We start from the raw sequence: 110,563 nt of genomic DNA on the forward strand, positions 1-110,563 counted from the left end.
GCGGTGGAGGGGGTTGGGGCGGCCCCCCTCCGTCACGGCGCTGCGCGCCGCGCCACCTCCCCCAGGGGGGGAGGATTCGCGTTGATCCGGCCGCTGGACCGTTTCCCCTTCGTGCCGGACGAGGCCGGACGGCTGGACCAGGACTGCTACGAAGCCTTCAACATCCAGGTTCAGGGCCTGATGCGCCGAATGGCGGCGACCAAGGGCGAACGTCTGGTGATCGGCGTCTCGGGCGGGCTGGATTCGACCCAGGCCCTGCTGGTCGCGTGCCGGGCCTTCGACCGGATGAACCTGCCGCGGTCGAACATACTGGGCTTCACCATGCCGGGGTTCGCGACGTCCGAGGGCACCAAGTCCAACGCATGGGCCCTGATGAAGGCTCTTGGAGTGACGGGGGCCGAGATCGACATCCGCCCGGCGGCCGAACAGATGTTCCGTGACATCGGCCACCCCTATGCGGCGGGCGAGCCGGTGCACGACATCACCTTCGAGAATGTGCAGGCGGGCTTGAGGACCGACTATCTGTTCCGTCTGGCCAACCAGAACCGGGCCTTTGTGCTGGGGACCGGCGACCTGTCGGAACTGGCCCTGGGCTGGGCCACATACGGCGTCGGCGACCATATGAGCCATTACAACGTCAACGGCGGGGTGGCGAAGACCCTGATCCGCCATCTGATCCGCTGGGTGGCGGACCGCGAACTGGTCGGCGCCGAGGCGAGCCCGACGCTGCACGCCATTCTGAACACCGAGATCTCGCCCGAACTGGTTCCGGCCAAGGACGGGGCGATTCAGTCGACCGAGGGGACGGTCGGCCCCTATGCGCTGAACGACTTCTTCCTGTTCTACATCAGCCGCTTCGGCATGGCGCCGTCCAAGGTCGCCTTCCTGGCGCACCAGGCCTGGAGCGACGCCGGCGCCGGACAGTGGCCGGTCAACACCCCCGACGGTGAAAAGGTCGAATACGACCTGGCGACCATCAAGGCCTGGCTGCGGAAATTCCTGATCCGCTTCTTCCAGACCGCCCAGTTCAAACGCTCGGCCCTGCCGAACGGGCCCAAGGTGGTGACGGGCGGCTCCCTGTCCCCGCGCGGCGACTGGCGCGCCCCGTCGGACGGCAATGCGCGGGTCTGGCTGGACGAGCTGGAGGCCAATGTGCCGGACTAACTGTTTCCTCCCCTCGATGTGGGGAGGAGGCATTGTGCAATAGCCATATCTTTAGCGTGGATATTTGGCGATCCCCTCGCTAGAAGCTTCGCCATGACCGAAGACGTGACCAAAGACTCCAACGGCAACATCCTGGCCGACGGCGACAACGTGACTCTGATCAAGGATCTGAAGGTCAAGGGTTCGGGCGGGGTGACGCTGAAGCGCGGGACCCTGGTCAAGAACATCCGCCTGACCGGCGACCCCGACGAGATCGAGGCCAATGTCGAGAAGGTGCGCGGCCTGGTCCTGCGGACCGAGTTCGTGAAGAAGGCTTAAGGCCCCTCTTTCCAAACGGAACCTCAGCCGCCATCTAGCGGCCATGACCGAAACCCTCGACGCCCCCGTATCGACCGCCGCCACCCAGGGTTCGGGCGGCAAGATTCCCGTCACCGTCCTGACCGGCTATCTCGGCGCGGGCAAGACGACGCTGCTGAACCGGATCCTGACCGAGGATCACGGCAAGCGTTACGCCGTCATCGTCAATGAGTTCGGCGAGATCGGCATCGACAATGATTTGGTGGTCGGCGCCGACGAGGACGTGTTCGAGATGAACAACGGCTGCGTCTGCTGCACGGTGCGCGGCGACCTGATCCGGGTGGTCTCGGGCCTGATGAAGCGCCAACGTCCCGGCAAGCCCGCCTTCGACGCCATCATTGTGGAGACCACGGGTCTGGCCGACCCCGGCCCGGTGGCCCAGACCTTCTTCGTCGACGAGGACGTCAAGGCCAAGACCCAGCTGGACAGCGTCACCACCCTGGTCGACGCCAAGCACGTGATGGCGCGGCTGGACGATTCGAAGGAGGCGCGCGAGCAGGTGGCCTTCGCCGACCGGATCATCCTGAACAAGGTCGATCTGGCGACCCCGGAGGAGCTGGAGGCGGTGGAGGCCCGTCTGCGGGCGCTGAACCCCCTGGCGCCCATCGTGCGGGCCGAACGGTCGAACGTGCCGCTGGATCAGGTGCTGGGCCTGGGCGCCTTCGACCTGGACCGTATCCTGGAGGTCAAGCCGGACTTCGTGAACCCGCCGCATGGCGCCGAGGGCCACGTCCACGACGAGCACTGCGGCCACGACCACCATCATCATGATCATGACCACGGGCATGACCCTCATCACGACCACGGTCATGGGCACGGCGCCCATTCCCACGGGGCGAGGGGTCACGCCCACCAGGACGACATCAAGGGGATTTCCCTGTCGCTGGACCGGCCGCTGGACGGGACGAAATTCACCGCCTGGCTGGACCGGCTGCTGGGCGAACAGGGTCAGAACATCCTGCGCGCCAAGGGCATCATCGATGTGCAGGGCGAGAACCGCCGCCTGGTCTTTCAGGCCGTCCACATGATCCTGGAGGGCGACCTGCAGCGCGAATGGGGCGAGAACGAACGCCGCTGGAGCCGCGCCGTCTTCATCGGCCGCGACCTGAACGAGGCGGAGCTGAAGGCCGGGTTCGAGGCCTGCGCGGCCTGACGGCAAGACCCCATTGACGATCTGGCCCGCCTTTGGAGCGGGCCAGATGTTCGACGGATCGGAGAAGACGGCCGGCAGGCGCCTAGATGTGGAGGCTCAGCGCCGGGCCTTCTTGCGCTGGCCTGCCTTGCCCTTGGGCCGCGACAGGCGCACGACCTTGCGCGCATTCTCTTCCGCCGTGGTGCGCACGGTGGGGATGGAGCGCGGGGCCAGGCCGTAGAGGGAGGCCATGGGGGCGTCCTCGACCGCGGCGACCTCGTGCTCGCCATAGCCGTTGAAGCCGGTGGTCATGGCCACCCCATAGGCGCCCAGCATGCCGATCTCGATGAAGTCGCCTTCACGGATGTCGGCCGGCAGCCAGAAGGGGCCGGGCATATGGTCGATCGAATCGCAGGTCGGGCCGTAGAACTGGAAGGCCTTCAGCTCGCCCGACGCCTCGCCGTCCCGCACCAGCTTGGTCGGGAAGGGCCAGCGCGAGTGGGTGGCGTCGAACAGGGAGCCGTAAGACCCGTCGTTCAGATACAGGGCGTCGCCCTTGCGCAGATCGACGCGGGCCAGGATCGACGAGGATTCGGCGACCAGGGCCCGGCCGGGCTCGCACCACAGTTCGGTGGTTTCCGACACCGGCATTTCGTTGAAGCCGCGATGGATGGCGTCGGCGTATTCGCTCATGTCCGGCGGGACCATGCCCGGATAGACCGAGGGGAAGCCGCCGCCGACATCGACGATGTCCACGATCACGCCCGCGCGGCTGATCGACCGGCCGACCTGGGCCATGGCGGCCTGGTAGGCGGTCGGGCGCATGCATTGCGAACCGACATGGAACGAAACGCCCATCAGCCCGTCCTTGACCGCCTGGCGGGTGGCCAGCAGCAGGGCCGGAGCCTGATCGACCGGCACGCCGAACTTGCCCGACAGGGTGTAGGCCGCCCCGTCGGCCGAGACGGCCATGCGCACGATCAGATTCAGGTCGTCGGCGCCGCCGGTGGCGTCGAGGATCTTGTTCAGCTCGTCCACGCAGTCGAGCGAGAAGGTCCGCACGCCGTGGTCGAAATAGGCCTTGGTGATGGCCGACCGGCTCTTGACCGGATGCATGAAGGCCAGGCGCGCGTCGGCGCTGACCGAACGGACCAGTTCGATCTCGGCCAGGGACGCGACGTCGAAGCTGCGAACGCCGGATTCGACCAGGGTCTGGATGACCCAGGCGGACGGGTTCGCCTTCACCGCATAGAAGACGTCGGCTTTCAGATTATCCTGGAACCAGCGCGCCGCTACGGAAACCGAGCGCGGCCGCACGAGGGCGACGGGACGCTCAGGGGACCGCTCACGGACCAGGTCCAGGGGAAGTTGGTACGTGCGCAATTCACGTAACCCCCTGCTAATTGTTAAACCCAGACCGGCGTTAGCGGCGCAGCATCAGACCTACGGGGTCCGCCGGAAGGCGCGATATGGGGGCATTGGACTGTCATGTAAAGGGGTTTTTTCGTGACAGGGCCTGGGTTCGAGCCCGAATCGACTGTCACAATTCTCTTTGACGGCGGTCAGCTTGACGGCGGCCAGGCAACCGCAGCGGTTCTGCGCCGTTGCCTCGGCTGGAGGGCGCAATGAATCGGTGGCTGTTCCTGTGGCGCAAATGGACGCGCCAACTGTGGGTCAAGGCGACCGCCTACGCCGGTGTGGGGGTGGCCGCCGCCCTGCTGGCCGCCGCCCTGGCCCCGTGGGTGCCCGACGACATGGCCGAACGACTGGGCGGCGAGTCGGTCGAATCCATCCTGACCATCTTGGCCTCCAGCCTGCTGGGCGTGGCGACCTTCTCCGTCGGCGCCATGGTGACGGCCTATACGTCGGTCTCCACAGCCGCCAGCCCCCGGGTCGCCGCCCTGGTGACCTCCGACGACGAGACCCAGAAGGCCCTGGCCACCTTCGTCGGCGCCTTCCTCTACGCCATCGTCTCGGTGACGGCGATCAACGCCCACTATTACGGCCAGAACGGGCGGGCCATTCTGTTCCTGGTCAGCCTGGCCATGGTGGGGCTGGTGGCCTTTCGGCTGCTGGCCTGGATCAACCGTCTGTCCAGCCTGGCGCGGGTCGGCCATACGATCGACCTGGTGGAGGCGCGCGCGCTGAAGGCCCTGGAAACTCGGCGCGACGCCCCCTTCTTCGGCGGCCGGGAGGGACGGCTGACCACGGGCGCCGAGATCGTCGCCCCCTGCACCGGCTACGTCCAGAACGTCGATCCCTCTCGGCTTCAGGCCATGGCCGAGGCGCGCGACTGTCAGGTGGAGATCGTCGCCCCTCCCGGCGCCTTCGTACGACGCGGCGCGGTGCTGGCGCGCATCAGCCTGGCGGCCTGCGACGAAGAGGCCCAGGCCGATTTCCGTTCGGCCTTCGCCCTGGGAGATTCGCGCTCCTTCGACCAGGATCCGCGGTTCGGACTGATCGTCCTGGGCGAGATCGCCGCCAAGGCCCTGTCGCCCGGCGTCAACGACCCCGGCACGGCCATTCAGGTGATCGGGACGGGGGTGCGGCTGCTGGACGTCTGGGTTCAGACGCCCGAAGACGACGGGCCCAGGCCGCCGCGCTGCGACCGACTGCTGGGGCCGGCGGTCACGGCCGAAGAGCTGCTGGAAGACCTGTTCGGTCCGATCGCCCGTTATGGGGCGGGCGATCTGGCCGTGGCCATGCGGCTGCAGAAGGGTCTGGCGGCGCTGGCGGCCACGCCGCGGCTGGCCGAGCCGGTCGCCGTCCTGGCCCAGGCGGCCGTGGAGCGATCGCGCGCCGCCCTGCCCATTGAGGCAGACATCCGACGGCTGGAAGCGGTCGCCCTGGCGCGGTGACAGGGCCGCTGCGACACCAGGCTGCAACGACGCAGGGACGACGGGGTCTGGACGAGATTGCGCCGGACGTGCGATTAAGACTTGCCCAAACGCCCCGGTCGCGTCATGCGGCGCCCGTTCGCCACAGCCTTCCCAGCGAGTTCATGAGTTCATCCGCAGCCGCCGCCCCAGGCCTGGTCCTGGCGCGTGACGTGTCGAAGACCTTCGGATCGCGAAAGGCGCTGGACGGCGTCTCGATCTCCGTCGCCTCGGGCGAGATGGTGGCCCTGATCGGTCCGTCGGGATCGGGCAAGTCCACGCTTCTGCGCTCCATCACCGGCCTTCAGTCCATCGACCCCGGCAAGGGGACGATCAGCGTCTTCGGCGAGACCGTGCAGAAGGACGGCCGCGTCACCGGCGCCGTGCGCCAGGCGCGCGCGCGGCTGGGCATGATCTTCCAGCAGTTCAACCTGGTCGGCCGGCTGACCCTGTTCTCCAACGTCATGCTGGGGGCGCTGGGCCGCCTGCCGACCTGGCAGGGCCTCTTGGGCCTGTGGCCCCAGGGCGACAAGGACCGGGCCATGGCCGCCCTGCACCGGGTCGGGGTCAGCGACTACGCCGGCCAGCGCGCCAACACCCTGTCGGGCGGTCAGCAGCAGCGCGGCGCCATCGCCCGCGCCATCGTCCAGGGCGCCCAGGCCATCCTGGCCGACGAGCCGGTCGCCTCGCTGGACCCGGTTTCGGCCCGCAAGGTGATGGAGCTGCTGGTCGAGCTGAACCGGCGCGACGGCATGGGGGTGATCGTCACCCTGCACCAGGTCGACTACGCCATCCGCTACTGCGACCGCGTCATCGCGCTGCAGAGCGGCAAGATCGTCTATGACGGTCCCGCCACGGGCCTGGACCACCAGCGCCTCATCGACATCTACGGTCCCGAATTCGAGGACGCGTTCTGGGAGACCAAGGCATGAGCCTGTCCCGCACATCTCTTTCCCGTCGTCTGTTCGCAGCGGCCGGCGCCGCCGTCCTGCTGCTGGGCGTCGCCTCGTGCGGCGGCGGTGAGGAGAAGAAGACGTCCGGCGCCATGCCGTCGGAACTGACCTTCTCCATCCTGTCGGCCGAAGGCCAGGCCTCCTCCGGCCCGCTGTGGCAGCCCCTGCTGGACGACATGTCCAAGGCGATCGGCGTTCCGGTGAAGCCCTTCTTCGCCGGCAACTACAACGTCCTGATCGAGGCCATGCGCTTCAACCAGACCCAGGTGGCCTGGTTCTCGGCCAAGCCGGCCCTGGAGGCCGTGGACCGCGCCCAGGGCGAGGTCATCGCCCGGATCGTCGATCCGGAAGGCCGCGACAGCTACACCTCGACCCTGATCGTGCGGAAGGGTTCGGGCATTACGCTGGACAAGGTTCTGGCCTGCGGCAAGCAATATGACTTCGGCATCGGCGACGCCCAGTCGACCTCGGGCACCCTGGCGCCCCTGACCTTCCTGTTCAATCCGCGCGGCATCGTGCCGAACCAGTGTTTCAAGACCGTGCGTTCGGCCAGCCACCAGGCCAACGCCTTCGCCGTAGCGACGGGCGTGGTCGACGTCGCCACCTCCAACTCGGTCAACACCGTCTTCATGCGCCGCGAGAACCCGCAGCTGGCGTCGCAGATCGAGGACATCTGGGTCTCTCCGCCGATCCCGGAATCGGGCATCGTCATCCGCGAAGACCTGGACCCGGTGCTGAAGGAGAAGCTGCGCAGCTTCTTCCTGACCTACGGCCAGGGCCAGGGGCCTGAAGCCGACCGTCAACGTCAGGTGCTGGCGGGGCTGAACTATTCGATGTTCCGCGCCGCCGACGATTCCTATCTGGACCCGGTGCGGGAAATGGTCGCCGACCAGAAGCTGGCCGAGGCCAAGGCCAAGAACGACCAGGCCGCCGTGGCCGCCGCCGAACGCGAACTGGCCGCCCTGCGCGCCAAGCGCGAGGTCCAGCCTTGACCGACGCCGCCGCCGAGATTGCCGCCGCCGACAAGGCCGCCCGCGGCGGCCTGGCCCCGGACGCCGTTCCCGCCGCGCCGAAGAAGCCCCTGTCCTCAACCCTGTTCGACCTGATGCTGTGGGGCGGTCTGGCGATCATCCTGATCGCCAGCTTCGGCAAGGTGGACATGCAGAACATCGGCCGGCTCTTCTCGGGCTCGTCGAACATCTCGACCTATGGGGCGGATCTGCTGCGGCCCGACTGGGGCGCCATCTTTCCGCCCGGGGACTTCTGGACCGCCTTCACCCATCTCTTCACCCAGCCGACCGCCAGCCTGGCGGGTCAGATGTGGCTGACGGTGCAGATCGCCCTGTGGGGCACCTTCCTGGCCGTCTTCCTGGCCCTGCCGCTCAGCCTGATGGCGTCACGCAACATAGCGCCGGGCTGGATGGTCTTCATCGTGCGCCGGGTCATGGACCTGCTGCGCTCGATCCCCGACCTGGTGATCGCCACCCTGTTCATCGTCGCCGTCGGCCTGGGCCCGCTGGCGGGGGTGCTGGCGCTTGCGCTGAACACCGGCGGCGTCCTGGCCAAGCTGTTTTCCGAAGCGGTCGAGTCGATCGACAAGGGGCCCGTCGAGGGGGTGCGCGCCACCGGCGCCGGCAAGCTGCATGAGATCGTCTGGGGCGTCTTCCCCCAGGTGGCGCCCCTGTGGACCTCCTTCGCCCTGTACCGGTTCGAATCCAACAGCCGGGCGGCCACGGTGCTGGGCCTGATCGGCGCGGGCGGCATCGGCCAGACCCTGTTCGAAAGCATCCAGGCCTTCGACTACAGCCGCGTCGCCGCCATCGCCATCGTCATCGTGGTCGCCGTGACCCTGATCGACACCCTGTCCCAGGTGATGCGCAAGCGCCTGCTCTAAGGCCCCGACCTCGCGCTCATTGCCGGAAAAACCTTCACAATCCTCTGGTCTAACCGTCGCCAAACCGATGCTCAGGGAGAGCGCACGATGATCCGCACACTGAAACTGACGACGGCGGCCGCCGCCCTTCTGGCCCTGGCGGCCTGCGGCGACGGCGGAACCGGCGGCGGCGCCTCCAGCGCCCGCTCCGGCATCTGGGCGGCCGGTTCCTCGACCGTCTTCCCCTTCGCCACCCGCGTGGCTGAGAACTTCGCCCGCACCTCCGGCGGCGCCGCGCCCCGCGTTGAATCCCTGGGCACCGGCGGCGGCATTCAGGCCTTCTGCCAGGGCGTCGGCCCGACCACGCCCGACATCGCCAACGCCTCGCGCCCGATGAAGGCGTCCGAGTTCGACCTGTGCCAGAAGAACGGCGTGACCGACATCATCGAGCTGAAGATCGGCTTCGACGGCATCGTCATCGCCACCGCCCGCAACGGAAACAGCTTCAACTTCGAACTGAACGACCTGTATGAAGGCCTGGCCAAGGAAGTGCCGGGCGCCGACGGTCAGTTCGTCGCCAACCCGGCCAAGACCTGGAACGAGGTCAACAAGGGCCTGCCGAACCAGCGCATCCAGGTCTATGGCCCGCCGCCCACCTCGGGCACGCGCGACGCCTTCCTGGAGCTGGGCATGACCCCCGGCGCCAAGCTGGTTCCTGCGACCGCCGCCGTGGAAAAGGCCGACAAGAACCGGTTCGAAGCCCTGGCCCACACCCTGCGTGAAGACGGCGCCTGGATCGACTCGGGCGAGAACGACAACGCCATCGTCCAGACCCTGAGCCGCACCCCCGGATCGCTGGGCGTGTTCGGCTATTCCTTCCTGGAACAGAACCTGGACACGGTGAAGCCCGAGACCATCGACGGCGTCACGCCCAATGCCGAAACCATCGCCAGCGGGGAATATCCGCTGTCGCGCAGCCTCTACATCTATGTGAAGAAGGCCCACATCGGCGTCATCCCCGGCCTGCAGCAATTCGTACAGGAGTTCCTGTCGGAAGGCGCCGCGGGCAAGGGCGGCTATCTGGCCGACCGCGGCCTGATCCCGCTGCCGGAAGACCAGCTCCAGGCCCAGCGCGCTGCGGCTACGGCCCTGACCCCGATGCAGCGTCCCGCCGGCTGAGGCGGAACCGACCGCCGTCCCGCCCCTTCTTTCGCCGGCCCGCACCGGCTAAGAGGGGCGGGATAGCTGTCAGGATTCATTGATGACCACCACGCCCGCGCGTCTGCGCAAGGCCGTTCTGCCCGTCGCGGGCCTCGGCACCCGGGTTCTGCCCGGCACCAAGACGACCCCCAAGGAACTGCTGAACGTCGTCGATCGGCCGATCCTCTCCTACATCGTCGAAGAGGCCCGAGAGGCGGGGATCGAGCACATCGTCTTCGTCACTGGCCGCTCCAAGGGGGCGATCGAGGACTATTTCGATCACCAGATCGAGCTTGAGGCTCAACTGCAGGCCAAGGGCAAAACCGACATCCTGGAAATGATGAACGCCGAACTGGCCTCGGCCGGCGAGATGAGCTTCACCCGCCAGATGCAGCCCAAGGGGCTGGGCCATGCGGTCTGGTGCGCCCGCGACATCATCGGGCATGAGCCTTTCGCCGTCCTTCTGCCTGACGTGATCGTGGATGGACAACCCGGCGCCTTGAAGCAGTTGCTGGAGGCCTACGAGGAGGTCGGCGGCAATCTGATCGGCGTCGAAGCCGTGCCCGAGAGCGAGACCCACAAATACGGCATCGTCGATCCGGCCGGCCGTGACGGCCGCCGAATCACCATGAAGGGCATGGTCGAGAAGCCGGCCCAAGGGACGGCGCCGTCGAACCTGTCGATCTCGGGCCGCTACATCCTGCAGCCGGAAATCTTCGACCTGCTGGCCACCCAGGAACGCGGCGCCGGCAATGAGATCCAGCTGACCGACGCCATGGCCCGACTGATGGCGACCCAGGTCTTCACCGCCGTCGAATACGAAGGCGTGACCCACGACTGCGGCGACAAGATCGGCCTGTTGCGCGCAAACGTCGCCCTGGCCCTGAAGCGCCCAGACCTGGGCGAGGCTGCGCGGGCGGCGGTTTCGGCCCTGCTGTGACGCAAGGGAAGGCGGCAGGGGTTCCGGTTCGCGCCCACCCCTGCTAACCCTCCCGGCAAATCATCAGGAGACGAACCATGGCCACATCCGAAGGCTGGGACATGCCGACCGGCGACCTCATGAAGGGCAAGAAGGGCCTGATCATGGGGGTGGCCAATTCGAGTTCGATCGCCTGGGGCATCGCCTCGCAGCTGGCGGCGCAGGGCGCCGAACTGGCCTTCACCTATCTGGGCGAGAGCCTGGAGCGGCGCGTGCGCCCGCTGGCCGAGAGCGTCGGCGCCAAGCTGCTGATCCCGGCCGACGTCACCGACGACGCCTCTATGGACGCCGCCTTCGCCGAGCTGGAAAAGACCTTCGGCACGATCGACTTCGTCGTCCACTCGGTGGCCTTCGCCAACAAGGACGAACTGAAGGGCAGCTTCGTGGACAACACCACGCGCGACAGCTTCCTTCTGGCCCTGAACATCTCGGCCTTCAGCTTCGTGGACGTGTCGCGTCGCGCCGCCAAGTTGATGCCGAACGGCGGCAGCCTGATCACCCTGACCTATCTGGGGTCGGAACGGGTCATTCCGAACTACAACACCATGGGCGTGGCCAAGGCTGCGCTGGAGGCGGCGACCCGCTATATCGCCCGCGACCTGGGGCCCAAGAACATCCGGGTGAACGCCATTTCGGCCGGCGCCATGCGCACCCTGTCGCTGGCCGGGATCTCGGGCGGGCGCGGCCTGCACTCCAAGAGCGCCCAGTTCTCCCTGATCAAGGAAGAGACCTCGATGGAGGGCGTCGCCGGCGCCGCCCTGTGGCTGTGCTCGGACCTGGGTCGCTCGACCACCGGCGAGGTCGTGCACGTCGACGCCGGCTTCCATGCCGTGGGCCTGCCGGAAGACTTCGAGGGCTGAACCCGCTTCCGCCCCTTCCGGCGACGGTTTAAGGCCGGGGCATGACTGCTCCGGCCTTTTCCATGCGCGCCCCGCCCGCCTCCGCCTTTTCATCGGCCGCCGTCGCCACGGTGATCGGCTTCGGCGGGACCGTGGCCTTGGTGGTGCAGGCGGGACAGGCCTTGGGCGCGGGCGCCGGCCAGATCGGCTCCATGGTCACGGCGCTGTGCCTGGCCATCGGCGTTCCCGGCGCCCTCTTGAGCTGGCGGCTGAGGATTCCCGTCGTCCTGGCCTGGTCCACGCCGGGCGCAGCCCTGCTGGCCGCTTCGACGCTGGGGCTGTCGTGGCAGACGGCGGTCGGCGCCTTCGTCTTTTCAGCCCTGCTGATGATCCTGACCGGTCTGATCCCGGCCTTGGGGCGGCTGGCGGGGCGAATCCCGTCGGCGATCGCCTCGGCCATGCTGGCGGGGGTTCTGCTGCCCTTCGTGCTGCGGCTGTTCAAGATCTTGCCCGACGAGACGGCGTTGACGGTGGGTCTGATCGCGGTCTTTCTGGTCTTCCGGCGGCTTTGGCCGACCTGGGCCCTGCCCGCCGTTCTGGGCGCGGCCTTTGCGGTTCTGGCGATGCGGGAACAGTTGGGCCTGCCCGCCGGAACCGGCCTGTTCGGACATCTGGAGCCCGTCGCCCCCGCCTTCGACTGGAAGGCGGCGGTCAGTCTGGGCTTTCCGCTGTTTCTGGTGACCCTGGCGGCGCAGAACCTGCCTGGACTGGTGGTGTTGCAGAGCGCGGGCTATCCGCCGCCGGCCAATCGGCTGATCCTGTCGACCGGGATCGCCAGCCTGATCGCCGCGCCGTTCGGCGCGCATGGGGTCAATCTGGCGGCCATCACGGCGGCGATCTGCACCGGCCCTGACGCCCATGCCGATGCGGGCCGACGCTGGATCGTCGGGGTGATCTACGGCGGCTTCTACCTCATCGTGGCCCTGTTCGCCGCGCCGCTGGCGGGCCTGTTCATCGCCATGCCCCCGGCCGTGCTGGCGGCCGTGACGGGCCTGGCCCTGATCGCCCCCCTGAGCGGCGCCTTGCAGAGCCTGACGGCCGATGCGCCCTCGCGCGAGGCCGCCGTCCTGACCTTTGCGGCGACGGCCTCGGGCCTGGCCCTGTTCGGGGTGGGATCGGCCTTCTGGGGGCTGGTCGTCGGATTTGCGGCCCTGGGCGCGGGCCGCCTGCTCCGTCGCGCCTAGTTCCGCGCCGGGATGTTCAGACCGCGCTGCACCGCCGGACGGGCCAGGCCGCGCTCCAGCCAGGCGGCGACGCGGGGGAAGTCCGCAAAGCCCACGATCTCGCCCGCCTCATAGAAGCCGATCAGATTGCGGACCCAGCCGAGGGCGGCGACATCGGCGATGGAATAGTCGCCCACCAGCCAGTCCCGACCTTCCAGCCGCGTCTCCAGCACGCCCAGCAGGCGGCGGCTTTCGGCGACGTAGCGGTCGCGCGGACGCTTGTCCTCATAGTCCTTGCCCGCGAACTTGTGGAAGAAGCCCAGCTGGCCGAACATGGGGCCGATCGCCCCCATCTGGAACATGATCCACTGGATCGTCTCGTACCGTGTGGCGGGATCGCTGGAGAGCAGTTTGCCTGTCTTTTCCGCCAGATAGATCAGGATGGCGCCGGATTCGAACAGGGCCAAGGGCTGACCGTTCGGGCCGTTCGGATCAAGGATGGCCGGGATCTTGCCGTTGGGGTTCAGCGACAGATACTCCGGCCCCCAGGTCTCATTGGCCATGATGTCGATCAGGTGCGGCTCATAGGCCAGGCCGATCTCCTCCAGCATGATGGAGACCTTCACCCCATTGGGCGTGGGCAGGGAATAGAGCTGCAGCCGATCGGGATGCTGGGCCGGCCAGCGGGTGGTGATCGGGAAGGCGGACAGGTCGGTCATGGAGAGGCCTCGGCTTTGCGATAGGCCTATGTCGGCGCCCGCCGCGCCATTCGCAACACCCTTGGGCGCGAATACCTCAGTCCGGCTCGCGCTCGCCGACTTCGGTCGGGGGCACGGCGGTCAGCCAGCCTTCGGAAAGCCGCAGCTCGGGCGTCGCTTCCTTGGTGAAGGGCAGATACCAGGTCGGGCCGCCGGTCGCGGGGGCGATCTCCAGCATGTCGTCGGCGCCGAAATTCTGAACCGACTTGACCGAGCCCATGACGGCGCCGGCGATGTCGCGGACCTCCAAGCCGATCAGGTCGGCGAGATAGAATTCGTCCTCCTCCGGCTCGGGGAAGCGGTCGCGGGGGACGTAGAGTTTCAGGCCGCGCAGGGCGTCGGCCTGTTCCTTGGTGGCGACCTCCTTGGCCCGGCCGACGACGCCGTTCTTGTCGGGCCGGGTCGAGGTCAGGGTCAGGGCCACCGTGCCGTCTGCGCGCAGCAGCGGACCATAGGCGGTCAGGGCCAGGGGATCGGCGGTGAAGGCGGTCACCCGCACCTCGCCCCGCACCCCGAAACCGCCGCCGATCTGGCCGACGAGGATCAATCTGCTGTCCGTGGTCATGGTCGTCCTTAGCGCATGAAAAAGGCGGCGTCGCAGGACGCCGCCTTGATCGTGTCGAGACCGAAGGCCTTAGGCCTCGGTGGTCTCTTCGGCAGCCGGGGCTTCTTCAGCGGCGGCTTCGGCGGCCGGAGCCTCTTCAGCAGCCGGAGCGTTCTTGGCGGCTTCGGCCTCTTCCTTGGCGCGGGCGGCGGCTTCGGCGGCTTCAGCCTTGGCGGCGGCTTCGGCTTCCAGGCGGTCGGCTTCGCGCTGGGCGCGTTCAGCGGCGCGCTCCTGCGCCTTCTTGCCGGGGGCGCCCTTGTTCGGGTTGTTGCCCTGCGACCACTTCACCTTGGCGCCCAGGGTCTCGTCCTGCGACAGGAAGCGAGCGACGCGGTCGGTCGGCTGGGCGCCCTTGCCGAGCCATTCGGCGATCCGCTCGACCTTCAGGGCGACGCGCGGCTGGGCGCCGTCCTTGGGCAGCATCGGGTTGTAGGAGCCGACCTTCTCGATGAACTTGCCGTCGCGCGGGGCGTGCGAGTCGGCGACGACGATGTGGTAGTAGGGGCGCTTCTTGGCGCCGCCGCGGGCCAGACGAATCTTCAGCATTTCAAGTCTCTTTCTAGGAAATCGTTATTTCTTGGGAAGGCCAGGCAGGCCCGGAAGCCCCCCCGGCAGTTGTCCGCCGCCCAGACCCGCCAGGCGGTCCTGAATGGCTTTCAATTCGTCGGCCGAGGGCTCGGCCATCTTGCCGCCGCCCAGGGCCTTCAGTCGGTTCAGATCGGGGCCGCCGCCCATGCCGGGGATGCCCCCGCCGCCGCCGAGACCGCCCAGCATGGCGGCCATCTGCTGCATCTTCTTGGGACCGCCGCGCGCCATCTGTTTGACCATGTCGGCCATCTGGCGGTGCTGTTTCAGCACGCGGTTGACGTCCTGGACCTCGACCCCGGCGCCGGCGGCGATGCGCTTCTTGCGGCTGGCGTTCAGGAGGTCCGGCTTCTTGCGCTCGGCCTTGGTCATCGAGGAGATGATGGCTTCCTGGCGCAGGATCATCCGGTCGTCGACGCCGCTGTCGGCCATCTGGGCCTTCATCTTGGCCACACCGGGCAGCATGCCCATGATGCCCTGAAGCCCGCCCATCCGCTTCATCTGCTGCAACTGGCCGGCGAGGTCGTCCAGGTCGAACTGGCCCTTGGCCAGTTTGCGGGCCATCTTCTCGGCCTTGGCCTGGTCCAGGTCCTGGGCGGCCTTTTCGACCAGGGCGACGATGTCCCCCTGGCCCAGGATGCGGCCGGCGACGCGGCGGGCGTCGAAGACGTCCAGCGCATCGACCTTTTCGCCGGCGCCCAGATATTTGATCGGCAGGCCGGTGACGGCGCGCATCGACAGCATGGCGCCGCCGCGGCCGTCGCCGTCGGCCCGGGTCAGGACCAGGCCGGTCAGGGGCAGGCGCTCATGGAAGGCCTTGGCGGTGCGGACGGCGTCCTGGCCGGTCAGGCTGTCGGCGACCAGCAGGGTCTCGACCGGCTTGGCGATGTCGGCGACCTCGGCCACCTCGTTCATCAGCCCTTCGTCCAGGGTGATGCGGCCGGCGGTGTCCAGGATCAGGACGTCGAAGCCCTGAAGCTTGGCCGACTGCAGCGCCCGGCGGGTGATCTGGACGGCGCTCTCGCCCGCCACGATGGGCAGGGTCGCGACCTCGATCTGTTTGCCCAGCTGGGCCAGCTGCTCCATCGCCGCCGGACGGCGCGTGTCCAGCGAGGCCATCATGACCTTCTTGCGGTCGAACTTGGTCAGGCGCAGCGCCAGCTTGGCCGAGGTCGTGGTCTTGCCCGAGCCCTGAAGGCCGGCCATCAGCACCACGGCGGGCGGATTGGCGTTGGTGTTCAGCGGGACCGGCTCTTCGCCGCCCAGCATCTCGATCAGGCCGTCATAGACGATCTTGACCACCTGGTCGGCCGGCTTGACCGAACGGATGACCTCTTCGCCGGTCGCGCGCTCGGTGGCGAAGGCGATGAATTCCTTGACGACCGGCAGGGCGACGTCGGCCTCGAGCAGGGCCACGCGCACCTCGCGCATCGCCTCGGCCACATCCTTTTCGGACAGGGCGCCGCGGCCGGTGATCCGGTCGAAGACGCCTGTCAGCCGCTCGTTCAGAGCCTCGAACATTCACTACCTCATGTGGCGCAGGTGAAACGGCTCCATACGACAACGACCCCCGGCGACGATCACGTCGGCGGAGGGTTCTCGCCCACCTCGTCCCGACGGAGCGGGGGTCGTGTGGGTGGAGACGCGAGGTTCACTTGCGTCGGAAGCGGCGGCTTATGAAGGAAAACGGGGGGAAAGGCAACCGATGCGAGTCACGTCCCCGCCCGCTTTGCGTCATCCTCGGGCTTGACCCGAGGATCGAATGCGCCGCCGCTCTGCGCGGACGTCAGGCACACGTCTCGCTCCTCGCCCGATCCTCGGGTCAAGCCCGAGGATGACGGAGAAGACTAGACATCAGTCCTCAGGCGTCTCTTCCGACCCCTCGTCCGCCTTCGGTTCCGAACCCGGCTCGGTCACCACAATCCCCTCCGGCGGGGCCGACAGTTTGGACAGGTCGCCGCCGGCGCGCAGGACGTCCAGGGCGCGTTGCAGCTGGTAGTCTTTTTCCTTGTCATAGGCCTCGCCCGGCGCTTCGCGGGGCGTGTGCGGCCCCTTGCGTTCCGCGCCGATGGAGGAGTCCAGGGCCGTCGCATAGGCGGCCTCGGAATAGATGAAGCTGGAACGCGAGACGATCCGCGCCTCGGCCTCGGACCGGGCGACCTCCAAGTCCGGCTCGATGCCGATCTTCTGGATCGAGGCGCCGGACGGGGTGTAGTAGCGGGCCGTGGTGATCGACAGGGCGCCGTCGCGGCCCTGGCGCAGCGGGATGACCGTCTGGACCGATCCCTTGCCGAAGCTGGTCAGGCCGACGATAGTCGCCCGCTCGTGATCCTTCAGGGCGCCGGCGACGATCTCGGAGGCGGAGGCCGAGCCGTAGTTGACCAGGACCACCAGGGGCAGGCCGCCGGTCAGGTCGCCGGGCTTGGCGGAATAGCGCTGAATCTGCTCGGGCTTCCTGCCGCGCTGGCTGACGATCTCGCCGCGCTCCAGGAAGGCGTCGGACACGTCGATGGCGGCGTTCAGCAGGCCGCCGCCGTTGTTGCGCAGGTCCAGGACATAGCCCTTCACGCCGGGCTTCTGAGCCTTGATCTTGGCGATGGCCTCGGACAGTTCGCGGCCGGTGTTCTCATTGAAGGTCGAGACGCGCAGATAGCCGAAATCGCCCTCGACCCGGCCGGTGACCGACTGGACCTTGATGATCTCGCGGGTCAGGGTCACCTCGCGCGGCTCTTCGCCGTCGCGCAGGAAGGTGACGCGGACGCTGGTGCCGGCCGCGCCGCGCAGCTTCTCCGACACCTGGCTGACGGTCAGGCCCGCCGCGTTCTGGCCCTCGATGGCGCTGATGACGTCCCCGGCCTGGACCCCGGCCTTGGCGGCGGGGCTTTCGTCCATCGGGGAGATGACCTTCACCAGGCCGCCCTCGGAGGTGATGGTCAGGCCGACGCCCGAATACTGTCCCTCGGTCCGCTCGCGCAGTTCGTCATAGTTGGACGGCGGCAGATAGTTGGAGTGGGGATCCAGCGCCGTCATCATGCCCGCGAGGGCGGCCTCGATCAGCTTCTTGTTGTCGACCGGGACCACATAGGCCTGTTCGACGATGCCGACGACGTCGCCGAACAGCTCCAACATGCGGAAGGTTTCGTTGCGGGGCGTCTGGCTGGTGGCGACGGCGGCCGAGCCGCCGAGAACCAGGGCGGCGCAGCCGACGAGGAGCAGTTTACGCATTCGGTCTCTTTCGGTCGGGCCGATCATGGAAGGCGCCCGTTGGGAGGGTAGGGCCGCACAGACACGACGAAATCGTGGCTGAGCGGCGTCGGTCCGATAAAATCAGCGTCCGGCGGGAAAGCAAGGCCAATCGTCGCCCGAGGGCGCATCCGGCCGCTCATCGCAGCCAGGGACCGGGGTCGATCGGGCGCTCGTCCCGGCGCAGTTCGAAATAGACGTCGCCGTCCGGCCCGCTGCGGCCCAGGGTCTGGCCGTCGGAGACCCGGGCGTCCGCCTGGACGTCCAACTGCTCCAGCCCGGCGATCACCGCCCGCCAGCCGGGGCCGAGATCAAGAATCACCACCTGGCCCCAGCCCGTCAGGGGACCGGCGTAGGCCACCTTGGCGTCAGCCGGGGCGGCGACGGGGGCGCGGTCGGCGCGCCAGCGCCAGCCCGAGGTTCCCGCCCCCCAGGTCTGGGTCGGCGCGCCGCGCACGGGCGGACTGAGCCGGTTGCGGCCGGCCGGCAGGCGCGCGGTCTCGGCCTCGGCGGCCTCGGCCTCCTGGGCGGAGGGGACGGCGCCGCCCAGGTCGCGGATTCGGGCCTCCAGCGCCCGCGCCGCCCGTTCAGCGCTGCGCGCCTCGGCGTTCAGCACGGCGGTGAGGGCGGTCTTGCGCGCGGTCAGCCCCTCGATCCGGGCGCGGCGATCGCCCTGGGCGCTTTCGGTGGTCAAGAGCCGTTCCGAGGACAGGACCGCCAGGCGGCGAATGCGCATGATCTCGGCCTGACGCTCGGCCAGGGCCTTGGCGCGGCGCTCCAGTTCGGGCGTCATGGCCTTCAACAGGATGGAGGCGCGCACCGTGTCGATCGCCTTGTCGGCGGGAACCAGAAGCGGCGGCGGCGGGCGGCGGCTCATCATCTGAAGCGCGCTGAGCAGACGCCCCTGGGCGCCGCGCTCGCGGGCCAGGTCCGTGACCAGGTCCGCCTCCCGTTCGCTGAGCTGTTTCAGCCGGGCCCTCTGGTCCTCGATCTGGCGGTCGTCGGTCCGTTCGTCGGCGCGCAGGGCGGCGAGCCGACGCTCCAGCTGGGCCAGTTCGGCCTTGGCGGCCTCGGCGTCGGCGCGCAGGCGCCGCGCCCGCACCGCCTCGTCGCGATAGTCGGCCTGGATCCGCGCCAGCTCGCTTTCAGACGCCTGCCGCCCCGCCGCCGGGGCGGCGAGGACCAGGCCCGTCATCAGGGCGAGAGAGAGTGCTGAGGCGCGGCCCATGTCAGTCGCGATGATAAGGCGATCCGGCCAGGATGGTCACGGCCCGATAGAGCTGTTCGGCCAACATGGCGCGGGCCAGGGCGTGGGGCCAGGTCTGGGGACCGAAGGCCAGGGTCGAGGCGGCGGCGGCGCGCACGCTTTCGTCCAGCCCGTCCGCCCCGCCGATGGCGAAGACCAGACGGCGTTCGCCCTGGTCGCGCAGCTTGGCGACGTGGTCGGCGAAGGCGCGCGAGGAATAGGTCTTGCCCCGTTCGTCGCAGGCGATCAGGTGCGCGCCCTCGGCGGCCGCAAGGATCAACTCGGCCTCCGGCGCCTTGCCGGGTTTACGGGCTTCCAGATCGATCAGTTCGAGGGGACCGAGGCCCAGCGCGCGTCCCGACAGGGTGGCGCGCTTGGCGTAGTCGTCGGCGAGCGTCGCCTCAGGCCCCCGGCCCGGTCGGCCGATGGCGACGATGCTCAGCTTCATCCTCTAGTCGCGGACCATGCGGTGGGCCGAGTCCACGGCCCAGATCTTCTCGATATTGTAGAAGGTCCGCACTTCCGGGCGGAACAGGTGGACGATCACATCGCCCGCGTCGATGAGGACCCAGTCGCAGTGCGGCAGGCCCTCGACCTTGGCCTTGCCCAGGCCCTGGTCCTTCAGGGTGCGCAGCAGGTGGTCGGCGATGGCGCCGACGTGGCGGTGCGAGCGGCCGGAGGCGACGATCATGGTGTCGGCCATGGCGCTTTTGCCCTTCAGGTCGATCAGGACCATGTCCTGAGCCTTGTCCTCGTCGAGGCGGCTCAGCAGGGCTTCTTCAAGCGGAGTCGATCCGACCGGGCGGGGGACGGAATCCCCGAATGCGGCGGTCGTTTCAGATCCGTCTTCGGAATGGAGAGGTTCTATAGGGTCCATCTCGTGCGCCGTGTTCGAAACGGCGGCGTCTTGCGCGTCATACGCGGGCGAGGGGGTCAGCGGAGGGCTCCAGGAGCATTGACTAAAGCAGCCCCTTAGCACGGATGGGGGCGAACGTGAACCGGCGCCGGGATCACGAGCCCGCGTCCGGCCTCTTCGAGGCCCGGATGGCGGTCGAGGACAGGGGATTCAGGGGCGCCGTCAGATAGGTCCAGGCCGGGGCCGCCAGGGTCGGCAGAAGGCCCGCCTGCTCCGCCGGGATGCGGAAGGCGGCGAAGCGGGCGGCCGCCGGCGCCGTGCGGCTGTCCAGTTGCGATCCCGGCCGGGCGATCACCGCCACGGGCATCAGCCGCATGATGTCGGTCCAGCCCCGCCAGCGATGGAAGCCGGCCAGATTGTCCGATCCCATGACCCAGACGAAATGAACGCCCGGATGGCGGGCGACCAGCAGGCGCAGGGTCTCGACCGTCCAGACCACCCCGGCCCGGCTTTCGAAATCCGAGACGATCATGGACGGGCCCCGGATCTGGGCCTGAGCCGAGGCCATCCGTTCGGCCAGGGGGGCGCTGTCGCGGGTGTCCTTCAACGGGTTCTGGGGCGAGACCAGCCAGACCACCCGATCCAGGCCCAGCCGCCGCATGGCCGTCTCGGCGACATGGGCATGGCCTTCATGGGCCGGATTGAACGAGCCGCCGAACAGGCCGACCTTCATCCCCGGCGTCAGGATCAGCCCATCGCGAAGCGCCCCCTGTCGGGGGCCGGCGCCTTGGGGCGCGGGACCGGCGTGGAAGAAGGGCAAGCGAGGCGTCTCGGGGGTTATGCTCAAGGCGGCCTTATCATGGCGGCGCCCGCCCTGTCCCCCGATTATTCGTCCGACCTCAGACGGCGGCTTCGAACAGGGCTTCGCGCGTCACGTCGGCGTGGGTCATGGGGAACATGTGGCCGCCGCCGCGCACCACCTCGACCGAGACGTGCGGCAGGCCGCGCGGCGACGAGGGCACGTGAGTCAAGGCGCCGTGTTCCGCCTTCAGGATGCGGATCGGACCGCGATAGAGGCGAAGCGCCCGCCAGGGATCGTGCGCCTGGGCGGCGTAGTTGGCCGCCTCCCAGGCGGGGGTGGCGGCCAGGGTGAAGCCGTCGGGGCCTTCCACCAGACCTTCGGCCAGATAGTCGGCCAGCACCATGTCGGGCCAGCCCTTGAACGCCCCCCGACCGCGGTAGGCGGCCATGGCCTCCTCGCGGCTGGCGAACAGGGCGCGGCGGCGAAGCGTGGCGCGTGCGATCGGAATGCGGGACAGAAACCGGTGGGCGAAGGGCAGGTTGAACACCAGCATGGCGGACCGCCGCCAGATCACTGCGTCCAGCAGAACCAGGCTGGCGACCCGGTCCGGCCGCTCCGCCGCCGCCAGCAGGGAGGCGGTCCCGCCCATGGAATGGCCCGCCAGGACCGGCGGCGGACCGTCGATCGTCTCCATCAGGGCCAGAAGATCGTCGCGGTGATCCCGCCAGCTGGTCTTGGGCCGGGCGAACACCGGCAGGTCAGAGGCCCCATGGCCACGAAGGTCCGGGGCCCAGATCCGCAGCGACGTCGACAGGGGCGACAACAGGCTGCGATAGGCGCCGGCGTTGAAACCGTTGGCGTGGGAGAAGATCAGATCGACCGGACGCTTAGGATCCCCGAAGTCCAGGACCGACATCCGCCCCCCGCCCCATCGATTGTCGATCGGGACGCTGAGCCGGCGCGGCGGCGACATCAGGGCCGCATCCATGATCAGGCCGCATCCCGGCAGGCGGCGCACAGGCCGTGCGCCTCGATCGTGGTGCGGGCGATCGCATAGCCGGCGGCGGCGCCGGCGGCGGCGATGACGTCCTGGCCCGGCCCGTCGATCTCGCGCGTCACCCCGCAGCAGTCGCAGATCAGAAAGGCGGCCGCATGGCTGCCCCCGACCTCCTGGCCGGCGCAGGCGACATAGGCGCTGATCGAGGCGATCCGATGGGCCATGCCGTGGCGTTCCAGGAATTCGAGCGCCCGATAGACGGTGGGCGGCTTGGCGGCCTGTCCGTCCTCGCCGAACCGGGCGATCAGATCATAGGCCTTCACCGGCTCGCCGCTCTCGAGCAGCAGCGACAGCACCCGGCGGCGCGGCGGGGTCATGCGCTCGCCGGCCGAGACCACCCGCGCCTCCGCCTCGGACAGGGCGCGGTCCAGGCGTGCGCCGTCAAGGCCGGAATGAAGATGATCATGGTCGCAGACGGCGTTCATGAGCCACAGCTAATCCTTGATAAGCCCGGCCGCAACAGAACACGGCTTGCAGTCCGTGATGTTATCTCATAACAGAAACGCTTCCTCTCCTGAACCCCAGTGATGTCCATGCGTCAGACCGTCACCCGCTCGCTTCTGCTTTCCGCCGTCGCCTGGAGCGCCCTGGGCGGCGCCGCCCTCGCCCAGACCCTGGCTCAGACCGGCCCCGGCCGTCCGGCCCAGGTCGATGACGTCATCGTCACCGCCACCCCCTATGGCGTCACCCAGCGCGCCACCACCATCGCCACCGACGTGCTGGACGACCAGGCCCTGGCCATCGCCCCGGCGACGTCTCTGGGCGATCTGGTCAACGGCCTGCCGGGCGTGCGCTCGACCGACTTCGCCCCCGGCGCCAGCCGCCCGGTGATCCGGGGCCTGTCCGGCCCGCGCGTCCAGGTGCTGACCAACGGCCTGGGCCAGATCGACGCCAGCTCCGTTTCGCCGGACCACGCCGTGGCCACCGATCCCGGCGAAGCCCATCGGATCGAGGTCGTGCGCGGCCCGGCCACCCTGGTCTATGGCGGCTCGGCCATCGGCGGGGTGGTCAACATCATCGACGACCGCATCCCTGAAGCCCTGCCTGAAGGCGGGGTCGAGGGTCGGGTCTCGACCCAATATTCCAGCGTGGACGACGGCCGCGGCGCCTCGGGCCATGTCACCGTCGGCGCCGGCCGGTTCGCCTTCAACCTGAGCGGCGTGACCCGCAAGACGGACGATTATGACATCCCCTCCCCCGCCCGGTCCCAGGTTCTGGCCGACAGCGACGGCGAGCCGCGCGGCGCGGGCGACAAACAGCCGAACTCCTGGTCCGAGCTGAACGCCTGGGGCGTCGGCGGCTCCTACATCGCCGACAAGGGCTTCGTCGGCCTGTCCTACAAGAAGACCGAAAGCGAGTACGGCACGGTCGCCGAGCCGGAGGTCTTCATCAATCTGGAGCAGGAGCGCTGGGACGGCCGCGGCGAATACCGGTTCGACGCCGGTCCCTTCGCCAAGGTTCGCGCCTCCTACGGCCACGCCGACTACACCCACACCGAGTTCGAAGGACCGGGCGAGCCGGGCACCGTCTTCAACTCCGACGGCTGGGAGACCCGCGGCGAGCTGGTCCAGCGCGAGCGGAACGGCTGGAACGGCGCCGTCGGCGTCCAGGCCCTGGAGCGCAATTTCGAGGCGATCGGCGAGGAGGCCTTCGTCCCAACCGTCAAGATCGAGGAACAGGGCCTCTACACCGTCCAGCGCTATGACCGCGACCGCTACGGCTTCGAGGGCGGGCTGCGCTATGACCGCCGCACCCTGAGCGCCGTTCCGCTGGGCGAGACGGCCGAGGTGGAGCGTCAGTTCGACAACTGGTCCGCCAGCGGCGCCGCCTTCCTGCGTCCCCAGGCCGGCCTGTTCCTGGGGCTGAGCCTGTCGCGGACGGAACGCGCGCCCAGCGAGGTCGAACTGTTCGCCGACGGCGTCCACGTCGCCACCGCCGCCTATGAGACCGGCGACCTGGGCCTGGACACCGAGAAGGTGACCACGCTGGAGGGCACGGTCCACTTCGACCGTGACCGGTTCTCCGGGGATATGCACCTCTACAAGGCCTGGTACGACGGCTTCATCGACGAACGCCGCACCGGCGCAGACTTCACCACCGACGAGGGCGAGACCTTCCCCGTCTATCGCTTCGTCCAGACCGACGCGGACTTCTACGGCTTCGAGGCCGAGGCCGCCTACGCCCTGTGGCAGGACGGGGATCGCAAACTGTCGCTGGAGGGGGCGGCCGACTATGTCCGCGCCGACACCGACCTGGGCCCGGCCGCGCGCATTCCGCCCTGGTCGGCGACCGCCCGCCTGGCCTGGACCTCGACGCTTTGGGACCTGACCGGCGAAGTGCGCCACGTCGGCGAACAGGACCGGCTGGCGGAAGGCGAACTGCGCACGGACGCCTATACGCTGGTCAATCTGCGCGGGGCGGTTCGGCCGTTCGCCGACAAGGACGTCACCGTCTTCGCCGAGGCGCACAATCTGACGGACGAGGAGGCGCGCGAGCATACCTCCTTCCTGAAGGACATCGCGCCCCTGCCCGGGCGCAACCTGCGGATCGGCGTCAGCTACGCCTTCTGACCGGTTCCTGATCGGGCGGTTTGCCGCTGAGGCGGGCTTGGGCTAGAAGGCCCGCCTCATTCCACTCCAAGAGCGCCTGGCTCCTCATGACCGATACGAACAACTCGCCGCTCGAAGGCAACGTCCTCTTCTATACGAAGCCGGAACCGCTGGACCCGACCCTGCACGGCGCGCTGGGCGTCAACGCCGCCGACAAGCCCTACGCCTTCGTCGGCCAGACCAACATCGTGCCGCTGACGGTGACCGAGTTCGCCGCCGCCGCCCTGTCCTATCCGGTGATCTTCACCGGTGAGAACCGCCAACCGGTCGTGGTCATGGGGCTGCGCCAGGGCGAGAACCTGTTCGTGGCGGACGACGGCGACTTCCGCCCCGACGCCTACATCCCCGCCTATGTGCGCCGCTATCCGTTCGTCTTCGCCGACGACAAGCAGAATCAGCGCCTGATCCTGTGCATCGACCGCGGCGCCTCGATCGTGGCCGAGGGCGGCCAGAACCCGCTGTTCGTCGAGGGCAAGCCCAGCGACTACACCAATATGGCGATGGAGTTCTGCAACAACTTCGAACAGGAGCGTCAGCGCACCGAAGCCTTCGTCAAGCTGATCCAGGACCTGGACCTGCTGGACGTGCGTGAAGCCGTCTTCACCCCGCGCAACCCGGACGGCACGCCCGGCGCGCCCCAGAAGCTGGCCGAATATTACGCCGTGTCGGAAGACAAGCTGAGGGCCCTGCCGGCCGAGAAGCTGGCCGAGCTGCGCGACAACGGCGCCCTGGGCCAGATCTACGCCCATCTGGTGTCGCTGCTGGGCTGGGACCGCCTGATCGCCCTGGCCTTCCTTCGCCAGGCCCCGGCCAGCGTCAACTGAGCCTCGGCCTGACGTCAAAGAGAACGCCCGCCGGTCGCACCGGCGGGCGTTTTCAATTTCAGCGTCGGGAGAACAGGGCGCGGGTCAGGCAGGAGAAGACCAGCCGCCCGGCCTCGTCCAGCAGATCGTGTTGGGCGATGACGATGCCCTTGCCGTCCCCGACCGGATCCTTGCCCATGACGGTCATCCGGCCCCGCAGCAGCTCGCCCGGCGGCGGATTGCGCAGATAACGCAGCCCGTCGACCGCCAGGACCTTGGTCTGGGCCCAGGCGCCCGACTTCTCGGCCGCCAACCGGCTCCACAGGGCGTAGATCATCGCATCGGGCGCCCCATAGGCGGCGTCCCAGCCGGGCGCGAACCGCTCGACGAAGAGGTCGAGCGCCCCCGGATCGACCGCACAGGCCCCCAGGGGCACGACCTGCCCCGTCTCCAGATCCTCGAAATGGACGAGCAGGGGGTCGCTCATGGAAATCCTTCAGCCTGGTTCTTCGGAAACACGAACCAGCAGCTTGCCGTCGTGGTCGCCGGTGAACAAGCGGTTCAACGAATCCACGGCGCCTTCCAGGCCGTCATCGACGTGGACCTTCCACTTCACCTTGCCCTCGGCCAGCCACGGACCCATCTCCGCGACCATTTCGCGGGCGCGAGGCGCATAGTCCAGCACCAGGAAGCCCTGGACGTGGAGCCGATGGGTGATGATCCGGGCGAAGTTGGGCGACGGCGGCGCCTTGGTGGCGTTGTAGGATGAGACGAGGCCGCACACCGCCATCCGGCCGTGGACCTTGAGCCGGTTGAAGACGGCGATCATGATGTCGCCGCCGACGTTTTCGAAGTTGAGATCGATTCCGTCGGGCGCCAGCCGGTCCAGCGCGTCGCCGACGTCCTCGTTCTTGTAGTCGATCGCCGCGTCGAACCCGAGTTCGTCGGTCAGCCAGGCGCATTTCTCAGGGCCGCCGGCGACGCCGATGACGCGACAGCCGCGCTGTTTGGCGATCTGGCCGGCGATCGAACCCACCGCCCCCGCCGCCGCAGAGATCACCATCGTCTCGCCGGCCTTGGCTTTCAGCACGTCGGTGACGCCGAAATAGGCCGTCAGCCCGGTCATGCCCAGGACCGACATATTGGCCGTCAGCGGCAGGCCGGGCGCCCGGTGCACGGGCCGAAGCCCGGCTTCGGGCACGACGGCGTAGTCCGCCCACCCACCGGCGGCGGGCATGACGACGTCGCCGACCTTGAACCGGTCCGACCGGCTGTGCTCCACCACCCCCAGGGTCAGGCCGCGCATGACCTCTCCCAGCCCCACAGGCGGCAGATAGCCTTCGGAATCGTTCATCCAGGTCCTGTTGGTGGGGTCCAGCGACAGATAGACGGTGCGGACCAGCACCTCGGATTCCTTCACCTCCGGCACGGGCGTCTCGACCAGCTCCAGGTCGCCGGGCTGAACCAGGCCCTTGGGCCGCTGACGCAGCACCCACTGACGATTGATCTTGGCGTTGGAAACCATGCGTCTCTCTCCGTGCGTTTTCTTTGAGGATCATCTTGGCCCTGCGCGCGGCGCGGGTCGAGGGCCGGGTTGAAAAGAAAAAGGCGGTCCAAGCGGACCGCCTTTGAAGTGGCATCATCGAGAATGAGGTGCGGAGGCGGCAGATTGGCTGTCGCCAATCTCAAGTCGGGGGGGCGTCGCCGCCTCCGCAGTCTCCTAACGGCGTGGGTGAACCCCGGTTCCCGACAACAGGCGGCTTTTTTTCGTGCCTGGCGCGAAAGATCCCGGGTAGGAACGCCGTTACTCAGGCGGCGTTGTGTCTGGTCATAAGCAACAGCCGGGACGCAGACCATGACGCACCAAGAACCGCAACCGAACAACGATCGTCTGGTCGATCGTCAGGGCGTAGATGCGCGCTCGGCTCGCCAGGGCCGATCCGGCAGCCGAATCCTGCTGATCCTTATCGCCTCCCTGGGCGGCGCGGCGCTTTTGCTGGGTCTGCTTTGGATGTTCAGCCAGGGCGGCCTGTCCCAGACCAACGCCAACGACGGGGACCAGGCGGTCGATGCGCGCGCCTTCAGCGGCGATGCGGCGACGCCGCCGGCCGCCGACGCGCCGACCGGCCCGAACGGCGAGCCGCAGCCCGTGCCGACCGGAGAGGCGGCGAACGTCAACGCCCCGACCCAGCCGTCCAGCTGATGTGAAAAAGCCCCGGCGCCGAGGCGGCCGGGGCTTCATCCGCGCCCTCGGCGGGCGCAAGGGCGTCCGAGATTAAGCCGCTTCCTTGTGGCGCGACGGATGGAAGAACAGGGCTTGGCTGATCGCCGCCTTCACCGTCTCGGGCTGGAAGGGCTTGGTGATCAGGAAGGTCGGCTCAGGCCGTTCGCCGGTCAGAAGGCGTTCGGGGAAGGCGGTGATGAAGATCACCGGCACGTCGATGTCCTTCAGGATGTCCTTGACCGCATCAATGCCGGAAGAGCCGTCGGCCAGCTGGATGTCGGCAAGAACCAGGCCGGGCTTGTGGCGAGCCACCGCCTCGACGGCCTCGTCATGGGTGGTCGCAGCCCCGGTGACGCGGTGGCCCAGTTCCTTCACCAGGCTCTGAATGTCGGCGGAGATGATGGCCTCGTCCTCGATCACCAGGACGTCGGTGGCCAGTTCGGCGTCGATGTCCGACTGGGCGTCGGCGATCAGCCGCTCGACGTCGCGGGGATCGGCCGAAAGGATCTGGGCCGCTTCCGAAGGCGTGAAGCCTTCCAGGGCCGTCAGCAGAAAGGCCTGGCGCGAGCGCGGCGCGATCCGCATCAGGCGACGCGAAGCCTCGTCGCGGCCGTCGCCCAAGGCGCCGATCTGAGAGCCGCTTTCCAACTGGGCGCCGGTCGAGGACCAGATGGCGTGGAAGACGTGATAGAGGGCGACGCGCGGCGTCATGTCCGGCGAGAGCTGCTGCTCTCCCGCAGCCAGCGCTTCGAGTGCGACCCGCACATAGTTGTCGCCGGTCGATTGATCGCCGGTGAGGGCCCGCGCATAGCGGCGGACATAGGGCAGATGCGGCGCAAGTCTGGCCAGAAGGCTCATGCTGGATAGTCCCCGACAGAGGCTGCGCGCCCGAGGATGGACGACAGCGATACAGAGGCTGGAAACGCCAAAGCCCCGATGCGGTTCCGCAGCGCTTGCGCTCTGTCGATTTTTATTACCGCATCTGAGGAACCCGGAGCCAGAGGGACCGTTAATGGACCTGCATTTCTGCACTGCAGTTGGGTGGGCGGTGTTCTGTCTATGATTGACTCTTCCGATTCCTCGCGGCGCAAGGGCGCCGGCAACACGGGGGAGGCGGGGCTCGAAGAAGCTCGCCTTCGTCAACAGGCCATCGGCGTCAAGCTGCGGCACATGTTCGACGAGGTGGTCAACGAGCCCGTGCCTGACGAATTCCTGGATATTCTGAAGCGCGCCGACGCCAAGGCGTCGGACGGTGGCGCATGAGCACGTCCCGATTGGGCGCCGCGCCCAAACCCGCCTCTGCGGATGATGAGGGCTTCAAGCGGGAACTGGTCCTGCTGATTCCGCATCTGCGCGCCTTCGCCCGCACCTTGACGGGCGATGCGACGGCCGCTGACGATCTGGCCCAGGATGCGATGATGAAGGCCTGGGACGCGCGCGCCAGCTATCAGATGGGCACCAATATGAAGGCCTGGACCTTCATGATCCTGCGCAACCAGTTCTATTCCGAGAAACGCCGGTCCTGGCGTCAGTCGCAGCTGGACCAGGAGGCCGCCGAGCGGACCCTGGTGGCGGTGGACGACCCCGAGGCCCCGGTGGCCCTGGACGAACTGCGTCAGGCGCTGAAGACCCTGCCCGAAGAGCAGCGCGAGGCCCTGATCCTGGTCGGCGCCGGAGGCTTCGCCTATGAGGAGGCGGCCGAAATCTGCGGCTGCGCCGTCGGCACGGTCAAGAGCCGCGTCAGCCGGGCGCGCCGCGCGCTTCTGACCACCTTGGAAAAGGGCGGATACAGCCGCGACGGCAAGGCCGCCGGGGACGCCATGCGCACCATTCTCGGCGAGGCCGACAGGCTGGCCGGCGCGCGGTCCTGAGCCTCGGTGAACCAGGCCGCCCAATCCGACGCCCCCGCGCCGAGGCCTCGCCTGGGACGACGCTGGAATTCGGCCCGGTTCCAAGGCATTCGCTTCCGGCTGGGCACGGCCATGGCCTTGGCCCTGCTGCCCATCCTGATCCTGATCGTCATCCAGACCCAGGCGGACTTCCGCCGGCAGGCGGATGATCGCCGCACCGATCTGCAACTCGCCGCCGAACGCAGCGCCGGCAGCGCCAAGGCGCGGCTGGACAGCGCCCAGGTTCTGCTGCGCGCGCTCAGCCCCGACGCCCTGGGCCCCTATTGCGCGCCACGCCTGACCGCCCTGGTCGATCGGCTGGAGGGTTATGAGGGCCTTTATCGCCTGAGCCCGACGGGCGAGGCGGTCTGTTCCTCCGGACGTCCCGAGGGATTGCGGTCGGGCGTGACGCCGGCGGCGGGCTCGACCTGGTTCCAACGGCTTCGCCGCGGCGAGGATCTGGTGGTGGTTCGCGCCCCCGTCTACGCCGGCTATCCCGCCGCCCTGATCGTCGCCATCCGGGCCGAACGGCCGATGGGCCGGTTCGACGGCGCCATGGCGGCCGTCATCCCCCTGTCGGCGCTTCAGCCGGACACTCGCGATCCGGCCCTGCCCGACCAGTCCGAAGCGGCCCTGACGGACGCCGCAGGGCGGGTGCTGCTCGCCAGCGACCCCGCCGCCTTCCGCCTGTCGGACGGGGGGGACGTCACCGGCTGGGTGGAGCGGGCGCGAGACCAGGGCTCGGCCGTCTTTGCGGGCAAGGACAGCCAGGGCCAGCGCCGCGACTACGCCGGAGCGGTTCTGGCCGGGGGCGATCTCTACGCCCTGCTCTCGGCGCCGGCGCCGGGACTGTTGTCCTGGGCGCGGCTCAACCCGATCGGCACGCTTCTGCTGCCCCTGGGCGCCTGGCTGACGGCCTTCGCCGCCGTCATGCTGCTGTCCGAGCGGATCTTCATCCGCTGGCTGGACTATCTGGAACGGATCGCCGCCCTCTATGCGCGCGGTCGCTTTTCGGTGCGGCCGCTCCAGGCCATGAACGCCCCGTCGGAAATCCGCGTCATGGCTCGGACCCTGGACGAAATGGCCGAGGCCATCACCCAGCGCGACCGGGAGCTGAACGCCTCCCTGGCCGAAAAGGACGCGCTGATGCGCGAAATCCACCACAGGGTGAAGAACAATCTGCAGATCATCTCCTCGCTTCTGTCGATGCAGCAGCGGGCCCTGACCGACGCCCCGGCCAAGGCGGCGCTGGGCGACACGCGCCAGCGGATTTCGGCCCTGGCCCTGATCTATCGCACCCTGTACCAGAGCGAGGACATCCGCCACGCCGACGCCCGCGACTTCCTGAACGAGCTGGTGGGCCAGCTCATCGCCGGCGAGGCGGTGCGCGGCCATGTGGTGGTCAGTTCGGTGGACGCCGATTCCCTCTATGTCGATCCTGACAAGCTGGCGCCCCTGGCCCTGTGGCTGGTCGAGGCCGTCAACAATGCGCAAAAGCACGCCTTCGCCGGTCGCGGCGGCGCGCTGAAGGTCCGCTTCCGGGTCTATGGCGAGACGTCCATTCTGGAAGTCGAGGACGACGGTCCGGGGGGCTCCGCCGCCGCCGAGGCTGGCGTGGGTCAGACCCTGATGGGCGCCTTCGCCAAACAGCTGCGGGGCGAGACCGAGTTCGTGGAGGCGCCGGGCGGCGGCTCCATCGCCCGCATGACCTTCGCCACGCCCGAAGCCCTGTCGCCCGCCGACCCGGCCGACAAGGCCTGAAGCCGGAGGGAACCGCCGCCGTGGCGTCGCGTTCCTAGGGCAAGACCGACAGACTCCCATGTCGGCTGAACCGGAGCCTTCTCATGCGTAAGATCTTTGTCCTGGTCGCCGCCGCCGCCGCCCTGACCACCGCCGCCTGCAACACCGTCGAAGGCGTGGGCCGCGACACCCAGGCCGCCGGCCAAGCCGTGACCGGCGCCGCCCAAGACGCCAAGAACTAAGCCGCCGCCGCCTCGCCTTCCCGACAGGCGAGCCGCATCGGACTTGCAAGGCCCCGCTTCGTCGGGGCCTTGTTCGTTTCGGGACAGCCTCAGGAGATTGATCGTGAACCAGACCGCCAAGAACGCCGGCCTCGCCCTGATGCGCCAGCACGCCCTGATCGCCGGCGAGCCGATCCCGGCGAACGGGTCAGGCATTGCGGTGGACGACCCCGCGACCGGCGAGGTGATCGGCCATGTCCCCGAGCTGGGCGCCGCAGAGACGGACGCCGCGATCCAGGCTGCCGCCGAGGCCTTTCCCGACTGGTCGCGCGGCGATCCGCACAGGCGTGCGGCCTTTCTGCGCCAGTGGGCCGCCTTGATTGATCAGAACCTCGAAGGCCTGGGCGCCCTGATGGCCCTGGAGAACGGCAAGCCGTTCGAGGAGGCCAAGGGGGAGGTGACCTACGCCAACGGCTTCATCAAATGGTTCGCCGGCGAGGCCGAGCGGCTGATCGGCGAGACCCAGGACAGCCCGCTGGGCCATCTGCTGCTGACCTATCGCGAGGCGGTGGGGCCCTGCGCCCTGATCACCCCGTGGAACTTCCCGGCGGCCATGCTGACGCGCAAACTGGGACCGGCTTTCGCAGCGGGGTGCACCGCCGTGGTCAAGCCGGCCAGCCAGACCCCGTTCACGGCCATCGCCCTGGCCGAGCTCGCCTATCAGGCCGGCCTGCCGGTCGGCGCCCTGTCGATCGTGACGGGCGAGGCCTCCGTGATCGGCAAGGTGCTGACGGACAGCCCCCTGATCCGCAAACTGTCCTTCACCGGCTCGACCGGCGTGGGCCGCAAGCTGGCCGAACAGTGCGCCCCGACCTTGAAACGGGTGTCGATGGAACTGGGCGGGGCCGCCCCCCTGATCGTCTTCGCCGACGCCGATCTGGACCTGGCCGTCGCCGAGACCATCAAGGGCAAGTTCAGGAACTCGGGCCAAACCTGCGTCTGCCCCAACCGGGTCTATGTCGAGCGGTCCGTCGCCGAGGCCTATGCCGAGAAGCTGGCGGCCGAGGTGGCGAAGATCAAGGTGGGCGCAGCCTTCGAAGAGGGGGTCAAGATCGGTCCCCTGATCGAGGACAAGGCGATCGAGAAGGTCGAGAAACATGTGGCGGCGGTCCAGGCCGACGGGGGGCGGGTGCTGACCGGCGGGTCGCGCCACGAACGGGGCGGCCGCTTCTTCCAGCCGACCGTGACCCTGGGCGGGGACGACGCCCTGTTCCGCAAGGAGGAGACCTTCGGTCCGATGATCCCGGTCTTCGCCTTCGACACCGAGACCGAGGCGCTGGACAAGGCCAACGCCAGCGAATTCGGCCTGGCCTCCTATCTGTTCACCCGCGACCTGGATCGGGCCATGCGCTTCAGCCGCCGGATCGAGGCGGGCATGTGCGGGGTCAACACCGGCCTGATCTCCACCGCCGTCGCCCCGTTCGGCGGGGTCAAACAGTCCGGCTACGGCCGCGAGGGCTCGATCCACGGCATAGACGAATATGTGGATGTGAAGACCGTGACCCTGGCGTTGAGATGAGGCTCAGACCGGCAGGACCCCGCGCTTGACCACCGATCGCATGGCCACGCTGGACGAGACCCGGTGGACGCCGGGCAGGCGCGTCAGGGTCTTGGCGTGGACTCGTTCCAGATCATCGACGTCGCGCACCACCAGACGCAGCAGATAGTCGGCGCCCCCGGTCATCAGATAGCATTCCATCACCTCGGGCGCGGCGGCGACCGCCTGTTCGAAGGCGCTCAGCGCCGCCTCGGACTGGGACGACAGGGTGACGGTGACGAAGACGCTGATGGGCAGGCCCACGGCCCGTTCGCTGATCACGGCCGCATAATGATCGACCACCCCGGCCGCTTCGAGCGCCCGCAGCCGGCGCAGGCAGGCGCTTTCCGACAGGGCCACCTGACGGGCCAGGTCGGCGTTGGTCATGCGGCCGTCCTGCTGAAGCAGACGAAGCATCTTCCTGTCGGTTCCGTCCAGTTCGACGGCGGAAACGGTCTTCATGGGTCAACCTCTTCGCAGAAACTTCGCATGTATGGCGATCAGGTCCTGAAATGAACAGGATTCTGCGTTCGGCTCGGCGCTATATGTGCGGTCTGCGATCCGTCCAGGAGAGGCGGAGGTTTGAACCATTCACGGAGAGGCCCCATGCGAGTCGGCGTTCCCAGCGAGATCAAGAAGAACGAACACCGGGTCGGCCTGACGCCGACGGCGGTGCGCGAATATGTGGCCCACGGCCATTCGGTGTCGGTCCAGACCGGCGCCGGCCTGGGCGCCGGCTTCACCGATGCGGATTACGAGAAGGCGGGCGCGACCCTGGTCCCCGACGCGGCGACCGTCTTTGCGAACAACGACATGATCGTAAAGGTCAAGGAGCCGCAGAAGGTCGAGTGGGAGATGCTGCGCGAGGACCAGATCCTCTACACCTATCTGCACCTGGCGCCGGATCCGGAACAGACCAAGGGGCTGCTGGCGTCCAAATGCGCCGCCGTCGCCTATGAGACCGTGACCGACGCGCGCGGCGGCCTGCCCCTGCTGGCGCCCATGTCCGAAGTCGCCGGTCGGATCGCCGTCTTCTCGGCGGCAGAGACTCTGTTGAAGCACAACGGCGGCATGGGTCTGCTGTTCTGCGGCGTGCCGGGCGTGGCGCCGGCCCGCGTGCTGGTGCTGGGCGGCGGCGTGGTCGGTCTGAACGCGGCGCGAATGGCCATGGGTCTGGGCGCCGAGGTGGTGGTGCTGGAGCGCTCGATCCCGCGCATGGCCTATATCGACGAAGTCACCAACGGCCGGGTCATCACCCGCTATTCTTCCATCGGCGCGATCGAGGAAGAGCTGGTCAAGGCCGATGTGGTGATCGGCGCCGTTCTGGTGCCCGGCGCCTCGGCGCCCAAGCTGGTCAAACGCGAGCACCTGAAGACGATGAAGCCCGGCTCGGTCCTGATCGACGTGGCCATCGACCAGGGCGGCTGTTTCGAGACCTCGCACGCGACCACCCACGAAGACCCGACCTATGTGATCGACGGCGTGGTCCACTATTGCGTCGCCAACATGCCGGGCGCCGCGCCCCGCACCAGTTCCGAAGCCCTGAACAACGCCACCCTGCCCTTCGGTCTGGCCCTGGCGGATCACGGTCTGGAGGCGCTGAAGAAGGACCCGCACCTGGCGCGCGGCCTGAACGTGCTGAAGGGCGAGATCACCTATCCGGCCGTGGCCCAGGCGCTGGGCATGGACTGGAGCGATCCGTTCGGCGTCTGGGCCAAGGGTTGATCCGAGACCTTCCCCCGCTTGCGGGGGAAGTGTCAGGTCGTGGCGCGAAGCGACACGCCTGACGATGGGGGGAGTGTCGCGATACTCCCCTCTCCGACCCTTGATCGCTGCGCGATCGACGGGCCACCTCTCCCGCAAGCGGGAGAGGGACTGATGGCGCCTGTGATTCGCCGCCGTCTTTTGGCATAAGCCCGCGATGAAGTTCCTCGACCAGGCCAAGATCTATATCCGCTCCGGCAACGGCGGCGCGGGCTCCGTGTCGTTTCGACGCGAGAAATTCATTCCCAACGGCGGCCCCGACGGCGGCGACGGCGGCAAGGGCGGCGACGTCTGGATCGAGGCGGTCGAGGGGCTGAACACCCTGATCGACTATCGCTACCAGCAGCATTTCAAGGCCCAGACCGGCCACCACGGCCAGGGCCGCCAGATGCACGGCGGCAAGGGCGAGGACGTGGTCCTGAAGGTGCCGGTCGGCACCCAGGTGCTGGACGAGGACAAGGAGACGGTGCTGCTGGACATGGATACGCCCGGCAAGGTCGAGCTGCTGCTGAAGGGGGGCAATGGCGGCTGGGGCAATGTCCGCTTCAAGGGACCGACCAACCAGGCGCCCGCCTACGCCAACCCCGGCCAGGAGGGCCAGGAGCGTTGGGTCTGGCTGAGGCTGAAACTGATCGCCGACATCGGCCTGGCGGGCCTGCCCAACGCGGGCAAGTCCACCTTCCTGTCGGCGGCCAGCGCGGCCAAGCCCAAGATCGCCGACTATCCCTTCACCACCCTGGCGCCCAATCTGGGCATGGTGGACCTGTCGCCGACCGAACGGTTCGTCATCGCCGACATCCCCGGCCTGATCGAGGGCGCCAGCGAAGGCGCGGGCCTGGGCACCCGCTTCCTGGGCCATGTCGAACGCTCGGCCAGCCTGATCCATCTGATCGACGGCACACAGGAGGACGTGGTCCACGCCTATCACATCATCCGGGGCGAACTTGAAGCCTATGGCGAAGGGCTGGCGGACAAGGCCGAGATCCTGGCCTTGAACAAGATCGACGCCCTGACGCCCGAAGAGCGCGAGGAAAAGGCGGCGGCCCTGGAGGCGGTCGCGGGCCGTCAGCCCATGCTGGTGTCGGGCGTGTCCGGCGAGGGCGTGCCCGCCCTGCTGCGCGCCGCCTGGGCCGAGGTGAAGAAGACCCGGGGCGCCCTGGCCGGGGACAGCGAGGCGGATCAGGTCTCGGGCTGGCAGCCCTGATTGACGGCGGCCGCGCGCCCGACAGATGTGGCGCGCGCACGTCACCCTGAGATTTCGGCGATCTGGGTCTGCGTGAATGAAGCGGACAACGGTTTTCAATGCTATGCGTTAACCGTGCCAACGGTGAAGCTGGAGCACCCCGCCTGATGCGTCGTTTCTTGATATGGTCGGTTCTGGCCGCCCTGGTCGGTCTGGTTTTGGCCGGGACGGGCTATTGGGCCTATTGGAACTTCTATTCGCGCTTCCAGCCCGTCACCATCACGCGCAATCAGGCCCAGATTCAGCAGCTGCTGGACGAGGCTTCCTGGGTCTCGGGCGGCGGTGGGGGCGAACCCCTCTATGTCATCGGCTATCGCGACAGCGCCTCGACCCAGCGTTACGTCCGCGAAGAGATCGACAAGCTGAAGGCGGCCGGGGTGGAGCCCCGCATCATCCTGTTCGCCCGGGCCGACCGGGAAGGCGCAGCCCAGTCCACGGCGGCCGAACGGGCCACCGTCGCCGAACTGTGGCTGACCCGCGACTGGTCGCTGTACCAGCGCTGGATCCAGACACCCGCGCGAGAATGGACGGCGGCCGGCATTCCGGCGGCCGACGGCAATCTGGCCCGCGCCGCCGTGGTCGAGGCCAGTCGTCAGTTCGACGCCCGCCTGACCGAACTGCTGAAGGACGGGGGCGTGCAGATCACCTATCCGCTGGTGCTGTGGCGAGACCGGGACGGATTCCTGAAGGCCTGCGGCTGCGCCGACAGCCGCGCCTGGCCCTTCATCCGCGACGACCTGAACGCGCCGGATCGGGTCGGGACGGCCACGCCCGATGCGGACGCCGCCTCGGCGCCTTACGGCGGTGAAACGCCCGCTCCGGGCTCCGATCCCTCCGCCCTGCCCTATCCGAACCTGCCGGCCATTCCGCCGGCCGCCACACCGCCTGGAGCCGCTCCACAGGCTCCTGGCGCGCCGACGCCGGGCGCCCAGGGTTCGGCCCCCAATGGGCAGGCCCCCGACCGAACGCCGCCGCCCCGCGCCGCGCCGACGCCCAAGACTCAGGACGACAGCACCTTTTTCTGATCGGGCTCCCGCCCCTTCACGCCGCCTTCACACCGCCCGGCAGGCCGCGATCAGCCGATCCACGTCTGCGGCGTCCTGATAAAGGCCGAAGCCGAAGCGGATCACGTCGTCGCGGACGTCCGTCACCACCCCCGCCGCCAGCAGGGTCGCGCGCCACGCCTGGGCGTTGGGATGACGCAGGGCCAGGAACCGGGCGCGCGTCCCGTCGCCGACGACGGGGTTCAAAATCTCGGCCTCGCCGAAAACACCCGCCTCGCCCGCACCGACCGCCGCCTGGAACTGCAACGCCAGCGCCCGGCCGTGTTCGGCGACGTCCTCCGTCGTCAGCCCCGCCTGGCTCAGCATCCCGCGGGCGGCGTTGAACCGGTACAGGGCCGAACTGTCGAAGGTGGCCCCCCAGAAACGGCCGCCGTCCGAGCGATACTGAACCCCGCCGGGCGGCCCCGACAGATCCCCGAACTCGGCGAACCAGCCGGTGATGACGGGCCTGGGGCCGAAACCGTCGGGCGCGTGCAGGAAACAGGCGCCCTCGCCCGCCATGGCGTACTTATAGCCGCCGGCGACATAGAAGACCCGGTCCGCGACGCCCGACAGGTCGGTCGGCGTAGCCATGAAGCCGTGATAGCCGTCGATCAGCACCCAGGGGCCCTCTGGCCGGGCCAACGCCGCCAGGGCCTCGATCCGGTCGAACAGCCCCCCGGTGCGGAAGAAGACATGGCTGACGACGATCCAGTCGTAGCCGCCGCCCTGGGCCGCCGCAGCGAACCGCTCTGCAAAGGTCTCGAACGGGGCCAGGGGCACGCGCGTGACGACGGCCTGGCCCGCCTCCTCCCACCGGTCGGCCTGGCGACGGAACGAGTGGAACTCTCCGTCCGTCGACAGAATCCGCACGGGCCGGCGCTCGATCGCCGAAAAGACCCGCAGCAGCAGATCGTGAGTGTTGGGGGCGAAGACCAGGCTGTTCGGGTCGGGAAGCCTCAGTTCGGCCGCGACCTCCGCCTGGGCCCGGGGAATGACCTCGCCGAAGATCAGATCCCATTTGCGATCGGCGTGTAGATTGGCGTCGAGCCAGGCCTGCTGCTGCGCCTCGAATGAGGCGTCAGGCCACAGATGGTGGCTGTGGGCGGCGAAATGCAGGCGCTCAGGCGCCAGGGACAGGGCGCGTGAAAAGAGGGCTTTGAACGACATGGGCGCACCATGACGGCTTCGACCCCGAACGTCGAGATCAGCGCGCCCGCCGGAGCCCCAACATCCCCAGCCAGCCGCCGCTGGTCAGCAGGGCCACGTCCAGCAGGGCCAGGGGCAGGGGCGTGGGGACTGGCGCGGCGATGAAACGGGCCTTCCATTCGGGGCCGAACTTGCCCTTGTAGCTGCGCAGACCCTGGAAGCCGTAAAGGGCGCCGCCCTCTTCGAACACCAGGGCGCCCACCCGCGCGAAGACAGGGGCGATGCGGCGATCCTCCAGCCCCGCCAGGGGCGCCATGCCCAGGTCGAACTCGGCGATCCCCTCGGCCTTGGCCCATTGGACGCAGCGGGTGAACAGATAGTCCATGACCCCGTGCGGGGCGTCGGGCGTATAGCGCATCAGATCCACCGCCGCCTCGCCCGGCGTGACCAGAAGATTGGCGAAGGCCACGATCCGGTCGCCCTCGCGCATCACCGCCAGCGGCGTCAGGTCCAGATAGTCGATGTCGAACCGGCCCAGGGAGAAGGCCTTTTCGGCCCCGTTGTGCATGGCCAGCCAGGCGTCCGAAATGGCGCGCAGTTCGGCCTCCAGAGGCCGGGCTGACCCGGGCGGCAGGACTTCGAACCGCGCCCCTTCCCGCTCGGCCCGGTTCAGGGCCGTGCGGAGGTTCTGCTTGCCCTTGCCCTCGGTGGTGAAGGTTTCCGTGCGGATCACCGCCGTCTCCCCGACCTTGCGAAGGGCCAGGCCCATGGTCGCCAGTTCGCCCAATATGTCGTCGCCGACGGAATAGAAGACCGCCGAACCGCCGTAGCTGTCGGCCATTTCGGCGAAGGCCCAGAGCAGCTCCTGCCGCTCCGCCATCAGGCCGGCGGGTTCGCCCATGGCGATCCAGCGCCGCCCGCGCACGCGATAGGCCAGGAAGCTGCGGCCCGACGGGCTGAACAGCAGGGCCTTGTCGCCCAGCATGGCCAGCCAGGCTTCCGGGGCGGCGACGTCGGCCGTCTCCAGCGCCTGACGCGCGCGTTCGATCTCCTCGCGCGACGCCGGGCCGTGGCTGTCGGCGCCGGGCGAACTGAGCAGAGACCGGCCTGCGACCAACAGGGTCAGCAGGGACAGGATCAGCCCGGCCCGCAGGAAGCCGGAAGCCTGGCGATCGACCAGGAAACGCCACCACAGTTCGTCCGAATAGACCACGTCCCGATAGGCGAAAAACCCCAGCCACAGCATGGAGATCACCACGGCGATCAACAGCAGCAGCCAGCCCGGCCGCAGAGGCTCGCTGAGACGCGACCGCCGGTTGAAGGCCGAGCGGCACGGCGCCAGCAGGACAGCCACGAGGATCAGATCGATCGATTCCCGCCAGTCCAGCCCCTTCAACAGAGAAAAGACCGCCCCCGCCGCCAGGGCCGCCATCGCGGCCCAATAGGCGCCGCGCCTGCGCCGCCACAGGCCCGCCGACAGGAAGAGCAGGATAAAGCCGGCGATGCTGGCCATGAAATGCGACAGGTCGATCAGTATGGGCGAGACGACGCCCGTCAGGAGCCGTAACCGCTCGTCGAACTCGGGCGTCACCGCCGAGATCAGCATCAGCGCCCCCGCGCCGAAGGCGAGGACGGCGAAAACCTGGGGCGTCAGCTCATAGGCCAGCCCGAGCAGCCGCCGCACGAGCCGAGGCCCATAGATGTTCTTCTGGCTCACAGAGCCCCCCGATTCGCCTTTTCCGCCCCATCATAGACCAAGACTCGTCCAACCGGGGCGGGTCCAAGGTCATTTAGAGGCGCGTGAAACAATCCGTAACACGGCGGGTTTGGTCGATGCGGGCGCCGGGCCCGCTTGTACGAGGGTATAGTCCCATGAACATCAAGACCGCTTTTCTGACTAGCGCCGCCGCCGCCTTTCTGATCGCCGCGCCGGCCCTGGCCCAAGACGCCGCCTCGACCCCGCCGGCCTCTCCAGACGCCGCGGCCTCAGCTTCTAGCCAACAGAGCCTGCAACTGACGCCGGGCGTTTCGATCCAAGGCCCCGACGGCGAGCTGGGCAAGCTGGAAGGCGTTCAGACCAACGCCTCGGGCGCTCAGGAGCTGACTGTCCGCGGCGCCGATGGCCAGGTTCGCGCCGTGCCGCTGAACGGCATTCGCCAGGAGGGCGAAGCCGTCAAGGTGGATTACACCAAGGCTGAGTTCGACGCCGCCGCCGCCATCGCGGGCGAGGCTTCCGCCACCCCCGACGCCGCGACGCCGCCCGCTGACGACGCCATGACGTCTCCGACGGCGCCTGAGCCGACGACTGCGCCTGACGCGGCGGAACCGACGCCGCCGACCCTGCCCGCCGAGCCGGCGCCGACTGAACCGACGGACCCCGCGACCTCGAGCGATCCGACGACCCCGCCGGCCAGCCCCCAGGGTTGATCGCGGCAAGCCTCTGAAGGCTTGATCCTAGAAGGCGGTCGGCTCAGCCGGCCGCCTTTCCTGTGTCGGTGATCCGAGCCGGACAAAAAGAAGGGGCGGTTCCTGCGAACCGCCCCTTCGTCTTATATTGCCTTAAGTCGGGGGTCAGGCGCGACGCTTGACCAGGCCCAACAGGAACAGAAGGATCACGGCGCCGATGGTGGCGACGATGGTCGAACCGATCCAGCCGCCCCAGCTGATGCCCAGGGCGCCGGCGATGAAGCCGCCGATCAGGGCGCCGATGACGCCGACGATCAGATTGGTGATCAGGCCGTGGTTACGACCCATGATCTGTTCCGCGAGCCAGCCCGCGACGATGCCGATGATGATCCAGGCGATAATGCCCATAAGTTTGGTCCCTTCCTTCAAAAGCCAAGCTGCCGACTAAATGCGTCCGCCCCGATCGGGTTGCGCAACCCCGTCCCGATTCCCGGACAGGGGCCGCCAGCCCTTGCGAAGCCCGATTCCGGCATGGCGATTGCGAGGTTTCGGGCGAGCCGTGCCAATTCGGGACGGGTTGCAGATGAGGAATTGGGGGCCATGGCCACCGACATCGATCTCCACCTGGGCCGCCGTCTGCGGCGTCGCCGTCGCCTGCTGGGGCTGACGCAACAGCAGTTGGCCGTGCAGGTGGGCATCCGCTTCCAGCAGATTCAGAAATACGAATGCGGCGCCAACCGCATCTCGGCCGCCCGCCTGTGGCAGCTGGCCCAGGCGCTGGAGACGCCCGTCAGCTATTTCTACGACGGCGTCGCCGAAGCCCTGGAGACCAAGGGCGGCCTGCCCACGGCCCAGGAGGTCTTCTCGCGCAAGGAGACCCTGGATCTGATCCAGGCCTATTATCAGCTGGAAGAGCGGCCGCGCCGCCGCCTCTTGGACCTGGCCAAGTCGCTGCACGACTCAAAGGACGTCGCCGCCTGATCTGACGCCTCAGCCGGGCCCCTTTCGGTTCCGTCCCGCCCGATCATGCTCTAAGAGCCGCGCATGACCGAGTTCGAATCCTTCGCCGTGGAACTGGCGCACGCAGCCGCGCGCGTCACCCTGCCCTTCTTCCGTTCCGACATCGGCCATGAGGACAAGGGCGGCGCCAAGGGGTTCGACCCCGTGACCGAGGCCGACAAACAGGCCGAGGCGGCGATCCGCCGCCTGATCGCCGAACGCTATCCCGACCACGGCGTCATCGGCGAGGAATACGGCGAGGACCGGCCGGACGCCGAACATGTGTGGATTCTGGACCCCGTCGATGGGACGCGGGCCTTCATCTCGGGCCTGCCTCTGTGGACCACCCTGATCGCCCTGCGCACCGGCGGCAAGCCGACCGTGGGCGTGATCGCCCAGCCCTATCTGGACGAGATCTTCATCGGCGGCCCGTCCGGCGCCCGGCTGCTGCGCGGCCAAACCGAGACGCCTTTGGCCGTGCGGGCGTGCGAGCATCTGACCGAGGCCGTCATCTCGACCACCGATCCGAACATCTTCAACGGCGCCGAACTGGGCGCCTGGACCCAGGTCCGCGCCGCCGCCCGCCTGGCCCGCCTGGGCTGCGACGCCTATGCCTACGCCATGGTGGCGGCCGGCAAGATGGACCTGGTGGCCGAAACCAGCCTGAAACCCTGGGACTGGTCCGCCCTGGTCCCGGTGATCGAGGCCGCCGGCGGCCGGGTGGTCAACTGGCGCGGGGAGGCGCCGGACGGAAGCGGGCAGATTTTGGCCGTCGGGGATGAACGGCTGATCGAGCAGGCGCTGGTGACGCTGAGGCGGGCGGCGGCCTGAGCAACGGAAGTCGGGATGTCTGCGAGGGGTGGTTAGCTGAACTTTGATCGCCTAACGTCGCGCCGCCCGTTGGAGGCAATGACCATGGATTTCACCTACGCTGCGGCGTTTGTCCTTTCCGTCGTCGTCGGGCTTACAAGCGCGCTGATTTTTATCGGCCGGAAGGGTCGCTCGTACTGGCGGTTCACCTTGATTACCTTGCTTGTTGCCGTGCTTGCCGACTTTGCGCTCCTCCTGGATTGGGGCCATGCGAGCGAGATGACCGCCGCGTTCCTGCTAATGGATGCCGCCTTCTTCTCGGCGTATGGATTGGCCGGCTGTGCCATCGGCGCGCTGCCCGTGATCGGGGCGCGAGCGATTTATCGAGTAGTCCGGACGCTCTGGACAAAATGATCCTAAGGTCCGCATCGGGTCGATTTCAGTCAAAGGCTTCGGTGTTGAAAGCGGACAACAGCCGTCCGTCCGAAAGGCGGACGCTTCGAAGTTCAGCTAAGGGTGGGAAGCAGACATTAGGCCCTGTAAGGTTTGGGGATGAGCCTGAAATGGACATTGGTCGCACGCCTGCTTGCGAGTTGGCTTCTAGCGATGGTTGGCATGTGTGCTTTTGCCTGGAGCACAGGCAACCTCAGCGAAGGTATCTGGGCTATTTGGCTCTTGGGGCTAGGCTCGCTTCCGCTTGTTGCCTTGGCCCTAATCGTAACCATCGTCTTCCCACGAGCGATCCGCTCAAGGCCGGTTCTCTGGGGTAGCATCGCAGTCCTGCTTTGCGTGGCGGCAGGTTACGCCGTCGCGGCGGCTGCAGGGGCCGCTTTCGCAGCTTTGATAGCGATCCCGTCACTTTGCCTATTCGTCGGGTCGATGAAAATCTGGCCTAGCCCTGTCAGCCCTAAAGCCGACGTTCCCAACGTCACCTAAGGGTCGGAAGCGGAAGTTCGACTGCGGATGGAAATCGGCCTTTACATGATCCAATGTGAACTTGGGGGACCGAACCGTGCCAACAATCGTGCCAGTGATTGCATTTGCCCTGCTGACTTTGCCTGTTCAACAGGATCACAAGCCCGCTGCAAAACCGCTGCAATGCATGAGTGGGCCGATACAACGCTCGTTCGGCGGCACCGAGTGGCTGACCTACGGATGTGATGACCGGCGGACGCTGATTGTGGTCTCGGCTCCGGATAACCCGGCGACGCCATTCGTCTTCACAATTACTAAGACTAATCGAGGCCTCCGGATCAGCGGCGAGGGCAACGGTGATCAACGATCAACCGCTCCGGCGTTCGAAGACCTCAAGAAATTATCCGAGGAAGTCTTCGACCAAATGCTCCGAGAAGCAGAAACGCGCCCCTAAACGTCCGCTATGGGTCGGACCACGAAATTGGCGTCAGGCCAAAAACCGGACATTCGCCCCACGGCCTGAAAGCGGACCTTCCGAACCGCAGTTCGGGGTGGGAAGCGGACGTCGATCTGATAGGCTACCTATATGGGAACGCCAGACTCTACCGTAGCATCTATAGGTTTCTACGGGGACGATCTCGATCCGTCCGAGATATCCCGTGCACTCGGCTGTGAACCGACTGTCGGCGTTGCCAAAGGCGGAACGTGGACCACTGAGAAGGGGGTTGAGAAGTTCGCCAGAACCGGATCATGGCGGCTCGTGGCTGAAAGATGCCCGGCTGCCGATCTCGATGCTCAGATCGGGATTCTGTTGTCCAAGATGAACGATGACTTGGAGGCGTGGCAAACGCTCGCGGGTCGCTTTCGGGGCCGCGTCTTCTGCGGCGTGTTCCTCGCGTCCGGTAACGATGGCCTGACGTTGAGGCCGGAAACCCAGCTCATGATCGGCCAGCGCGGCCTCATGTTGGACCTCGACATCTACGAGCAGACTGATCCCGACTGAATGTCCGCAACGGGTCGATTTGCGAAATGGACCTCGGCGCCGAAGTCCGACCTTGCCCTAACCTCAGCGGCAAAAATCTCTACTGTCGTCATCCTCGGGCTTGACCCGAGGACCGGGCGCGGATCGGGCTCTGCGCTCGCCCCCTTCGCACAAGCGGCGGATCGTTCGATCCTCGGGTCAAGCCCGAGGATGACGACAGGCGGGCGTCGCGCCCCTCACGCCACCGATGGCGTCTCTTCCGTCACGTCCTCGACCCGCGCCGACGGATCGGCCGCAATCCCCTTGGGCGGGGAGACATATTCCGCCATGGCGTCGAACTCGTCGAGGAAGACGGCGCGCATGGGGTCGGCTTCCATGATGACTTCGTGCTTGGCGCCGGGGACCTCGACATAGCGGCCGCGGCCCAGGCGTTTGGCGGCCCAGCGGGCGGTCTGTTTCCAGACCACGTCGTCGGCGTCGGCCTGGACGATGGAGACGGGGATCTTGACCGTCTTGAGGGCCTTGGGCTTGAGCGCGCGCTCGCCGGCGTCCAAGGCGAAGGCCAGCCAGCCGTAGGTGGGGCCGCCGATGGCCAGGTGGGGGCAGGCGTACAGCTGCTGGCGCCACATCTCATAGCGGGTCTCGTCCGAGGTCAGGGCGTCCTCGGCGAAGGTGTGGTCGAACGGATCGTCCGGGTCGCCCAGCAGATAGTCGCCCGCATGGCCGTGGCGGATGCTCCAGCGCACGGCCAGCTTGACCGACCACATCGACCGTTTGCCCGTCTTGATCCGCAGCATGGGGCTGGACAGGACGGCGCCCGAGAAGCGGGTCTCCCCGGCTTGCAGGGTCAGCAGGTTCAGACAGGCGCCCATCGAATGGCCGACCATGATCCAGGGCTTGGGGCACTGGTCCTCGAAGGCGTCCAGCAGCCGGCCGTAGTCGTCCAAAAACTCTTCCACCGCGCGGGCGTGGCCCTTCAGCCGGTCGGGCAGGAGCCGGGCCGACAGGCCCTGGCCGCGCCAGTCATGGGTCAGGACGCACCAGCCGCGGGCCAGGAAGTTGCCGATAACCTCGAAATATTTCTCGATCGGCTCGGTGCGGCCGGGGCTGAGCACCACGGTGCCGCGCGGCTGTTCCGCGGTCAGGTGCGACGGCTTCCAAATGGCGGCGCGCAGCCGCATGCCGCCGGCGCCCCGATACCATTCGCCCTTGCCGCCGGGCGGCGAGGACGCGCCGGGAACCCCCATAAGAGGTGCGTTGGCGGCGAAGGCTTGGGCGCGGTTCACTCGGGCTTCCTGAACTTCAAGGTCATACGGTCGCTTTCGCCGATCGCTTCAAACTTGGATCGGTCGAAGGTCGGGTCGGCGGGCTGGCCCTGGGGAGCGGTCAGACGCATCGGCGGCAGGGTGTCGACACCGAACGGATGGTCCTTGGTGTCCTTCTCATTGGCGTTGATCTCGGAGGCCGCGACGAAGACGAAGCCGGCCTCGGCCGCCAGCTGTTTGACGAAGGCTTCCTGGACATAGCCGTTGGCGGCCACCGGATCCTGGTCCTCCTCCGGGGCCAGCCGGTGCTGCACCACCCCCAGAACCCCGCCGGGCTTGAGCGCCGCAAAGGCGTCGGCGAAGGCCTTTTCGGCGATGCCCGCCGCCATCCAGCCGTGCAGGGTGCGCATGAACAGGCACAGGTCCACCGTCCCGGCCGGCGCCACGGGGCCGGAGGCCGCGCCGAAGGTGGTGAACTGGGGCTCGCCGTACAGCTTCTTGTCCGCACTGAACCGGGTCTGGAAGGCGGCGTTCAGCGCGGTCTGGGCCGGGTCGGCGGCGGGGCCCTCGGGAAAGAGGGCGGCGATATAGCTGCCCTTGCCGCGCGCCAGATAGGGGGCCAGGATTTCGGTGTACCAGCCGCTGCCCGGCCAGAATTCGACCACCGTCATACTGGGCTGAAGACCGAAGAAGCGCAGGGTCTCCATCGGGTGGCGAAAGGCGTCGCGCGGCCGGTCCTGGGCGCGCCAGGGGCCGGCGACGGCCCATTCCAGCGAACCTTCCGGCGGACCGGTCGGGGCCGGCGGCGCCTCGGGAGCGGCCTCCTTCTTGCGGCCGCAGGCGGCCAGGCCGGTCAGGGCCAGACCGGTCGCGCCGGTCAGCAGGAAGCGGCGGGACAGGCCGTGGGACGTCGCAGAAAGATCAACCATCAAAACACCCCCTCGGAAGCCGGCCCCCCGCGTCCGGCTAACCTTGGTCGAACGGGCTTACCCACGTTCGCGACGCGGGTCAAAAGAGACTATTCGGGTTTGCGGAAACGCAGGGTCATACGGTCGCTTTCGCCGATCGCGTCGAAGGCCGCGCGCTGGTCCGGGGTGAGCGCCCCCGAGCCGTCGCGGGCCTGGGACTGGCGCACCGGCGGCAGGGTCCAGACGCCGAACGGATGGTCGTGGTCGTCCTTCGGATTGGCGTTCAGCTCGCTGCGCGCCTCCAGCACGAAGCCGGCGTCCTGGGCCTCATGGATCACATAGCTTTCGGGGACATAGCCGGTGGAGGCGACGTCGGCGACGTTCAGGCCTTCGGCGCTGCGGTGTTGCTCGACCGCCAATACGCCGCCGGGCTTCAGGGCGGCGTAGAAGGCCTTCAGATAGGGTTCGGTGCGGCCGTCGCGCGACCAGTTGTGGAAGGCGCGGGCCACCAGGATGAAGTCGGCCGAACCGGGCGCGACCTCCATCGTCTCCAGCGGGCGGTTGACGGCGACGTAGCGACCGCCGGTCGCGGAGGCGTAGGGTTCGAGGATATGGCGCCACCAGCCGGCGCGGCCGGGCTCGATCTCCACCACCGTCATGCCGGGCTGCAGCCCCCAGAAGGTCAGGGATTCGTAAGGACGGCGGGCGGCGTCGCGGGCGCGGTCCTCGGCCGGGCGAGTCGGGGCGGCGACGGCGGCCTGAAGCGCCTTATCTTCCTCCAGGATCGGCAGGGTGCTGGACAGGGCCGAGCGCGGCGGGGTCCAGGCGCCTTCCGTCTGGGCTGGGACGGTTTGGGCGGCGGCGGGAAGGGCGACGAGGACGGCGGCGAGGCCGAGCAGATGAAGGCGCATGGGGGGCGGGCTCCTGGTGCGGGTCACCTTCCTTAAGAGACCTGAGGACAGGCGCAAATGACGATCCCGAGACACCGACATTCGGTCGCAGCCTGGGCGCCCCTTGACGGCCGATCTGCGCCTCCCATCTTTGTTTCCGAGAGCGCCGATGTCGGGCTCTCCGGACGGACGAGGCCGGTTTCGGGTCGTCGGTCTGAACTCCCACCGTCCGGGCAAATCGCCGGGCGGCTCAACCTTGCTGATCCTCAGGAGGATGCTGATGCGTACCTATGATTTCACCCCGCTGTACCGTTCGGCCGTCGGTTTCGACCGCCTGGCCAACCTGCTGGAAACCGCCGCGCGGACCAGCCAGGACAGCGGCTATCCCCCCTATAATATCGAGACCACGGGCGAGAACGCCTATCGCATCGAGATCGCCGTCGCCGGCTTCGCGCCCGACGAGCTGAACATCGAGGTGAAGGAAAATCTCCTGACCGTGACCGGGCGCAAGACCGCCAATGACGACGCCGAGGCGCAGAAGACCTATCTGCACCGCGGCCTGGCCGAGCGGGACTTCGAACGTCGCTTCCAGCTGGCCGACTATGTGGTCGTGACCGAGGCCAATCTGGTCAACGGCCTTCTGTCGATCTCGCTGAAGCGCGAACTGCCCGAGGCGCTGAAGCCCCGCCGGATCGAGATCGGCGGCGCCAAGCCCCTGATCGAGGGCAAGACGGACAAGGCCAAGGCGGCCTGATCGGTCCGACAGAACTGGAAAGGGCGGCGGTTTCGCCGCCCTTTTTCTATGCCGGCTTTCGGCCCGCCAGATGGGCGAAGGCGGCGACCACCTGTTCATAGGCCGGACGTTTGAACGGCACGATAAGGTCGCAGGCCTCCGACAGGTCGCCCCAGCGCCAGGCGTCGAACTCGATCTCCTCGTCGGCCTGCAGGTCGATCTCGCTGTCCTTGCCGGTGAAGCGGAAGGCGAACCACTGCTGGCGCTGCCCCTTGAAGCCGCGCCAGGCCTTGGGATTGTTCATCGCCTCCGGTGGGAAGTCGTACAGGATCCAGTCGTCGGTCCGGGCGAGGAACTCCACCGAGGTCACGCCGGTCTCTTCCTTCAACTCGCGCAGTGCGGCCGCCGTCAGATCCTCGCCGTCATCCACCCCGCCCTGCGGAAACTGCCAGTTATGCGGTCCCGGCGTCGCGTGTCGCCGGCCGTACCAGACCTGGCCGTCGGCGTTGAACAGCACGACACCGACATTGGGGCGGTAGAGGGTGAGGTCGGTCATCGAGTGGCGAGTGGCGGGTGGCGATTGGCGAGGAAGAACGAACGCACCTGTGCGCTCGGACGGCGAGCGTCCTTACTCGCCACTCGCCACTCGCCACTCGCCACTTCCTAGCGCCCCGGCCGAAGCGTCATCGCAGACGCCGGCGCCAGTTGCAGGCCGCGCTGCTCCAGGCCGGCGGTCCAGCGGGCGGCGGCCTCGACCGTGACCGGATAGGCGAAGCCGGTCCCCATGGCCGAGCCGCGCAGCTTGGCCTGGGCCTCCAGACTGTTCAGGGCGCCGATGATGGCGGCGGGCGACTGGGTCTGGTCGATCACCTTGTCGGCGCTGGCGCGGGCCCAGGCGCCGGGCCGGCGCTGGAAGGAGCCGTCGTCCAGAAAGGCGAGACCCTTCTGGCGCAGAATCGTCAGGAAGGCGCTCATGCCCGCGTCCGAACCGGCGAACCGGTCGCCCAGATAGTTGGTCACGCCGAAATAGCCTGTGGCGCGACCCAGCAGCCAGTCCAGCTTGGCCTCGACGTCGTCGGGCGTGCCGTTGGCCAAAAGCGTATAGGGGCCGGGGTCGTTGTCGGGATAGCCGGTCGGCTCCATCGGCATTTCCAGCATGACCTCATGGCCCTGGGCCCTTGCCTGGTCGATCCAGGACTGGAGATTGTCGGCATAGGGCACGAAGCTGAGGGTCACCTCGGCCGGCAGGCGTTCGATGGCGGCGCGGGTGGTGACGGCGTTCAGCCCCAGGCCGCCGACGATCAGGGCCACGCGCGGCTTGCCGTTCGAGCGGAAGGGCCGGGCATAGGCCTGGGCCGGGACGCGGCCGTCGGGGGCGATCATCGGCAGGGGGCCGCTGGGGCCGGGCTGGGACAGGCCGGCGATCGGCGCCTTGGGCAGGGGCGAGGCCGGCTGGACCGGGGCGCTGTAGCTGGCGCCGCCCGCGACGGAAGCGCCGTCCGGCAGGGTGATCAAGGCCTCGCCGCCCGCCGCGCCCGACGGATCGCCGCTTCCCGTCAAATCCTGATAAAGGCCCATGGCTCCCATGGAGAAGGCTTCGAATCCGGTCGGGGCTGGGGCGTCCGGCGCGGCCGGCGCCCGGTCCAGGGCGATGCGGGCCGAAGGCGTGCCGGCGCGCGGGTCGCCCAGGACGGTCAAGAAGAGGGCGGTCGAGGTCAGCAGGAAGACGCCGGCCAGGGCCGCGACCACCGGCGGCTTCTTCAGCACGGCGACGACGGGTTTCAGACTCGGCTTGGCGCGCGGCGCCGGCGGGGCGCCGGCGGCGGCGGCGAGGGCGGACTGGCGTTTGGCGAACATGGACACGGGGCGGAATCCTTCACCCCCATGCTGCCATGCGCTCAGTTAAGAAATCCTAACGGGCGTTCACCACGATTGGAGCTGAGGGCGGCTGTCACGGATCGTGCGTTGACGGGCGTGTTTGCGGCCCCTCAGATGGGCTTCTCCCCACGCCGACCGAGGATATTCGCCGATGATGAGCCCTGCCGCCGACGACGCCCTGCGCGAAGAAGTCCGACTGCTGGGCGGGCTTCTGGGCGAGGTCATTCGCGCCGAAGGCGGAGAGGCCCTGTTCGAACACGTCGAGGCCGTGCGCCAGGCGTCCGTCGCCTATCACCGCGACCCCGCCTCCCATCCGGCCAAGCGGCTGGAGAAGCTGCTGACCGCCATGAGCGTGGATCAGGCGGCGGGTCTGGCGCACGGTTTCGCCCTCTTTTCCCTGCTCGCCAACATCGCCGAGGACCGGGCCACCCGCCGACGCGCCCAGCACCAGGCCGAGGCCGGCGCGCGTCCCGACACGCCCGAGGGCGCCTTGCTGCGGCTGGCCGATCAGAAGATCGACAAGGCGGCGGTGCGCGCCCTGTTGGACGAGGCCCTGATCTCGCCGGTCCTGACCGCCCACCCGTCCGAGGTGCGGCGCAAGAGCGTCATCGACCGGATCACCGCCATCTCCGATCTGCTGGATTCCTGCGACAAGGCCGGCGACGCCTGTTCGACGGCCCAGATCAACGAACCCCTGCGCCGCCAGATCGTCATCCTGTGGGCCACCCGCCTGGTGCGCACCCAGGGTCTGGTGGTGCAGGACGAGATCGACACCGTCGTCTCCTTCCTGGACCGCATCTTCCTGCGGGTCGCGCCCAAACAGCTGTCGGCCTGGCGTCGTCTGCTGGACGCGCCCCAGCTTCAGCCCTTCCTGCGGGTGGGCACCTGGGTCGGGGGCGACCGGGACGGCAATCCGAACGTGGACGGCGCGGTGCTGAGCGCCGCCTTCCGCACCCAGGCGCGGGCGGTCTTGGGCTTCTATCTGGAAGAGGTCCACGCCCTCGGCGCCGAGCTCAGCCTGGCGGCGGAATTGGCCGAGGTCTCTCCGGAACTGGCGGCCCTGGCCGACGCCGCCCAAGACCCGTCGCCGCACCGGGCGGACGAGCCCTATCGCCGCGCCCTGACCGGGGTCTATGCGCGTCTGGCCGCCACCTATGAGGCGCGGGGCGGCGCCCTGCCCCCGCGCCGCGCGGCCGTCTCGGCCGAGGCCTATCCCGGCCCCGACGCCTTCGAGGCCGATCTGCGAATCCTGCGCGACAGCCTGGTCTCGCACCACGGAGGGGTGTTCGCCGACGACCGGCTGAACGATCTGATCACGGCGGTCGAAATCTTCGGCTTCCACATGGCGACCCTGGACCTGCGCCAGAACTCGGACGTCCATGAGCGGGTCGTCGCCGACCTGCTGAAGACGGCCGGGGTCTGCGACGACTATTCCGCCCTGGACGAAGAGGGGCGGCTCGCCGTCCTGGCGGCCGAACTGACCTCGCCCCGCCTGCTGTTCAGCCCCTATGCCGACTACGCCGCCGAGACCCTGAAGGAGCGGGGCATCCTCCAGGCCGCCGCCGCAGCCCTGGCCGCCTTCGGGCCCCAGGCGATCCGCACCCATATCGTCTCCAAAACCGACGCGGCCTCGGATCTGTTGGAGGTCTATCTGCTGCTGAAGGAGGTCGGGCTTTACCGCCCCGAAGACCCGGCCGCCTGTCCGGTTCAGGCCGCCCCCCTGTTCGAGACCATCGAAGACCTGCGCGCCTCTCGCCCCACCCTGGAGCGGCTGCTGAAGGAGCCCTCCGCCCTCGCCGTGGCCAAGGCGCGCGGGGTGCAGGAGGTGATGATCGGCTATTCCGACTCCAACAAGGACGGCTCCTATCTGACTTCGGGCTGGGAGCTGCACGAGGCGTCGCGCGCCCTGGTCGAGGTCACCCAAGCCGCCGGTCTGAAGCTGCAGCTGTTCCACGGGCGCGGCGGCACGGTCGGACGCGGCGGCGGCTCGGCCTTCGCTGGGGTCCTGGCCCAGCCGGAGGGCACGGTCCAGGGACGCATCCGCACCACCGAACAGGGCGAGGTCATCGCCAACAAATACGGCGAGCCGGAGATCGCCCTGCGCAATCTGGACGCCCTGACCTGCGGCGCCGTGCTGGCCTCCCTGGGCCAGGGACGGGACCAGGCCTTCACCGCCGAACACGGCGCCACCCTGTCGGACCTGTCGGCCCGGTCGATGGCCGCCTATCGCAAGCTGGTCTATGAGACCCAGGGCTTCGTCGACTATTACCGCGCCGCCACCCCCATCGCCGAGATCGCCGATCTGAAGATCGGCTCGCGCCCGTCGTCGCGGACCGCCTCGACCCGGATCGAGGATCTGCGCGCCATTCCGTGGGTGTTCAGCTGGTCCCAGAGCCGGGTCATGCTGCCCGGCTGGTTCGGCTTCGGCTCGGCGGTCCAGGGCTGCGACATGGACGAGCTGAAGGCGATGGCCGAGGCCTGGCCCTTCTTCAAGACCTTGGTTCAGAACATGGAGATGGTCATGGCCAAGTCGGACATGACCATCGCCCGCCGCTACGCCACCCTGGTCAGCGACGCGGGTCTGGCCGCCCGCATCTACGGCGAAATCCGCGACGAATGGCAGAGGACGCACGACGCCATCCTGGCCATCACCGGCCATGACAAGCTGCTGGGCGGCCAGCCGGAACTGGACCGTCTGATCCGCCTGCGGATGCCCTATGTCGAGCCGCTGAACCATGTGCAGATCGAGCTGATCCGCCGCCGCCGCGCCGGCGACGGAGACCCCCGCGTCCGCGAAGGCATATTGCTGGCCATCAACGGCGTGGCTGCGGGTCTGAGGAACAGCGGCTGATTTCCGCCGCCACCCTAAATCCGATTTAATTCAACCGTCACAGATCGGCGCCGCAAGTCTCATTACGGCGTTACAGAAGAAAGGTATTGCGCCTTCATCGCCGTTTTGGGCGATTATCGTTCCCTAGGAGCTAAAACGATGAAGGTTCTCTCCCCCGTTCTCTTCGCCGTCGCCGTCCTGTCCGCCTCCTCCGCCCTGGCTCAGGAAGCCCGTATCCCCGTTGGCGATCTGGACCTGGCCTCGACCGCCGGCGCCGCCGCCTTCGACGCCCGCCTCGATCAGGCGGCCGAGCGTCTGTGCCGCGACCTCGTCTTCACCTCGACCCGAATCACCAATCGGGGCGTCTGCCGCGCGGCTGTGCGGGCCGAGGCTCTGCGCCAGCTGCCGCGCGTCCGCCGCGTCGAATATGTCCGCGCCTCGCGGGACGCCCGTCCCGTCGTTCGCGCCGCGACCGCGTCCGACGAAGGCTGAACGGCGAACCGGCGAGGGGCGCTGCGTCCCTCGCCGGCGCTCTGCATCACAGCCATCTGGTCCGCTTGAAGGCGAGGTAGAGGCCGAGGCAGACCCCGGCGATCACCGCCATGACGGCCGGATAGCCGTAGCGCCAGTGCAGTTCCGGCATGTGTTCGAAATTCATGCCGTAGATGCCGGCGATGGCGGTGGGCACGGCCAGCAGCGCCGCCCAGGAGGCGAGCTTGCGGGTGATGACCCCCTGCCTCTGCTGTTCCAGCAGATTGGCGACTTCAAAGACGGACGACAGGATTTCGGTCAGGCCGTTCAAGCGGCTGTTGACCCGCCGGACATGGTCGCCGACGTCGCGGAAATAGGGTCGGACGTCGGGGTCGATACAGGGCAGGTCCAGAGACTGGAGCTTGCCCGCCACCTCCTCCATCGGCCCCAGGATGCGGCGAAACTTCAGCAGTTCGCGGCGCAGGGTGAACAGGCGGCGGATTTCGTTGCGCGACAGAAACGCCTCCAACGCCCTCTGCTCGATCTCCAGCACGGCGTCCTCGGAATGATCGACGATGGGCACATAGGCGTCGACGATGAAGTCGAGCACGCCGTGCAGCACAAAGTCCGGGCCGGCCCGCAGCTGGGCCGGCGAGGCCTCCAGCTGGGTCCGCAGGGCCGTGTGGGCGCGGTTTGAGCCGTGACGGATGCTGATGACGTGGTCATCCCCCACAAAGACGTGGGTTTCGCCGTACTGGATATGGTCCTCGATCTTTTCCGCCGTCCGGGCGACCACGAACAGCTCGCGCCCATAGACCTCGACCTTGGGCATCTGATGGGCCGACAGGGCGTCCTCGACCGCCAGGGGGTGCAGGTTGAAGCGCCGGACCAGAACCTCGAACTCGGCGTCGGTCGGGTCGTGCAGGCCGATCCAGACGAACTCGCCGGGCTGCAGGGTCAGTCCTTCGCGGGTCAGAGGCGCGGCGCGCTCCCTCTGACCGTCGCGATAGACGTAGGAGGCGACGACGGGCATGGGCGCTTCTTCTTTCTTCGGCAGTCCTCCCGACTTAGGCCAGACCGCGCGCAAACGAAACGGCCGGCGGATCGCTCCGCCGGCCGCAAACGTCATTCAGCCCGTTGGGGTCTCAAACAGGCCCCCGGATCAGGAGACCGGGAAGCCCCGGACCTTCAGCAGAGCCGCCACGTCGGGGTCGCGGCCGCGGAAGGCGCGGTAGGCCTCGGCCCGGTCGGTGGTGTTGCCCGGCGCCAGCATGATCGACTTGAAGCGGCCGGCGATGTCCGGATTGAAGACGTCGCCCGACTCCTCGAAATAGGCCCAGGTGTCAGCGTCCATCGTCTCGGACCACAGGTAGCTATAGTAGCCGGCCGAATAGGCGTCGGACGTGAACAGGTGATTGAACTGCGGCAGGCGGTGCCGCATCACGATCTCCTTGGGCATGCCGATCCGCGTCAGGCTGGCCTTTTCGAAGGCGTCGATGTCGGTCGGCGGCACGGCTTGGGTGTGCAGGTCCATGTCGACGATGGCCGAGGACAGATAGCTGACGGTCGCATAGCCCTGGTTGAAAGTCGATGAGGCCTGGATCTTGTCGACCAGGGCCTGGGGCATGGCTTCGCCCGTCTGATAGTGTTTCAGATAGCCGTCCAGGATCGGCCGGCTCAGCACCCAGTGCTCGTGCACCTGCGACGGATATTCGACGAAGTCGCGCGGGGTGTTGCCGAACGACGGATAGGTCACGTTCGACGAGAAATAGTGCAGGGTGTGGCCGAACTCGTGGAACAGGGTCTCGGCGTCGTCCAGCGAGATCAGCACCGGCTCGCCCGGCTCGGGCTTGGTGAAGTTGTTGTTGTTCGAGCCCAGGATCACCTTGGATCCGTCCAGGGTCGAGAAGGACCGATAGGTGGTCATCCAGGCGCCCGAACGCTTGCCCGGACGGGCGTAGTCGTCAGTGTAATACAGGCCGATCAGCTTGCCGGTGGCCTTGTCGTGCAGCTCATAGACCTCGACGTCCGGCTCGAAGGTCGGAACTGAGCCCTTGGGCAGTTTGGTGAATTTGAAGCCGTACAGACGCTCGGCCATGGCGAAGGAGCCGGCGCGGACCGCGTTCAGCTCGAAATAGGGCTTCAGCTGGTTCTGATCCAGGTCGTACTTGGCCTTACGCACCTTCTCGGCGAAGTAGAGATAGTCCCAGGGTTCGATGTCGAAACCGGCGATCGCCTTCATGTCGGCGACCTCTTCGGCGACGCGGGCCTTGGCCGGGGCCCAGACGCGGTCCATCAGATTTTGCGCATTGGCCGGAGTCTTGGCCATGGTGTCCTGCATCCGCAGTTCCGCATGGTTGCGATAGCCCAACAGCTTGGCGCGCTGGTCCCGCAGCTTCACGATCTCGGCGATGGTGGCGTTGGTGTCGTTGGCGTCGCCGTTGTCGCCGCGGTTGACGAACTTCTTCCAGACCTGCTCGCGCAGGGCCCGGTCGTCGGCGAAGGTCAGGAAGGGGTCCACGGCCGAACGGGTGTTCAGAATGGCCCAGCCCTGCCGATTGCGGCTGCGCGCGGCCGAGGCGGCGGCGGCCTTGTTCGAGGCGGGCAGGCCGGCGACGCCCGCTTCGTTCGGGATCAGGGTCCAGCTGTTCTCATCAGCCACCACCTTCTGGCCGAAACGGGTGAAGGCGTTGGAGAGGGCGGTGTTGATCCGGCCCAGCTCGGCCTTGCCGGCCGCGTCCAGATTGGCGCCGGAGCGGATGAAGGCGTCGCGGCGACGTTCGGCCAGACGCTTCTGCTGGGGGCTGAGACCCAGGGCGTCGGCGTTGTCGGCGACGGTCTTGATGCGCTGGAACAGCTTTTCGTTGAAGGTGATCTCGTCCGAGGCGGCCGACAGGATGGGCGACAGTTCGGTGTCGACGGCGTCATAGGCCTCGCCGCCGATGTTGGAGGTCATGACGCCATAGATGTTCGACGCCCGGTCCAGCGGCTCGCCGGCCAGCTCCAGCGCCGTCATGGTGTTGGCGAAGGTGGGGGCTTCCGGATTGTTCGCGATGGCGGCGATGTCGGCGCGCTGCAGTTCGATGCCTTCCAGCATGGCCTCGCGCAGCTTGGCCGGGGTCACCTTGTCGAAAGGCGGCACGCCGTCATAGGGGCCGGTCCAGGGCTGGAGCAGTTCGGCCTTCGGCGTCGCCTTGGGCAGGACGGCGCGGGCGATCCGGGCCTCTTCGGCGAGGTCCATGGCGGCGGGCGCCGAGCCGGCCGGGGCGGCGCCGGAGCCGGTGGAGGCGCAGGCCGAGAGGGCCATCAGGCTGCCGCCCGCGATGAGAAGCTGGCGTCTGTGCATGGAATGCTCCGTGAAAAGGTCATGTCGCGGTCACACTTAGGCGCGCCGGGGCGGATCGTCACCTGTCCGACCCGTTAAAGCCCCGTAATCTTGTTGGAAGGATCGTCGCACTGTTCTAAAGCGCGCCTATGGCTATTGGCGTTTTCGACTCCGGCGTGGGCGGCCTGACCGTCCATCGTGAACTGACGCGGCGGTTCCCGCAGCGCGACTTCGTCTATCTGGCGGACCAGGCCCACGCCCCCTACGGCGGGCGCGGCGGCGAGGAGATCGTCGATCTGACCAAGGCCGGGTGCGAGCGGCTGTTCGAGGCCGGCGCCTCGGTCGTGGTCCTGGCCTGCAACACCGCCAGCGCCATCGCCCTGCGTCGCCTGCAACAGACCTGGATCCCCGGCCTGCGCGAACGGCTGGGCCGACCTGTGAACGTGCTGGGCATCATCGTGCCCACCATCGAGGCCGCGACGGGCCTGCCCTGGAGTTTCGAGGCCGAACGCCCCCAGGAGGGCGAAAAGATCCAGGCGGTGGACATCACCGGCGTCTTCTGCACCGCCGCCACCGCCATCAGCCGCGTGTTCGAGATCGAGATCGACAAACGGCGCGAGGACATCGCCGTCTTCTGCGAACCCTGCCCCGGCCTGGCCGGCCTGATCGAACTGGGCGCCCCGGTCGAAGAACTGACGGTCGTGGTCAATGATCACGTGGACGCGCTGCGCCGCCGCATCGGCCGCCACCCGGACAAGGCCATATTGGGCTGCACCCACTATGAGATCATCGCCGAACTGTTCGCCGCCGCCCTGCCGCCTGGGACGGCCCTGATCGAACAGCCGACGGCGGTGGCCGACGCCCTGGATCGCTATTTCGCCCGCCATCCCGAATACGCCCTGGGCGACGGCGGCCGCCGCGACTTCCTGACCACCGGCCAGGCCGGGCCTCAGTCGGACCTGATCGCCCGCTTCTGGGGCGCCCCGCTGACCTTCGATCAGGCTTAAGCGCAGCGGCTCAACACCCCGGACAGTCCGGCAGGGGTTCGTTCTCCAGCTGGAGCGTGGTGTGGCGGATCGCATGGCGTCGCGCCACACCCTGGGCCTCTCGCAGAAGCGTATCGCCGTCCGGCCGGTCGTGGACCAGGTGGGCCGTCAGGGCGGTCTCGGTCGTGGACAGGGCCCAGACGTGAAGGTCGTGCACCGCGCGCACGCCCGGCAGGGCGCACAGTCCCTGTTCCAGCGCCGTCATGTCGACGTCGTCCGGCGCCCCGTCCATCGCCAGATGGACCGAGTCCTTCAGCAGGCCCCAGGTCGACCACAGGATGACGGCGACGATGACCAGGCTGACGATCGGATCGACCACGGACCAGCCGGTCAGCAGAATCATGCCCCCCGCGAGGACGACGCCCAAAGACACCCCCGCGTCGGCCATCATGTGCAGATAGGCGCCGCGCGCGTTCAGATCGTGCTGGGACTTCATGAACAGCAGGGCCGTGCCCAGATTGATGATGAAGCCGACGGCGGCCACCGTCATGATGACGCCCGAGCCGACCGGCGCCGGTTCCGCAAACCGCCGCACGGCCTCGAAGGCGATGGCGCCGCAGGCGAAGATCAGCAGCACGGCGTTGGCCAGGGCCGCCAGGACCGTCGCCTTGCCGAAACCGTAGGTGCTCCGTCCGCCCGCCGCCCCGTGCGCCCCGCGCCGCGCCAGCCAGGCCGCCCCGCCGGCCATGGCCAGGCCCAGGACATCCGACAGATTATGGCCGGCGTCGGCCAGGAGAGCGGTGGAATCCGCGATCAGCCCGGCCGCGAATTCGCAGACCACAAAGGCCAGATTGACCGCCAGGCCGACGGCGTAGCGCCAGTCTCCTGTGTCCACGGGGCCATGGGCGTGCCCGTGGCCGTGATGGTGATGATGACGTCCCCCGTGCGCGTGGTGATGACCGTCGTGCGCATGATCATGGTGGTGATCATGGTCGTGGTGGGCGGAGGGAATTCCGGGCTGGGCTGTCATGGCTCTCGCCTATACGCCAATTCCGCAAACAGCGAAGCTGCTACATGATAACGCCTTGAATGTTATCATGTAATATCCCATCAATGCTGATGCAGCGCGACCAGCAGCCCCAGGCCGATCAGGGCCAGGCCCAGAACCGCGCCTTCATAGCGCGCCCATCGCTCCAGCCGCAGGATCGAGGCGCCCGCACTGGCCAGGGCCGTGAAGACGGCCATGCCGGCGATGGTGCCCAGGGCGAAGATCAGGGTCAGCAGGGCCAGGGCCGTCATCCCCTCCGAGGCCGAAGACAGATAGATGGGCAAGAGGACCTCGCCCGGGGACACGGCCATCATCGCCACCAGACCCAGGAAGGCCGCCTTGTCCGATACGGCGGGGGCGGCGATCTCCAACGGGGGGCCGCCCGCCACGGCCGGTCGTTTCAGCGTGGCCCGCGCCAGATAGAAGGCGCCGAACAGGAACAGCAGGACGGCGGCCAGATGCGGCAGCAGTCCCTCGACCCAGCGCTCCAGCGCCAGGCCCGCCGCCACGATCAGTCCGCCGACCAGGGCGGTGGTGGCGATATGGGCCAGGCCGGCGACGGCCACCACCGCCAGAACCCGCGACGCGCGCCAGCCCTGCGCCCGCCCCACCAGGGTAAAGGGCAGCCAGTGGGTCGGGAGGGCCGCATGCAGGAAGGCCGCGACGAAGCCGCCTCCCAGGAGAGACAGCAGGACAGGCGGGTCGGACGGCGGGGACATGACCGGCCCTATAGCTTGTTACTTTATAACAGTCGAGCCCAAATCGCCCCTACAGCCAGTCCGCGAAAGGCTCGCGGTCCAGCATCTCCTCATAGGTGGGGCGGGGGCGGATCACGGCCCACTGTTCGCCGTCCACCAGAACCTCGGGGACCAGGGGCCGGCTATTGTACTCGCTGGCCATGACGGCCCCATAGGCGCCGGCGCCGGTGAAGACCACCAGATCCTCGGGCTCCAGCGGCGGCAGGAGCCGCTCGCGGGCGAAGGTGTCGCCGGTCTCGCACACGGGGCCGACCACATCATAGGGCCGCGCCGCGCCGGGCCGGGGATTGACCGGGCGGATGTCGTGATAGGCGTCATACAGGGCCGGACGCATCAGATCGTTCATCGCCGCATCCAGCACCAGGAAGCGGCGGCCGTCCGAGCGTTCATTGACCTGGATCACCTGGCTCAGCAGCACCCCGGCGTTGGCGGCCAGAAGACGGCCGGGCTCGAAGGCCGCCTCGACCTCCAGCCCCGCCAGGACGCGGGCCGCCATGGCGACATAGTCGGCCGGAGACGGCGGTTCAGTTCCCCCGGCGTAGGGCACGCCCAGGCCGCCGCCCAGGTCGAGCCGGGTCACGGCGTGGCCCTGGCGTCTCAGCTCGCGGGTCATGTCGGCCAGGATCGTGAAGGCCGCCTCCAGCGGCGCCAGGTCGGTGATCTGGCTGCCGATATGACAGGCCAGGCCCACGGGCGTGGCGTGGGGCGAGGCCGAGGCGCGGGCGTAGAGCGCCATCGCCTCCTCGACCGGCACGCCGAACTTGTCGCCCTTGCCGCCCGTCGTGATCTTGGCGTGGCCGCCGGCCCCGACATTCGGATTGACCCGCACGGCGACGGCCGGGGCGGCCTGCATCAAGGCGGCGACCGCGATCAGCCGGTCCAGCTCGGCCCCGGATTCGATATTGATCTGGCGCACGCCGACGCTGATGGCGAAGGCGATCTCCATGTCGGTCTTGCCGACGCCGGAGAAGATGATCTTGTCGGCCGGAACGCCGGCGGCCAGGGCCCGCCGGATCTCCCCTTCCGAAACCGTATCGGCGCCTGATCCCAGCCGGGCCAGGGTCGCCAGGACCGAAAGGTTGGAGTTGGCCTTGACCGCAAAGGCGATCAGGGCCTCGCCCAAGGCGTCGCGGTGCGCGTCGGCGGCGGCGCGCAGCAGGCCGTAGTGCCGCTTCAGCGTCGCGGTCGAATAGACATAGACGGGCGTGCCCACCTCGTCGGCGATCAGCTCCAGCGGCGCGCCCTCGGCGTGCAAGGCGCCGTTCTTGAGATCGAAATGGTGCAAGGCGGCCTAGCGGGGGTCGTTGGCGGCGGGATTGGCGCCGAAGGGATTGGAGGGGCCGCCGTCGATCGGCACGCTGCTGGACGGCCGGTTGATGGTCGCCGGCTCGGGCAGGCTGGGGGCGCGGCTGCTGCGGGGCGCTCGCTCGGTCTCGCGCCTGGGCGATTCCAGATCGGCCATACGACCGCAGCCGGCGACCGACAGGGCGAGCAGGCCCGCGAGGATCAGGGTCTTCTTCATAAGCGGGCTCTCCAGTCGGCGATACGCGCGCGGACCTGTTCCGGCGCGGTGCCGCCATAGCTCTGACGGCTCCGGCACGAAGCCTCGGCGGTCAGCACCTTGTAAACCGCTTCCGTGATCCCCGGCTCGAGTTTCTGCATTTCTTTCAGCGGCAGTTGCGACAGGTCCACGCCCAGGGCTTCCGCCTGTTTCACCGCCGCGCCCGTGACGTGGTGCGCCTTGCGGAAGGGCAGGTTCAGTTCGCGCACCAGCCAGTCGGCGAGGTCCGTCGCGGTCGAAAAGCCGGCGCCGGCTGCGGCCGCCATCCGTTCGGTATTGGGCCGCAGGGCCGAGACCATGGCCGTCATGGCGACCAGGGCCAGGTCCAGGGCGTCGAAGGCCTCGAACACCGGCGGCTTGTCCTCCTGCATGTCCTTGGAATAGGCCAGCGGCAGGCCCTTCATTACGGTGGACAGGGCGACCAGCGATCCCATGATCCGGCCGGTCTTGGCGCGCACCAGTTCGGCGGCGTCGGGATTGCGCTTCTGCGGCATGATCGACGAACCGGTGGTCAGGTCGTCCGGCAGGGTGGCGAAGCCGAACATCGGCGTCATCCAGACCACGATCTCTTCGGCTAAACGCGACAGGTGGCCCGCCGTGATCGAGGCGGCGGCCAGGCTTTCCAGCGCAAAGTCGCGGTCCGAGACGGCGTCCAGCGAATTGGCCATCGGCCGGTCGAAACCCAGTTCCGCCGCCGTCATATGGCGGTCGATCGGGAAGGGCGAACCGGCGAGCGCCGCTGCGCCCAGGGGGCTTTCGTTCATCCGCGTCCGCGCGTCGGCGAACCGGCCCGCGTCGCGGCCGAACATTTCGACATAGGCCATCAGATGGTGGCCCAGGGTCACGGGCTGGGCGGTCTGCAGATGGGTGAAGCCGGGCATCAGGTCGGCCGCGTGCTGTTCGGCCCGGTCCAGAAGCGCGGCCTGCAAGGCCTTCAGCTGGGCGATCGAGCGGTCGCAGGCGTCGCGGACCCACAGGCGGAAGTCCAGGGCCACCTGGTCGTTGCGGCTGCGGGCGGTGTGCAGCCGGCCCGAGGGTTCGCCGATCAGCTCGGACAGTCGGGCCTCCACATTCATGTGGATGTCCTCGAACTGGTCGCGGAAGGGGAAGGTTCCGTTCAGAATCTCAGCCTCGACGGCGTCCAGCCCCTTCAGAATGGCCTCGGCGTCCGCCGACTGGATCACGCCCTGCTGGGCCAGCATGCGGCAATGGGCGCGCGAGCCGGCTAAATCCTGACGCCACAGACGCCGGTCCACGCCGATCGAGACGTTGATCGCCTGCATGATCTCGGCGGGCCGCGACGAAAAGCGGCCGCCCCACATGTCTTGACCTGCGGGCTTCGCCGGGGCCTTAGACGTCTTGGCTTGGGCGGTATCGGAGGCGGCGTCGGTCATGAGTGGCTCGAGAAAGGCGATCTGGGCGGTCGTCGGCGCTCTGGTGCTGATAAGCACGCTCGCCGGCGCCGGCGGCTTGGCGATGTCGCTATACGCCAATCATAGGCAGAAGGCGCAACCCCAGACGACGCCCGTCGCAAAAAGCGATCTGGCCCGGTTCGCCGTCGGGCCGCTGGCGGCGCTCGAAACCCCGTCCGAACTGAAGCGCGCGCCCGAATATATGTTCCGCGACCGCAACGGCACGGCCGTGCGGTTCTCGGCCTTCGAGGGCAAGGTGGTGGTGGTCAATCTGTGGGCCATGTGGTGCGCCCCCTGCCGCACCGAAATGCCGACCCTGGCGGCCCTGGCCCGGTCTTATCAGACCAATGAGGATCTGATCGTCCTGCCGATCAACGTCGACGCCACCGCCGACGCCCTGGCCGACGCCAAGAGCTTCATCGACGTGCACGAGCCGCTTCCGCTCTACAGCGACATCCGGTTCCAACTGCCGTTCGAGTTTCCGGGCAAGGGCAAGATGCCCCAGACCCTCTTCCTGGATCGCGAAGGCCGCATCCGCGCGACCTTTGCGGGCGAGGCCGACTGGAACAGCCCCGAGGCCCACGCCCTGATCGACGCCCTGCTGGCGGAGGGCGCGCCCGCCGCCTGATCCGGGGGGAGCCTCAGTTTTCGTCGGGCACGCGCCGGTCGGTCGCGGGGTCCACGGCGCCCGGCCGACCTTCGGCGGCGGCCTCGGCCTGGTTTTCCTCCAGCTTGTCGGCGACCTTGCCGGCCCCGCTCTCGACCGCCTGAGCCGCCTTCATGGCGCTGGATTCGATCACTTCTCCGGCCTGGGACGCCGCCTCGGCGGTGTTGTCGGCGGCCGCCTCGGCATGGGCCTCGGTCTTTTCCTGCTCCGCCTGGGTGCAGGCGGCGGCCCCCAGGGCGAAGGCGGCGGCGACGGTCAGCAGCATCGACTTGCGGATGGTCATGCGAATTCTCCGGTCAAGGTTGTCCGCCGGTGAACGCCGCAGGGGCGTACCGGTTGCGCCTGTGGCCGAACCGTCGATGTCGGAGAACAAGGGGAAGGTGGTGACTGGAGGCGGGATCGAACCGCCGACCTGTGGGTTATGAATCCACCGCTCTAACCATCTGAGCTACCCAGTCGTATCCCGCATCCGGGCCTTCGCGAGGCCTGGGCCAGCGCGAAAGAGGCGTGCCTATATCGCCGTCGCGCGCGCGGTTCAAGTCGTGTCGATGCAGATCGTGCGGCGATAGGGCGCAAGACGGGGCAGGAGCGGACAGATAACGCTGGGGTTTCTTCGTTACCGACGCCCCCAACCCGCCCGGAGCCGCCTATGCGCCCCATCGCCCTCGCCGCCTCGACCGCCCTGCTCGTCCTCGCCGCCGCCTGCGGCGCGAACGGAGAGACCGCCTCCGCATCCGGCCAGTCGGGCGCCCCGCTGGAGACCCGGCCCGCCAACAATCCCGACCAGCAGCCCGCCTTCCCCGGCCAGACCCGGGCGCCGGGGGTGAAGACCGAACAGGCGATGCGCCACAGCGTGGTCGCCTCGGGCCTGTCGCATCCCTGGGGCCTGGCCCTGATGCCCGACGGGCGCTGGCTGGTGACGGAAAAGCCCGGCCGGCTGAGGATCATCACGGCCGACGGCCAGATCGGCGAACCGGTCCAGGGTCTGCCGGCTGTCGATGCGCGCGGCCAAGGCGGCCTGCTGGACGTCGCCGTCAGCCCCGGCTTCGCCCAGGACCGGCTGATCTACTGGAGCTATGCGGAGCCTCGTGAGGGCGGCAACGCCACCTCGGTCGCACGGGGGCGGCTGTCCGACGACGGCGCGCGGGTGGACAATGTCCAGGTCGTCTTCCGCGCCCTGCCCGCCTATGACGGCGACAAACATTTCGGCTCGTCCCTGGCCTTTGCGCCGGACGGCAAGCTGTTCATCACCCTGGGTGAACGCTCCGACCGGCCGATGCGGCCCCAGGCCCAGGACCTGGGCTCGCACATGGGCAAGACCATCCGCATCAACGCCGACGGCACGGTTCCCCAGGACAATCCCTTCGTCGGCCGCGCCGGCGCCCTGCCCGAGATCTGGAGCCTGGGCCACCGCAACGTCCAGGGGATCGCCGTCCAGCCCGGCACGGGCGCGATCTGGACCATCGAGCACGGGACGCGCGGCGGCGACGAGGTCAATCTGGACAGGGCGGGCCTGAACTACGGCTGGCCCGACGCGGCTTACGGCGTCGAATATGCGGGCGGCGCGATCAACAGCGGCGCGACCCAGAAGGCCGGCACGGAACAGCCCGTCTATTATTGGGATCCGGTCATCGCGCCGGGTGGGGCGGTCTTCTACCAGGGCGCCATGTTCCCGGCCTGGGACGGCGATCTGCTGGTCGCCGCCCTGAAGGAGAAGCATATCGCCCGGCTGGTGATCGAAAATGACCGCGTCGTCGGGGAAGAGCGGCTGCTGACCGACCTGGGCGAGCGTGTGCGCGACGTGGCGATCGGCCGTGACGGCGCCGTCTGGGCGATCACCGACGAGAGCGACGGAAAATTGGTCCGACTGGCTGCGGCCGAGTAGTCTTTAGCGAAGCGTGAGCCCGCCCCTGCGGGCCTCGCCCATAGGAGAATACCATGCGCCACGCCACATCCTGCATATGGGCGGCGACCCTGGTCGCCCTACCGTTTATCGCCGCCTGCACCTCGACCGGCGTCGAAAACCGCTACCAGACCGAGCTGGACGCCCTGGAGGCGCGCTGCACGGCCCGGCGGGGGATATTGGTCACCACGGGTCTGCAGACCGGCCGCCCAGAGACCGACTACGCCTGCCGGATCAGCGGCGTGGCCAGCCGAATCCCCGGCGACTGAGGGCTGGGGCGCCGCGCCTCAACCGCCTCACGCGCCTTGTTACTTGACGTTGACGTAAACGTAGGGTTCTTGGCGACCAAGCTTTGATCCGACCCGGCCGTAAGCCGCGCCGCCCTTTCCGGGCGACGTCGCTCCGGCCCAAAGATGGAGACTCCCTGTCATGGCTGACGCCTATATCTACGACGCCGTCCGCACCCCCCGCGGCAAGGGCAAGAAGGACGGCTCGTTGCACGAGATCACCGGCCTCAGCCTGGCGACCCAGGTCCTGGAGGCCCTGCGCGACCGCAATGACCTGGACACGTCCAAGGTCGATGACGTCATCCTGGGCTGCGTCACGCCCGTGGGCGAACTGGGCGCCGACATCGCCCGCACCGCCGTTCTGTCCGCCGGCTGGTCGCAATATACGGCCGGGGTTCAGGTGAACCGCTTCTGCGCCTCGGGCCTGGAAGCCGTGAACATGGCCGCCGCCAAGGTGAAGTCGGGCGAGTCCGACTTCGCCGTCGGCGGCGGGGTCGAGGTCATGAGCCGCGTGCCCATGGGTTCGGACATGGGCGCCTGGCCGACCGATCCGTCGTCCGCCTTCCCGACCTATTTCGTGCCCCAGGGCGTGTCGGCCGACATGATCGCGACCAAGTACGGCTTCAGCCGCGACGACGTGGACGCCTATTCGGTGGAAAGCCACAAGCGCGCCGCCCGCTCCTGGGCCGAGGGCCGGTTCAACAAGTCGGTCATCGCCGTGAAGGATCAGCTGGGCCTGACCATTCTGGACCGCGACGAGACCATTCGTCCGAACACGGACATGCAGACCCTGGGCGGACTGAACCCCTCCTTCACCATGATGGGCGAAATGGCCTTCGACAGCGTGATCAACCAGCGCTATCCCGAGGTTGAGCGGGTCAACCACGTCCACACCCCCGGCAACTCCTCCGGCATCGTCGATGGTTCGGCGGGCGTGCTGATCGGTTCGCTTGAGGCCGGCCGGGCCCTGGGGCTGAAGCCGCGCGCCAAGATCCTGGGCGGCGCCTCGATCGGCTCGGAGCCGTCGATCATGCTGACCGGACCCGAATATGTGTCCAAGAAGCTGCTCGGCAAGCTTGGCATGACGACCGACGACATCGACCTGTGGGAGTTGAACGAGGCCTTCGCCGCCGTGGTGCTGCGCTACATGCAGGCCATGAACATCCCGCACGACAAGATGAACGTCTGCGGCGGCGCCATCGCCATGGGCCACCCCCTGGGGGCCACCGGCGCCATCATCACGGGCACGGTGCTGGACGAGCTGGAGCGCTCGAACAAATCGACGGCCCTGATCACCCTGTGCATCGGCGGGGGCATGGGCACCGCCACCGTCATCGAACGCGTCTGATCCATTGCTCCCCCGTCGGGGGAGCTGTCAGCGAAGCTGACTGAGGGGGGCGAACCCATCGCCGGCGTCGGCGGCGGCCCCCTCCACCGCTTCGCGGTCCCCCTCCCCCGCTGGGGGAGGATCTGAGGAAGAGAGATTATGGAAAACTTCAAGATCGACATCGACGCCGACGGCATCGCCGTCATCGCCTTCGACGTGCCGGGCCGTTCGATGAACACCCTGACCAGCGCGGTGATGAAGGAGATCCCGGAACTGGTCGAACGGATCAAGACCGACGAAACCATCAAGGGCGCCGTCATCACCTCGGGCAAGGCCTCGGGCTTCTGCGCCGGCGCGGACCTGGGCGACATGGCGGGCGGCGTGCTTTCCGGCGGCGGCGACCTGCAGAAGGCCTTCGACGCCGGCTGGGCGCTGAACGGCGCCTTCCGCGCGCTTGAGACCTGCGGCAAGCCGGTGGCGGCGGCGATCAACGGCCTGGCCCTGGGCGGCGGGCTGGAGTTCACCCTCGCCTGCCACTACCGCGTGGTCGAGAACGACAACAAGATCCAGCTGGGCCTGCCCGAGATCAAGGTCGGCCTCTTCCCCGGCGGCGGCGGCACCCAGCGTCTGACCCGTCTGGTCGGGGTCCAGAACGCCATGATGGCGATGAGCGAGGGCAAGTCCTTCCGCCCGAACGACGCCAAGGGCGCCGGCATCGTCCATGAGGTGGTCGAAAAGGGCCAAGCGGTCGAGGCGGCCAAGGCCTGGATCAAGAACGGCGGCAAGGCCGTCCAGCCCTGGGACGACAAGTCCTTCAAACTGCCCGGCGGCGGCCCCTATCACCCGGCCGGCATCCAGAACTTCATGGTCGGCAACGCCATGCTGCGCAAACAGTCCTACGGCAACTATCCGGCCGTGGTGAACCTGATGAAGGCCGTCTACGAAGGGACCCAGGTGCCGATGGACGCGGCCCTGCGGATCGAGACCCGCTATTTCATCAAGACCCTGATGACGCCCCAGGCCCAGGCGATGATCCGCAGCCTGTTCCTGTCCAAACAGGAACTGGACAAGGGCGCCGTGCGTCCCGCGGGCGTGCCCAAGTCGGACCCGAAGAAGGTCTCGGTCCTGGGCGCCGGCATGATGGGCGCGGGCATCGCCTATGTTCAGGTCATGGCCGGCATTGAGACCGTGCTGATCGACCAGACCCAGGAAGCCGCCGACAAGGGCAAGGCCCATGTCGAGGAGCTGCTGAAGAAGCGTCTGTCGCGCGGTCAGATGACCCAGGAGAAGTATGACGCCACCCTGGCCCTGGTCACTGCGACGACCGACTATGACCACATCAAGGGGTCGGACCTGGTGATCGAGGCCGTGTTCGAAAACCGCGAGATCAAGGCCGACGTGACCAAGCGCGCCGAGGCCCAGCTGGTCGAAGGCGCCGTCTTCGGCTCCAACACCTCGACCCTGCCGATCACCGGCCTGGCCGAGGCCAGCGTGCGGCCCGAGGACTTCATCGGCATCCACTTCTTCTCGCCGGTCGACAAGATGATGCTGGTCGAGATCATCCTGGGCGAGAAGACGGGTCAGGCCGCCATCGCCAAGGCGTTGGACTATGTGCTGAAGATCAAGAAGACGCCGATCGTCGTCAACGACTCGCGCGGCTTCTACACCTCGCGCTGCTTCTCCACCTTCCTGATGGAAGGCATGGCCATGCTGGAGGAGGGTTACGGCCCGGCCCTGATCGACAATGTCGGCCGGATGACCGGCATGCCGCGCGGCCCGCTGGAGATGCACGACGACGTCGCCCTGGACCTGTCCTACAAGATCGCCAAACAGACGGCGCTGGACCTGGGCGACAAATACGTCCCGTCCGAGGGCGCCGACATCGTCGCCAAGATGGTCGAGGGCGGACGCTACGGCCGCAAGAACGGCAAGGGCTTCTACGACTATGATCAGAAGCCCAAGACGATCTGGAAGGGGCTGAGCGACCTGGCGCCGACCACCAAGGGCATCGATGCGCCCGAGGAGCCCGGCGCCTTCGCCCAGATCGACGAGCTGAAGACCCGCCTGCTGTATCGCCAAGCCGTCGAGGTCGCCCGCTGCTGGGCCGAGGGCGTCATCGACGACCCGCGCGAGGCCGACCTGGGTGCCATCCTGGGCTGGGGCTTCGCGCCCTGGACCGGCGGCCCGATCAGCATGATCGACGGCATCGGCCTGGCCAAGTTCGTCGAAACGGCGGATCGCCTGGCCGCGACCTATGGCGACCGGTTCATGGTCCCGGACCTGCTGCGCGACATGGCCGCCAAGAACGAGACCTTCTACGGCCGGTTCGCCCCGGAGAAGGCCGCCGCCTGATCGGTTGCGGAAAGTGTGCGTACGGAACGGGCGGCCTTGGGGTCGCCCGTTGTGGTTTGAGGCCGCATTTCCCTTTTCGTCATTCCGGGCGAAGGGCCGCTTGGCCCGTAGACCCGGAACCCAGCGGCGCGCGAGAGCGCGAACCTGTCGCGGGCTCGGTGTTCAAGCATCGTGCGGCGGATGGATTTCGCCTTCGGCGCCTCCCCCGGTCCCGCTTCGCGGGCCGGAGGAGGACGAGGGGTTCCGGGTCTCCGCTGCGCTCCGCCCGGAATGACGAAAGGAGAGGATGCCGCGTCCCCCAAAAAAGACCCGCCCGACACGAGGTCGGACGGGTCGCTCCGCCGCCCCTCGCGGGGTCGGTGGCGGGTCGCTTGGGGCGACGGAGTATCCTTAAGGTCCGGAGAGGCTCAGCCTTCCAGATCCTGGCCTTCGTCGGGCTCGGGCGTGCCCAGCAGTTCATCGGCGATCTTATTGGTCGAGGCGCGCACCGCCTTTTCGATCGAGGCGGCGATGTCGGGGTTCTGTTTCAGGAATTCGCGCACATTCTCGCGGCCCTGACCGATCCGGGTCGAGTCATAGCTGAACCAGCTGCCCGACTTCTCGATCACCCCGGCCTTGACGCCCAGGTCGATCACCTCGCCCAGTTTGGAGATGCCCTCGCCGTACATGATGTCGAAGATGACCTCGCGGAACGGCGGGGCGACCTTGTTCTTGACCACCTTGACCCGGGTGGTGTTGCCGACCACCTCGTCGCGGTTCTTGATCGCACCGGTGCGGCGGATGTCCAGGCGCACCGAGGCGTAGAATTTCAGCGCATTGCCGCCCGTCGTCGTCTCAGGGCTGCCGTACATGACCCCGATCTTGTGACGGATCTGATTGATGAACAGGACGATGCATTTGGACTTGGAGATCGAGGCCGTCAGCTTGCGAAGCGCCTGGCTCATCAGACGGGCCTGAAGGCCGGGCAGGCTGTCGCCCATCTCGCCCTCGATTTCCGCGCGCGGCGTCAGGGCCGCGACCGAATCGACCACCACGATGTCCACAGCGCCCGAGCGCACCAGGGTGTCCACGATCTCCAGCGCCTGTTCCCCGGCGTCGGGCTGGGACACCAAGAGGTCGTCCAGGTTCACGCCCAGCTTCTGAGCGTAGACTGGATCCAGGGCGTGTTCGGCGTCGACGAAGGCGGCGACCCCGCCCTTCTTCTGCACCTCGGCCACCGTGTGCAGGGCCAGGGTGGTCTTGCCGGAGGATTCCGGGCCGAACACCTCGATCACCCGCCCGACCGGCAGGCCGCCGATGCCCAGCGCCATATCCAGACCCAGCGAGCCGGTCGAGACGCTTTCGATCTCGGCTACCACGCCGGCCTTGCCCAGTTTCATCACCGAGCCCTTGCCAAAGGCGCGATCGATCTGGGCGATCGCCGCCTCGAGGGCGCGTTGTTTTTCGCCGTCTTCCTTGCCCACCAGTTTCAAAGCCGCCTGTGCCATTGCCTTCGTCTCCCTTGCCATGATTCCCGTCAGAAGCTTGGGAGAGACCCGCCATGGACCCGCCCCCGTTTTGGTGAGGCCGACTATGTGCACGGTTTGTTCCTGTTCACAAGATGTTCTCGTGAGGAACAGCGAGACTCTTCGGATCTACGTCCGTTTCTGACGTATCACTCCGCGGTGACGTCGACTGCCGCAGCCGGTTCGGCGTGGCGCGCGGCCAGGGACAGGCCGCAGCCGAGGATCAGCACGGCCGCCGACAGGCCCGCGAGCGTATGGACCAGGGCGCCGTTCGCCCCGGCTCGGGTCGGCGCCAGGGGCCGGACCAGGACGAGGATCAGCAGGGCGATCAGCGCCAGGGCCCAGGCCTGGCTCATGCCCACGCCCAGGAAGATGAAATGGCCCAGGCCGAACAGCCAGCCGCCGACCAGGACCGTGGCCACGGCCGCCGGCGCCAGGGCCGCCCACCGCTCCAGCCGGGCGCCGATCAGGGCGGCGAGCGCCGCTGCGAAGGCCGCGGCCAGGCCGGTCCAGACGAGCAGCAGGGCCGCCTCGGGCGCGATCGCCTGAACCAGGCCGCCCAGGATCAGCACCAGGACGATCGCCCCCAGCCAGCCGCCCCAGACCGTCTCGTCCTCGCCATCCGGCCAGAGGCTTAGGGCGACGCCGATCCCGGCGGCGCCGAGCACCAGATAATCGACCCCGCCCAGGACCATCGCCAGAACGGCCGCCGCCGCGACCACCCCGGCCAGCAACCGCCGCCCGATCAGGGCCCGACCCGCCATGAGGGCCAGCAGGACCGCCAGGACGGCCAGACCCACGCCGGCCTCCATCCACGGCAGGCGACGCAGCATCATGTAATAGGTCTCGGCGGAGTCGATCCGCTCGCCGATCGGCCCCGCCAGAACCCGCGCCGCCTGGGCCGCCACCATGCCGACGCTCAACAGCCACAGGCCGCCGGTGAAACCCTTCACCCCCTGTCTCCAGGTCAGGCCGGTCGCATGGCGCGCGCCCCAGGCGGCGAAGGCCGTGAGCGCAAAGGCCAGGCCCAGCAGGCCCCAGCCCGTCTGCGGCCCATGCCGCAACACGCCCAGGCCGAAGACGTCGGAATAGACCGAGTTCCGCGTCGCCTGGGGCAGGGTCGGCGCGCGCAACAGGGCGTCGGCCGTCTCCAGCGCCTGGGCGCCGATATGCTGGACGCTGCCCTGGTCCAGAGCCTCCGGCGTCGAACTGGGCGAATGATACTGAGCCGGGCGGCCGATGAAGGCCAGATTGACCCCCGCCAATCCCCGGTCGGCGGCGATGGTGAAGTCGGTGCCGTTGGGCATCAGCCGATAGACGAAGACGGCGAGCGCATTGCTGGACGGCCCGCCCTCAGCCCGCCGCGCCGCCCGGGCGTACAGATCGACGGTCTGGGCGTTGCCCGGCCCGGTCTCGAACATCAGGGCCCGACCGCCGCCGCCCCGCGCCTCCAGGTTCACCACCGCCCCGACCCGGTCGCGCAGCGGATGTTCGCTGAAGAAGGCGCGCGCTCCGTCCAGGTTCAGTTCCTCGGCGTCGGTCAGGAGGACGATCAGTCCGCGATCGGCCGGGCCCCGCGCCTTGATCGCCCGCACCGCCTCCAGAACGGCGGCCACGCCGCCGGCGTCGTCGGCCGCGCCCGGCGACCCCGGCACGCTGTCGTAATGGGCCATCAGCACGACCAGGGGCAGGCGCGGGTTCCGGCCCGGCAGGACGCCGACCAGATTGACGGCCGAGACCCCTTCCGTGGAAAGGCCGTTCCGCTCCATCCGCCGCACGGCCGCCGGAGACAGGGCGCCGGCCTGGAACGTCGGCGACAGGCCCAGTTCCGCCATCCGGCCATAGAGATAGGCCTGGACCAGGGCGTGGTCGGTCGAGCCGACCGGCCGGGGCGCCCGGGCCGTCAGCCGCACGTCCCGCATCGCCCTTTCGGCGGAAAAAGCGGCGGCAGGCGCGCTCGCCGGCTGGGGGCGAGGGGTCTGGGTGGTGAGCACGGCCAGACCCAGGGCCGCCGTCAGAGCCGCCAAAAACAAGACCAGCCGCATGCGATCCATCCCCGAAGTCTCTCGCTCGCCACTAAGGACCGAGGCGGTTCCGTTTCGCAAGAGCGAGCCGTCGGCGCCCCCTTCAGCGTCTCGTCCGGTTCCGCTCGACCCGGTTGCCGACCGCCCCGTCGCGGTCGTCGGCGCTGGAACCGAAGGGATAGCCCGCGTCATCGGCGCAATAGCGCCGGTTTCCCTCGCGCGCGCCGACCACCACCGTGCGAGGCCGCAGCCAGCCGGCGCCCGAGAAGCTATTGTCCGTGATCTGATTATAGGACGGCGTCTGGTGGCGGATCACCCCGTCCTCGCCGCAGTTGCGGTACAGAAAGATCCCGCCCCGACCGCCCAGGGCGAACCGGTTGCCGATGATGCGATTGGCGCCTGACCCGTCCACGGCGATCATTTCGCGCCCGGTGCGCAGGACGAAGTCGTTGTCCTGGATCAGGGCGCCCGCGCTTTCGGCGTCCAGATAGACGGCGGTGGAGACCGAACGACCGGTGAAGCGCGATTCCCCGACGGTCGTCCGCGTCACCCCCGGCCCGACATAGAGGGGAATGGTCCCTGTCGCCTGAAACCGCACCTGCTCCAGCACAGTGTCGGACGGAGCCGCCGCCTGGGCTGCGGTCGTATGGTCGGGACGGCGGGACGAGGCCAGGAGGTCGCGCATCGACCCGCCCGCCCCCATGCCCCAGATGCGGATATTGCCGACGACGGTGCAATGGCGCACCACCGCGCCGGTCGGCCGGCTCCACCCCTGCGGCGTCTGGCGCGACCAGACGGCGACGGTGGGGGATTGGGCGGTCGCCTCACCCGGCTGGCGGATCGTCCCGCCGCCGCAGTCCAGACCGGCGCCTGAGGCTTCCGCCCCCTCGATCAGGACCGGACGGGACACGTTCGCCCCCGCCAGGACGGCGCGACACAGCAGCCGATAGGGGCGGTCGGAGGGGGTGGTCAGGTCGCGCACCTCCTGCGGCGTGCACGGCCTGGCGGCGGGCCGGGCGGCGGGACGGTCGTCCATCGGCGCCAGCAAGGACAGCAGCAGGAGGCCGACCATTTCAGTCAGCGGCCGTCGCCGCCAGGGCGGCCCGTTCGGCGGCGCATCCCGGATTGGTCAGGCCGGTGGCGCGGCGCGCCTCCAGCTCTCGCCGCGCCGCCTCCGCCTCGGCCTGGAAGGCGGGCGCGGCGATGATCTGCAAGGCGACGGCCCGCCCGAGGGCCGCGCCGGCGGCGACGTCGCTGGGAGAGTTCATCGCGCAAACCATTCGGCTGACGCCGATCTGACGGCCGATGCGGCGCACCGCGCCCGCACGATCCGGCTCCAGCGCGGCCAAGACCTCGGCATAGGCCGCGCCCGCCGCCGCGCCCAGGGACGGATAGGCGGCGCTGTCGCGCATCGCCGGCGTCAGCCGTTCGCAGGCCGGGCGGTCGGGATCGTTCGACACAGGCCGGGCGCGACGCGCGCGGGCCGCGACCTGTTCGGACACGGTCCGCACATCGTGAAACGCCTTGGCCGCCATCCGATCCAGCGTCGGCGTCTCTGCATCGCCTCCCAGCCGAAGCCCCAGGGCGCAGTCGAAATGTTGCAGGGCCAGGGGCGGACGAACCTCGGCGTGGGCGGTGGCCAGCAGCCACCGATCCGACTGTTCCAAGGCCCGGAACCGGTCCGACTGATTGCGGTCTTGGCGGTCGGCGGCCGAGTTCGCATCGGGAGCGGACGGCGCGGCCTCAGCCAATCGCGCCAAGGCCTCGGGCGACAGATAGCCGCTGTCGGCCAGGACGAAGACCGGCGCGGGGGACGGCCGCCCCCCGCCCGCACAGGCCGACAGGACAAAGGCTGTCGTCAGAACCGCCGCGAAGGAGGCGGCGAACGGCTTCACCGCCCTTCGCTCCAGCTCAGCTGCACGGAGGTCTCTCCGCCTTCGCCGGGTGCGGCGACGACGTGGATATTGGTCGCACCCGCCGGGCCGCCGGCGGCGCCATAGGCGCGGGCGTCGCCCTGGTTCATCCCCATGACGGACGAAAGGCCGGCCTGTTCGGCCCGTTCACGATAAAAGGCCACCACCTCATCGGGGCTGGCGGAGGTTCGGAAGGTGACCAGGCCGCCGTCTCCGTGCGGTCCGGTCGCCGTCGTCCCCGGCTGATCCATGACCGCGCCGGGATAAAGGGCGGCGTAGTCGGGCGCCCCCGGCGCGGCGGGCTCAACGCCGCCGCTCGAGGCGGGAGCGGGGGCTTCGGCTGGGGGCGGAATCGCCGCGTCGCGCGCCTCAGCCGGTCCCGCCTCAGCCGGCGCAGCAGCGGCGCGCCCTTGAGCCGGGCGGGCTTCATCCTCTCGGCTGCAAGCGGCGAGCGTCAGTATGAAGAAGGCGGCCGAGGCCGCCGAAAGGCGTATCATCGGGGAATCGTCCCTTGGACCCTTAGTCGAGGCGGCACCGTGGCCTAAGGATGCGGCGCCAGCAAGGCGTTCAGTCGCCGCCGCGCCCGCCCTCGACCGGATCGCCCGCCTCGCCGGTGAAGCGCCGCCCGGACTCTGCGACGGCGTCGGGCTCGGCGTTTGACGGCGACTGCGGGTCCGCCTCCGCCCGCCCTTCGGCCGCCAGGGCCTCATTGATGACCGCCGAGTCGGGATCGTCGTCCGACCCGCTCGCCGAGCCGCCGCGTAACGAGCCCGCCCTCAGGTCCGAACCGGAGTCCGAACCGTCCAGCGCCTCGATCAGGGCGTCGCCCCTGCGCCCCAGGTCGGGCTTCTCGCCCATGTCCTGAGCTTCACGGGAGTCCCGGCCTTCGAGTTCCGATTCTGCGCCCTTGTCTTCCGCGTCCTTGTCGATGTCGGTCATGGCGCCGTCTCCTGTTCTGTCTCACTGCGTCAAAGGTCTGTGACCGTCTTCGGGTTCCCGTCCGCCGCGCCTTCCGCCCCGCGCCCCTTGAACCCCCGACGCCGCTTCCGATCTAAGCGTCATGATCCCCTTTTCCGTTCTCGACCTGTCTCCCATCATCGAGGGGGGCGACGCCCGTCGCGCCTTCGACGAGACCCTGGCCCTGGCCCAGGCGGCCGATCGGCTGGGCTATCAGCGGTACTGGCTGGCCGAGCATCACAACATGCCGGGCATCGCCTCCGCCGCGACCGCGATCGTCATCGGTCACGTCGCGGCGGGGACGGACCGAATCCGGGTCGGTTCGGGCGGGGTCATGTTGCCCAATCACGCGCCCCTGGTGGTCGCCGAACAGTTCGGCACTCTGGAGACCCTCTATCCCGGCCGCATCGACCTGGGCCTGGGCCGGGCGCCCGGAACCGACGGGGCCACGGCGCGCGCCCTGCGCCGCTATTTCGAGGGGGCGGACCATTTTCCGCGCGACGTCGTCGAACTGATCCAGTGGTTCGAGCCGCCCGCCGAGAACCAGCCGGTCCGGGCCGTGCCGGGCGCGGGGCTGCGCGTGCCGATCTGGCTCCTGGGCTCCAGCCTGTTCAGCGCCCAGTTGGCGGGGCAGCTGGGCCTGCCCTACGCCTTCGCCAGCCATTTTGCGCCGGAACTTCTGCTGGAGGCCCTGGCCCTCTATCGCCGAAACTTCACCCCGTCCGACCGGCTCGCCGCGCCCCACGCCATGGCCGTGCTGAACGTCTTCGCCGCCGAGACGGACGACGAGGGGGTCCGCCTGGCCACCTCGATGCAGCAGAGTTTCGCCCGGCTTTCGACCGGCAAGCCCGGACGCCTGCCGCCTCCGGTCGACGACATCGCCGCCGTTCTGACCCCCCAGCAGATCGAGAGCGCGCGCAGCCGTCTGACCTATTCCGCCGTCGGCGGGCCAGAGACCGTCAAAAAGCAGCTGTCGGACTTCATCGCCCTGACCCAGGTGGACGAGCTGATGATCACCGGCATGATGTTCGACAAGGCCGCGCGAATCCGCAGCCTGGAGATCGTAGCCGAGGCGCGTGAACGCCTGGCGGCCTGATCTTCGGACCGCAGGACGTCAGGCGCGCAGCTTGCCGCCCTGCTTCTCCACCGCCGCCACCACCTTGGCGGTCAGGGCCTCGATCTCGGCCTCGGCCAGGGTGGCCTCGCGCGGCTGGATCACCACTTCCAGAGCGACGGACTTGAAGCCCTCGTCCACCCCCTTGCCGCGATAGACGTCGAACACCCGGACGTCGGCGATCAGGGCCTTGTCGGCGCCGGCTGCCGCCCGGATCAGATCGCCGACCGGCTTGGCCTCCTCGACCACGAAGGCGAAATCGCGGGTCAGGGGCATGAAGGCCGACAGGTCGGCGGTTCCCCGCGCCTTGCCCGACCCATTCTTGCCTTTCTGGCCGCGCGGCTCGGGCACGGCGTCCAGCACGATTTCGAAGGCCAGCATGGGCGCATCGGCGTCCAGCGCCTTCAGCACGCGCGGATGCAGCTCGCCGAACTCGACCATCACATTCTTGGGCCCCAGCTGCAGGCGGGCCGAACGGCCGGGGTGCCACCAGTCGCGGTTCTGGCCCTGGACCAGTTGCAGCGAGGCGACCGGGGCGCCGATCTCCTCCAGCACGGCGGTCAGATCGGCCTTCAGGGCGAACAGGGCGTCTTCTCCGGCGCCGGCCCAGTGGCGAGCGGCGTGGGGCGCGACCAAGCCCGCGACGACGGTGCGCTGATCACCAGGATCGTCGCCCAGATAGATGGGGCCGATCTCGAACAGGGCGGCGTCGGCGAAGCCGCGCGCGGCGTTCCTCGCCGCCGCCTGGATCAGGTTCGGCAGGGCCGACGGGCGCATACAGTCCAGATCGGCCGCAATGGGGTTCTCCAGCACCAGCCGTTCGTCCCCGCCGCCGAACAGGGCGGCGGTCGATTGTTTGGTGAAGGACCAGGTGACGGCCTCGGCATAGCCAAGAGCGGCAAGCGCCCGGCGCGCCGTGCGGACGCGGGCCTGGCGGGGGCTCAGCACCCCGCCGGCGGGGCGGGCGACCTCGGGCAGGGGCGTGTCGGGCAGGCGGTCGAAGCCCTCGATCCGCGCCACCTCTTCCACCAGATCTGCCCGACCCTCGACGTCGCGCCGCCACGAGGGGGGGGTGACGATCCAGGGTTCGGCCTGACCGGCCGGGGCGGCCTGAACCAGGAAGCCGAGCTGGCCCAGGATGGTCCCGATCCGATCCGTCGGCAGATCCATGCCGCTGAGCCGCTTCACATAGGCGGGGTCGAAGGCGAAGGGCGCCGGCCCAGCCGGGGGCTCGCCGACGAAGACGATCTCGGACGGTTCGCCGCCGCACAGGTCCAGGATCAGGCGGGTGGCCAGCTCCAGCCCCGGCGTGACCGAGACCGGATCGACGCCGCGCGCGAACCGATACTGGGCGTCGGAATGGATGCCGAGCGCACGGCCCGTCTGGGCGATGACCAGGGGATCGAACCAGGCGCTTTCCAGGAAGACGTCGGTGGTGTCGTCGTCGCAGCCGGTGCTTTCGCCGCCCATGACCCCGCCCAGGCCGATGGGGCGCTCGCCCCCGGCGTCGGCGATGACGCAGTCGGCGGCGGAGACCGCATAGGTCTTGCCGTCCAAGGCGATCAGATGCTCGGGCTCGCCGCCCTCGATATGGGCTGTCCCGGCCGAAACCTGTCCGCCCCGCACCACGATCTCGGTCCCCGACAGCTTGGCCAGGTCATAGACGTGCAGCGGCCGGGCGCGGTCATAGGCGATCAGATTGGTCACATCGACCAGGCGGTTGATCGAGCGCAGGCCGATGGCGGTCAGGCGTTTCTGCAGCCAAGCCGGCGACGGGCCGTTCTTGACGCCCCGGATCACCCGACCGGCGAAGACCGGGCACATCTCGGGCGCGTCCAGCCGCACGCTGATCGGCGACGGAAAGCCCCCGCGCACCACGGCGATGTCGAAATGCTTCAGCTTGCCGACGCCGGCGGCGGCCAGATCGCGCGCGATCCCCGCCACGCCCAGCCAGTCGGGCCGGTTCGGCGTGACCTCGAAGTCGATGACGGGCTCGGCGCCGAACAGGCCGGCGACCGGGGTTCCCACCGGGATCTCCGGCGGCAGTTCCTGAATACCGTCGCTTTCGTCGGCCAGCTCAAGCTCCGAGGCCGAGCACAGCATGCCGTTGGACACCACGCCGCGCACCGGCTTCTCGACCAGGGTGACGCCAAGACCCGGCACATAGGCGCCGATGGGGGCGTAGATGGTGGTCAGGCCCGCCCGCGCGTTCGGGGCGCCGCAGACGATCTCCTTCATCCCGTCCACCGTCTCGACCTGACAGACCTGCAGCCGGTCGGCGTTGGGGTGGCGTTCGGCCGAAATGATCCGGGCCACGGTGAAGGGCGCCAGCTTGGCGGCGGGGTCGAGCACCTCCTCGACCTCCAGCCCGGCCATGGTCATGGCCTCGGCGATCTGATGGACATCGGCCTCGGTTTCGAGGTGATCCTTGAGCCAGGACAGGGTGAACTTCATGCCGGAACCCCGCCCAGAACCTGCTGAATATTGGTCAGAAACTCCGGCGCCCCGGTGAAGCCGACGCGCAGGAAGCGGCAGTTGACGAAGCTGCAGTCCTGGAAGGCGACCGTGCCGGTGACCTTTTCAGGGCCGACCGGCTGAAGCAGCAGATTACGCGGGTCGCCCATGGCGTCGCCCATGTTGCAGCCGTCGAAGCTGCACCCGCCCACGGCCAGCAGCACAGCCGGCCCTTCCAGAAAGCAGTCGCGGAAGGTCTTGCCTGCGATCATCGCCTCGCCGCGCTGCGCGGCCTCAATGACCAGCTGCGGCAGCCAGATATGGACGCCCTCATAGGCGGGACCGGCCCCGATCAGGGGCAGTTTCAGCGTGTCGTCTTCGATCTTCATGATTCAGCTCAGGCCCGAAGCCGGATTGGGGGCCGCAAAGGCCGAAAAGCCGTAGTGCGCCAGCCAGCGCGTATCGGCCTCGAACATGGGACGCAGGTCGGGCACGCCGTATTTCAGCATGGCCAGCCGATCCACCCCCATGCCGAAGGCGAAGCCCTGATATTCGTCCGGGTCGATGCCGCAGTTCTTCAGCACATTGGGATGCACCATGCCGCAGCCCAGGATCTCCAGCCAGTCGTCGCCGGTGTTGAACACCAGTTTCCCGCCGGATCGGTCGCAGCGGATATCCATCTCCGCCGACGGTTCGGTGAAGGGGAAGTGGTGCGGACGGAAGCGCGCCTGAACCGCGTCCAGCTCGAAGAAGCGGGCGATGAAGGTCTGAAGCGTGGTCTTCAGATGGCCCATATGGATGTCGCGGTCGATCACCAGACCTTCGATCTGGTGGAACATCGGCGTGTGGGTGGCGTCGGAGTCCTTACGGAAGGTGCGCCCCGGCGCGACGATGCGGATCGGGGGCTTTTGCGACATCATGGTGCGGACCTGCACCGGGCTGGTGTGGGTGCGCAGCACCTTACGCTCCCCCGACTCGGGGTCCGGCTTCAGGAAGAAGGTGTCGTGCATCTCCCGTGCCGGATGTTTCGGCGGGAAGTTCAGGGCGGTGAAGTTGTGGAAGTCGTCCTCGATGTCCGGGCCTTCCGCCACGGCGAAGCCCATCTCGGCGAACAGGGCGATCATCTCGTCCATCACCTGCATGGTGGGGTGGACCCCGCCCTTCCTGCGCGGCCGGGCCGGCAGGGTCAGGTCGATCCGCTCGGCCTGAAGCCGAGCGTCCAGTTCGGCGGCCTCCAGCTCGGCCTTCCTGGCTGCGATGGCGGCGGACACGCGGTCGCGCAGGCCGTTGATCATCGGCCCCTGTTCGCGGCGTTCGTCGGGGCTCAGGGCGCCCATCCCCTTCAGCAGGCCGGAAACGGAGCCGGACTTGCCCAGGGCGGCGACGCGCACCTCCTCCAGGGCGGCGACGGTTTCCGCGCCGCCGATGGCGTTGATCAGGTCGAGTTCGAGTGTGGCGAGATCGGTCATTTGGCCCGTGCCTTAGCGGGCCGGAGCCGTTTCGTCACCCTTCAAGGCGCGGTTTGCGCCCCGGCGATGGCCTGAAGTTCCGACGCCGGCGCCTTGTTGGCCGCGACGATCCAGGCGGGCGGTTCGGGCTCCCAGCGAATGGCTTCGCCGTCGGTGACCTTCCAGCGGTGCAGCCACGAGATCCCGTTGGCGCGGACATAGGTGTCGGCGTGCTGATAGATCGGGTCCGCCAGCGCCTCCTCCAGGGGCACGAACCGATAGCCGCGCGCCAGATAGAGGGCGTGGATCTGCGGATAATAGGCCTGGTTCAGGCTGTTGGCGTGCAGCAGCAGGACCTGGGCCGGCTCGCGCCCGCCGGTCAGTTCGGCGCTGTAGGGTTCATAGAAGTCGAGCACCCGGGTCATATGGGCCACATAGGCCTCGCCGATCCGCCGCTTCAGCGCCGCGTCGCCCAACTGCTCGGCCTTGCGATAGACGTCGGCGAACATCCAGTCGTTGTTGTCGATGGTGACCGGCGCGACCGTATAGCCGCGCTCGGCCAGGCCGGCGGCGATGGCGTCATGCTTTTCCTGAGTCTCGCCGGTGAAGAGATAGGGGTGGCGGAACCAGCGCAGGGTCCGCCCGTGCGCCTGAAGCGCGGCCCGTGTCGTCGCAGCGCCGGCGTCCACATCGGCCAGATAGGCTTCCGCCGTCGTCTGGTGGATATTGATATGGCTGAAGCTGTGATTGCCCAGGTCGAGCCCGGCGTCCAGCCACAGGTTCAGAACCGTCGGCAGGGTCGAGGCCCGCGTCGCTTCGCACACCCGGCCGTCGTTGACGAAGGCCGTCCCATGGGTATCCAGCGGCTTGAGCATGGCCAGGAAATCCGTCGTCAACCGCATCAGCTGCGCCGGGTCGCACAGGGCCGCCGCCGGCCCCTGATAGGGCAGGTCGTCAAAGGTCACGGCCACCTTCCGATCCTGGGCGAGGGCCGGGCTGCCGAGACCGGCGACCAGGGCGAGGATCAGGCTGAAGAGGCGGCGCGTCATACCCAAAGCCTAACGCCTGTCGCCGCACGCGCAACCCCGGCTTATTTCATCAGCTTACGGATCAATTGTCGGAAAGGCGCCGCGAAAGGTTCATCTACGGCAAAGCTGATGTTAAAGATCAATCGCTAAGCCCCCCCGATGTGGACATTGGGGGGCCGAATGCCGCTGGTGGGTGACTTTGTCGAATTGATCGCGCCGGTCGCCCCGTCCACCCTGGGCGCCGAGGTGTTCGACCGTTTCCAGCGAGAACCCAACACCCTGGCGATCGCGGTGGTGGGGCAGGACGGACGGCCTTTGGGGCTGATTGAGCGCAACGCCTTCACCCTGCGGATGGCGGCGGAGTACGGTCGCGCCCTCTACGCCCGCAAGCCGGCGGCAAGTTTGATGGACCGCAACGCCCCGGTAGCCGAGGCTTCGACCAGCGCGGAGTTCTTTTTCCAGGCCTATGGGGCGGCCGAACTTGGCGCCCTGCTGGGCGGCTTCATCGTTGTGGCCGACGGCCGCTACCTGGGGGTCGGCACCGCCCTGCAGATCGTCCAGGCCGGCGCCGCCCTGCACCGCCAGAGGGCCGAGGAGATGGGCGCCCTGGCCCGCGATCTGGCCGCCGCCGAGGCCGAGGCCGTCGCCTCCAGCCGCGCCAAATCGGAATTCCTGGCCGTGATGAGCCATGAAATCCGCACCCCTCTGAACGGCGTCCTGGGCGTCGCCGCCCTGATGGAGAAGAAGCTCGAGCAGGAAGAGCTGCGGCCTTACGTCCGCACCGTCATCGATTCCGGCCAGAGCCTGCTGCGGCTGTTGACCGACGCCCTGGACATGTCTCGCGCCTCGGCCGGGATGCTGACCCTGGAGGAGGAGCCGCTGAACCTGTCGGCCGTGGCCTTCGACATCGACGCCCTGTGGCGCGCGCGCGCCGAGGAGAAGGCGCTGAGCCTGACGGTCCGCACCGAGTTCGAGGCCGGCCCCTGGGTCAGGGCGGACGGCATGCGCATCAAACAGTTGCTGAACAATTTGGTCGGCAACGCCCTGAAGTTCACCCAGAGCGGCGGTGTGATCGTCTCCCTGTCCAGCCACTTGACCCCCGACGGGGTCAGGGTCGAGCTGACGGTGGACGACAGCGGTCCGGGCGTGCCTGAAGCGGCGGCGGCGACCATTTTCGAACCCTTCAACACCGGCAAGGCGGGGCGCGAAGGCGCCGGCGCCGGCCTTGGTTTAGCGATCTGTCGCCAGATCGCCGAACGGATGGACGGCGGCATCGGCCTCAGCGTCTCGCCCCTGGGCGGCGCGCGCTTCCATGTCGTCCTGCCCCTGACCGCCTGCGCGGCCGAAGAGGCCGCCGCCGCCGTTCCGATGGCCGAGCCCACCGCGCACGAGACCCTGCATGTCCTCGTGGTCGACGACAACGCCGCCAACCGTTTCGTCGCCGCCAAACTGCTGGAGATGTTCAACTGCACGGTCGAACTGGCCGAGAACGGACAGGAGGCGCTGGACGCCGTCAGCAACCGCCCCTTCGACCTGGCTTTGATGGACATCAAAATGCCGGTCATGGATGGGATCGTGGCGACCCGCGCCATCCGCGCCCTGCCCGGACCGGCCGCCCGCCTGCCGATCCTGGCCCTGACGGCCAACGCCGATGAACGCGACGAACTGGACTATGTCGCCGCAGGCATGAACGGGGTGGCGCAAAAGCCGATCCAGCCTGACGCCCTGTTGAACGCCATTCGCCTGGTCCTGGCCGAAGCCGAAGCAGAGACCCCGACGGCCGAGAGGGCCGCAGCCTGATCCCTGAAACGAAGAACGCCCGCCCCGGCGAACCGGAGCGGGCGTTGATCCTTGTCGCGAAGACCCGGCTTAGGCCAGGGCGGCGCGGACCTTGTCGGCGATCGCCTTGAAGCCGGTCGGATCGGCGGCGATGGCGGCCAGAACCTTGCGGTCCAGCTCGACGCCGGCCTTGTTCAGGCCGTTGATGAACTGGCTGTAGGTGAAGCCTTCGATACGGGCGGCGGCGTTGATGCGCTGGATCCACAGGGCGCGGAAGTTGCGCTTCTTGGCGCGGCGGTCGCGATAGGCGTATTGCCCGGCGCGGTCGACGGCGGCCTTGGCCGTACGGATCGTATTCTTGCGGCGGCCGGAGAAGCCCTTGGCCTGCTCCAGAACCTTCTTGTGCTTGGCGTGCGAAGTTACGCCACGTTTCACGCGAGCCATGTCGCTATTCCTTCAAATTCTTTGGGTTGGATCAGTTCGTACAGCGCGCGCCGATCAGGCGTACGGCATGTAGGACTTGATCTTCTTGGCGTCGGCGTCGGACATGGTCTCGGTGCCGCGGTTCTGGCGGATGTATTTCGAATTGTGGCTGATCAAGCGGTGACGCTTGCCCGCAACCCCGGCCTTCACCTTGCCAGTGGCCGTGAATTTGAAGCGCTTCTTGGCGCCCGACTTCGTCTTCAGTTTCGGCATTTCAGTCTCCTTGTTGGAGGGGCGACCGTCCTTCGGACTGCTTGAGCCCGTCGGGTGAGGTGTCTCTCCAGAGTTATGAACCGCCCAGGCATGCCTGTTCGCCCGGCGGTTCGGTACGCGAAGGCGCGGCTTCTACGCGAAGACCGAGGCCAGCGCAAGATGAGTCAGGCCGGGGCTTTCACGCCGTCATCGACCTTGCGAATGACCCGCCCCGCATTCAGCGCCATCACCGCCGCCGGAACTGTCAAGAGCGCGCCGATCAGGAAGGGCCAGTCATGCCCCAGGCCGGAGAACAGGCCCCCAGCGACCATGGGGCCGAAGATGCGCGCCACCGAGCTGGAGGCCATGTTGAGCCCCAGCATGGCCCCCTGCCGATCCGGCGGCGAGGCTCGGCTGATCATGGCCGAGATATTGGGCATGGCCAGGGACATGCCGCAAGCGCCCACGGCCATGATGATCGGAACGACCCATCCCTGCACCACCGGCAGGGACAGGCCGCCCAGCTCCAGCCGGGCCGCCGGGAACCACTCGACCGGCGCCAGCACCTGAAGCACCAGCGAGGCCCCGAACAGCAGCATGCCGGTCGCCAGCACCCGCGCCTCGCCGAACCGGCGCGCCAGCCGCCCTGCCAGGAAGCCCTGATTCAGGACCGAAATCACGCCCACGATCATGAAGCTGAGCCCCACCTCGCGCGCACCCCAGGCGTAGCGGCTTTCGGACCACAGGCCGAAGACGCTCTCCATGGCCGAGAAGCCGGCCATATAGATCAGGGTGACGACCAGAACCCGCGACACCACCGGATTGGTCCGCGCGTCCTTCAACCCCGCCAGGAAGGCCGGACGCGCCGCCGTGGGATCGGCCTTGGCCCGGCTTTCGCGCAGAAAGACCATCACCCCGACGGCCGCCAGGGCCGCCAGGGCTGCGGCCAGGAAGATCGGCAACTGGTAGCCCAGCCGCCCCAGCTGCGGCTGGGTCAGCAGTCCGCCCAGCCCCGGCCCGACGATGAAGCCCAGGCCGAAGGCCGCGCCGATCAGCCCCATCCGCCCCGCCCGCTGTTCCGGCGGGGTGACGTCGGCCACATAGCCCTGGACCGTCGAAATATTGCCCGCCCCCAGGCCGGTGAACAGCCTGACCGCGACGGCCAGCCAGATATTGGGCACGAAGGCCAGCATCAGATAGCCCAGCGCATTGGCCACGAGCGTGACCAGCAGCACAGGTTTTCTTCCCACCCGATCCGACAGCCGCCCCCAGAAGGGTTCGGCGAAGAACTGGCCGAGCGAATAGGCCGAAAACATCAGGGTGATCTGCCAGGCCTCGGCCTTCAGGCTCTGGGCGAAGAAGGGCAGCAGCGGCACGACCAGCCCGAACCCCACCAGATTGATGAAGACCACCGCAAACAGAACCGCCAGGGCGGGCGCACGAACGGCGGGGCTCGGGGTCGTCTGGGTCATGCCCCACGCTTAGCGCGACGCTTGGCCTGCGAGAAGCGCCGTCCTGACGTCGTCGATCGAATCCCCGCCGGATGCGCCGCCCAAACCTTCACTGTCCTCCGAGCCACGCCACGAGGCCGCCCGCCAAGGCTTTCCAGACAGGATTGGGATAGAGCGACGTGGCCACGACCAACCAACCGATCGCCCAGGCAGTGGCCCATGCCACACCCGCCGATATCCGTCGATGCATGACGAGGTCGAGGAACATAGGGGCGAGCAGGGCGAGAGCGCTGAACCCGCAACCGGTGATGAAGGCACAGGCGAATCCATCGCCTAGCACTGGCTGTAAGGACTGGCCCAGAAGCGCGAAACTCCAACGTCCGAAACCTGCGTCGGCGAGCGCCAGGGTCGATAACAGCATCAGCCGTTTGTGCAGCGCGCCCTTGGCGCGATTGATGAAGCCCGCGCAGACCAGACCGGCGAAGCTGATCATGTCGCTCATGGACACGGCCAGGAAGGCGGGATCCGCCGCCGGGGAACCCAGGCGATTCACTTGGACGATGAGCGCCGTCGCCGGCCCCAGGACCAACATTACCCCCGCGAGCGCCATCGCCGCCAAGCCCAGGGTCCGATGCAGGCCGAACCTGCCTTGACGGATAAAGACGACCTGGGCGGTAAACACCACCAGCCAGCCCGTGAACACCAAGGCGTGAATATGCACGATCAGCGGGTAGGTGAGATCGCCGGCGCGAGACTGGCGCACCATTTCGCCGCCGAACCCCATGATCACGCCCAGCCAGACCACTGCGGTCATGACGGGAAAGAACCAGGCGTCCGCCTTGGGCCGCGGCGCCGCAGCCGTGGCGAGATGATTCATCGGACCCCCCCTCGCGCCGATCCCCATCGACTTCGCGAAACTTAGAAGTCCTTTAGACGCGGCGCCAGTCTCAAGGACGGGCCGTCAGAAAATTTGCCTGAGACCGGCGTCAGTTCGCGCCCACTGGATTGTTCATTTCCAGGAACCGCACCGTCTCGCGCAGCATCTGCATCCGGGTGTCGGCGCGCGACAGCCAGTGATCCTCGCCCCTCAGCTCGATGAACTCGACCGGCTTGTCCGCCCGTCGCAGGGCCTCGGCCATGACCCGGCTCTGTTCGATCGGAACGACCGTATCGTCGCGGCCATGGAGCAGCAGCAGAGGGCCGGCGCTCGCCTGGGCCTGATAGGCCGGCGACAGGGCGTCCAGCCCGCGATCGTTCAGGCGTTCGGCCCCCATGAACCGGTTCCAATAGCGAACGGTCTGGCTGTCGCGGCGGGCCTCCTGGCGCGCCTCCCAGTTGACCATGCGGCGCAGATCTGAGACGCCCGCCACGGCGACGCCGCAGCGATAGACCCCCGCGTCCAGGGTCATGCCCGCCATGGCCGCATAGCCGCCGTAGCTGGCGCCCACGATACAGACCCGCTCGGGGTCGATGATCCCTTCGGACGCCAGCCAGCGGACGCCGTCCGACAGGTCGGTCTGCATCTTGCGGCCCCATTCGCCGTAGCCGGCCTCCATGAAGCTGCGGCCGTAGCCGGTGGAGCCGCGGAAGTTGGCCTGGAGCACCGCATAGCCGCGCGACGCCAGGGCCTGGGCCCACCAGTCGAAGCCCGCCTCGTCGCGAGCGGCCGGCCCCCCGTGGGCCAGGACGATCAGAGGCAGGGCCTTGGGCGTCTCTACGCCCGGCGGCAGGGTGAGATAGGCGGGGATCTCCAACCCGTCGGCGGCCTTATAGGCCACCCGTCGTGTCGCGCCGACCTGTTCGGGCAGGACCGTCGGATAGGGTTCGGCCAGAATCTCCGCCACGCCGCGGCGGAAGTCGATCAGCTGATAGACACCCGCCTCGCCCTGATCCGTGAAGACCACAATCTGGTCTTGCGCGTCGTTCCACGACACCAGCTTCGGCCGCTTGCCGGCAAAGGCGCGCTCGATGGCGGCCCAGCGACGCGCCGCATCCGCGTCGATGAACTCATAATGGACGCCGTCGTCCTCGGTCCGGCCCGCGCCGATCAGAAGTTGGGTGACGGGATGATGCACCAGAAAGTCAGGATGGTGTTCGAAAGGCAGGGGGCTCCACTCGCCGCTGTCCACATCCACCTCGAAAAGCACGTCCAGGGTTTCCGCCTCCGGATCCGCAGGCGCCAGATCGGGTCGATCCGCCCCGATGATTATCGATCGCGCCGTGCGGCCCAGACCATAGAAGGCCGGGGTGTCGATCGGCGCCTCCGTCGACCAGCCGTCGCGGAAGAAATTCCCCTGCTTGAGGCGCAGCGTCCATTGTTTGCTGCGCTCGACATAGCGGCCCATGGCGATCACGTCGCCGGACGGGTCCTGCACGAAGTCTTCGATCTCCCGGTCCATGCCCTTGACGGGACGGCCGCGCCCGGAGGTCAGGCTGATGGCGTGAAGATCGATCTGATTGGTCACCAGATTGACGCCGCGCGCATAAAGCGTCGCGCCCTCATCCGAGCGACGGATCGTAGCCGGGCCGTACAGAACGGCCAGCACGTCCGGCGTCCGGTTCAGAACCTGGACCATTCGTTGGGTCTGAAGGTCGAGGATCTGACCGAAATACAGTTCGGACCTGGGCACCCCCAGAGAGGCGATGCTCTCGGTGCGAGAGGTGACGACCAGCACCTTGTCCTCGCCGAGCCAGCGCAGGTCGCGGACCTTCACATCCCCGACGTCGGCGACGAACAGGAGCCCGCCGCTCATATCCGTAACGACCAGGGCGCGGATTTCGCCGGCGACGGTGATGCGGGCCAGGCGATCGCCGCTCGGCGACAGCTCCAGATATTCGATCGCCGGCAAGGCGCCGTAGGCCTCCAGCGGCGGCGCGTTCTGAGCCGAAGCCTGAGCCGGAATCGCACCGCCCCCGCACACGGCCGCCGCGACCGCCACGGCGGCCGCCCAAATCCTCAATCCGAACACCACGCCCGTCCTCCCCCGAGTCCCGGCTCCTTTTCAGACCCTCAAAGCCCAGGTTGCAAGACCTCTTCGCTCAGGACGCAAAAAAGAAAACGCCCCGGCCGTTTCCGACCGGGGCTTTCAGAACTCGGCGATGAATCGGTCGATCAGCGCGGGGCCAGGATCATGATCATCTGGCGGCCTTCCATCTTGGGCGCGAACTCGACCTTGGCGATTTCGTCGAAATCGGCCTGGACCTTGTTCAGCAGCTTCATGCCCAGTTCGGGGTGGGCCATTTCACGACCGCGGAAGCGCAGGGTGACCTTCACCTTGTCGCCCTCGTCGAAGAAGCGGTGCATGGCCTTGGCCTTCACCTCATAATCGTGGGTGTCGATGTTGGGACGGAGCTTGATCTCCTTCAGTTCGACGACCTTCTGGCGCTTGCGCTGCTCGGCCTTCTTCTTCTGTTCCTGGAAACGGTGCTTGCCGTAGTCGAGGATCTTGGCCACCGGCGGCTCGGAGGTGGAGACGATCTCGACCAGATCCAGCCCGGCTTCCTCGGCGGCTTCCAGAGCGGCGGAGGTGGGCATGACGCCCTGCTTTTCCCCGTTCTGGTCGATGAGCAGAACGCGAGGGGCGCGGATATCCTGGTTCATACGCGGCCCGTCTTTCACGGGTGGCGCTTGCATGGGACGGCGAATGGGCGTCGTTTCCTTATGTGGTCAAAGAAGGCGTGTGTCGTGATGAGCGAACGGGCGCGGCTGTGGCCACGGTCCCCTCTCGCCCGGCAATATGCGTCAGGAAGCCCTATTTTTCAAGGCTCGGCGGGCGCTCCGGCGATATAGGCGTCGTGCAGGGCCAGCACGGCCTCGAAGACATGTTCGACCGTCAGGTCCTCGATCGGGGCGAACTGGCCGCGCGTTTCGTTCGAGGCGGCGGTGCGCGTCTTGGGGCCCCAGGGCCCGTACAGCCACCATTCCGTGGGCCCGAACAGGCCCAGCGTCGGGCGGCCCAGGGCCGCCGAGACGTGCATCAGGCCCGAGTCATTGCCGACGAACAGATCGGCCCGATCGATGGCGGCGGCTGAGGCCAGGATGTCGCCCTTGCCGACGAAGTCGATCCCCCGCGGCCCCGCCGCCTCCAGGGCCGGGGTCGCCGGCGGCCGGTCGCCCGGCCCGCCCACGGGCATGAAGCGCCAGCCGTCGAAACGGGGCTCGGCCTTCAGCTTCTCGACCAGGGCGCCCCAGCGGTCGGCGGGCCAGCTCTTGCCCGGCTGGTGGGCGATGGGGGCGAGCGCAATGATCGGTCCGGGACCGGCGCCGCCGGCCAGCTGCGGATCAATGACGGCGGCGGCCTCGGCCCGCGCCTGATCGTCCAGGAAGATTTCGGGATCGAGCGGCGTCTGCGACCCCATCAGGCGCGACACCATCTCGACCTTGCGCAGGCCGGTCTCCCAAGATCGGTTGTAAACGATGCGCCGTTTCGCCGGGATCAGATAGGCCAGGGCCGAACCGCGAATGTCGATCACCAGGTCCCAGCGCGTACCGACGACCTGTTTCCAAAGATCGACCCAGTGACCGGCCATCTTCTTCTTGTCGAGCACGAGGGTCCGGACCACGCCCGGCGCCGAGCGGAAGAAGGGGGCGGGCGGGCGACCGCAGGCGACGGTGATCTGCGCCCCCGGAACCTGACGCGCGATCTCTCGGATCACGCCCGAGGAAATCACGCAGTCGCCGATGCGGTTGGAGGTGACGAACAGGACCTGGGGTGCGGACAAACGACTGACCTTTCACACCGTCATCCTCGGGCTTGACCCGAGGATCGGGTGCGCCGCGAAAGACTGCGGATGGAGTGGCGACTGTCGCCGCCTTCAGCCGTCCGTGTGCGTCACGCCCGATCCTCGGGTCAAGCCCGAGGATGACGAAGACGCGAACAGGAGGATGACGCCCATACAAAGTCGCGGCACAAGAGCCCCATGAACGATCTTCAACACCTGTCCCGCCCCGATGGCGAAACGCTCGCCTTCAAACGGATCAACGGCTCCGTTCCCACCGTCGTTTGGATCGGCGGCTTCCGTTCGGACATGGAGGGGACCAAGGCCCTTGCCCTGGACGCCGCCGCGCGCGACCGCGGTTGGAGCTTCATCCGCTACGACCATTTCGCCCACGGCCAGTCGTCCGGCGACTGGCGCCGGGCCACCATCGGTCGCTGGCGCGAGGATGCGATCGCCCTGATCGACAGCCTGTCGGGCCCGGTCATCCCGGTCGGCTCGTCGATGGGCGGCTGGGTCTCGCTGCTGGCGGCCTTGGCGCGGCCACAGCGGATCAAGGGTCTGGTCCTGATCAATCCGGCCCAGGACTTTACCGAACGGCTGATGTGGCCAGGCCTGGCCGACCACGAGCGCCAGGCCATAGTGCGCGAGGGCAAGACCCTGATCGTCGAGGAGGGCCTGGGCGAATACGTCCTGACCCGTCGCATGTTCGAGGAGGCGCGGAACTGGCTGCTGCTGGACGGCGTCATCGACATCGCCGCCCCGGTCCATATCCTCCAGGGGCGGGCCGACGACGTGGTGCCCTGGCGCCATCAGGTCGAACTGATCGAGCGGCTGACGGGCGGCGACGTCCGCCTGGACCTGATCGACGGCGGCGACCACCGGCTGTCGTCGCCGGCGGACCTGACCCGGCTGGTCGAGGCGGTGGAGGGGATGCGGGGCTGATCGACCCAACTCCTCCGTCACCCTCGGGTCAAGCCCGAGGATGACGGAATCAGGGACCGCCTACTTCGCGCCCGTCAGCGCCCCATAGAGATCCGTCCGCCGATCGCGGAAGAAGCCCCAGGCCGCGCGGTACTGGTCCAGTTCGTCCAGGTCGAAGCGGTGCACCAGCACCCCCTCCTCCTCGGCGCCCAGGCTCTCGACCAGCGTTCCCTGCTGATCGGCGATGAAGGAATGGCCGTAGAAGGTCTGGCCGACCTCGGTCACCGTCTCATGGCCGATGCGATTGGCCCCGACCACCGGCACGGCGTTGGACACGGCGTGACCCTGCATGGCCCGACGCCAGGGCTCGGCCGTGTGCAGGGCGGCGTCGTGCGGCTCGGTGCCGATGGCGGTCGGATACATCAGGACGTCGGCGCCCATCAGCATCATGGCCCGCGCGGCCTCGGGGAACCACTGGTCCCAGCAGATGCCGACCCCGACCTTGCCGAAGCGCGTCTTCCAGACCTTGAAGCCCGTATCGCCCGGCCGGAAATAATATTTCTCCTGATAGCCGGGGCCGTCGGGGATATGGCTCTTGCGATAGACGCCCAGGGCCTCGCCGTCGGCGTCCAGCATGACCAGCGAATTGTAATACTGCGGCCCGTCCTTCTCGAAGATCGAGACCGGTATGGCCACGCCCAGCTCCCTGGCCACCGGCGCCAGGGCCGTGACGCAGGGGTGCTCGCGCCACTCATAGGCCTGGGCGAACCAGTGCTCCTCCTGTGAGACGCAGAAATACGGCCCCTGAAACAGTTCCGACGGCAGGATCACCTGCGCGCCCTTCGCCGCCGCCTCGCGCACGAAGTCGATGGTCTTTTTGATGTTGGCCTGCATGTCCTCGCCGTAAGAGGTCTGGATGCCGGCGACGGTGATGGTCCTGGAAGTGGCGAGCGGCGAGTGGCGAGTGGCGAGGGAAGTCATTTCGTGCGCTCCTCGAGTTTGGAGATGAGGCCGGAAAGCATTCGGCTGATTTCGTCGGCGGGTTCGAGCAGCCGAATCAGGGCGGCTTCATCGAGATAGGTCAGGCGTTGGGCGATGATCAGTTGGGTCTCCACCTCCGCCAGAGAACCTCGGGCGATGGAGAGGAAACGCAGAAACTCAGGCGTGGAGCGCCGGGCGCAACCTTCGGCGATGTTGGAAGGCACAGACACGGCAGCCCGCCTGACCTGGCTGATCAGTCCGAAGCGTTCATCCGAAGGCCATTCGCAGGTCGCCGCATAGACGAGCTCGACCCAGGTCAGCGCCTTTTGCCAGACCAGCAGGTCGCGATAGTGACGAACCTCGCCACTCGCCACGCGCCACTCGCCACTCATTCCGGCTCCTGCTGGGAGATACAGTGGAATGAGCCGCCGCCGGTCAGGATGGCGTTCGACGGCAGGGGGATGATCTCGCGATCGGGGAAGGCCTCCTTCAACGCCTGACAGGCCATGTCGGCCGCGCGATCGTCGCCATAGGTCGGCACGATCACCGCCCCATTGGCGATCAGAAAGTTCATATGGCTGGCCGGGATCGGGCGCTCGTCCTCGTCCAGGACCAGGCCCGGCGACGGAATCCTCAGCACATGGATCTTTCGGCCGGCGGCGTCGGTCATGACCGACAGGTCGCGGGCCACGGCGTCATAGACCTCGGCGTTGGGATCGTTGCGCCCCCAGGCGATCGGACAGGCCACGACGCCCGGTGCGACGAAACGCGCCAGATTGTCGACATGGCCGTCGGTGTGGTCGTTCAGCAGGCCGTCGCCCAGCCAGAGCACCTTTTTCGCCCCGACGGCGGCTGCCAGGGCGGCGGTCGCGACCGCCTCGTCCTGGTTCCAGCCCGGGTTGCGGTTCGGGTTCAGCAGACACTGGCGCGTGGTCAGGACCGTGCCCTCCCCGTCATGATCCAGCGATCCGCCCTCCATGACGAAGTCGTTCCAGCTCAGGGTCGCGCCGGAATGAAGGCCGATCTGTTCGGCCACCGTCTCGTCGCCGGGCATCACATATTTCTCGCCCCAGCCGTTGAAGCGGAAGGCGGCGGCCGTCTTCGATCCCGCCCAGAACAGAGGACCGGTGTCGCGCAGCCAGACGTCGCCGAACACGCCCGCCACCACCTCGACGTTCGCGCCGTCGGCGAAACGCGCCCCCACGCCCTCCGCCAGCTCCGGCGCCCCGACCATCAGCTTCACCCGTTCGCGCCCCGGCCCGGCCAGGGCCCGCACCAGAGCCTCGACCTCGTCCTGGGCCTGTTCGAAGGGTTCGAACCAGTATTCGGCATGGCTGGGCCAGCCCACCCAGATGGCGCGGTGCGGAGCCCATTCGGCGGGGAGAGGAGCGGTCATGGGCGGGCGAGAGTCCTGTCAGGGTTCGAAGGCGACGGGCGGGCGATCCGCGAGCCGCGCCATATGGCCCCAACCGCCCCCGACTTCAACGGCGCCGGACGCCAAGGGGCTGCGGCCAAAGAAAAAGGGCGGCCCGCGACCGGACCGCCCTTCGTCAGCACATTGCTCGCTTCACTTAGAACGAGATGCGGGCGCCGAACTTAATCTGCCAGGTCGAGGCCGGCAGTTGGGCGTTCGGGCGCTTAGCCTCACCACCGAGCGGCGTTCCGGCAGCGCCTGCGCTTTGCAGCGAGGAGTACTGGTACACTGCATTGGGGGCGGCGCAGGAGGAGGCGACGCCGGCCGTCTGGCAGTTCAGCACAACCGTACCGACGCCGCGATAGAACGGATACTGCTCCAGAACGCCCCACTTCTCGTTGAGCAGGTTCCCGAAGTTCTCGATGTCCATGTACAGCTTCAGCTTACCGGTCGGCAGAACCGGAACCGGGATTTCCTGCGACAGGCGCAGGTCCACCGTGGTGACGGCGCCGGTGCGGAAGGCGTTCCGCGGCGCAATCGAGCCGGCGTACTTGATCAGACCCGTGTTGTTCAGGAAGGCGTTGAAGTCCGTCAGATTAAAGCCCGACGCATAGGTGATGCGGGGATCGCTCGTGGCGGTGACGACGCCGTTGCCGTCGGTCTGGGGCACGTAGAAGAGCTGGTTCGACGTACCCAGGGCGCCGGAGTACGACTGCGGAACGGCGTTGCCGAAATCGTTGTCGTAGTTGCCCGTGCGGCTGCTATGATAAACGTAGGAGAAGGGCAGGCCCGAGCGGCGTTGGGCGAAGACGTTGATGGACGTTTCGTTGTCGCCGAAGAAGGCGCGGGTGTAGTTCGCGTTGACCGTGAACTTGTGACGGATTTCGTAGTCCGACGTCGCCAGCACCGGGTTGTTGTGATCAGCCGAAGCGAAGCGGACATAGGACGAGTCCGGCTGCGAGCTGGTCATCGGATTGCCGTCTTCCGATTCCGTGTAGGTGTAGGTGCTGCGGACGTCCAGACCTTCGAACACACCGTCGCGCCACGTCTTCTGACCCGTCAGAGCGACCGAGGTGGAGGATCCGCCGTCCTTCAGATTATCCAGCAGCAGATCGAAGACCACCGGGCCGGTCGGGTGGGTATAGACCGGACGACCGTCCGGCGCTGAACCCGAGCGGGTTGCGAGCAGATCTCGGTAATAGAGGGCGTTCTCGAAATCCGTACGGATGACGTCCGCCTGCAGACGGAAGTCTTCGATCAGCGGCAGGCGGAAATCGCGGGCGACCGTCAGGTTGTACTTCCAGGCGCTGGGGATTTCGAAGTTCGGATCCAGCGCCACCACGCTGCCGTTGCCGGGCGTGAAGGTGCAGTTCGCGCCGGTGGGAACGACGGAGAGATCCGTCACGCCCCGAATGGCGCCGGTGCAGACCGCATTGGTGATCCGCGCGCCGTCGTTGCCGAAGGGGTTGCCGATCTGGACGTTGGTGCCGATGGCCGAGAAGCGACCGACGCCGCCCGAGATCGACCAGTCGCTGGGCGTCCAGTTGAAGCCCAGGCGCGGCATCAGCAGGTCACGACCGTCCAGATTGGCGGTGTTGTCGAAACCGTTGCGGGTGCGGAAGTTGGTGTTCAGCACCGGACGGTCGTCCATGGCGAACCAGTCGTAGCGCAGGCCGTAATTCAGGCGAAGCGTGTCGCTGATCTGCCAAGTGTCTTCGGCGTACAGCGAGTTCACGTCGTAACCGAATTCGACAGCCCCGTCGCGCGCAGTGCCGAACCGAGCGGGAACGGTGCCGCCGGTCGGGTTGACCGCGCCGCGAATGATCAGGCCAGAAGCGTTACCGGCCAGGAAGTCGGCATAGCTGTTGAACGTCCACTGACCCAGCGACTGCGACACGAAGACGTTGGTGAAGTCGCGCGTTTCAATCCGCGCGCCGGCCATGAAGTCGTGCGAACCCCAGCTATAGCGGCCGATCAGTTCGGCGTTCTTCACTTCACTGTACAGATAGTTGTCGTGACGGAAGTTGTCGGCGCCGAACTGGATTTGCGGCGTGCCCGAGCCGGCTTGAACACCCGCCAGATCGGAAACGTTGACCGTGACTTGGCCGACAGTCAGTCCGCCGACAGGCAGCTGGGTGGTTTCAGTTTCCTTGTAGCCGACCCGCAGTTCGGTCGAGAAGGCGTCCGTCCACTGCGAGTTCAACTGAGCGTTCCAGGTCGTGAGGCGCTCATCCTTGACATACTGGCTGGATTCCAGCGCCAACCGCGGCTGCGTGGTCGAGCCGCCGTTAATGAAGGCCGACGTGGTCGAACCGTTGAACGAGGTGCCGGTCGTCTCTTGGAAGGTCACGGCCAACCGGTGGTTGGCGTTGATGTTCCAGTCGATTTTCGCAAGGTACTTCTCGTCCTGGACGGGAGGCGCCACATTGACGAAAGAACCGGTTTCATAGCCGTAGCGCGTCTTGGCGCCTTGCCGGAAGGTTTCGACGGCCGAAGTGGTGATGCGCGGAATCGGATTTGCGAAGCCGGCGTCGACCGGACCTTCGTTCAGCGAGAACTGCGACTCAAACTTTTCGTAAGACGCGAAGAAGAACAGGGTGTCGCGGATGATCGGACCGCCCAGGGTGGCGCCCCAGGTCTTTTCGTCGAAGACGCGGTTATAGTCTTGGCGGGCGCGGAAACCGTTGCCGCGCGGGCCGTAACCCCAGTACCGGTCGCCCAGCAGGCTGTCGTCCGACTTCTCATAGAAGGCCGAGCCCGAGAAGGTGTTGGTGCCGGACTTGGTGACGGCGTTGATCGAACCGCCGACAAAGCCGTTGTTGATGACGCTGAAGGGCGCCACCGAAACGTTCAAAGCCTGAATGGCGTCGATGGAGATCGGCGACCGTTGGGTGGGATAGCCGTTGCCGTTCAAGCCGAACTCGTCGTTCTGGCGAATGCCGTCGACGGTGAACTGGTTCTGGCGCGTATTGGTGCCGGCGAACGACAGGGCGTCTTCGTTCGAGGGGTCAAGCGTCACAAACGGATCGAGGCGCGCGATGTCCTTCGGATCACGGCTGATCGAGGCGGCGGCGGCGATGTCGCCCGCGCCGTAGTTCGAGCCGGTGCCGTAGCCGAAGTCGTTGGAGAAGCGCTGGCCGGTCACCGTAATGGCTTCCAGCTCGGCGGCGGCCTGATTGACGATCACGTCGCCGTTGACGGCGTCGCCCACACCGATGCTGTCCAGCTGAATGCCGCCTTCACCGGCCGCGCTTGAAACCGTCACCGTGTACGGTCCGCCGGCGCGCAGACCCCGCGCGCTGTAGAAGCCCGACGAGTCCGACATGGTGGTGACGGTCGTGCCGGTGGGCTCGTGAACGATGGTCACCGAGCCGACCACGGCCGCGCCGGAGCCGTCCAGGATGCGGCCGCGGATGGCGCCGGTCGTCTCTTGAGCAAAGACGGCCGTCGAGGCCGACATCATGATGGCGGCGGCCGAAACGCCGTACGCCAATTTACGGAAGGTCATTCGCTATCCCCAGCTGGTGGACCAAAAAAGTCGGAAACGTGGTCGTCACGTCTAAATCCGGCCCCGTGTACGATCCATCTTGTAACGCTAGGTGACACATATGTGTCAGAGTCGTGACAGCGCCCTTGGGTGGCTCAGAGAGCACACCCTTGACGCCCTTAAGCGCAAATTTTGTTCAGGAAACCCGCTCGAACACGTCCGCTACGCCCTCGGCGGTGCGCCGAATGGCGCGCGGCTCGTGGAAATTGCCGTTGACCTGACTCTGGGCGATCACATGGGCGCGGAACCGGACGAACAGAGCAGGATCCGGGGCATGGGGTTTAGACCAGAAGTCGTTCAACGCCTGCTGATCCGTCAGACCGTCGAAGTTGAAGAAGGCGTCGCCCAGCACCTTGACCGGCGTCTGGAACCCCAGGGCCGAAAGCGCGGCGGAAGAGTTGTTGACCACCATGCCCTGAGAGGCGCGGCACAGCTGGGCCAGGTTTCCGCCGTCGATGAAATCGACCCGGCCTTGCAGCTCCCGCTCGATGACCAGGCGCCGCGTGACGGCTTCCAGATCGATCAGGCCCGGGTCCAGAGGGTGGTTCTTGATCACCAGCCGCGACGCCTTGGGCGCATGGACGGCGAAACTGGTCATCACCTCCGCGAGGAAGGCCGTATTGTCGGCATAGCGGGAATAGCGCAGCAGCTGGGCGTCGCCCTCCCGCTGAAGACAGGCGATGAAGAAGGGGCCCCGCGCGGCAATCACCTCCACATCGTTGCGTGACGGCGACTGAAGGGCCAGACCGAAATATCGCCGGACGTGACCCAGGCACTGGCTGAGCGGAGAGGCGGTATAGTGGCTGGCGTGGCGCGGAAAGAGAAAGCCCCCCACGGCCTGAGCCACATGATAGGCGGTGATGTTGACCACATGGTGCGGCAGGATCCGCCCCACGGGTTTCGGATCGGGCAAAAGCGGCGCCGGCTCCGGATAGCCGTCCTTGAAACGCGGCAGGCCGCTTGAGGCGTTCACGCCGTTCTGTTCGACGGTGATCCAGTCCGGGCGGAAATAGCCGTTCTCCAACACCCAAACGCGTGGCCCAAGTCCTTCCGCCGCAGACAGAACCGCGCGATTGTAAGGGCCGCCCTCGCCGAACAGCAGAAGATCGGTGAAATCGGCCGTCAGTTCCGCCAGTCGCGAAGCCCAGACCTGGGCGGAGTGTTTGAACACCCTTCCCCCCGCTCGCGGCCAGTTCAAGGCGTCGCCCGCATTGAAGATCATTCGCTGGACGGTCGCGCCGCGGGCTTCGAGAGTCCGCGCCAAGGCGACGCCGAACGGCCCGAACGGCGCCGAGACGATAAGGAATCTCCGACCATCCAAGCTTTGGATCGCGCGACCTGGCCCGGCCTCCGCACCGTTTTTTTGAGACGTAGGGAAGACGGCGATTTCGGCCGCCCGCTGCGGCGTGGGGGTGCGAAGGCGAAGCTGAGGTCGAGGCGCGCTCATGACCTCTCCGCGAAGCCGGTAGCGCCTGCGCCGCCGGCCCAAGAAGGTTCGATTGGAGTGTCTTAAATCGACCATCTAAGGGGTTCCACGCCGTCCGGCCTGGCGATCCATACAACGCCAGGTCGCTTCACCTCTCCTATCAGAACATCTGGCGCAAGAGAATTTGTTCGATGGCTTTGTCGCGCTTAGCCGCAGAGGGATCAACCCACTAAAGCTGAGCGATGGGGAAACTGCGGGGGCGGCTGAGGCAGGCGCACGAAGAAGCCGACGCCCTGGATGCAAGGGCGCCGGCTCTCCAACTTTCCGCTGACAGACTTCCAAGAACAAGACCCGATCTGACGATGTCAGACCGAGTCTTGCCTGTCTTAGAAGTTGATGTCGATGGTGGCGCGACGGTTGAGCGGTTCGCGCACGCCGTCGGCGGTGGGCTTGGCCAGGGCGGTTTCGCCCTTGCCGTCCAGGGCGATGACGCCGCCGTTGACGCCTTGGGCGACCAGGGCGTCCGCGACGGTGCGCGAACGACGGTTCGACAGGCCGACGTTATAGGCGGCCGAGCCCGAGGTGTCGGTGTAGCCGACGATCAGGACGCGGGTCGGACGGCCCGTCTTGGCGTAGTTGGCGGCCTGGGTCACGACCGAGCGAGCCTCAGCCGTCAGGTCCGAGCGATCCCAGTCGAAATAGACCACGAACTGACGCGCGGCCGGGGTCTGCGGAACCGGCGGCGGGGGCGGCGGGGGCGGAGGCGGCGGAGGCGGCGGGGGCGGCGGAGGCGGCGGAGGCGGCGGGGCCGCTTCTTCGGCGCCGAAGCTGTAGCGCAGGCCCAGGGTCACGGTGTGCGACTGATCATAGTCGCCGTCCCATTCGCCGAAGGCGGTTCCGCCGACGGTGGTCGATTCCCACGAGGCGTCGCCCGTCAGATAGCGGTAGGTCAGGTCGATGTTGGCGCGGTCGCTGACGGCCCAGGCCAGACCGGCGATCGCCTGGGCGGCGAACTTGGTCGAGCTGTCGTCAACGGCGAACGCGGCGCCGCGGTTGGCGCGCAGATTGCCGATGGTGTCGACGTTGACGCGGTTCACGCCGGCGCCCAGGCCGACGAAGGGACGAACGCCCCAGGCTTCATAGCCGAAGTCATAGATGACGTTGGCCATCAGGGTGGCGGACTCGATGTCGCCTTCCGGAGAGAAGCAGCCGCCCGTCGCCGGGGTCAGGTTGCACAGGCCCTGCGTGCCCGAAACCGCGCGCACCGTGCCGATGTCGCCCGAGCGGTAGCCGCCTTCGAGCTCGACGCGCCAGTTGGGGTTGAAGCGATAACCCAGGCGAGCAAAGGCCGCCCAGCCGTTATTCACCTCATAGTTCCAGTTCGCGCCGGTCGTCGACGACTCGGCGTTGATGTCGTCGATCATGTGGTAGCCGGCGTCGATCGCGCCATACCAACCGTTGGGATCTGCCGAGGCCGCGCCAGCTGAGAACAGCCCGGCGACAGCGACGGATGCGAGAAGTTTGAGCTTCATAGCTTCCTCGTTCTGTAAAAAATGCCCGAAGCCGAGCTGTCCGCCCGACGTTCAGGAGCCGAACGGCAGGCTGCGGCTGCGGTTCCCTCGCATCTGCGAACAATGTGGCGACTGTGGCGCCGTTTCAACACAAAAGACCTGTGCGCCGACGGCCCCTCGAGCCTCTCCGCTTGCCTTACCGCAGGGGGAGGCGCCTAAGTTCCGCCCATGAGGAAACACGGCCGCGCCTCCAAAGCGGCGAACGAAACCGGGAAGGACCCTCCATGCGCGAAGCCGTCATCGTCTCCACCGCCCGCACCCCGATAGGCCGGGCCTATCGCGGGGCCTTCAACGACACCCAGGCCCAACAGCTGGGCGCCCATGCCGTCAAACACGCGGTCCAGCGCGCCGGCGTCGATCCGGCCGAGATCGAGGACGTGATCATGGGCGCGGCCCTGCAGCAGGGCTCGACCGGAACCAATGTCGCCCGCCAGGTCGCCCTGGCGGCCGGCCTGCCGTCTTCGGTTCCGGGCATGAGCCTGGATCGTCAATGCGCCTCGGGCCTGATGGGCATCGCCACGGCGGCCAAACAGGTGATCTTCGACCAGCAGAAGATGGCGGTCGGCGGCGGGCTGGAGAGCATCTCCCTGGTCCAGAACCAGTATATGAACCTGTACCGCGGCAAGGACGAGGCCCTGCTGAAGCTGGCGCCCCATATATATATGTCGATGCTGGAGACGGCCGAGGTCGTGGCCCGCCGCTACAACATCAGCCGCGACCGCCAGGACGAATACGCCCTTCAGTCCCAGCAGCGCACGGCGGCGGCCCAGGCGGAAGGGCGACTGGACGCCGAGATCGTGCCCATGACGACCACCATGCTGGTCACGGACAAGGCCACCGGCGAGACCGCTTCGAAAGAGGTGACCCTGTCCAAGGACGAGGGCAACCGGCCCGAAACCACTCTGGAAGGGTTGAAGGCGCTGAAACCCGTCTTCGGCAGCGGCGAGGCGATCCAGCAGGGCGAATACATCACCGCCGGCAATGCGTCCCAGTTGTCCGACGGCGCCTCGGCCTGTGTGATCATGGAGGCCGGCGAGGCGGTGAAACGCAATCTTCAGCCGCTCGGCGCCTATCGCGGCATGGCGGTGGCGGGGGTGGAGCCGGACGAGATGGGCATCGGCCCCGTCTACGCCGTGCCCAAGCTGCTGAAGCGCCACGGACTGACGGTGGACGACATCGGCATCTGGGAGCTGAACGAGGCCTTCGCCGTCCAGGTTCTCTATTGCCGCGATACCCTAGGCATCCCCGACGAGCTGCTGAACGTCTCGGGCGGCGCCATCTCCATCGGCCACCCCTATGGCATGTCGGGCGCCCGGATGACCGGCCACGTCCTGATCGAGGGCAAGCGGCGCGGGGCCAAATACGGCGTCGTCACCATGTGCGTCGGCGGCGGCATGGGCGCGGCGGGACTGTTCGAGATCTATTGAGGCGCGGCCACGCCCCATTCCAGATTCGTCATCCTCGGCTTGACCCGAGGACCGGGCGTGGATCGGGCTGTGCATCGCCTTTGGCGCAATGCGGCGGACCACCCGGCCCTCGGGTCAAGCCCGAGGGTGACGATGGCGCGGGATCAAACCTTCTCGCTGATCTTGATCGCCGCGCGGCATCCCGCCTTGATCACCCCGCTCAGCAGCCGATAGGCCGGCGCCTCGCGGCTGCCGTGCTCGACGGCGTGGTCGTGGTGGGCCAGCTCCTCGTCGCGGAACTGTTTCAGCTCGGCGGCCAGGGCCGGGTCGCGGTCGCCGATCTCGGCGATCTGGTCGGCGTAGTGTTTCTCGATCACGCTCTCGACCGCCTCGGTGCAGGCGTGGGCCGCCTTTTCGCCGATCAGGGCCGTGCCGGCGCCCAGGGCCGAGGCGGCGATGCGCCACAGCGGCGTCATGGCCGTCGGCCGCACGCGGCGTTCGTTCAGCAGTCGCTCGAACCGGGCCAGGTGAACCGCCTCCTGATCCTGCATTTCGCCGAGGTCGCGCACGATGTCGCCGCGCGCCTTGCGCCCCTCGAACACGGCCTTCTGTGCGCGATAGATCAGGACCGCCGCATATTCGCCGGCGTGATCGACGCGAAGGATTTCGTCCATCCGCGCCCTGTCCGCGCCCAGGCCCGGGCGGGGCAGAGGAGTGTGCGGGGCGGCGTCGGTCATGGGATCAGGCCCTTTCGAAGCGGGGGGCGCGGGCGTCCTTGGGGCGTTTGGTCGCCAGCAGGCTGAACCCGGCCAACGCCAGGGAGATCAGGGCGTTCCAACCGGCCATCGACAGGCCCAGCCAGCTCCAGGCCACGGAATCGCACATGGCCACCCTCTGGGCCGGCCCCGTGCCCAGGGCCAGGGCGGTCAGGCTCTCCAGATCGACCGACCCGCTGCTGACGCAGGTCGCCGGCAGGCTCCACCACTTGTATTCGCCGCCCATATGGAAGACGGCGGTGATCGCGCCCGTCGCAAACACGGCCCCCAGCAGGAAGGCGGCGATCCGGGGCGTGCCGCGCCGGCCACCGCTCAGCAGCGTCCAGGCCGTCGCCACGGCCGCTACGGCCACGGCGCCCCAATAGACCTCGCGTTGCTTCAGACAAAGGTTGCACGGCGCCAGGCCCGCGAACCGTTCGAACCCATGGGCCGCGCCCAGCATGGCCAGCGACGCGGCCAGGGCGAAGGCGGTCCACCAACGGGTCAACAGGCGATAGAGGCTTCTCATTGCGAAACGGTCTTACTCCGGTCCGGTCTCCGCGTCGACTTACAGAAGCTTCACCGCGATTATCAGGCCGACCAGCAGAACCAGGCCGGTCCCCGACCACAGAGCCAGGCGCTTTTCCACCTGGGCCAGCATGGCCTGGCCCCAGCGTTTCAGAATCCAGGCCTCCAGGAAGAACCGCCCGCCCCGTGTCACGACCGACGCCGCCATGAAGACCGGAAAGCTGAAGGCCGCCAGGCCCGAGGCGATGGTCACCAGCTTGTAGGGGATCGGCGTCAGCCCCTTGATCAATATGACCCACAGACCCCACTGGGCGAACCACTGGCGGAAATGATCCAGCCCGTCGGCATGGCCCAGGAACCGCAGGATCGCCAGGCCCACGTCGGTCAGGAAATAGCCGATGGCGTAGCCCAGCATCCCGCCCAGAACCGAGGCGATCGTGCAGACCCCGGCGTAGACATAGGCCCGCTCCGGCCGGGCCAGGATCATCGGCGCCAGCATGACGTCGGGCGGAATGGGAAAGAAGGAACTCTCGGCGAAGGAGACCGCCGCCAGGGCCGGCGTGGCGTGGCGATGGCGCGCCAGGTCGAACACGCCGTCATAAAGTCTGCGAAGCATGGAGATTTCCTCGAACCGCCCCGCCCTAGCAAGACCCGGTCCCGCCGTCACCCGCTGCGACACCGCAACGCTCGCGACCGGCCCCGTCGCGCGTTATGCCCCCGCCATGACCCCCTCCCGCCCCGCGCCTCAGGTTGACGACGTCAGCCACGACATCACCCGCCTGCTGCGCCGCCTGTCCGACGAAGGGGGCGAGGCCGGCCTGACCCTGGACGAGATCCGCGATCGGCTGGACGAGCGCGCCTACGGCCTTTTGATCCTGCTGCTGTCCATCCCCTGCCTGGTGCCGGGCCTTTACGGCGTGCCCCAGGTCGTGGGCGTCATCGTCATTCTATTGGCCGCACAGATGCTGGTCGGGCGCGAAGAGCCCTGGCTGCCGCGCTGGTTCCTGAAGCTGCGCGCCAAGGGCTCCTGGCTGAAGGCCATGGCCGATTTCGCCGAAACCAAACTGGGCTGGATCGACCGGCTGTCGCGCCCCCGCCTGCGACGCTTCGCCGACGGTCCGGGCGAGAAGCTGGCGGCGATCTTCATGATCCTGGCCACGGCCACCATCGTCCTGCCCCTGACCAACACCGTCCCCTCCGTGGCCCTGGCCCTGCTGTCGGTCGGCCTGATCCAGCGCGACGGCCTGTTCGTGATCGCCGGAGCGGCGGTGACGACGGCCTGGCTGACGATTTTGGGCGCGGTGGGAACCGGCCTATTGATGGGCGCCGAGTGGGCGACCCGCTGGCTGCCGGGCTGAGGCCGGGAGTGGTTCCAGCGCTGCAAGCGTAACCTTAGATGTCCAAGAATTAACGGGCGTCTGGGCGGCGATCCGTGGAAGGTGGCGTGACCGACCGACGGTCGATCTTTCTCAAATTCCTTTCACGGCGCGTCATGGCTTTGCCTCTTCGTTTCTCCCGCATCTTGTTCGTCGCCGCCGGCGCGCTGCTGGCCGCCGCCCTGCCCGCCGCCGCCCAGGACTACCGCCAGTCCTTCCATCCCGATCAGCTGAAGGGACCGCCCGCCGGCGCGCTGAACGAGGTCTTGGTGCTAGGCACGCCGCACTTGTCGAACATGGGCGACGGCTTCAAGGTCGAAAGCCTATCGCCGCTACTGGATCGGTTGGCGGCCTGGAAGCCGACCGCCATCGCGACCGAGGATCTATCGGGCCTGCAATGCGACAGCCTGCGTCGCTATCCGTCGCGCTATGCCGAGACGGTCGAAACCTATTGCTGGGATCCCGCCCCCGCCGCCCTGGCGACCGGTCTGGACGTGCCAGCCGCCAACGCCGAGGCCGAGCGGCTGCTGGCCGAGTGGCCCGCACACCCCACGCCGGCCCAGCGGCGTCATCTGGCGGCGGTCTTCCTGGCGGCCGGCGAGCGGGGATCGGCCCTGGTCCAATGGCTTCGCCTGCCCGCCCAGGACCGCACCGCCGGGGACGGTCTGAACGACGCCTTGGTCGCCGTGCTGAACCGGATCAAGGACCGAGCCAATGAGACCTATCTGATCTCCGCGCCCCTGGCCGCGAGGCTGGGGCTGGAGCGGCTGTGGAGCGTCGACGACCACTCCGCCGACACGCCCGATCCGACCGATCCCATCGAGAAGAAAGCCTATGCCGACGCGATCATGGGCGCGTGGAATAATCCCGCTAGCCAAACCCGACGAACGCAGGATGCGGAACTGGGCGCCGCCCTCGATCAGCCCGACGGCGTGCTGCGCATGTACCGCGTCTATAATGCGCCGACGACGCCGCCCCTGATCTATCAGTCCGACTTCGGCGCCACCCTGGTCGAGCCGTCGCCGCAGGCCTTCGGCCGCCGCTACCTCGGCTATTGGGAAACGCGAAACCTGCGCATGGTCGCCAATATGCGCGATGTTCTGGGCCGCTATCCGGGCACGCGGATGCTGACCATCGTGGGGGCCTCGCACAAGGGCTACTACGAGGCCTATCTGGACCAGATGCACGATGTCCGGCTGGTCGATCCCGAACCCGTCCTGCGCTGATCGCATGAAGAGGGCGGAGCCGCCGTTCATCACGACCCCGTGGGTCTGCCTTGGCTCTGTCGTCATCCGCGACTAGGTTCCGCGCCAATCGGCGGCCCCTTTCGGTTAAGCCCGCCTCAGAACGCTACGCGGGAGACGCGCCATGAACGACATGACCCCCAACCCCCATCAACCGACGGCGGAACAGATCGACCGGGAGAACCCCCTGGGCGTCGACGGTTTCGAATTCGTCGAATTCACCGGCCCTGAGCCCCAGGCGATGATCGCGCGGCTGGAGATGATGGGCTTCACCAAGACACATGTGAACCCCAAGACCGACGTGGTGCGCCTGAAACAGGGCGACATCTCCTTCCTCGTCCACCGCTCGCCAAAGGGCCAGGCGGCGGACTTCGCCAGGGATCACGGCCCCTCGGCCAACGGCATGGCCTTCCGCACCAATGACGCCAAGGCCGCCTATGAGGGGGCGCTCCAGCGCGGCGCCGTGGCCGCGACGGATGCCGACGGCGGCGCCCTGGGCGACTATCCCTATATCCTGCAAGGCATCGGCGGCTCGCTGCTGTATGTCATCGACCAGTACGGCGACGCCGGCTCCCTGTATGACGCCTGGGACGAGATCGAGGGCTGGGAAGAGGCCGAGCGCAAGAACAACGTCGGCCTGGAGGTGCTGGACCACCTGACCCACAACGTCCGTCGCGGCCAGATGCGCACCTGGTCGGGCTTCTACAACTCGGTCTTCAACTTCGAGGAGCAGAAGTATTTCGACATCAAGGGCAAGGCGACCGGCCTGTTCTCCCAGGCCATGATCGCGCCCGACCGCGCCATCCGCATCCCGCTGAACGAGAGCCAGGACGAAAACTCCCAGATCGAGGAGTTCATCCGCCGCTACAACGGCGAAGGCATCCAGCACATCGCCCTGACCACCGAGAACATCTTTGAGACGGTCGAGGCCATGCGCGCCCGCGGCGTGGACTTCCAGGACACGATCGAGACCTATTTCGAACTGATCGACAAACGCCTGCCCAACCATGGCGAGGACGTGGAGCGGATGCGCAAGAACCGCATCCTGATCGACGGTTCGGACGAGGAGGGGCTGCTGCTGCAGATCTTCACCCAGGACACCTTCGGCCCGATCTTCTTCGAGATCATCCAGCGCAAGGGCAACGAAGGCTTCGGCAACGGCAATTTCCAGGCCCTGTTCGACTCGATCGAGCTGGACCAGATCCGTCGCGGCGTCATCAAGGTCGACGCCTGAATGAAGATGCGGCCGCCGACCTGGCTGCCCTGGCTCGGCCCGGCCCTTGCGGCCGGCGCCGGCGCCCTGGCCGGGCGCTTCTGGCTGGACGGCGGCTTCTGGACGGTCCTGATCGCCGCCCTGATCTGCGGCTTCGCCCCCATCGTCGCCTACAGGATCTGGAAACGGCTGCACCACCGGGGGTGAGGGGTGAAGTTGGCGCTCGCCAGCAAGTGGATGGATCGAGAATACTGGGGAGTTGTAGCGGCAGTTAGAACTGCCAACACGTTCGACAACGAGTATGCCGTGCCGAAGCACAAGAAGCTCATCCCAAAGAACGAGCGTCATCATTGGTGGCCGAAGACGCTATCACGGCACTGGGCTGACAGCGCTGGCCTGGCTCACAGCCTGTCTTGCGACGGTGAGCTCGTAACATCCAAGCCGGAGCAATTTGGAGCGATCCGCAACGACAACAATATCTATCTTAGCGATGTGGCGAGCCCTTGGGACGAGTCGTTCGAACACACATTCGGACCACCCGACGCTCTGATCACTCCGTTGATTGACTGGTTGAAAACGGCGGAGTCGCCGATCGTTCCCTCCGACAGCACACTCTCTAAGCGCCTCACGCCGCTTATCGTCGATGAGGAACGTTTCACGTCACTCACCAAAGTTCTCGCTTCGCTTATCGCCCGTAGTCCCAGTTTCCGTCACAGAGTTAAAAGCGGGACGCGCGCACTACGCGAACGCATTGGGCTCGACCCCAACAACGGTGATCGTGGCCTGCTCGGCATGAATGTTCGCAATGCTCAAGCGACGCTGTCAGAGGCTATGACGCGAGGCAAGTTCGCCGTGCTTCTCAGCGGTAGTCGTGAGTTCATATTTGGCGATGGTTTCTTCCACAACGTGCACTCGGTCGCCAACTCTCCACGGGGTGTCCGTTGTATCGTTCCGCTGACGCCAGCGATTGCAATCTTCTACACACACCCAATGCGCTATCATTCCTACCCACGCGCCTTTGTGTTGAATCTAACAAACGACGAAATCGATTTCGTAAATCGCTCGGTTCAGATCTATTCCAAGCGCTTTGTCTTCTATCGGTCACAGCCGCCCAACATTGAAGAGACGTTCACTCGGTGCGCTCATCTACAATGGCAGTACGATAAAGTTGATTGGACAGACGCATTGGAGACCGCCGTAGCGGATACGTTCTTCGGAAACGACTCGATGTTTTACCCACCCGCTGAGTAAGCAGTTGGGCTAATCTAGAAATCAGCGTGACGAAGGAATGTCTGCAGCTGGGTGGAATGCTGAACGTCGCTTAGTGGTCGATTAGCGACCAACCCTGCAAGATCAAAGAGACCTTCCGCTAATGGGCGGCTCCAACTCACGCGGGCGAGCCATCTCAACGCCCAAACTCAACACTCTGATTTTCCCTCGTTTCCGATTTTCTTCGGCCAATCGACCTGACACGCCCGCACACGGCGTTACACTGCGACAGACCGGCGTCTCGGAGGAATGTGCACCCATTGCACTCGGTTTTTCGGCGCGGAGGAGTTTCACCATGCGCATCGCCTGTTCTGGACTGATTGCACTCTTTGCACTGTGTTTTTCCTCGGCCCAGGCCCAGGACGCCGCGCCGCGCTGGTCGCTGGCGATCCACGGTGGGGCGGGCGTGATCGAGCGGTCCAGCCTGACGCCTGCGCAGGACGCGGCCTATCGCGCCGCGCTGCAAGCCGCCTTGGACGCCGGTTCGGCCGTGCTGAAGAGCGGCGGCTCGGCGCTGGATGCGGTCCAGGCCGCCGTCCAGGTCATGGAGGACGATCCCCTGTTCAACGCCGGGCGCGGAGCGGTCTTCACCGCCGCCGGTCGTAACGAGCTGGACGCCGCCGTCATGAACGGATCGGACCTGACCGCCGGCGCGGTCGCCGGCCTGACCACCACCCGCCACCCCGTCGCCGCCGCCCGGGCGGTGATGGAGCGGTCGCCCCACGTCATGTTGATCGGCCCCGGCGCCGACGCCTTCGCCGCCTCGGTCGGGTTGGAGCAGGTCGATCCGTCCTTCTTCTTTACCGAGCGCCGCTGGCAGGGTCTGGTCAAGGCCCTGACCGAGGCCGGCCTGCCCATACCGGAACGCCCCGCCGGCGCCGCCGCGCCCGTCGACCGATCGGCCGCCCCCCACGCCAGCGTCGCCCCGCCCCTGAACGAGAAGAAGTTCGGCACGGTCGGCGCCGTGGCCCTGGACAGCCAGGGCCGCCTCGCCGCCGCCACCTCGACCGGCGGCATGACCGCCAAACGGTGGGGCCGGGTCGGGGACGTGCCGATCATCGGCGCGGGCACCTATGCCTCCAACGCCGACGGCTGCGCCGTCTCGGCCACCGGCTCGGGCGAATATTTCATCCGCTCCACCGTCGCCCGCGACATCTGCCGCCGCACCGCCGACGGCGCGACCGTCCAGGCGGCGGCGGAGGCCGAAATCGCCGACGTCGGCTCGATCGGCGGCGACGGCGGCGTCATCGCCATGGGCCTGAACGGAACCCCCGCCTTCGCCATGAACACCTCGGGCATGTATCGGGGGGCGGTGTCTTCGAATACCCCGACCCGCGTCGCCATATACGCCGACGAAGACTGACCTCCTCTTTCGTCATCCTCCGACAAGCCGCGCAGCGGCGCAGATCGGGGACCCAGCGGCGCGAGCGAGCGCGAACCTGTCGCGGACTCGCCCCTTAGCGTTCTTGCGGCGGATGGATTTCGCCTTCGGCGCCGCTGGGTCCCCCGGTTCCGCTGCGCGGCCCGGAGGATGACGAAAGCAAAAAGCCGTTTCCTCCTGTAAGACTGACCCCATGACACCCACCGACGACGAACTGACCAAGATGGCCGAGGAGGAGCTGGACGCCGCCTGCGCCATGCCCTTCGTCGAGTTGAAGAAGATCACCCCCTGGGGCGACGCGTTCGAGGGCTTCGCCCCGTCGGGCCGCACGGTCGAGGTCGAGCGTCGCTATCTGTGGGCGGTCGAGCCCGAGGGCGGCGTCATCGTCGAGGTCGAGGTGCGCGACCGCGCCGCCCGGACCGGCGCCGAGGCCCGGGCCCTGCTGACCCCTGCGGCCTGAGGGCTGTTGTTAACCTTTTTCTTGGCCCGGCTTCGCCGCTGCGGCATCATGGTTCGGCGAACAAAGGGTCAGACAGGGTGCGGCATGTCGGCGAGCGTCTCCAACTATCCGCAGGATTTCCAGACACCCGATCCGGCGGCGTTAGAACCCGTTGACTCCACTCTACTCCTTGGCGTCCACCCGCTGCTGCTCCTGCTGCTGGCGGCCCTGATCCTGGGTCTGACGGTCCTGGCCTGGCGGGCCGGCAAGGGCGCCACGACCACCCAGGCCGACGCCGCCGAATCAATCTGGCGCGCCGTCGACCGCGCCTGCCACGCAGCCATGACCGCCAACAGCGACGCCCTGGTCGGCGCCGCCAAGGCCCTGCGCGCCACCTATGACGACTGTCTGGGCGCCGTCGTCGTCCTGGCCGAGGGGCCGTCCAAGCCGCTGAAAGCCGTCGATCACGCCCTGAAGGGCCGGATCAAGGAGACGGTCAAACCCAAGGAAGAGACGCCGCCGCAAGAGCCGACGGCCAAGCCCGACCAAGAAGCCCACCGTCCATCCCCCCCTCACCCCGCCGTCCCGGCCAATGTGACCGTGGTCTCCAACAGCCATGTGGTCATCAAGGGTGACCGCGTGGAGCACGCCCCCGCCGATGAATCCGGCCCCGCCCAAGCCCCCGGCGTCGCCGTGCTGGACAAGCCCCCCTACGCCCCGCTCCCGCCCCAGCCCGTCCCGCCGCCCGCTCCCGCCAAGCCGGTCGAGAAGGAGATCGAGCGAGAGATGACAAAGGCCGAACAGCTGGCCGCCCTGCGCGAGGCCGTGGCCCAGTTCAACGACCACTGGTGCCGCCGCAAGGAGCGGATCGAGGAACTGCGCGCCGCCCACCGCCAGCTGTCCACGCCGCGCCCCGGCGGCCAGACGCCCAGCCACGGCCGCAGCGCCCACTGATCCCTCCCTCTGTTCCCCCGGGCGCGATTTCGGTCTAGGCGTGGGGCATGAAACTCGCCTCGCTCAAGCACGGCCGCGACGGCCGCCTCGTGGTCGTCTCGCAGGACCTGCACTGGTTCACCGACGCCTTTCTGATCGCCCCCACGCTCCAGGCGGCTCTGGACGACTGGGCCCGCTGCGGCCCCCAGCTGGCGGCCCTGGCCGAGAGCCTGGAGCATGAGGCCGTGCCGCGCGGCCGCTTCCATGAACGGGACGCCGCCTCCCCCCTGCCCCGCGCCTATCAGTGGGCCGACGGCTCGGCCTATGTGAACCATGTCGAACTGGTGCGC

Annotated in this window: 108 protein-coding genes and 1 tRNA gene (1 of these 109 cut by a window edge); 50 read left to right on the forward strand and 59 right to left on the reverse strand. The window is 67.8% G+C overall.

Going from position 1 to position 110,563, the window contains the following annotated elements:
- From AC1RKE_RS02865 to AC1RKE_RS02875, 3 genes are all read left to right on the forward strand, one after another.
- Positions 1-1,164 (forward strand): NAD(+) synthase (locus AC1RKE_RS02865; RefSeq protein WP_492896367.1); only part of this gene is annotated, 1,164 nt, incomplete at its 5' end.
- A 93-nt stretch (positions 1,165-1,257) separates the two neighbouring features.
- On the forward strand, positions 1,258-1,482 hold the full coding sequence (locus AC1RKE_RS02870) for an alkylphosphonate utilization protein (RefSeq protein ID WP_152948964.1): 225 nt from the start codon (positions 1,258-1,260) through the stop codon (positions 1,480-1,482).
- A gap of 43 nt (positions 1,483-1,525) precedes the next feature.
- Complete coding sequence (locus tag AC1RKE_RS02875) at positions 1,526-2,674, forward strand: CobW family GTP-binding protein (RefSeq protein WP_348683167.1); 1,149 nt, start codon at positions 1,526-1,528, stop codon at positions 2,672-2,674.
- Between the two features lie 96 nt (positions 2,675-2,770).
- Here the strand turns inward: AC1RKE_RS02875 and AC1RKE_RS02880 are convergent, their stop codons facing one another.
- On the reverse strand, positions 2,771-4,036 hold the full coding sequence (locus AC1RKE_RS02880) for a type III PLP-dependent enzyme (RefSeq protein ID WP_228186473.1): 1,266 nt from the start codon (positions 4,034-4,036) through the stop codon (positions 2,771-2,773).
- A 242-nt stretch (positions 4,037-4,278) separates the two neighbouring features.
- On the opposite strand from AC1RKE_RS02880, the gene AC1RKE_RS02885 reads away from it, so the two are divergent.
- From AC1RKE_RS02885 to AC1RKE_RS02920, 8 genes are all read left to right on the forward strand, one after another.
- Positions 4,279-5,511, forward strand: coding sequence for a DUF2254 domain-containing protein (locus AC1RKE_RS02885; protein WP_333896330.1), 1,233 nt, complete (start codon positions 4,279-4,281; stop codon positions 5,509-5,511).
- Between the two features lie 143 nt (positions 5,512-5,654).
- Complete coding sequence (phnC, locus tag AC1RKE_RS02890) at positions 5,655-6,461, forward strand: phosphonate ABC transporter ATP-binding protein (RefSeq protein WP_228186469.1); 807 nt, start codon at positions 5,655-5,657, stop codon at positions 6,459-6,461.
- Positions 6,458-7,474 (forward strand): phosphate/phosphite/phosphonate ABC transporter substrate-binding protein, encoded by a 1,017-nt coding sequence (gene phnD, locus AC1RKE_RS02895; RefSeq protein WP_201463224.1) that lies wholly within the window; start codon positions 6,458-6,460, stop codon positions 7,472-7,474. The genes phnC and phnD overlap by 4 nt, the downstream gene beginning before the upstream one ends.
- The gene (gene phnE, locus AC1RKE_RS02900) at positions 7,471-8,376 is read left to right on the forward strand and encodes a phosphonate ABC transporter, permease protein PhnE (RefSeq protein ID WP_395942155.1); all 906 of its coding nucleotides are present in this window, start codon (positions 7,471-7,473) and stop codon (positions 8,374-8,376) included. Before phnD ends, phnE begins: the two co-directional genes overlap by 4 nt.
- Before the next feature lie 87 nt (positions 8,377-8,463).
- Positions 8,464-9,534 carry a substrate-binding domain-containing protein gene (locus AC1RKE_RS02905; RefSeq protein ID WP_152948971.1) on the forward strand — a complete coding sequence of 357 codons (1,071 nt, stop codon included), beginning with the start codon at positions 8,464-8,466 and terminating at the stop codon, positions 9,532-9,534.
- 82 nt (positions 9,535-9,616) lie between these two features.
- Complete coding sequence (gene galU, locus AC1RKE_RS02910; protein WP_152948972.1) at positions 9,617-10,495, forward strand: UTP--glucose-1-phosphate uridylyltransferase GalU; 879 nt, start codon at positions 9,617-9,619, stop codon at positions 10,493-10,495.
- A 101-nt stretch (positions 10,496-10,596) separates the two neighbouring features.
- Positions 10,597-11,394 carry an enoyl-ACP reductase FabI gene (locus tag AC1RKE_RS02915; RefSeq protein ID WP_183218344.1) on the forward strand — a complete coding sequence of 266 codons (798 nt, stop codon included), beginning with the start codon at positions 10,597-10,599 and terminating at the stop codon, positions 11,392-11,394.
- 41 nt (positions 11,395-11,435) lie between these two features.
- Positions 11,436-12,617, forward strand: a complete 1,182-nt coding sequence (locus tag AC1RKE_RS02920) for a benzoate/H(+) symporter BenE family transporter (protein WP_348683164.1) — start codon at positions 11,436-11,438, stop codon at positions 12,615-12,617.
- Here AC1RKE_RS02920 and AC1RKE_RS02925 read toward each other — a convergent pair.
- The 11 genes from AC1RKE_RS02925 to AC1RKE_RS02975 form a co-directional block, all read right to left on the reverse strand.
- On the reverse strand, positions 12,614-13,315 hold the full coding sequence (locus AC1RKE_RS02925) for a glutathione binding-like protein (protein ID WP_348683162.1): 702 nt from the start codon (positions 13,313-13,315) through the stop codon (positions 12,614-12,616). The genes AC1RKE_RS02920 and AC1RKE_RS02925 overlap by 4 nt on opposite strands.
- 76 nt (positions 13,316-13,391) lie before the next feature.
- Positions 13,392-13,919 (reverse strand): ribosome maturation factor RimM, encoded by a 528-nt coding sequence (gene rimM, locus AC1RKE_RS02930; protein WP_348683161.1) that lies wholly within the window; start codon positions 13,917-13,919, stop codon positions 13,392-13,394.
- Between the two features lie 69 nt (positions 13,920-13,988).
- Positions 13,989-14,504: a 30S ribosomal protein S16 gene (gene rpsP / locus AC1RKE_RS02935; RefSeq protein ID WP_054764044.1), complete on the reverse strand. Its 516-nt coding sequence runs from the start codon at positions 14,502-14,504 to the stop codon at positions 13,989-13,991.
- 24 nt (positions 14,505-14,528) lie between these two features.
- On the reverse strand, positions 14,529-16,064 hold the full coding sequence (ffh, locus tag AC1RKE_RS02940) for a signal recognition particle protein (protein WP_182714023.1): 1,536 nt from the start codon (positions 16,062-16,064) through the stop codon (positions 14,529-14,531).
- Positions 16,065-16,397: 333 nt separating this feature from the next.
- Positions 16,398-17,768 (reverse strand): S41 family peptidase, encoded by a 1,371-nt coding sequence (locus tag AC1RKE_RS02945; RefSeq protein ID WP_183218314.1) that lies wholly within the window; start codon positions 17,766-17,768, stop codon positions 16,398-16,400.
- A gap of 157 nt (positions 17,769-17,925) precedes the next feature.
- A complete protein-coding gene (locus tag AC1RKE_RS02950; protein ID WP_348683160.1) occupies positions 17,926-19,014 on the reverse strand; it encodes a murein hydrolase activator EnvC family protein in 1,089 nt (362 codons plus the stop codon).
- A gap of 1 nt (position 19,015) precedes the next feature.
- Positions 19,016-19,480 carry a 23S rRNA (pseudouridine(1915)-N(3))-methyltransferase RlmH gene (gene rlmH / locus AC1RKE_RS02955; protein ID WP_182714020.1) on the reverse strand — a complete coding sequence of 155 codons (465 nt, stop codon included), beginning with the start codon at positions 19,478-19,480 and terminating at the stop codon, positions 19,016-19,018.
- 3 nt (positions 19,481-19,483) lie between these two features.
- Positions 19,484-19,909, reverse strand: a complete 426-nt coding sequence (gene rsfS / locus AC1RKE_RS02960; protein ID WP_082382550.1) for a ribosome silencing factor — start codon at positions 19,907-19,909, stop codon at positions 19,484-19,486.
- 133 nt (positions 19,910-20,042) lie between these two features.
- On the reverse strand, positions 20,043-20,735 hold the full coding sequence (locus AC1RKE_RS02965) for a nicotinate-nucleotide adenylyltransferase (protein ID WP_395942156.1): 693 nt from the start codon (positions 20,733-20,735) through the stop codon (positions 20,043-20,045).
- Between the two features lie 52 nt (positions 20,736-20,787).
- Positions 20,788-21,678, reverse strand: a complete 891-nt coding sequence (locus tag AC1RKE_RS02970) for an alpha/beta fold hydrolase (protein ID WP_370513381.1) — start codon at positions 21,676-21,678, stop codon at positions 20,788-20,790.
- 2 nt (positions 21,679-21,680) lie between these two features.
- On the reverse strand, positions 21,681-22,172 hold the full coding sequence (locus AC1RKE_RS02975) for a Fur family transcriptional regulator (RefSeq protein WP_054764050.1): 492 nt from the start codon (positions 22,170-22,172) through the stop codon (positions 21,681-21,683).
- Between the two features lie 102 nt (positions 22,173-22,274).
- Here AC1RKE_RS02975 and AC1RKE_RS02980 point away from each other — a divergent pair, with 102 nt between their 5' ends.
- Positions 22,275-24,317: a TonB-dependent receptor gene (locus tag AC1RKE_RS02980; protein ID WP_152948982.1), complete on the forward strand. Its 2,043-nt coding sequence runs from the start codon at positions 22,275-22,277 to the stop codon at positions 24,315-24,317.
- An 86-nt stretch (positions 24,318-24,403) separates the two neighbouring features.
- Positions 24,404-25,180 carry a SapC family protein gene (locus AC1RKE_RS02985; protein ID WP_054764052.1) on the forward strand — a complete coding sequence of 259 codons (777 nt, stop codon included), beginning with the start codon at positions 24,404-24,406 and terminating at the stop codon, positions 25,178-25,180.
- Positions 25,181-25,238: 58 nt separating this feature from the next.
- Here AC1RKE_RS02985 and AC1RKE_RS02990 read toward each other — a convergent pair whose 3' ends face one another.
- Positions 25,239-25,646, reverse strand: a complete 408-nt coding sequence (locus AC1RKE_RS02990) for a hotdog family protein (protein WP_152948984.1) — start codon at positions 25,644-25,646, stop codon at positions 25,239-25,241.
- A 9-nt stretch (positions 25,647-25,655) separates the two neighbouring features.
- The gene (locus AC1RKE_RS02995; protein WP_183218308.1) at positions 25,656-26,684 is read right to left on the reverse strand and encodes an NADP-dependent oxidoreductase; all 1,029 of its coding nucleotides are present in this window, start codon (positions 26,682-26,684) and stop codon (positions 25,656-25,658) included.
- A gap of 330 nt (positions 26,685-27,014) precedes the next feature.
- Here AC1RKE_RS02995 and AC1RKE_RS03000 point away from each other — a divergent pair, with 330 nt between their 5' ends.
- Entirely contained in the window at positions 27,015-27,362 is a 348-nt protein-coding gene (locus AC1RKE_RS03000) for a hypothetical protein (RefSeq protein ID WP_152948986.1), read from the forward strand.
- 72 nt (positions 27,363-27,434) lie between these two features.
- Here AC1RKE_RS03000 and phyR read toward each other — a convergent pair whose 3' ends face one another.
- Positions 27,435-28,241: an anti-anti sigma factor/receiver protein PhyR gene (gene phyR, locus AC1RKE_RS03005; protein WP_152948987.1), complete on the reverse strand. Its 807-nt coding sequence runs from the start codon at positions 28,239-28,241 to the stop codon at positions 27,435-27,437.
- A gap of 201 nt (positions 28,242-28,442) precedes the next feature.
- Here phyR and nepR point away from each other — a divergent pair, with 201 nt between their 5' ends.
- The 5 genes from nepR to AC1RKE_RS03030 all read left to right on the forward strand — a co-directional run bounded on the left by nepR (position 28,443) and on the right by AC1RKE_RS03030 (position 32,812).
- Positions 28,443-28,646: an anti-sigma T factor NepR gene (nepR, locus tag AC1RKE_RS03010; protein ID WP_054764057.1), complete on the forward strand. Its 204-nt coding sequence runs from the start codon at positions 28,443-28,445 to the stop codon at positions 28,644-28,646.
- A complete protein-coding gene (locus AC1RKE_RS03015; RefSeq protein WP_054764058.1) occupies positions 28,643-29,254 on the forward strand; it encodes a sigma-70 family RNA polymerase sigma factor in 612 nt (203 codons plus the stop codon). Before nepR ends, AC1RKE_RS03015 begins: the two co-directional genes overlap by 4 nt.
- Before the next feature lie 6 nt (positions 29,255-29,260).
- Positions 29,261-31,033, forward strand: coding sequence for a sensor histidine kinase PhyK (phyK, locus tag AC1RKE_RS03020; RefSeq protein WP_321208007.1), 1,773 nt, complete (start codon positions 29,261-29,263; stop codon positions 31,031-31,033).
- Positions 31,034-31,116: 83 nt separating this feature from the next.
- Positions 31,117-31,254 (forward strand): entericidin A/B family lipoprotein, encoded by a 138-nt coding sequence (locus tag AC1RKE_RS03025; RefSeq protein WP_017505506.1) that lies wholly within the window; start codon positions 31,117-31,119, stop codon positions 31,252-31,254.
- Positions 31,255-31,357: 103 nt separating this feature from the next.
- Positions 31,358-32,812 carry an NAD-dependent succinate-semialdehyde dehydrogenase gene (locus AC1RKE_RS03030; RefSeq protein WP_348683097.1) on the forward strand — a complete coding sequence of 485 codons (1,455 nt, stop codon included), beginning with the start codon at positions 31,358-31,360 and terminating at the stop codon, positions 32,810-32,812.
- Positions 32,813-32,815: 3 nt separating this feature from the next.
- On the opposite strand, the gene AC1RKE_RS03035 is transcribed toward AC1RKE_RS03030, so the two are convergent.
- Positions 32,816-33,292: an Lrp/AsnC family transcriptional regulator gene (locus AC1RKE_RS03035; RefSeq protein WP_152948989.1), complete on the reverse strand. Its 477-nt coding sequence runs from the start codon at positions 33,290-33,292 to the stop codon at positions 32,816-32,818.
- Between the two features lie 144 nt (positions 33,293-33,436).
- Here AC1RKE_RS03035 and ald point away from each other — a divergent pair, with 144 nt between their 5' ends.
- The 3 genes from ald to AC1RKE_RS03050 all read left to right on the forward strand — a co-directional run bounded on the left by ald (position 33,437) and on the right by AC1RKE_RS03050 (position 36,862).
- The gene (gene ald, locus AC1RKE_RS03040; RefSeq protein ID WP_152948990.1) at positions 33,437-34,555 is read left to right on the forward strand and encodes an alanine dehydrogenase; all 1,119 of its coding nucleotides are present in this window, start codon (positions 33,437-33,439) and stop codon (positions 34,553-34,555) included.
- 196 nt (positions 34,556-34,751) lie between these two features.
- Positions 34,752-35,798 (forward strand): GTPase ObgE, encoded by a 1,047-nt coding sequence (gene obgE, locus AC1RKE_RS03045; protein ID WP_348683098.1) that lies wholly within the window; start codon positions 34,752-34,754, stop codon positions 35,796-35,798.
- Between the two features lie 146 nt (positions 35,799-35,944).
- A complete protein-coding gene (locus tag AC1RKE_RS03050) occupies positions 35,945-36,862 on the forward strand; it encodes a hypothetical protein (RefSeq protein ID WP_348683099.1) in 918 nt (305 codons plus the stop codon).
- Between the two features lie 27 nt (positions 36,863-36,889).
- On the opposite strand, the gene AC1RKE_RS03055 is transcribed toward AC1RKE_RS03050, so the two are convergent.
- Both AC1RKE_RS03055 and AC1RKE_RS03060 read right to left on the reverse strand, forming a co-directional pair.
- Positions 36,890-38,050: a kynureninase/PvdN C-terminal domain-containing protein gene (locus tag AC1RKE_RS03055; RefSeq protein WP_348683101.1), complete on the reverse strand. Its 1,161-nt coding sequence runs from the start codon at positions 38,048-38,050 to the stop codon at positions 36,890-36,892.
- A 37-nt stretch (positions 38,051-38,087) separates the two neighbouring features.
- Positions 38,088-39,746 carry a GNAT family N-acetyltransferase gene (locus AC1RKE_RS03060; RefSeq protein WP_348683103.1) on the reverse strand — a complete coding sequence of 553 codons (1,659 nt, stop codon included), beginning with the start codon at positions 39,744-39,746 and terminating at the stop codon, positions 38,088-38,090.
- A 155-nt stretch (positions 39,747-39,901) separates the two neighbouring features.
- Between AC1RKE_RS03060 and AC1RKE_RS03065 the strand changes: the two genes are divergently transcribed.
- Positions 39,902-40,456: a hypothetical protein gene (locus AC1RKE_RS03065; RefSeq protein WP_348683105.1), complete on the forward strand. Its 555-nt coding sequence runs from the start codon at positions 39,902-39,904 to the stop codon at positions 40,454-40,456.
- 144 nt (positions 40,457-40,600) lie between these two features.
- On the opposite strand, the gene AC1RKE_RS03070 is transcribed toward AC1RKE_RS03065, so the two are convergent.
- The gene (locus AC1RKE_RS03070) at positions 40,601-40,843 is read right to left on the reverse strand and encodes a GlsB/YeaQ/YmgE family stress response membrane protein (protein ID WP_007442559.1); all 243 of its coding nucleotides are present in this window, start codon (positions 40,841-40,843) and stop codon (positions 40,601-40,603) included.
- 192 nt (positions 40,844-41,035) lie between these two features.
- Between AC1RKE_RS03070 and AC1RKE_RS03075 the strand changes: the two genes are divergently transcribed.
- The 5 genes from AC1RKE_RS03075 (at position 41,036) to AC1RKE_RS03095 (ending at position 44,162) form a co-directional block, all read left to right on the forward strand.
- A complete protein-coding gene (locus AC1RKE_RS03075) occupies positions 41,036-41,416 on the forward strand; it encodes a helix-turn-helix domain-containing protein (RefSeq protein WP_152948997.1) in 381 nt (126 codons plus the stop codon).
- Positions 41,417-41,479: 63 nt separating this feature from the next.
- Positions 41,480-42,265, forward strand: a complete 786-nt coding sequence (gene hisN, locus AC1RKE_RS03080) for a histidinol-phosphatase (protein WP_348683108.1) — start codon at positions 41,480-41,482, stop codon at positions 42,263-42,265.
- 84 nt (positions 42,266-42,349) lie between these two features.
- Positions 42,350-42,658: a hypothetical protein gene (locus AC1RKE_RS03085; protein WP_287396052.1), complete on the forward strand. Its 309-nt coding sequence runs from the start codon at positions 42,350-42,352 to the stop codon at positions 42,656-42,658.
- A gap of 598 nt (positions 42,659-43,256) precedes the next feature.
- The gene (locus AC1RKE_RS03090; RefSeq protein WP_287396054.1) at positions 43,257-43,613 is read left to right on the forward strand and encodes a hypothetical protein; all 357 of its coding nucleotides are present in this window, start codon (positions 43,257-43,259) and stop codon (positions 43,611-43,613) included.
- 132 nt (positions 43,614-43,745) lie between these two features.
- Positions 43,746-44,162 (forward strand): DUF4279 domain-containing protein, encoded by a 417-nt coding sequence (locus tag AC1RKE_RS03095; protein ID WP_183218142.1) that lies wholly within the window; start codon positions 43,746-43,748, stop codon positions 44,160-44,162.
- A gap of 215 nt (positions 44,163-44,377) precedes the next feature.
- Here the strand turns inward: AC1RKE_RS03095 and AC1RKE_RS03100 are convergent, their stop codons facing one another.
- The 3 genes from AC1RKE_RS03100 to AC1RKE_RS03110 all read right to left on the reverse strand — a co-directional run bounded on the left by AC1RKE_RS03100 (position 44,378) and on the right by AC1RKE_RS03110 (position 47,225).
- Positions 44,378-45,427, reverse strand: coding sequence for an alpha/beta fold hydrolase (locus AC1RKE_RS03100; RefSeq protein ID WP_348683111.1), 1,050 nt, complete (start codon positions 45,425-45,427; stop codon positions 44,378-44,380).
- Positions 45,424-46,335, reverse strand: a complete 912-nt coding sequence (locus tag AC1RKE_RS03105) for a class I SAM-dependent methyltransferase (RefSeq protein ID WP_348683113.1) — start codon at positions 46,333-46,335, stop codon at positions 45,424-45,426. The genes AC1RKE_RS03100 and AC1RKE_RS03105 overlap by 4 nt, the downstream gene beginning before the upstream one ends.
- A gap of 89 nt (positions 46,336-46,424) precedes the next feature.
- Positions 46,425-47,225, reverse strand: a complete 801-nt coding sequence (locus AC1RKE_RS03110; protein WP_348683115.1) for a class I SAM-dependent methyltransferase — start codon at positions 47,223-47,225, stop codon at positions 46,425-46,427.
- 259 nt (positions 47,226-47,484) lie between these two features.
- Here AC1RKE_RS03110 and AC1RKE_RS03115 point away from each other — a divergent pair, with 259 nt between their 5' ends.
- Entirely contained in the window at positions 47,485-47,958 is a 474-nt protein-coding gene (locus AC1RKE_RS03115; RefSeq protein ID WP_348683117.1) for an Hsp20 family protein, read from the forward strand.
- A 46-nt stretch (positions 47,959-48,004) separates the two neighbouring features.
- Here the strand turns inward: AC1RKE_RS03115 and AC1RKE_RS03120 are convergent, their stop codons facing one another.
- Positions 48,005-48,493, reverse strand: coding sequence for an RNA pyrophosphohydrolase (locus tag AC1RKE_RS03120; protein ID WP_348683120.1), 489 nt, complete (start codon positions 48,491-48,493; stop codon positions 48,005-48,007).
- A 107-nt stretch (positions 48,494-48,600) separates the two neighbouring features.
- Complete coding sequence (locus AC1RKE_RS03125; RefSeq protein WP_395942127.1) at positions 48,601-49,794, reverse strand: divergent polysaccharide deacetylase family protein; 1,194 nt, start codon at positions 49,792-49,794, stop codon at positions 48,601-48,603.
- Between the two features lie 172 nt (positions 49,795-49,966).
- Here AC1RKE_RS03125 and ppc point away from each other — a divergent pair, with 172 nt between their 5' ends.
- The gene (gene ppc, locus AC1RKE_RS03130; protein WP_348684084.1) at positions 49,967-52,666 is read left to right on the forward strand and encodes a phosphoenolpyruvate carboxylase; all 2,700 of its coding nucleotides are present in this window, start codon (positions 49,967-49,969) and stop codon (positions 52,664-52,666) included.
- 138 nt (positions 52,667-52,804) lie between these two features.
- Complete coding sequence (locus tag AC1RKE_RS03135; protein ID WP_191554618.1) at positions 52,805-53,137, forward strand: UrcA family protein; 333 nt, start codon at positions 52,805-52,807, stop codon at positions 53,135-53,137.
- Between the two features lie 46 nt (positions 53,138-53,183).
- Here the strand turns inward: AC1RKE_RS03135 and AC1RKE_RS03140 are convergent, their stop codons facing one another.
- Together AC1RKE_RS03140 and AC1RKE_RS03145 are read right to left on the reverse strand one after the other, a co-directional pair.
- Positions 53,184-54,149: a magnesium and cobalt transport protein CorA gene (locus AC1RKE_RS03140; protein WP_348684082.1), complete on the reverse strand. Its 966-nt coding sequence runs from the start codon at positions 54,147-54,149 to the stop codon at positions 53,184-53,186.
- A 129-nt stretch (positions 54,150-54,278) separates the two neighbouring features.
- Entirely contained in the window at positions 54,279-56,462 is a 2,184-nt protein-coding gene (locus tag AC1RKE_RS03145) for a M3 family metallopeptidase (RefSeq protein WP_348684081.1), read from the reverse strand.
- Between the two features lie 128 nt (positions 56,463-56,590).
- Here AC1RKE_RS03145 and AC1RKE_RS03150 point away from each other — a divergent pair, with 128 nt between their 5' ends.
- Positions 56,591-57,448 (forward strand): glutamate racemase, encoded by an 858-nt coding sequence (locus AC1RKE_RS03150; protein WP_054764079.1) that lies wholly within the window; start codon positions 56,591-56,593, stop codon positions 57,446-57,448.
- A gap of 10 nt (positions 57,449-57,458) precedes the next feature.
- On the opposite strand, the gene AC1RKE_RS03155 is transcribed toward AC1RKE_RS03150, so the two are convergent.
- From AC1RKE_RS03155 to argH, 5 genes are all read right to left on the reverse strand, one after another.
- Positions 57,459-58,457 carry a cation diffusion facilitator family transporter gene (locus AC1RKE_RS03155; protein WP_348684079.1) on the reverse strand — a complete coding sequence of 333 codons (999 nt, stop codon included), beginning with the start codon at positions 58,455-58,457 and terminating at the stop codon, positions 57,459-57,461.
- Positions 58,458-58,537: 80 nt separating this feature from the next.
- Positions 58,538-59,194: a hypothetical protein gene (locus AC1RKE_RS03160; RefSeq protein ID WP_182713999.1), complete on the reverse strand. Its 657-nt coding sequence runs from the start codon at positions 59,192-59,194 to the stop codon at positions 58,538-58,540.
- A gap of 49 nt (positions 59,195-59,243) precedes the next feature.
- Entirely contained in the window at positions 59,244-60,518 is a 1,275-nt protein-coding gene (gene lysA, locus AC1RKE_RS03165; RefSeq protein ID WP_492896387.1) for a diaminopimelate decarboxylase, read from the reverse strand.
- A 6-nt stretch (positions 60,519-60,524) separates the two neighbouring features.
- Positions 60,525-60,755 carry a hypothetical protein gene (locus AC1RKE_RS03170; RefSeq protein ID WP_201463248.1) on the reverse strand — a complete coding sequence of 77 codons (231 nt, stop codon included), beginning with the start codon at positions 60,753-60,755 and terminating at the stop codon, positions 60,525-60,527.
- Complete coding sequence (argH, locus tag AC1RKE_RS03175; RefSeq protein WP_395942124.1) at positions 60,752-62,188, reverse strand: argininosuccinate lyase; 1,437 nt, start codon at positions 62,186-62,188, stop codon at positions 60,752-60,754. The genes AC1RKE_RS03170 and argH overlap by 4 nt, the downstream gene beginning before the upstream one ends.
- Here argH and AC1RKE_RS03180 point away from each other — a divergent pair.
- Positions 62,187-62,834 (forward strand): redoxin domain-containing protein, encoded by a 648-nt coding sequence (locus tag AC1RKE_RS03180; RefSeq protein ID WP_348685025.1) that lies wholly within the window; start codon positions 62,187-62,189, stop codon positions 62,832-62,834. The two genes, argH and AC1RKE_RS03180, sit on opposite strands and share 2 nt — an antisense overlap.
- A 13-nt stretch (positions 62,835-62,847) precedes the next feature.
- On the opposite strand, the gene AC1RKE_RS03185 is transcribed toward AC1RKE_RS03180, so the two are convergent.
- Complete coding sequence (locus AC1RKE_RS03185) at positions 62,848-63,156, reverse strand: hypothetical protein (RefSeq protein ID WP_348685027.1); 309 nt, start codon at positions 63,154-63,156, stop codon at positions 62,848-62,850.
- A gap of 98 nt (positions 63,157-63,254) precedes the next feature.
- Positions 63,255-63,331 (reverse strand) — tRNA-Met (locus AC1RKE_RS03190).
- A 191-nt stretch (positions 63,332-63,522) separates the two neighbouring features.
- Here AC1RKE_RS03190 and AC1RKE_RS03195 point away from each other — a divergent pair.
- The 4 genes from AC1RKE_RS03195 to AC1RKE_RS03210 all read left to right on the forward strand — a co-directional run bounded on the left by AC1RKE_RS03195 (position 63,523) and on the right by AC1RKE_RS03210 (position 68,742).
- Positions 63,523-64,758 carry a PQQ-dependent sugar dehydrogenase gene (locus AC1RKE_RS03195; protein WP_395942125.1) on the forward strand — a complete coding sequence of 412 codons (1,236 nt, stop codon included), beginning with the start codon at positions 63,523-63,525 and terminating at the stop codon, positions 64,756-64,758.
- Positions 64,759-64,811: 53 nt separating this feature from the next.
- Positions 64,812-65,045, forward strand: coding sequence for a hypothetical protein (locus AC1RKE_RS03200; RefSeq protein WP_348685347.1), 234 nt, complete (start codon positions 64,812-64,814; stop codon positions 65,043-65,045).
- A 160-nt stretch (positions 65,046-65,205) separates the two neighbouring features.
- Positions 65,206-66,411, forward strand: a complete 1,206-nt coding sequence (locus tag AC1RKE_RS03205; RefSeq protein ID WP_054764089.1) for an acetyl-CoA C-acetyltransferase — start codon at positions 65,206-65,208, stop codon at positions 66,409-66,411.
- 138 nt (positions 66,412-66,549) lie between these two features.
- Positions 66,550-68,742, forward strand: a complete 2,193-nt coding sequence (locus tag AC1RKE_RS03210) for a 3-hydroxyacyl-CoA dehydrogenase NAD-binding domain-containing protein (protein WP_348684344.1) — start codon at positions 66,550-66,552, stop codon at positions 68,740-68,742.
- A 407-nt stretch (positions 68,743-69,149) separates the two neighbouring features.
- Here the strand turns inward: AC1RKE_RS03210 and recA are convergent, their stop codons facing one another.
- From recA to AC1RKE_RS03240, 6 genes are all read right to left on the reverse strand, one after another.
- Positions 69,150-70,229: a recombinase RecA gene (recA, locus tag AC1RKE_RS03215; protein ID WP_054764091.1), complete on the reverse strand. Its 1,080-nt coding sequence runs from the start codon at positions 70,227-70,229 to the stop codon at positions 69,150-69,152.
- A 167-nt stretch (positions 70,230-70,396) separates the two neighbouring features.
- A complete protein-coding gene (locus tag AC1RKE_RS03220; protein ID WP_333897205.1) occupies positions 70,397-72,292 on the reverse strand; it encodes a M20/M25/M40 family metallo-hydrolase in 1,896 nt (631 codons plus the stop codon).
- A gap of 82 nt (positions 72,293-72,374) precedes the next feature.
- Positions 72,375-73,343: a right-handed parallel beta-helix repeat-containing protein gene (locus tag AC1RKE_RS03225; RefSeq protein WP_348684345.1), complete on the reverse strand. Its 969-nt coding sequence runs from the start codon at positions 73,341-73,343 to the stop codon at positions 72,375-72,377.
- Between the two features lies 1 nt (position 73,344).
- On the reverse strand, positions 73,345-74,166 hold the full coding sequence (locus AC1RKE_RS03230; RefSeq protein WP_333897206.1) for a phosphatase PAP2 family protein: 822 nt from the start codon (positions 74,164-74,166) through the stop codon (positions 73,345-73,347).
- Positions 74,163-74,681: a hypothetical protein gene (locus AC1RKE_RS03235; protein ID WP_054764093.1), complete on the reverse strand. Its 519-nt coding sequence runs from the start codon at positions 74,679-74,681 to the stop codon at positions 74,163-74,165. The genes AC1RKE_RS03230 and AC1RKE_RS03235 overlap by 4 nt, the downstream gene beginning before the upstream one ends.
- Before the next feature lie 70 nt (positions 74,682-74,751).
- Complete coding sequence (locus AC1RKE_RS03240) at positions 74,752-75,123, reverse strand: hypothetical protein (protein WP_054764094.1); 372 nt, start codon at positions 75,121-75,123, stop codon at positions 74,752-74,754.
- Positions 75,124-75,244: 121 nt separating this feature from the next.
- On the opposite strand from AC1RKE_RS03240, the gene AC1RKE_RS03245 reads away from it, so the two are divergent.
- Entirely contained in the window at positions 75,245-76,237 is a 993-nt protein-coding gene (locus AC1RKE_RS03245) for an LLM class flavin-dependent oxidoreductase (RefSeq protein WP_348683432.1), read from the forward strand.
- A gap of 18 nt (positions 76,238-76,255) precedes the next feature.
- On the opposite strand, the gene pheT is transcribed toward AC1RKE_RS03245, so the two are convergent.
- Genes pheT through AC1RKE_RS03265 form a run of 4 tightly spaced genes read right to left on the reverse strand, consistent with a single transcriptional unit; the run spans position 76,256 to position 81,206 of the window.
- Positions 76,256-78,709, reverse strand: coding sequence for a phenylalanine--tRNA ligase subunit beta (gene pheT, locus AC1RKE_RS03250; RefSeq protein WP_348683430.1), 2,454 nt, complete (start codon positions 78,707-78,709; stop codon positions 76,256-76,258).
- Complete coding sequence (locus AC1RKE_RS03255; RefSeq protein ID WP_224761097.1) at positions 78,706-79,098, reverse strand: hypothetical protein; 393 nt, start codon at positions 79,096-79,098, stop codon at positions 78,706-78,708. Before AC1RKE_RS03255 ends, pheT begins: the two co-directional genes overlap by 4 nt.
- Before the next feature lie 3 nt (positions 79,099-79,101).
- Entirely contained in the window at positions 79,102-80,178 is a 1,077-nt protein-coding gene (gene pheS, locus AC1RKE_RS03260; RefSeq protein WP_348683428.1) for a phenylalanine--tRNA ligase subunit alpha, read from the reverse strand.
- A gap of 41 nt (positions 80,179-80,219) precedes the next feature.
- Positions 80,220-81,206: a polysaccharide deacetylase family protein gene (locus AC1RKE_RS03265; protein ID WP_348683427.1), complete on the reverse strand. Its 987-nt coding sequence runs from the start codon at positions 81,204-81,206 to the stop codon at positions 80,220-80,222.
- 159 nt (positions 81,207-81,365) lie between these two features.
- On the opposite strand from AC1RKE_RS03265, the gene AC1RKE_RS03270 reads away from it, so the two are divergent.
- Positions 81,366-82,985 carry a response regulator gene (locus AC1RKE_RS03270; protein WP_348683425.1) on the forward strand — a complete coding sequence of 540 codons (1,620 nt, stop codon included), beginning with the start codon at positions 81,366-81,368 and terminating at the stop codon, positions 82,983-82,985.
- Positions 82,986-83,054: 69 nt separating this feature from the next.
- On the opposite strand, the gene rplT is transcribed toward AC1RKE_RS03270, so the two are convergent.
- The 7 genes from rplT to AC1RKE_RS03305 form a co-directional block, all read right to left on the reverse strand.
- Entirely contained in the window at positions 83,055-83,408 is a 354-nt protein-coding gene (gene rplT / locus AC1RKE_RS03275) for a 50S ribosomal protein L20 (RefSeq protein WP_054764100.1), read from the reverse strand.
- Between the two features lie 54 nt (positions 83,409-83,462).
- Complete coding sequence (rpmI, locus tag AC1RKE_RS03280) at positions 83,463-83,660, reverse strand: 50S ribosomal protein L35 (protein ID WP_054766748.1); 198 nt, start codon at positions 83,658-83,660, stop codon at positions 83,463-83,465.
- Positions 83,661-83,824: 164 nt separating this feature from the next.
- The gene (locus AC1RKE_RS03285; RefSeq protein WP_054764101.1) at positions 83,825-85,111 is read right to left on the reverse strand and encodes an MFS transporter; all 1,287 of its coding nucleotides are present in this window, start codon (positions 85,109-85,111) and stop codon (positions 83,825-83,827) included.
- Positions 85,112-85,199: 88 nt separating this feature from the next.
- Positions 85,200-85,967, reverse strand: coding sequence for a hypothetical protein (locus tag AC1RKE_RS03290; RefSeq protein ID WP_152949079.1), 768 nt, complete (start codon positions 85,965-85,967; stop codon positions 85,200-85,202).
- A 109-nt stretch (positions 85,968-86,076) separates the two neighbouring features.
- The gene (locus AC1RKE_RS03295) at positions 86,077-88,062 is read right to left on the reverse strand and encodes an alpha/beta hydrolase family protein (RefSeq protein ID WP_227976010.1); all 1,986 of its coding nucleotides are present in this window, start codon (positions 88,060-88,062) and stop codon (positions 86,077-86,079) included.
- A gap of 140 nt (positions 88,063-88,202) precedes the next feature.
- On the reverse strand, positions 88,203-88,724 hold the full coding sequence (infC, locus tag AC1RKE_RS03300) for a translation initiation factor IF-3 (RefSeq protein ID WP_039244129.1): 522 nt from the start codon (positions 88,722-88,724) through the stop codon (positions 88,203-88,205).
- A 125-nt stretch (positions 88,725-88,849) separates the two neighbouring features.
- Positions 88,850-89,812: a glycosyltransferase family 9 protein gene (locus AC1RKE_RS03305; RefSeq protein ID WP_348683422.1), complete on the reverse strand. Its 963-nt coding sequence runs from the start codon at positions 89,810-89,812 to the stop codon at positions 88,850-88,852.
- Between the two features lie 198 nt (positions 89,813-90,010).
- On the opposite strand from AC1RKE_RS03305, the gene AC1RKE_RS03310 reads away from it, so the two are divergent.
- Positions 90,011-90,751: an alpha/beta fold hydrolase gene (locus tag AC1RKE_RS03310; protein ID WP_348683420.1), complete on the forward strand. Its 741-nt coding sequence runs from the start codon at positions 90,011-90,013 to the stop codon at positions 90,749-90,751.
- Between the two features lie 60 nt (positions 90,752-90,811).
- Here AC1RKE_RS03310 and aguB read toward each other — a convergent pair whose 3' ends face one another.
- The 6 genes from aguB to AC1RKE_RS03340 form a co-directional block, all read right to left on the reverse strand.
- Positions 90,812-91,711, reverse strand: coding sequence for an N-carbamoylputrescine amidase (gene aguB / locus AC1RKE_RS03315; RefSeq protein WP_395942116.1), 900 nt, complete (start codon positions 91,709-91,711; stop codon positions 90,812-90,814).
- Positions 91,708-92,103, reverse strand: a complete 396-nt coding sequence (locus AC1RKE_RS03320) for a four helix bundle protein (protein ID WP_182714782.1) — start codon at positions 92,101-92,103, stop codon at positions 91,708-91,710. Before AC1RKE_RS03320 ends, aguB begins: the two co-directional genes overlap by 4 nt.
- Positions 92,100-93,107, reverse strand: coding sequence for an agmatine deiminase family protein (locus AC1RKE_RS03325; RefSeq protein ID WP_348684401.1), 1,008 nt, complete (start codon positions 93,105-93,107; stop codon positions 92,100-92,102). The genes AC1RKE_RS03320 and AC1RKE_RS03325 overlap by 4 nt, the downstream gene beginning before the upstream one ends.
- A 175-nt stretch (positions 93,108-93,282) precedes the next feature.
- Complete coding sequence (locus tag AC1RKE_RS03330) at positions 93,283-96,633, reverse strand: TonB-dependent receptor (RefSeq protein ID WP_333897618.1); 3,351 nt, start codon at positions 96,631-96,633, stop codon at positions 93,283-93,285.
- Between the two features lie 175 nt (positions 96,634-96,808).
- Positions 96,809-97,843, reverse strand: a complete 1,035-nt coding sequence (locus AC1RKE_RS03335; RefSeq protein WP_395942117.1) for a capsular polysaccharide export protein, LipB/KpsS family — start codon at positions 97,841-97,843, stop codon at positions 96,809-96,811.
- A gap of 641 nt (positions 97,844-98,484) precedes the next feature.
- Positions 98,485-99,630 (reverse strand): outer membrane beta-barrel protein, encoded by a 1,146-nt coding sequence (locus AC1RKE_RS03340; RefSeq protein ID WP_492896400.1) that lies wholly within the window; start codon positions 99,628-99,630, stop codon positions 98,485-98,487.
- A 263-nt stretch (positions 99,631-99,893) separates the two neighbouring features.
- Here AC1RKE_RS03340 and AC1RKE_RS03345 point away from each other — a divergent pair, with 263 nt between their 5' ends.
- Entirely contained in the window at positions 99,894-101,096 is a 1,203-nt protein-coding gene (locus AC1RKE_RS03345) for an acetyl-CoA C-acyltransferase (RefSeq protein WP_333897488.1), read from the forward strand.
- Between the two features lie 143 nt (positions 101,097-101,239).
- Here the strand turns inward: AC1RKE_RS03345 and AC1RKE_RS03350 are convergent, their stop codons facing one another.
- Genes AC1RKE_RS03350 through AC1RKE_RS03360 form a run of 3 tightly spaced genes read right to left on the reverse strand, consistent with a single transcriptional unit; the run spans position 101,240 to position 102,974 of the window.
- Positions 101,240-101,812 carry a demethoxyubiquinone hydroxylase family protein gene (locus tag AC1RKE_RS03350; RefSeq protein WP_183218055.1) on the reverse strand — a complete coding sequence of 191 codons (573 nt, stop codon included), beginning with the start codon at positions 101,810-101,812 and terminating at the stop codon, positions 101,240-101,242.
- 4 nt (positions 101,813-101,816) lie between these two features.
- Positions 101,817-102,359, reverse strand: a complete 543-nt coding sequence (locus tag AC1RKE_RS03355; RefSeq protein WP_228185797.1) for a disulfide bond formation protein B — start codon at positions 102,357-102,359, stop codon at positions 101,817-101,819.
- Positions 102,360-102,398: 39 nt separating this feature from the next.
- Complete coding sequence (locus tag AC1RKE_RS03360; RefSeq protein ID WP_183218050.1) at positions 102,399-102,974, reverse strand: YqaA family protein; 576 nt, start codon at positions 102,972-102,974, stop codon at positions 102,399-102,401.
- 106 nt (positions 102,975-103,080) lie between these two features.
- Here AC1RKE_RS03360 and AC1RKE_RS03365 point away from each other — a divergent pair, with 106 nt between their 5' ends.
- The 9 genes from AC1RKE_RS03365 to AC1RKE_RS03405 form a co-directional block, all read left to right on the forward strand.
- Positions 103,081-103,716 carry an exopolysaccharide biosynthesis protein gene (locus AC1RKE_RS03365; protein WP_191554635.1) on the forward strand — a complete coding sequence of 212 codons (636 nt, stop codon included), beginning with the start codon at positions 103,081-103,083 and terminating at the stop codon, positions 103,714-103,716.
- 134 nt (positions 103,717-103,850) lie between these two features.
- The gene (locus AC1RKE_RS03370) at positions 103,851-104,960 is read left to right on the forward strand and encodes a DUF5694 domain-containing protein (RefSeq protein ID WP_183218046.1); all 1,110 of its coding nucleotides are present in this window, start codon (positions 103,851-103,853) and stop codon (positions 104,958-104,960) included.
- Between the two features lie 142 nt (positions 104,961-105,102).
- Positions 105,103-106,212, forward strand: coding sequence for a 4-hydroxyphenylpyruvate dioxygenase (hppD, locus tag AC1RKE_RS03375; RefSeq protein ID WP_287105960.1), 1,110 nt, complete (start codon positions 105,103-105,105; stop codon positions 106,210-106,212).
- Positions 106,213-106,398 (forward strand): hypothetical protein, encoded by a 186-nt coding sequence (locus AC1RKE_RS03380; RefSeq protein WP_348683610.1) that lies wholly within the window; start codon positions 106,213-106,215, stop codon positions 106,396-106,398. It abuts the gene before it with no gap.
- Positions 106,399-106,407: 9 nt separating this feature from the next.
- On the forward strand, positions 106,408-107,442 hold the full coding sequence (locus AC1RKE_RS03385; RefSeq protein WP_348683608.1) for a hypothetical protein: 1,035 nt from the start codon (positions 106,408-106,410) through the stop codon (positions 107,440-107,442).
- A gap of 313 nt (positions 107,443-107,755) precedes the next feature.
- Positions 107,756-108,823 carry an isoaspartyl peptidase/L-asparaginase family protein gene (locus AC1RKE_RS03390; RefSeq protein ID WP_348683607.1) on the forward strand — a complete coding sequence of 356 codons (1,068 nt, stop codon included), beginning with the start codon at positions 107,756-107,758 and terminating at the stop codon, positions 108,821-108,823.
- 211 nt (positions 108,824-109,034) lie between these two features.
- Positions 109,035-109,301: a hypothetical protein gene (locus AC1RKE_RS03395; protein ID WP_201463274.1), complete on the forward strand. Its 267-nt coding sequence runs from the start codon at positions 109,035-109,037 to the stop codon at positions 109,299-109,301.
- Positions 109,302-109,385: 84 nt separating this feature from the next.
- Positions 109,386-110,234, forward strand: a complete 849-nt coding sequence (locus AC1RKE_RS03400; protein ID WP_336968398.1) for a hypothetical protein — start codon at positions 109,386-109,388, stop codon at positions 110,232-110,234.
- A 47-nt stretch (positions 110,235-110,281) separates the two neighbouring features.
- Positions 110,282-110,563, forward strand: the start of a protein-coding gene (locus AC1RKE_RS03405) for a fumarylacetoacetate hydrolase family protein (protein ID WP_348683605.1). Its footprint extends 738 nt past the window's final position; the window shows 282 of its 1,020 coding nt (coding positions 1-282); its start codon is at positions 110,282-110,284; the stop codon falls past the right edge of the window.

It is taken from the genome of Brevundimonas sp. GW822-FHT03E11 (assembly GCF_058801445.1).

Bases quoted from the DNA above. Each gene is read 5' to 3' on its own strand.
- phnC (WP_228186469.1), top strand. From the start codon at position 5,655: ATGAGTTCATCCGCAGCCGCCGCCCCAGGCCTGGTCCTGGCGCGTGAC.
- AC1RKE_RS03265 (WP_348683427.1), bottom strand. From the start codon at position 81,206: ATGACGCGCCGCCTCTTCAGCCTGATCCTCGCCCTGGTCGCCGGTCTC.
- pheS (WP_348683428.1), bottom strand. From the start codon at position 80,178: ATGACCGATCTCGCCACACTCGAACTCGACCTGATCAACGCCATCGGC.
- AC1RKE_RS02975 (WP_054764050.1), bottom strand. From the start codon at position 22,172: ATGAACGCCGTCTGCGACCATGATCATCTTCATTCCGGCCTTGACGGC.
- AC1RKE_RS02875 (WP_348683167.1), top strand. From the start codon at position 1,526: ATGACCGAAACCCTCGACGCCCCCGTATCGACCGCCGCCACCCAGGGT.
- hppD (WP_287105960.1), top strand. From the start codon at position 105,103: ATGAACGACATGACCCCCAACCCCCATCAACCGACGGCGGAACAGATC.
- recA (WP_054764091.1), bottom strand. From the start codon at position 70,229: ATGGCACAGGCGGCTTTGAAACTGGTGGGCAAGGAAGACGGCGAAAAA.
- AC1RKE_RS03135 (WP_191554618.1), top strand. From the start codon at position 52,805: ATGAAGGTTCTCTCCCCCGTTCTCTTCGCCGTCGCCGTCCTGTCCGCC.
- AC1RKE_RS02925 (WP_348683162.1), bottom strand. From the start codon at position 13,315: ATGACCGACCTGTCCGCCTTCCCGATCACCACCCGCTGGCCGGCCCAG.
- AC1RKE_RS03365 (WP_191554635.1), top strand. From the start codon at position 103,081: ATGACCCCCTCCCGCCCCGCGCCTCAGGTTGACGACGTCAGCCACGAC.
- AC1RKE_RS02915 (WP_183218344.1), top strand. From the start codon at position 10,597: ATGCCGACCGGCGACCTCATGAAGGGCAAGAAGGGCCTGATCATGGGG.
- AC1RKE_RS02985 (WP_054764052.1), top strand. From the start codon at position 24,404: ATGACCGATACGAACAACTCGCCGCTCGAAGGCAACGTCCTCTTCTAT.
- AC1RKE_RS02905 (WP_152948971.1), top strand. From the start codon at position 8,464: ATGATCCGCACACTGAAACTGACGACGGCGGCCGCCGCCCTTCTGGCC.
- AC1RKE_RS03000 (WP_152948986.1), top strand. From the start codon at position 27,015: ATGACGCACCAAGAACCGCAACCGAACAACGATCGTCTGGTCGATCGT.
- AC1RKE_RS02920 (WP_348683164.1), top strand. From the start codon at position 11,436: ATGACTGCTCCGGCCTTTTCCATGCGCGCCCCGCCCGCCTCCGCCTTT.
- AC1RKE_RS02980 (WP_152948982.1), top strand. From the start codon at position 22,275: ATGTCCATGCGTCAGACCGTCACCCGCTCGCTTCTGCTTTCCGCCGTC.
- AC1RKE_RS03225 (WP_348684345.1), bottom strand. From the start codon at position 73,343: ATGGTCGGCCTCCTGCTGCTGTCCTTGCTGGCGCCGATGGACGACCGT.
- hisN (WP_348683108.1), top strand. From the start codon at position 41,480: ATGACCGAGTTCGAATCCTTCGCCGTGGAACTGGCGCACGCAGCCGCG.
- AC1RKE_RS02950 (WP_348683160.1), bottom strand. From the start codon at position 19,014: ATGGGCCGCGCCTCAGCACTCTCTCTCGCCCTGATGACGGGCCTGGTC.
- AC1RKE_RS03110 (WP_348683115.1), bottom strand. From the start codon at position 47,225: ATGCGCCTTCATCTGCTCGGCCTCGCCGCCGTCCTCGTCGCCCTTCCC.
- AC1RKE_RS03320 (WP_182714782.1), bottom strand. From the start codon at position 92,103: ATGAGTGGCGAGTGGCGCGTGGCGAGTGGCGAGGTTCGTCACTATCGC.
- AC1RKE_RS03400 (WP_336968398.1), top strand. From the start codon at position 109,386: ATGTCGGCGAGCGTCTCCAACTATCCGCAGGATTTCCAGACACCCGAT.
- AC1RKE_RS03095 (WP_183218142.1), top strand. From the start codon at position 43,746: ATGGGAACGCCAGACTCTACCGTAGCATCTATAGGTTTCTACGGGGAC.
- AC1RKE_RS03125 (WP_395942127.1), bottom strand. From the start codon at position 49,794: ATGTTCGCCAAACGCCAGTCCGCCCTCGCCGCCGCCGCCGGCGCCCCG.
- AC1RKE_RS02970 (WP_370513381.1), bottom strand. From the start codon at position 21,678: ATGGATGCGGCCCTGATGTCGCCGCCGCGCCGGCTCAGCGTCCCGATC.
- rsfS (WP_082382550.1), bottom strand. From the start codon at position 19,909: ATGGACCCTATAGAACCTCTCCATTCCGAAGACGGATCTGAAACGACC.
- AC1RKE_RS03160 (WP_182713999.1), bottom strand. From the start codon at position 59,194: ATGTCCCCGCCGTCCGACCCGCCTGTCCTGCTGTCTCTCCTGGGAGGC.
- galU (WP_152948972.1), top strand. From the start codon at position 9,617: ATGACCACCACGCCCGCGCGTCTGCGCAAGGCCGTTCTGCCCGTCGCG.
- obgE (WP_348683098.1), top strand. From the start codon at position 34,752: ATGAAGTTCCTCGACCAGGCCAAGATCTATATCCGCTCCGGCAACGGC.
- AC1RKE_RS03015 (WP_054764058.1), top strand. From the start codon at position 28,643: ATGAGCACGTCCCGATTGGGCGCCGCGCCCAAACCCGCCTCTGCGGAT.
- AC1RKE_RS03350 (WP_183218055.1), bottom strand. From the start codon at position 101,812: ATGACCGACGCCGCCCCGCACACTCCTCTGCCCCGCCCGGGCCTGGGC.
- AC1RKE_RS03370 (WP_183218046.1), top strand. From the start codon at position 103,851: ATGGCTTTGCCTCTTCGTTTCTCCCGCATCTTGTTCGTCGCCGCCGGC.
- AC1RKE_RS03155 (WP_348684079.1), bottom strand. From the start codon at position 58,457: ATGACAGCCCAGCCCGGAATTCCCTCCGCCCACCACGACCATGATCAC.
- AC1RKE_RS03145 (WP_348684081.1), bottom strand. From the start codon at position 56,462: ATGCACAGACGCCAGCTTCTCATCGCGGGCGGCAGCCTGATGGCCCTC.
- AC1RKE_RS03240 (WP_054764094.1), bottom strand. From the start codon at position 75,123: ATGACCGACATCGACAAGGACGCGGAAGACAAGGGCGCAGAATCGGAA.
- AC1RKE_RS03075 (WP_152948997.1), top strand. From the start codon at position 41,036: ATGGCCACCGACATCGATCTCCACCTGGGCCGCCGTCTGCGGCGTCGC.
- AC1RKE_RS03285 (WP_054764101.1), bottom strand. From the start codon at position 85,111: ATGACCCAGACGACCCCGAGCCCCGCCGTTCGTGCGCCCGCCCTGGCG.
- AC1RKE_RS03140 (WP_348684082.1), bottom strand. From the start codon at position 54,149: ATGCCCGTCGTCGCCTCCTACGTCTATCGCGACGGTCAGAGGGAGCGC.
- AC1RKE_RS03380 (WP_348683610.1), top strand. From the start codon at position 106,213: ATGAAGATGCGGCCGCCGACCTGGCTGCCCTGGCTCGGCCCGGCCCTT.
- phnD (WP_201463224.1), top strand. From the start codon at position 6,458: ATGAGCCTGTCCCGCACATCTCTTTCCCGTCGTCTGTTCGCAGCGGCC.
- rimM (WP_348683161.1), bottom strand. From the start codon at position 13,919: ATGACCACGGACAGCAGATTGATCCTCGTCGGCCAGATCGGCGGCGGT.
- AC1RKE_RS03205 (WP_054764089.1), top strand. From the start codon at position 65,206: ATGGCTGACGCCTATATCTACGACGCCGTCCGCACCCCCCGCGGCAAG.
- nepR (WP_054764057.1), top strand. From the start codon at position 28,443: ATGATTGACTCTTCCGATTCCTCGCGGCGCAAGGGCGCCGGCAACACG.
- AC1RKE_RS03290 (WP_152949079.1), bottom strand. From the start codon at position 85,967: ATGAATCATCTCGCCACGGCTGCGGCGCCGCGGCCCAAGGCGGACGCC.
- AC1RKE_RS03185 (WP_348685027.1), bottom strand. From the start codon at position 63,156: ATGACCATCCGCAAGTCGATGCTGCTGACCGTCGCCGCCGCCTTCGCC.
- rpmI (WP_054766748.1), bottom strand. From the start codon at position 83,660: ATGCCGAAACTGAAGACGAAGTCGGGCGCCAAGAAGCGCTTCAAATTC.
- AC1RKE_RS03200 (WP_348685347.1), top strand. From the start codon at position 64,812: ATGCGCCACGCCACATCCTGCATATGGGCGGCGACCCTGGTCGCCCTA.
- AC1RKE_RS02990 (WP_152948984.1), bottom strand. From the start codon at position 25,646: ATGAGCGACCCCCTGCTCGTCCATTTCGAGGATCTGGAGACGGGGCAG.
- AC1RKE_RS03390 (WP_348683607.1), top strand. From the start codon at position 107,756: ATGCGCATCGCCTGTTCTGGACTGATTGCACTCTTTGCACTGTGTTTT.
- AC1RKE_RS02995 (WP_183218308.1), bottom strand. From the start codon at position 26,684: ATGGTTTCCAACGCCAAGATCAATCGTCAGTGGGTGCTGCGTCAGCGG.
- AC1RKE_RS03055 (WP_348683101.1), bottom strand. From the start codon at position 38,050: ATGTCGTTCAAAGCCCTCTTTTCACGCGCCCTGTCCCTGGCGCCTGAG.
- AC1RKE_RS03310 (WP_348683420.1), top strand. From the start codon at position 90,011: ATGAACGATCTTCAACACCTGTCCCGCCCCGATGGCGAAACGCTCGCC.
- AC1RKE_RS03210 (WP_348684344.1), top strand. From the start codon at position 66,550: ATGGAAAACTTCAAGATCGACATCGACGCCGACGGCATCGCCGTCATC.
- AC1RKE_RS03235 (WP_054764093.1), bottom strand. From the start codon at position 74,681: ATGATACGCCTTTCGGCGGCCTCGGCCGCCTTCTTCATACTGACGCTC.
- AC1RKE_RS03085 (WP_287396052.1), top strand. From the start codon at position 42,350: ATGGATTTCACCTACGCTGCGGCGTTTGTCCTTTCCGTCGTCGTCGGG.
- ffh (WP_182714023.1), bottom strand. From the start codon at position 16,064: ATGTTCGAGGCTCTGAACGAGCGGCTGACAGGCGTCTTCGACCGGATC.
- phyR (WP_152948987.1), bottom strand. From the start codon at position 28,241: ATGAGCCTTCTGGCCAGACTTGCGCCGCATCTGCCCTATGTCCGCCGC.
- AC1RKE_RS03325 (WP_348684401.1), bottom strand. From the start codon at position 93,107: ATGACCGCTCCTCTCCCCGCCGAATGGGCTCCGCACCGCGCCATCTGG.
- AC1RKE_RS03115 (WP_348683117.1), top strand. From the start codon at position 47,485: ATGCGTACCTATGATTTCACCCCGCTGTACCGTTCGGCCGTCGGTTTC.
- AC1RKE_RS02885 (WP_333896330.1), top strand. From the start codon at position 4,279: ATGAATCGGTGGCTGTTCCTGTGGCGCAAATGGACGCGCCAACTGTGG.
- ppc (WP_348684084.1), top strand. From the start codon at position 49,967: ATGATGAGCCCTGCCGCCGACGACGCCCTGCGCGAAGAAGTCCGACTG.
- AC1RKE_RS03065 (WP_348683105.1), top strand. From the start codon at position 39,902: ATGAACATCAAGACCGCTTTTCTGACTAGCGCCGCCGCCGCCTTTCTG.
- AC1RKE_RS03050 (WP_348683099.1), top strand. From the start codon at position 35,945: ATGCGTCGTTTCTTGATATGGTCGGTTCTGGCCGCCCTGGTCGGTCTG.
- rplT (WP_054764100.1), bottom strand. From the start codon at position 83,408: ATGGCTCGCGTGAAACGTGGCGTAACTTCGCACGCCAAGCACAAGAAG.
- AC1RKE_RS03245 (WP_348683432.1), top strand. From the start codon at position 75,245: ATGATCCCCTTTTCCGTTCTCGACCTGTCTCCCATCATCGAGGGGGGC.
- aguB (WP_395942116.1), bottom strand. From the start codon at position 91,711: ATGACTTCCCTCGCCACTCGCCACTCGCCGCTCGCCACTTCCAGGACC.
- AC1RKE_RS03180 (WP_348685025.1), top strand. From the start codon at position 62,187: ATGAGTGGCTCGAGAAAGGCGATCTGGGCGGTCGTCGGCGCTCTGGTG.
- infC (WP_039244129.1), bottom strand. From the start codon at position 88,724: ATGCAAGCGCCACCCGTGAAAGACGGGCCGCGTATGAACCAGGATATC.
- AC1RKE_RS03270 (WP_348683425.1), top strand. From the start codon at position 81,366: ATGCCGCTGGTGGGTGACTTTGTCGAATTGATCGCGCCGGTCGCCCCG.
- AC1RKE_RS03255 (WP_224761097.1), bottom strand. From the start codon at position 79,098: ATGAAGATCGAAGACGACACGCTGAAACTGCCCCTGATCGGGGCCGGT.
- AC1RKE_RS02870 (WP_152948964.1), top strand. From the start codon at position 1,258: ATGACCGAAGACGTGACCAAAGACTCCAACGGCAACATCCTGGCCGAC.
- AC1RKE_RS03330 (WP_333897618.1), bottom strand. From the start codon at position 96,633: ATGACCTTCCGTAAATTGGCGTACGGCGTTTCGGCCGCCGCCATCATG.
- AC1RKE_RS03035 (WP_152948989.1), bottom strand. From the start codon at position 33,292: ATGAAGACCGTTTCCGCCGTCGAACTGGACGGAACCGACAGGAAGATG.
- argH (WP_395942124.1), bottom strand. From the start codon at position 62,188: ATGACCGACGCCGCCTCCGATACCGCCCAAGCCAAGACGTCTAAGGCC.
- AC1RKE_RS03150 (WP_054764079.1), top strand. From the start codon at position 56,591: ATGGCTATTGGCGTTTTCGACTCCGGCGTGGGCGGCCTGACCGTCCAT.
- AC1RKE_RS03355 (WP_228185797.1), bottom strand. From the start codon at position 102,359: ATGAGAAGCCTCTATCGCCTGTTGACCCGTTGGTGGACCGCCTTCGCC.
- ald (WP_152948990.1), top strand. From the start codon at position 33,437: ATGCGAGTCGGCGTTCCCAGCGAGATCAAGAAGAACGAACACCGGGTC.
- rpsP (WP_054764044.1), bottom strand. From the start codon at position 14,504: ATGCTGAAGATTCGTCTGGCCCGCGGCGGCGCCAAGAAGCGCCCCTAC.
- AC1RKE_RS03120 (WP_348683120.1), bottom strand. From the start codon at position 48,493: ATGACCGACCTCACCCTCTACCGCCCCAATGTCGGTGTCGTGCTGTTC.
- AC1RKE_RS03105 (WP_348683113.1), bottom strand. From the start codon at position 46,335: ATGGTTGATCTTTCTGCGACGTCCCACGGCCTGTCCCGCCGCTTCCTG.
- AC1RKE_RS03170 (WP_201463248.1), bottom strand. From the start codon at position 60,755: ATGAAGAAGACCCTGATCCTCGCGGGCCTGCTCGCCCTGTCGGTCGCC.
- pheT (WP_348683430.1), bottom strand. From the start codon at position 78,709: ATGAAGTTCACCCTGTCCTGGCTCAAGGATCACCTCGAAACCGAGGCC.
- AC1RKE_RS03195 (WP_395942125.1), top strand. From the start codon at position 63,523: ATGCGCCCCATCGCCCTCGCCGCCTCGACCGCCCTGCTCGTCCTCGCC.
- AC1RKE_RS02945 (WP_183218314.1), bottom strand. From the start codon at position 17,768: ATGCGTAAACTGCTCCTCGTCGGCTGCGCCGCCCTGGTTCTCGGCGGC.
- rlmH (WP_182714020.1), bottom strand. From the start codon at position 19,480: ATGAAGCTGAGCATCGTCGCCATCGGCCGACCGGGCCGGGGGCCTGAG.
- AC1RKE_RS03360 (WP_183218050.1), bottom strand. From the start codon at position 102,974: ATGCTTCGCAGACTTTATGACGGCGTGTTCGACCTGGCGCGCCATCGC.
- AC1RKE_RS03025 (WP_017505506.1), top strand. From the start codon at position 31,117: ATGCGTAAGATCTTTGTCCTGGTCGCCGCCGCCGCCGCCCTGACCACC.
- AC1RKE_RS03395 (WP_201463274.1), top strand. From the start codon at position 109,035: ATGACACCCACCGACGACGAACTGACCAAGATGGCCGAGGAGGAGCTG.
- AC1RKE_RS03220 (WP_333897205.1), bottom strand. From the start codon at position 72,292: ATGCGGCTGGTCTTGTTTTTGGCGGCTCTGACGGCGGCCCTGGGTCTG.
- AC1RKE_RS03340 (WP_492896400.1), bottom strand. From the start codon at position 99,630: ATGAAGCTCAAACTTCTCGCATCCGTCGCTGTCGCCGGGCTGTTCTCA.
- AC1RKE_RS03345 (WP_333897488.1), top strand. From the start codon at position 99,894: ATGCGCGAAGCCGTCATCGTCTCCACCGCCCGCACCCCGATAGGCCGG.
- AC1RKE_RS03070 (WP_007442559.1), bottom strand. From the start codon at position 40,843: ATGGGCATTATCGCCTGGATCATCATCGGCATCGTCGCGGGCTGGCTC.